Source organism: Nonomuraea sp. LPB2021202275-12-8 (assembly GCF_037044575.1).
In the GTDB taxonomy this organism is placed as follows: domain Bacteria; phylum Actinomycetota; class Actinomycetes; order Streptosporangiales; family Streptosporangiaceae; genus Nonomuraea.
Genome location: NZ_JBAHWD010000004.1, coordinates 169,186 through 282,524 on the forward strand (window position 1 = coordinate 169,186; position 113,339 = coordinate 282,524).

The following is a 113,339-nucleotide window of genomic DNA, read 5'->3' on the forward strand; positions in this document are numbered from 1 at the left end:
CCGCCGGGCTGCCGGTCGGGCGCTACGTGGTGGTCCGCGACCGCGACTGGCGACTCGACCGCGACCGGGTGCTGAAGGAGGCCGAGGAGCTCGGCTGGCCGCTGTTCGTCAAGCCGGCCAGGGCCGGTTCCTCGCAGGGCATCTCCAAGGCGCATGACCGGGCCGGGCTGGAGCGGGCCGTGGAGTTCGCGCGGCAGCACGACCCGAAGGTCCTCATCGAGGAGGCGATGACCGGGCGGGAGATCGAGTGCGCCGTGCTCGAGTCGCTCGGCGACGACCCGCCGGCCGCGTCGGCTCCCGGTGAGGTGCGCGTCGAGGGTGGCCAGGAGTTCTTCGACTTCGAGGCCAAGTACTACCCCGACCAGATGTCGCTGACCGTGCCCGCGGACATCCCGGCCGAGGTCGCCGAGGAGTTGCGGGCGATGGCGGTGCGCGCGTTCGAGGCGCTGGAGTGCGAGGGGCTGTCGCGGGTCGACTTCTTCTACACCCCCGATGGCAGGCTGGTGCTCAACGAGATCAACACCATGCCCGGCTTCACGTCGCTTTCGGTGGCGCCTCAGCTCTGGGCCGCCACGGGCCTGCCCTACCCGGCGCTGGTCGACAAGCTCATCCAGCTCGCGCTGGAGCGCTCACCGGGGCTGCGCTGAGACCTGGCCGATCGGGCCCGACAGGTCGGCGAGCACCTCGCCGGCCACGTGCGAGCCCCCGACCGTGACCTCCACGTACAGGGGAGCTGCGACGGCGGTGAAGAGGGTGGGCCGTTCGGGGTCGGCGAACCAGCCCACCCCGTCGATCTCCTGGAGCTGGTCCGTGGCGGCCATCCTGGCCGGCCGCGGCACTCCGCAGCGCAGCGCGAGTGCCCCCTCGCCCCACACGGCGACGTACGGCGAATCGGGCGTGGACGCGACCCGGTCGTCGCCGTCGAGTGTCTTCGGCAGCAGCCCGGAGAGGCGCTGGCAGGCCCCCACCGCCTCGCCCTCCGGCACGGGCGGCTCGACCTGGACGGCGCCGCCGCATCCGGCGAGTGCCAGGAGGACGAACAGGACGATAGCCGCACGCATAGTAAAATTTTGCCCTAGATGTGGACGATCGGGCACGTAAGGGTGCGAGTGATGCCGTCTACGGCCTGAATCTGGGCGACGACCAGTTTGCCCAGCTCATCGACGTTGCGGGCCTCCGCCCGGACGATCACGTCGTAGGGGCCGGTCACGTCCTCGGCCTGGGTCACCCCGGAGATCCCGGAGATCTCGTGTGCCACGGCCGCGGCCTTGCCGACCTCGGTCTGAATAAGGATGTAGGCCTGCACCATTACGTCCTCCCGGGCGATTGGATCACGCCGAAGGGCCACCGTACCCTGTGTGCGTCAGGAGGTGCGTCATCACAGTCGGAGATCTCGGCGAGTTCGGAGTTGTTGCTCGTATTTCAGGACGTCTGCCACAGGGCGAGGCGGTGCTGCTCGGGCCGGGTGACGACGCCGCGATGGTGAGCGCGCCGGACGGGCGCGTCGTGGTGTCAACAGATCTGTTGCTTGAGGGTAGGCACTTTCGCCGCGATTGGTCCAGCGGCTACGACGTGGGCCGCAAGGCCGCGGCCCAGAACCTCGCCGACATCGCCGCCATGGGCGCCGTTCCCACGTCCATCGTGGTCGGGCTGGGCATTCCCCCGGACCTTCCGCTCGCCTGGCTCGACGCGCTGACCGACGGGTTCCGCGACGAGTGCGCGGTGGTGGGTGCGAGCGTGGCGGGCGGCGACATCACCCGCTGCGACCTGGTCGTCATCGGGGTCACCGCGCTCGGCGACCTGCGCGGCCTGGCCCCCGTGACCCGCTCCGGGGCGCGGCCGGGACAGGTGGTGGCCGTCGCCGGGCGCCTCGGGTACGCCGCCGCGGGGCTGGCCCTGCTGGACGCGGGGGCGCCCGTGGGCTCCGCCGAGCTGGCCGAGGCCGTGGCCGGGCACCGGCAGCCTCGTCCGCCCTACTCCTGCGGGCCGGAGGCGGCGCGGCTGGGGGCCGCGGCGATGCTGGACGTGAGCGACGGGCTGCTGCAGGACCTCGGGCACATCGCGGCGGCCAGCGGGGTGCGGATCGAGCTGGCCCCCGAGGCGCTGACGGTGGGGGAGCCGGTCGAGGCCGCGGCCAAGGCGCTGGGGGCCGATCCGCTCGACTGGGTCCTGACCGGAGGCGAGGACCACGCGCTGGCCGCGGTCTTCCCCGCAGAGGTACGGCTTCCGCCGTCGTGGCAGGTCGTGGGGCGGGTCTGCGAGGGAGAGGGCGTCGTCGTGGAGGGGCGGGCGGCGGGACCGGGCGGCTGGGATCACTTTCGGTGACCGCGTGTCCCGATTTGTGTGAAATTTTCCGTATTTGAGGCGTGACTACCGAGATTGCTGAGACAAAGGCGTAGTAAAGGTGTTATGAAGATTGGCGGCCAACTGTAACCGGCAGAAAGGGCAGCCATGGGCCGCCACGGCACGGGTGGATCCGAAGACGCGCATGAAGAGGGGGACACCAGCGCCTTTTGGGGCCCGCAGGAGCAGCAGGCCGACTCGTTCTGGGGACCGGAAGAGCGGCAACCCGAGCCGCCGGGCTGGCCTTCGCCGCCTGGCCAGGTCGAAGTGACGGGACAGTGGGCTCCCATGCCGAAGCCGGACGGTGGTCCGGTGGCAGGTGCTCCGCAGTCCAGCCCGTTCGAGACGACCGGCGCCTTCGCCGCTCCGTCGAGCCAGGGGCCGGGCAGGCCCTACCCGCCGCCGGAGCAGCCTTTCGAGACCACCGGCGCGTTCGTCCGCCCCACGTCCTGGGACGACGTCCCTGACGCCACCCAGGCGCTCGGCCCGCTACCTCAGGACGGCCCGTTCGACCAGCGCCCCGGCGCTTTCGACCAGCCCGCAAACCGCCCCGGGCCGTTCGACCAGCACCCCGCGGACCGGCACAACCCCTTCGAACGCCCGTCGGACCGTACAGGCGCGTTCGGCCAGTCTCCGCCCCCTCCCGGACCGTTCGACCAGCATCCCGGCGAGAGCACGGGCGCCTTCGACACGTTCGGGGCCGAAGCCACGAGCAGGTTCGACCCGCCCGGACACGAGGGCGCCCCGCCGGAGCCGGGGGACATCAAGGTGTACGGCGAGCCGACCATGGTGGGCGCGCCCACCCCGGCCTGGGCCGAGGCGGACAGCGGCTTCCTGGCGTCCGGCTGGACGTCCGACGAGACGCAGGGCGAGCCCGAGCCGCGCCGCCGTCGTGGCCGCCGCCAGCCGAAGGAGCCCGACCCGCTCGACGCCCCGTCCGGCGCGGGCCGGGGGCGGCTGGCCCTGCTCTCCGTGGCCGCGGTCGCCGTCGTGCTCGGCGGCACCGTGGCAGGGGTCAAGATGATGAGCTCTTCCGGCGACCCGGCCGGCTGTCCCGCCGGCACCTGCGCCGCGGTCCAGTCGAGCAACCAGCCGGGGCCGCAGATCTCCGAGCCCGTCGCCGACGAGCCCGTGGAAGAGGAGGAGCCGGTCGAAGAGCCGGTCGAGGACGAGGAGAGCGAGCCGGCCGACAGCCCCGCGCCGACAGCCACGTACAGCGCGCGGGAGCCGCGCCGTACCTCCACGCCCACGCCCAAGCCCAGCAGGACGAAGTCCAAGCAGGCGCAGCCGACCGACGATCCGGTCGAGGAGCCCGTCGACGAGGTGCCGGAGGCGACCCCCACGGAGGACCTCTTCCTGGGCGACCCGGGCACCAGGGCCACCGACAACGGCAACCCGTTGCCCACGGCGACGGCCACCGCCACCGGCACCGCACAGCCCGCCCCAGGCAGCGGCGGCTCGGTGAACGTCCGCTTCAACGTGGTCAAGCAGCGCCTGACGAGCTACACGGCCACCATGGACGTCACCAACTCCTCCAGCCAGACGCTGAGCACCCTCACCCTGTCGGTGCCCGTACGCGGGGAGATCCTCAACGTGGAGGGCGCGGACTGGACGCAGGACGGCAACCTGCTGATCGTGGACCTGTCCAGCCCGATCGCCACGGGTGACAGCGCCGAGCTCACCATCTCGGCCACCGGCACGGCCGGCAAGCCGAGGAACTGCGGACTCGTCGGCGGGGAGTGCGCCGTCAGTTAGATGGTTGGATGGGGAACGTGACGGTTTCGACTCCCCCACGCGTGCTGACCGTCGCCGGATCCGACTCCGGCGGCGGGGCGGGCATCCAGGCCGACCTGAAGACCATGCTGGCGCAGGGCGTGCACGGCATGAGCGTGATCGCCGCGGTCACCGCCCAGAACTCCGTCGGCGTCCAGGGCTACTGGGAGCTGCCGCCGGAGGCGGTGCGGGCCCAGCTCGACTCGGTCCTCGGCGACATCGGCGCCGAGGCCGTCAAGACGGGCATGCTGGCCTCGCCGGCGCTGGTCGAGATCGTGGCCGAGACGCTCGCCGGCTACGCCGCGCCGGTCGTGGTGGACCCCGTAGGCGTGTCGAAGCACGGAGACTCGCTGCTCGCGCCCGAGGCCGTCGAGACGCTCAGGACCCGGCTGCTGCCGGTCGCCACCGTCGTCACCCCCAACCTGTGGGAGGTCGAGCAGCTCACCTCCGTCAAGGTCGAGGACGAGGGCGACCTGCGCCGCGCCGCCGCGGCCATCCTGGAGCTCGGCCCCACCTGGGCGCTGATCAAGGGCGGCCACCTGCCCGGCGAGCCCGTCGACCTGCTCACGGACGGCGTCGAAGAGTACGTCTTCACCGCCGCACGCCTCGACAACCGCCACACCCACGGCACCGGCTGCACCCTGGCCTCGGCCATCGCCTCCCATCTCGCGCTCGGCGAGGACGTGCCGGGGGCCGTCGGCAAGGCCAAGGAGTACGTCACGGGCGCGATCGCGCGAGGCTTCCCCCTCGGCGCCGGCATCGGCCCGGTGGACCACGCCTGGCAGTGGCGCTGACATGACGAAGGCCCGCCGCTCGTGACGAGCGGCGGGCCTTTCGTGAAAGTCAGACTAGCGGGTGACCTTGCCCGCCTTGATGCACGAGGTGCAGACGTTGAGCTTCTTCGGCGTGCCGCCGACGACCGCGCGCACCGTCTGGATGTTGGGGTTCCAACGACGGCGGGTGCGGCGGTGAGAGTGGGACACGTTGTTGCCGAAGGTCGGCCCCTTGCGGCAGACATCGCAGACGGAAGCCACGGTATCGCTCCTTAAACAGTCGATAGAGCCCTGTCCGCTGATGTTGTCGGGCGGAGGGCATGCCGGGACGACCGGCCAGCCAGACGAGAATATCCGATCCGCACCACTGGACGCGAACCCGATCACCGGCCCAGCACTGGACTGCGCCTGGCGCGACGATATTCTCCTCGATTAACGGTAGCGCATGCGGGGAGGTCGGAGCGCGTACATGGAGGTTCTGGACCCGCCCGCGGTGCGGCGCTGGGCCCGCCTGGCCGCCGACGCGCTGGGCCGGGCCAGGGCCGACATCGACGCGCTCAACGTGTTCCCGGTCGCCGACGGTGACACCGGCACCAACCTCTACCTGACCATGCTCTCCGCCGCCGAGGCCGTCGAGTCGCTGCCCGACGACGTGGACGTCGCGATCGTGTGGCAGACGCTGTCCTACGGCGCTCTGGTCGGTGCTCGCGGCAACTCGGGGGTCATCGTCAGCCAGGCGCTGCGTGGGCTGGCCGAGGTGCTCAAGGACGGCTCCGACCTGCGTGCCGGGCTCGCCAGGGCCGCCGCCCTGGCCAGGCAGAGCGTCGCCAGGCCGGTCGAGGGCACGGTGCTGAGCGTGCTGAGCGCCGTCGCGCGGGCCGTGCAGGGCGAGGAGAACGGGCTGGCCGAGGTGGCGCGGCGCGCGGCCGAGGAGGCCCGCGCCGCGCTGCGCCGCACCCCCGAGCAGCTCGACGTGCTCGCCCGCAGCGGCGTCGTGGACGCGGGCGGCGCCGGGCTGGCGATCGTGCTGGAGTCGCTTGCCACGGTGATCACCGGTGCCCAGCGCGAGCGCTACGACGTGCCCGCCCCGACCTCCCGGGTGACTCCGATGACCGAGGTGGGCGCCGGCTACGAGGTGATGTACCTGCTGGACGCCGACGACCAGGCCGTCGCCAGGCTGCGCGCGGAGCTCGACGCGATGGGCGACTCGCTGGTGATGGTCGGCGGCGAGGGGCTGTGGAACGTCCACGTGCACGTGGACGAGGCGGGCCCGGCGATCGAGGCGGCGCTGCGGGTGGGACGGCCGCACCGGATCAGGGTCACCTACCTGGCCGAGCGGACCCACCGCGCCGACGCGGGCAGGGGAGTGGTCGCCGTCGCCGCCGGCGACGGGATCGCGGCGCTGTTCGAGGAGTGCGGCGCGGTGGTCGTACGGCGCGAGCCCGGCACCCGGCCCGCCCTGCCCGCGATGCTCGCCGCCATCAGGCAGGCCGGCAGAGAGGTGGCCGTGCTGCCGAACGACGAGAGGTCCGGGGCCGTGGCCGCCGCGGCGGCGGAGATCGCCCGCGAGGACGGCGTGGTGGTGAGCGTGCTCCCCACCAAGGCCACGGTGCAGGGCCTGGCCGCGCTGGCCGTACACGACCCGTTGCGGCGCTTCGACGACGACGTGGTGGCGATGACCGACGCGGCGAGCCACACCCGCCACGGCCACCTCACGGTCGCCGACCGGCACGGCGTCACCAGCGCCGGCCTGTGCAGTCCAGGCGACGTGCTCGGGCTGATCGACGGCGACGTCGCGGTGATCGGCGACACCCTCGACAGCGTGGCCACGCTGCTCATCGAGCGGATGGTGGCGGGCGGGGGCGAGCTGGTGACCCTGGTGACGGGCGCGCAGGCGCCGCCCGCGTTGGCGGCCGGCGTCGAGGAGCATCTCGGGCGCACCAGACCCGACGTGGACCTGGTCGTCTACGACGGCGAGCAGGGCGGCTACCCGCTGCTCATCGGCGTCGAGTGATTCCTGTCGGTCATAGGCGGTAGAACATAGAGCCGTGAGCCGTTTCGACGAGCCCCTGACGAAGGCGCTCGACCCGAAGACCGCCAAGCTGCTGCACAGCGTGCTCAGCCTGGAGACGGTCGGCGACCTGCTTCGCCACTATCCCCGGCGCTACGCCGAGCGCGGCGAGCTGACCTCGCTCGACTCGCTGGAGGTCGACGAGCACGTCACGGTGGTGGGCGAGGTCACCAGGCTGATGCGCAAGCCCATGCGCAACCGCGGCGGCACCTGGCTGGAGGTCGAGGTCGTCGACGGCGACCGCAACAAGATCTACCTGTCGTTCTTCGGCAAGGGATCCCATGTGGCCGAGTCGCGGCTCAAGCCCGGGCGGCGCGGCATGTTCGCCGGCAAGGTGGGGCTGTTCGGCTCGCGCACCAGCCCGCGCTGGCAGCTCGCGCACCCCGAGTTCGAGCTCTTCGAGGAGAGCGAGGCCAGCGTCGAGGAGTTCGCGGCGGCTCCCGTGCCCATCTATCCGGCTGGCAAGGACCTCACGCCGTGGGCGATCAGGCGGGCGGTCGGCGTCGTGCTCGACACCCTCGGCCCGCTCGACGACCCGCTGCCCGCCGAGCTGCGCGCCCGCCACCACCTGCCGGAGCTGGGCGACGCGCTGGTGGCCATCCACCGGCCGAAGGACTTCGGCGACGTCCAGCGCGCCCGCAAGCGGCTGAAGTTCGACGAGGCCTTCCTGCTGCAGGCCGTGCTGTTGCAGCGCAGGCAGGCGGCGACGGCCTGGCCCGCCAAGCCGCGCCCGTCGACGGGTGACGGGCTGCTGGCCGCCTTCGACGCGCGCCTGCCGTTCCAGCTCACCGAGGGCCAGGCCGAGGTGGGCGAGGAGATCGCCGCCGACCTGGCGCTGGAGCATCCGATGCACCGCCTGCTGCAGGGCGAGGTCGGCGCCGGCAAGACCGTGGTCGCGCTGCGCGCCATGCTGCAGGTGGTCGACGCGGGCGGCCAGGCGGCCCTGCTCGCGCCCACCGAGGTGCTCGCCCAGCAGCACCACCGCTCGATCACCAACATGCTGGGCGACCTCGCCCAGGGAGGCATGTTCGGCGGCACCGCGGTCACCCTGCTCACCGGCTCCATGGGCGCCGCCGCCCGCCGCTCCGCCCTGCTCGACGCCGCCTCCGGCACGGGGGGCATCGTCGTCGGCACCCATGCCCTGCTCCAGGAGCACGTCCAGTTCGCCGACCTGGGGCTGGTGGTGGTGGACGAGCAGCACCGCTTCGGCGTGGAGCAGCGCGACGCCCTGCGCGAGAAGGCGGGCGGCACCCGCCCCCACGTGCTCGTCATGACCGCCACCCCCATCCCGCGCACGGTGGCCATGACGGTCTTCGGCGACCTGGAGGTCTCCACGCTCTCGCAGCTCCCCTCCGGGCGCGCCCCCATCACCACCCACGTCGTCCCCGCCGCGGAGAAGCCCCACTACCTCGAGCGCACCTGGCAGCGGGTCCGGGAGGAGGTCGCCCTCGGCAGGCAGGCCTACATCGTCTGCCCCCGCATCGGCGATCTGGAGGGTGACGAGGGCGATCTGGCGTCCGCCGCCTCCACGGACGAGGACCGCCGGCCCCCGCTCGCCGTGCTCGACGTGGCGGAGCTCCTCTCCCAGGGCCCCTTCCAGGACCTGCGCCTTGAGGTCCTGCACGGCAAGCTCCCCCCGGAGGAGAAGGAGGCCGTCATGCGCTCCTTCACCCGGGGCGAGCTCGACATCATGATCGCCACGACCGTCATCGAGGTGGGCGTCGACGTCCCCAACTCCTCCGTCATGATCATCATGGACGCCGACCGCTTCGGCGTCTCCCAGCTCCACCAGCTCCGCGGCCGCGTCGGCCGGGGCGGCCTGCCGGGCCTGTGCCTCCTGGTCTCCGACTTCCCTGAAGGCACACCCGCCCGGGCCCGCCTCGACGCCGTCGCCGCCACCCTGGACGGCTTCGAGCTGTCCAGGGTCGACCTGGAGCAGCGCCGTGAGGGCGACGTCCTCGGCGCGGCCCAGTCGGGCAAGCGGTCGTCACTCAAGATGCTCCAGCTCCTGCGTGACGAGGAGGTCATCGCCACCGCCCGCGACGAGGCCGCCGCCCTCCTGGCGGAGGACCCCGCCCTCGCCTCCCACGAGGCGCTCAGAGCGGAGATCGACCGGCTGCTGGCGGACGAGCGGGCCGAATACCTCGAAAAGACCTGACACCACGCCAGACAGGGTGCCTGCGGGCCCCGCCTCGGGGCTCCCATGTGTGCCTGTGCTGCCTGAGGACCTGTGCGGCCTGTGCGGCCGGTGGGGGTTCCCGCTGGTGTGAGGGGGGCGCCGGTGGAGCCGAACTGGCTTGCCATACCGGCTGGTTCTCCACCGCAGGGGAAATCCCGCATGTGCCGTAAGGGAATTCGCGGGCTTGGTGCGGAATGAATATTGGTGCGGAATGAATAAAAAGGCCCAGCCGCGGGGACGGCCTCCCCCCGAATGCCGTCCCCGGCTGGGCCCACCCTCGGGTCAGGTGCCGAGGGAACCGGCGTGCGGAAGGGCTCACGATCACGCCGGTCGGCCTTCAGCTGGGTCACCTCGAAGGCCGCAGAACTCATCTTGCTGACTCGGCCCGGCAATGTGAATCACCCTTGCGTAGTCGAGGCCGACACTTGTCCACTCTTGACCTGCGTTCTTATGCGGAACAATGGCTCGCATGACTCGGATCATCGCGGGGAGCGCAGGTGGGCGCCGGCTGGAGGTGCCGCCGGGGCGGGGGACCAGGCCGACCAGCGACAGGGCGCGAGAAGGGATCTTCTTGACGCTCGACTCGCTGTACGGGCTGGAGGGGGCCAGGGTGATGGACCTCTACGCGGGTTCGGGGGCTGTCGGGCTGGAGGCGCTGTCGCGGGGGGCGGCGTACGCGCTGATGGTGGAGTCCGATCCGAAGGCCGTGCGGACGATCAGGACGAACGTGGGGGCGCTGGGGCTCGGCGGGGCCGAGGTGGTGGCCGACAGGGTGGAGCGGTTCCTGGGCAAACGGCCGGGCGAGGGGCCGGGCGGCGGCGGAGGGGGTGCGGCGTTCGACATCGTGTTCGCCGATCCGCCGTATGCGGTGTCCGATGACGAGGTGGCCGCGGTGCTCGGGTCGTTGCGGGACAACGGCTGGCTGGTTGACGGGGCTTTGGTGGCTTTCGAGCGGGAAAGCAGGGGAAAGCCCCTGATGTGGCCGGATGGTTTTGTTGAGGAGAGGGTCCGGCGTTACGGCGAAGCGTCCGTTTGGTACGGTCGCGCCGCCGGGGAATCCGTAGACCGCTCGTAGACCTGGGAGGCGTTTTGCGCCGCGTTGTCTGCCCGGGGTCATTCGACCCCATCACCAACGGCCATCTCGACATCATCGGCCGGGCCGCCCGGCTGTACGACGAGGTGACGGTGGCCGTACTCATCAATGTCGAGAAGAGCAGCCTGTTCACCGTCGACGAGCGGATCGAGATGCTGCAGACCGTGACGAAGGAGTATCCGAACGTCATGGTCAGGAAGTTCCACGGACTGCTCGTGGACTTCTGCAAGCAGAACGAGATCCCCGCGATCGTCAAGGGCATCAGGGTGGTCAGCGACTTCGACTACGAACTGCAGATGGCGCAGCTCAACTACCGGCTGTCGGGCGTGGAGACGCTGTTCATGCCGACCAACCCCGAATACTCGTTCCTGTCGTCGAGCCGGGTGAAAGAGATCGCCCGCTATGGTGGGGACGTGTCGGGTCTGGTCCCTGACCTGGTGCACAAGCTGCTCATCGAGCGGCTCAGGGGCTGACGGCGACCTGGTATCCTTTCTATTCGGCCTTGTACGACGGCGACTTTTTCGCCATGCCTAGCGAGAGCAGGATGACTCAGCACCTCAACCCCCGCTCCCCTTGGGTGATCTCCACTCACGACCTGGGAAAGCGGCCGGGCACGATGCGAGAGATCACCTTGTCCCTCCCGGCACCGGCGGATCTCGGCGTCGACATGATCGGTGTCCCCAAGGACGCCGAAGTCGAGCTGGACCTCCGGCTCGAAGCAGTGATGGAAGGCGTGCTCGTCTCGGGCACGGCACACGCCCCGCTCGCCGGGGAGTGCGCGCGGTGCCTTGACCCGGTGACCTCGGATATCGAGGTCGACCTGCAAGAGCTGTTCTTCTACTCCGACGAGGACGCCTCGGAGGAGGATTCGCTGCTCGACGGAGACCTGCTCGACCTCGAGCCGACATTCCGCGACGCGGTGGTGCTGGCACTGCCGCTGAGCCCGGTCTGTGGCGAGGACTGTCCGGGGCTCTGCACGGAGTGCGGGATCAAGCTGGCCGAGGCTGGCGACGATCACCGGCACGAGAAGATCGACGCCCGGTGGGCGTCGTTGCAAGGTCTGGTTACCGAGAACGATAACGATCAGGAGAAGTGACGTGGCCGTCCCGAAGCGAAAGATGTCGCGGAGCAACACCCGCGCCCGTCGCTCCCAGTGGAAGACGACTGCTGTCGCCCTGGTGAGCTGCCCGCAGTGCCGTTCGCCGAAGCAGCCGCACATCGCGTGCCCCACCTGCGGCACCTACAACCGTCGTCAGGTCATCGAGCCGTCCGCCTGATCTCGCGAGTTGACGTGATGCCGACCGGGTGCCATTGTGCCCCGGTCGGCGTTACCGTCTCAGATGCGTGCGGTGGCGGTTCGCCCGCGGCCGTGGTGGACGCCGGGGCTCTGCTATCCCCGACGCCCACCACGTTTTCGGGCATCTTCCGCGGCCATCGCGCGATGGGAAGATGACCGAGGAGGAAAGCACGTGGGCGCAGGTCCTAAGCCGGTGGCCGTGGAGGTCGCCAGAGACGAGCTGGAGCGAGTGCTGGAGGTCAGCCTCGATCCCGACATTCTCGAGCGGGCGCTGACGCACCGCTCCTACGCGTACGAGAACGGTGGTCTGCCCACCAACGAGCGCCTGGAGTTCCTCGGCGACTCGGTGCTGGGCCTGGTGGTCACCGACACCCTCTATCGCAACCATCCCGATCTGCCCGAGGGCCAGCTGGCCAAGCTGCGGGCGGCGGTGGTCAACATGCGCGCCCTGGCCGATGTGGCCCGCAACCTGGGGCTGGGCCGGTTCATGCGGCTCGGCAGGGGCGAGGAGGGCACGGGCGGGCGCGACAAGTCCTCGATCCTGGCCGACACGCTGGAGGCGCTGATCGGCGCCGTCTATGTCGACAAGGGTCTCGAAGAGGCGTTCAGGGCCGTCCATCTGCTGTTCGATCCGCTGATCGTCCGCTCGGCCTCGCTGGGCGCCGGACTCGACTGGAAGACCTCGCTTCAGGAGCTGACCGCCTCCGAGGCGCTCGGCGTGCCCGAATACCACGTCGAGGAGAGCGGCCCCGACCACGCCAAGTCGTTCACCGCCGTGGTGCGGGTGGGCGGCGAGTCCTACGGTTCGGGGACGGGGCGCAGCAAGAAGGAGGCCGAGCAGCAGGCGGCCGAGGCGGCGTGGACGCGCATCAGGGCCCGTCGCGAGCAGCGCGAGAGCCAGCCGGCGAGCTGAGAATCGAGGGGCGGCGAGGGTCGCCCGAAGTGGGGTCTGGGTTTGCCTGAGCTGCCGGAGGTCGAGGTCGTCAGGCGCGGCCTCGCGCAATGGGTCGTCAACCGCCGGATCGGCTCCGCGGAGGTGCTGCACCCCCGCGCGATCAGGCGTCACGTGCCCGGGGCCGAGGAGTTCACCGCGCGGCTCAAGGACCGCGCGGTGCTGTCCGCCGAACGCCGGGGCAAATACCTGTGGCTCCCGCTTTCGGGTGCTGAGGAGGCCCTCCTGGCCCACCTGGGGATGAGCGGCCAGTTGCTCGTGGTGGATCGGGACTCGCCGCTGGAGAAGCACCTGCGGGTACGCCTGCGTTTCGAGGACGGCGGCCCCGACCTGCGCTTCGTCGACCAGCGCACGTTCGGCCACGTCATGCTCACCGCCCTGGCCGGCGGCGTGCCGGAGCCGATCGCGCACATCGCCCCCGACCCGTTCGAGGCGGTGTTCGACGAGGCCGAGTTCACCCGCAGGCTCAGGGCCAAGCGGACCGAGATCAAGCGGGCGCTGCTCGACCAGTCCCTGATCAGCGGGGTCGGCAACATCTACGCCGACGAGGCGTTGTGGATCGCCGGGCTGCACTGGGCCCGCCCGACGCAGACGCTCACCCGCCCGAAGATCGCCGAGCTGCTCGCCGCCGTGCGCACGGTCATGGGCGCCGCCCTTCAGCAGGGCGGCACCTCGTTCGACAGCCTGTACGTGAACGTCAACGGGGAGAGCGGCTACTTCGACCGTTCCCTGGAGGTCTACGGCCGCCAGGACCAGCCGTGCTCCCGCTGCGGCACCCCCATCAGGCGCGAGGCGTTCATGAACCGGTCGTCCTACTCCTGCCCCAGATGCCAGCGACGGCCACGCTGACCAGGGCGAGAGCCGCTCCCAGCCACATCACCGCGGAGGTCGAGACGCCGTCCACGACCCGGCCGCCGACGAGCGCGCCGAGCGCGATGGAGAGGTTGAAGGCGCTCACGAACAGCGCCGTGCCCATCTCGCCGCCGCCCGACCGCATGATCCACAGCTGCAGGGTGACCCCCACGCCGCCGTAGCCGAGGCCCCACACCACGAGCAGGGCCAGGGGCAGGCCGATCAGCGGCAGCGACGCCATGGACAGGGTCATGAGGGCTACCAGGGTGATCAGGACCTTTCTGGGGTTGTCGGCTGCCCGCGCCCCCGCGGCGAAGTTGCCCGCCACGCCCGCCGCGCCGTACAGCAGGAGTGCGGTGCTGATGAGGGCCGGGCCCGCGTGCGACACCTGCTCCAGGAACGGGCGGAGGTAGGTGTAGGCCGCGAAGTGGCCGGACACGGTCAGGACGGTGAGGGCCAGGACTACCTTGAGCGGGCGTGAGAGCCACGCGAGGCGCCTGTCCGGCACCGGTGCGGAGGCGGTGGCGGGCGGCTCGCCCGGCATCGGCGGCAGCGTCGCGGCCAGCAGCGCGAGCAGAGCCAGTGCCACCACGCCCATGGCGACGAACGCGCTGCGCCATCCCGCGAACGACGAGATGAACGTCGCCGCCGGCACTCCCAGCACCGACGCCACCGACACCCCGGCCAAGATGATCGACGTGGCCCGCCCGACGGACCGTTCGGGCACCAGTCGCACGCCCAGGCCGGCCGCGAAGGCCCAGAAGCCGCCGATGCTCACCCCGGTCAGCACCCGGGCGGCCAGCATGACGGGGTAGTTCGGGGCGAACGCGCCCGCCAGGTTGGCCACCGCCAGCAACGCCATCAGCGCGAGCAGCGTGAGGCGCCGGTCGAGCCGCCGGGTGGTGATCGCCAGCACGGGCGCGGAGACGGCGGCGACCAGGCCGGGAGCCGACATCATCAGCCCGGCCGTGCCGTCGGACACTCCCAGGTCGGAGGCGATCGAGGTCAGGAGGCCGACCGGCAGCATCTCGCTGGTCACGATGGTGAAGGTGCCCACCGCGACCGAGGTCACGGCGAGCCAGCGCGCCCGGGCGCCGGTGGAAAGACCGTTTACGTCAGTCAAGGTCATGCCGCCCAGCCTTCTGACTTCCACCTGCGGGAACAATGACGAAGGCCGAAGGCTTGGTTTAGGTGGGCTAAGCGATCAGGTGGAGGCGCGGATGGAGTTCAGAGAGCTGGAGTGCTTCGTCATCCTCAGCGAGGAGCTGCACTTCGCACGCACGGCGGAGCGCCTCTACCTGTCGCCGGGCCGGGTGAGCCAGCTCATGCGCTCGCTGGAGACCAGGATCGGCGGCCGGCTCTTCCAGCGCACCAGCAGGCAGGTGCGCCTCACCCCGCTCGGCGAACGTTTCCTGGCGGACCTGCGGCCCTCCTTCGACGGGCTGGCGAGCGCGGTGATCCGGGCGAAGGCGGCCGCCCGCGACGTGACGGGCGTGATCAGGGTCGGCTTCCTGTCCACGCCCACGGATGCCGTCACGGGCGCCGTAAGGGCCTTCGAGAGCCGGTATCCGGGGTGTGCGGTCGAGCTGGTGGAGATCCCGCTCTCCGACCCGTTCAGCAAGCTTCGGGCCGGGCACGTGGACATCGCGTTCACGCTGCTGCCTGTTGACGAGCCGGACCTGGCGACGGGCGAGGCGCTGAACCGTGTTGCTTACCAGCTCGGCGTCTCCACGCGCCACCCGCTGGCCGGCCGGGCGGGCATCGGCGCGGAGGAACTGGCGTCGCTGCCGCTGATCGGCCTGGTCGGTCCGGCCCCGCGCGCGTGGCGGGAACGTATAGCACCATCCGCAACCCCTTCCGGCCGGCCGATCCTCCAGGCCGGCACGGTGGCCACCAGCCAGGAGGGCCTGACACAGGTGGCGCTCGGCCGGGGTGGCATGCTGTTCTGCACCCCCACGGCGGCTCACCACACGCGTCCCGACGTCAGCTTCGTCCCCGTCGCGGGGCTGCCTCCGTCAATCCTTGGCCTGGCCTGGGTAAAAGCGGCGGAGACGGCGGCGATCCGGGCGTTCGACGAGGCGGCGGCCGGGCACGCGTTGGGGACGGCGGCCCTGGTGGCATGAGACCTGACAGGAGAGCAGATGCCACACGACAGCGAGAGCACCCGGATGACCGCGTGGGTGCGGGGAAGGGTGCAGGGCGTGGGGTTCCGCTGGTGGACCAGGGCGCGGGCGTTGGAGCTCGGCCTGGCCGGCTGGGCCAGGAACACCGAGGACGGCCGGGTCGAAGTGGTCGCGGAGGGGTCCCGGGAGTCGTGCGTCAAGCTGCTGGACCTGCTCAAAGGTTGCGACACGCCGGGGAGGGTGGATGGAGTAGTGGAACGCTGGAGCGAAGCCCGAGGTAGTTTGGGGGGATTTGTCGAGCGCTAGCCGCTTTCGATAAACAGCTCAAATAGGGTATAGTTGTATGTCGGGAGTGCCTGTTGGTGGGCATCAACGGTTGGTTCGACTTGACCGCCCACACTGCCGGTGCGACTCTTGTTAGGTACCACGCGCACCCCTCCCGCGGAATAAGAAGTGCGCGAACCAGTCTGGTCACTCAGCGTGGAGGACCCTTTACCATGGCGAAGGCTCTACTCGGCCACGTCGGCGGTCCTGACCCTCGGATGGTCTCGGAGATGCGCCGTTTGCAGCAGCGTATCCGGGATCTGGAGGCAGAACTCATCCGACTTCAGGCCACGAATGACGCTCTTGCGGCGCAGACCCGCGATGAGGCACTCAGTCGCATGCAGGAGCGCGAGCCGGCACTCACCTGAGAGTGATCGGAGCGCAAGATCCAGGGACGTCTCGAAGAGGCGTCCCTTGTTATTTGTACTGAATCGGTAGAGTTTCATACCTTTTCCGCGCGGCGTGGCGGGGACTCGACTGCGGTCGCCAGCGAGGGCCAGTCAGGACCAGTAGTCTTTTCCGCAGTCCGTCCAGGGGAGAAGGGGGTCCGCGGTTGTATTTGAAGACCCTCACCCTGCGCGGCTTCAAGTCCTTCGCCTCGGCCACCGCCCTGCGTTTCGAGCCGGGGATCACCTGCGTCGTGGGCCCCAACGGGTCCGGCAAGTCCAACGTCGTGGACGCCCTGGCCTGGGTCATGGGCGAGCACAGCGCCAAGTCGCTGCGCGGCGGCAAGATGGAGGACGTCATCTTCGCCGGCACCTCCTCCCGGCCGCCGCTCGGCCGGGCCGAGGTGACGCTGACCATCGACAACTCCGACGGCGCGCTGCCGATCGACTACACCGAGGTCACGATCAGCCGGCTGATGTTCAGGTCGGGCCAGAGCGAGTACGCCATCAACGGCGACACCTGCCGCCTCCTCGACATCCAGGAGCTGCTCTCCGACTCCGGCATCGGCCGCGAGATGCACGTCATCGTCGGCCAGGGCCAGCTCGACGCCGTCCTGCACGCGGGCCCGGAGGACCGGCGCGCCTTCATCGAAGAGGCCGCCGGCGTGCTCAAGCACCGCAAGCGCAAGGAGAAGGCGCTGCGCAAGCTGGATGCGATGCAGGCCAACCTGACCCGCGTCCAGGACCTCGCCACCGAGCTGCGCCGCCAGCTCAAGCCGCTCGGCCGCCAGGCGGAGATCGCCCGCAAGGCCGCCGTCATCCAGGCGGACCTGCGCGATGCCCGGCTGCGCCTGCTGGCCGACGACGTCGGCATCCTGCGGGCCACCCTGCGCCGCGAGGCCGCCGACGAGGCCGCGATCCTGTCCAGGCGCGCCCAGGTGGAGGCCGGCCTGGCGGAGGGGCAGCAGCGCGAGGCCGCCCTGGAGGCCGCCGAGGCCGAGACCCAGCCCCGGCTGGCCGCGGCCCAGGAGACCTACTTCCGGCTGTCGTCCCTGCGCGAGCGCATCACCGGCCTCGAACAGCTCGCCGCCGAGCGCCACCGCCACGCCGTCGACGCCGCGTCCATCGAGCGGCGCGGCCGCGACCCGGAGGAGCTCGAGCGCGAGGCCGCCGAGGTCCGCGAGCACGAGCTCATCCTGCGGGGCGAGCTGGAGCAGGCGCAGGAGCTGCTGGAGGAGGCCGTCGAGCGGCGCGCCGAGGCCGAGTCCGCGCTGGCCGCCGAGGAGCGCCGCCTCGCGATGGCGGCCAGGGCCGCCGCCGACCGGCGCGAGGGCCTGGCCAAGCTGCGCGGCCAGGTGGATTCCGTACGCAGCAGGTCCCGCGCGGCCGAGGAGGAGATCGGCCGCCTCCAGCGGGCGGTCGCCGAGGCGGTCGAGCGCGAGCGGCGCGCCCGCGAGGACCTGGAGGAGCGGCGACTCGAAGAGCCCGCCGTCGATCCCGCGCTGGCCGAGGAGCTGGCCGCCGCCCAGGGGCTCGTCGAGGAGGCCAGGCTGGTCGCCGACGAGACCCGCGCCGCCGTCGAGGAGGCCAAGGCGGCGCTCGACGCCCCCCGCGCGGCCCTCCAGGCCGCCAGGTCGGGAGTCGGTACGGCGCGAGCCGCCGACCAGGAGGCGCAGCGAGCCGTGGCGGCCCTGCGAGCCCGCCGGGACGCGCTGGAGCTGGGGCTGGCCAAGGGCGACGGCGGAGCCGCGCTGCTGGAGACGGACCTGGCCGGAGTGCTCGGCCCGCTGGCGGCCTCGATGCAGGTGGTCCCCGGCGCCGAGCCGGCCGTGGCCGCCGTGCTCGGCCCGGTCGCCGAGGCGATCGCGGTCAAGTCCGTCGACACCGCGGTGCGGGCCCTGGAGCTGCTCCGCGTGAAGGAGGCGGGCCAGGCGTCACTCCTGGTGGCGGCTCCGCTGGGGACCGGGCGAGACGGTGGTCCGGGGCGCGGAGGGCCGGGCGCCGCGCCGGCGGGCGGGCGATGGGCGGCCGATCTGGTGACCGTGCCCGACCAGCTGAGGCCGGCCGTCGATCATGTGCTGGCCGGTGTCGTGGTCGTGGACGACCTCGAAACCGCCCGCCAGGTGGTCGAGCGCCATCCCGGGTTGCGTGCCGTCACCAGCGGGGGCGACCTCGTCGGCGCTCATGTCGCCAGCGGCGGCTCCGAGGGCGGCACGTCGGTGCTCCAGGTCCGGGCGGCGCTCGACGACGCCGTCGCGGATCTCGAGGACGCCGAGGCCACGGCGGAGCGGACCGCGGTCGCGTTCGATGAGGCGGTCGCGGTCGAGCAGGTCGCACAGGCGGCCGTCGAGGCCGCGCAGGCCGGGGTGACCGAGGCGCAGACGGCGGTCACCACGGCGCAGGCCGGGCTCAGCTCGGCCCAGGGAGCACTCGACCAGGTCAGAGCCCGGCAGCGGGAGGCCGATCAGCGCGGGGCCGCGGCGGCCAAGAGGCTGGCCCAGCTCGAAGCCGCGGCCGACGCGGCCCGCGAGGAGGCCGAGCGCCTGGGCGGGAGCGTCACCGCCGCCCAGGAGGCCCGCGCCGAAGGACTGGCGGAGCTGGCCGAGCTGGAGGTTCGGCTGGCGGAGGCCGAATACTCCCAGGAGCTGGAGACCGAGCCGACCACCGATACGCGCGACGAGCTGGCCGACGCCTGCGAGAGGGCCAGGCAGCGCGAAATGGACACCCGCCTGCAGGTCCGCACCGCCGAGGAGCGCGTCAGGGGCATCGAGGGCAAGGCGGACGGCCTGGTGGGGGCCGCCCAGCGCGAACGCCAGGAACGCGCCCAGGCGGCCGCTCAGCGCGCCAGGCGCAGGCAGCAGGCGGTGGTGGCGCAGGCCGTCAGCGGGGGCGCCAAGCAGGTGCTCAGAGCTCTCACGACGTCCATCCAGCTCGCCGCGAGGGAGCGTGACGAGGCGGACCTGACCAGGGTCGCCGTCGACGCCGAGCTCAAGCAGGTGCGCGTGCGCGTGCGCGAGCTCAGCCAAGAGCTGGACAAGCTGGTCAACCGCGTCCACGGCAACGAGGTCGCCCGCACCGAGCAGCGGCTCCGGCTGGAGCAGCTGGAGCAGCGGGCGATGGACGAGTTCGGTGTCGAGCCGGAGACACTGATGTCCGAATACGGCCCGGAGGCCGAGGTGCCCGGTGACCCGCCGGTGCCGTACGTACGCGAGGAGCAGGAGAAGCGGGCCCGCGCCGCCGAGCGGCAGATGAACCAGCTCGGCAAGGTCAACCCGCTGGCCCTGGAGGAGTTCGCGGCACTGGAGGAGCGCCACGCCTTCCTCACCTCGCAGCTGGAGGATCTGAAGAAGACCCGGCGCGACCTGATGACCGTGGTCAAGGAGGTCGACGACCGGGTGGAGCAGATGTTCGGCTCGGCCTACCAGGACGTGGCCCGCGAGTTCGAGCAGATCTTCGGCAGGGTCTTCCCGGGCGGTGACGGGCGGCTGATTCTCACCGACCCCGACGACATGCTCACCACCGGCATCGAGGTGGAGGCGAGGCCGCCGGGCAAGAAGGTCAAGCGCCTGTCGCTGCTGTCGGGCGGCGAGCGGTCGCTGACCGCGGTGGCCTTCCTGATCTCCATCTTCAAGGCGCGGCCGTCGCCGTTCTACGTCATGGACGAGGTCGAGGCCGCTCTCGACGACACCAACACGCAGCGGCTGCTGAAGCTCTTCGAGGAGCTGCGGCAGAGCTCACAGCTCATCGTCATCACCCACAACAAGCGCACGATGGAGATCGCCGACGCCCTCTACGGCGTGTCGATGCGCGGTGACGGTGTGACCCAGGTGGTCAGCCAGCGACTGCGTGAGCGCGAGTCCGTCTGATCCGCGTGGCCTTGGGCATGAGCATGCCGGTCGATCTGGAAAACTGACATCTTGTGGATGGTTACCTCGGCGTCATAGTGATCGTGGTCCTGGTCGCCCTCGTGGCGGCGGGTGGCCTGTTCCTGCTCTTCAGACCTGGAGGCAAGGCGGCGCCGCCTCCGGTCCGACCGCCCGAGACGATCCCGCCTCCCGAGGAGAAGGAGAAACGGCCGTCGGGAGCCGACGAGGGTGAGGGAGCCACCACCACACTCCCGCCTCCGGTCGCGCCGGCCGAGCCTGCCGTCGTCCAGCCCGAGGTGGAGGTGCCGCCGCCGTCCGCGGGCCGGATGGTGCGGCTGCGCTCCAGGCTGGCCAAGTCGCAGAGCGCGTTCGGCCGGGGTCTGCTGGAGCTGCTGTCCCGCGACCGGCTCGACGACGACGTCTGGGACGAGATCGAGGAGCGCCTGATCACGGCCGACGTCGGGGTCGGGCCCACCCGCGCCATGGTCGAGGAGCTGCGCACCAAGGTCAAGGTGCTCGGCAGCCGCTCGCCGCAGGAGGTGCGGGCGCTGCTGCGCGAGCAGCTCCTCATCCAGATCGACCCCGGCCTCGACCGCACGCTGCACGTGGCCAAGCACGGTGAGCGGCCCGCGGTGGTCCTGGTCGTGGGCGTCAACGGCACCGGCAAGACCACCACCACGGGCAAGCTCGCCCGCTCGCTCATCGGTGACGGCAAGAAGGTCGTGCTCGGCGCCGCCGACACCTTCCGCGCGGCGGCGGCCGACCAGCTGCAGACGTGGGGCGAGCGCGTGGGCGCCGACGTGGTGCGCGGCCCGGAGGGCGGCGACCCGGCGTCGGTCGCCTTCGACGCGACGGCCAAGGGCATCGAGGAGAAGGCCGACGTGGTGATCGTCGACACGGCGGGCCGCCTGCACACCAAGACCGGCCTCATGGACGAGCTGGGCAAGGTCAAGCGCGTCATCGAGAAGAAGGCCACCGTCGACGAGGTGCTCCTCGTCCTGGACGCCACGACGGGCCAGAACGGCATGCGCCAGGCTCAGGTGTTCGCGGAGGTGGTCAACATCACGGGCATCGCGCTGACCAAGCTCGACGGCACGGCCAAGGGCGGCATCGTGATCTCCGTCCAGCGTGAGCTGGGCGTTCCGGTGAAGCTGGTGGGGCTCGGCGAGGGATCCGACGATCTGGCGCCTTTCGACCCCGAAGTGTTCGTGGACGCCATCCTCGGCGAGTGAATGCCCTTTAATCTGGAAATTTTCCTTTTCGTTGCGTGTCTTGCCGTCTCATCTATGTCGTGTTGCCATGGAACGATCTGTCCGGATCGGAAAGGGCGAACATGAAGAAGGTCGTGGTCCACAAGCGCGGCACAGTCAAGTTGACCGGCGCGGCGACCCCCAAGCACGCCGCCTAACACCCTCATGGCAGAGGGACGGCGCTTGCGGTGGGGGCGCCGGCCCGACGGTCCCCCGAGGGAGCGACGCTGAGACAGATCACGCTCGATGCGCATCGCAGCCTGAACGGCCCCTACACGCTGGCAGGCGCGCTGGTGGGCACGCTGTTCGCCGAGGCGGCCCCGGAGCTGGTGGCCGCGCATGACATCGAGCTCAGGGCCGCGGCTCCCGCACTACGGGAGCGGGTCCCGGCCAGGCGCACCACGCTGGCCGACCGGCTGCCGCAGGCGGAACGCATCCTCGTCCCGGCGCCGCTGCGGACGCTCAGGCTGGCCAACGGCCTGGCGGAGTTCGTACGCGACGCCGTGACGGGGCCGCTGCGGCTGCGGGTGCTCAACGCCGGGCAGGCGGATCCGACCGACACCGAGCTGCTGGACGTCCTGGAACGGCGGGTACCGGCGCTCACGATCGTGCGCGAGCAGCACGGGCCGCCGCACCCGGCACCCGTCCACACTCTTGGCGCCGAGCTGGATCGCTTCCGCAACGAGGGCTTCCACCACGCGATGGCCGAGGCGGGCGCGGCGCTGCTGCCCTCGCTGACGCGGGACGGCGAGCAGTGGTGGACCCTGCTGCACCGCACCACCACCGCGCTGGCCGCCCTCGACAGGGAGGACGAGGCCCGCGAGCTGCTCGACCATGCCCGCCAGGTCGGGACCGTTCCCAAACATCTCGCCACCGCGGCCTACGCCACCGCGATGCTGCTGGTCAGGCACCACGACCCGGGCAGGCGTGACCCGGAGGAGGCCGCCGCCTGGATCGACCGGGCGGTCGAGCTGACCTCGCGCCTGCCCGACCGCCGCGAGCGGGCCTTCCACCTGAGCTTCGACCTCAACGGCAAGGCGCTGGTGGAGGTCCGCCGCGGGCGCCCGGAGGAGGCCGTGCGGCTGGTGCGTGAGGCCATCGAGCTGGCGGAGCGCGACCTCGAACCCGACCGGCACCCCGTGCACAAGCTCGTGCTGCGTGCCAACCGGGCGCAGCTCACGGCCATGCGGGGTGACCTGGAGGGCGCGCTGCCCGACCTGGCCGCGGCGATCGCGGCCGACCCCGGCTACCCCGACTACTACCTCGACCGGGGCAACCTGCTGCACAGGCTCGGCAGGCCGGAGGAGGCGGTGGCCGACTACGAGACGGCCATGCGCGTGGGCCCGCCCTTCCCCGAGCCTTACTACAACCGCTCCGAGGTGCGGTATGCGCAGGGCGACCTGCCGGGGGCGCTCGCCGACCTCGACTACGCGATCGAGCTGGATCCCGGCTTCTCCGACGCGTACGTCAACCGGGCCGGGCTGCTGGTGGCGCTGGACGAGTTCGACCGGGCCAGGGCGGACGCCGAGCGGGATCCCGGTAACCCCTTCCTGCTCAGCGTGCTGGGCCAGATCGAGACGGCGCAGGGCGATCTGGTGGAGGCGCGCAAGGCGTACGACTCGGCGCTGGAGCGGGCGCCGCGGCTGGCCGCCGCCTGGGCCGGGCGCGGGGCGCTGGCGTTCGAGGAGGGGGATCTGCAGGCGTCGGTGTCCGATCTGACGCAGGCGATCGAGCTGGAGGACGGCGCCGAGGTGCGCTTCAACCGCGCCTACGCGCTGCGCGCGCTCGGCCTGACGTCGAGGGCGCGCGCCGACCTGCTGCGGGCGGCCGAGCTGGCGCCGGAAGACGAAGAGGTACGGCAGGCGCTGGCCGGCCTGGACTGACAGCCGATGACGCCGGAGGTCAGCGGTGGGGGCCGATCGGGACGACCAGGGGAGTGCCGGCGACCGGGTCGGTAATGATCTTGGCGTCCAGCTCGAACACCTCGCGCAGCAGGTCCTCGGTGAGCACTTCGTGCGGGGTGCCCGAGGCGAACACCTGGCCGTCGCGCATCGCGACCAGCCGGTCGGCGTAGCGGGCCGCCAGGTTGAGGTCGTGCAGCACCATCACGATGGTCCGGCCCGACTCCTGGTGCAGGTGCCGGACGAGCTCCAGCACCTCCACCTGGTGAGCCAGGTCCAGAAACGTGGTGGGCTCGTCGAGCAGCAGCAGGTCGGTGCCCTGGGCCAGGGCCATGGAGATCCAGGCGCGCTGGCGCTGCCCGCCCGACAGCTCGTCCATCGGCCGCTCGGCCAGGTCGGAGAGGTCCGTCATGGCCAGCGCCTCGGCCACCGCCTCCTCGTCGTCCGAGGACCACTGGCGGTACCACGTCTGGTGCGGGTGCCTGCCGCGGGCGACCAGGTCGGCCACGGTCAGCCCCTCGGGGGCGGTTGGAGCCTGGGGGAGCACGCCGAGGATCCTGGCCACCTCGCGGGTGGGGATCCGGTCGATGCGCTTGCCGTCGAGCAGCACCTCGCCGCCCTGAGGCTTGAGCAGGCGGCCCAGGGCACGCAGCAGCGTGGACTTCCCGCAGCCGTTGGGGCCGATGATCGTGGTCACCGTCCCCGTTTCGATGCCGAGGTCGAGCCCGTCGACGACGATACGGTCGCCGTATCCGAGCTTGACGCCCGCGGCCTGGAGTCTCATTTCCTCGCCCTCCAGATGAGGTGGATAAGGTACGGGGCGCCGAGCACCGCGGTGACGACGCCGACGGGCAGTTCCAGCGGCGAGAACGCGGTGCGCGCGATCAGGTCGGCGCCGGTGGTGAGCACGGCGCCCGCCACCGCCGAGGACAGCAGGGGCGGCTGCCCGGACCGGGTGAGCCGGAGCGCGATCTGCGGGGCGGCCAGGGCCACGAACGCGATCGGCCCGGCCGAGGCGGTGGCCACGGCGGCGAGCAGCACGGCGGCGAAGATCATCAGCGAGCGGGACCGGTTCATCCGCACGCCGAGCGCGGTGACGGTGTCGTCGCCGAACCGCAGCGCGTCGAGCGAGCAGGTGCCGAGCAGGGTCAGCGGGACGAGCACGGCCAGGGCCAGCGCCACCGGCTGGACGTGCTCCCAGCCCCGGCCGTTCAGCGAGCCGCTGATCCAGACCATGGCCCTGCCGGTGTCGTTCACGTCGCCGACGGTCAGGAGCCAGAACTTCACGTTCGTGAACACCGCGGTCACGCCGATGCCGACCAGGACCAGGCGGTAGCCGTCCAGCCCGCGCCGCCAGGCCAGGCTGTACACGATCAGCGCCCCGAGCAGGCCGCCGAGCAGGGCGAGCGCGGGGACGCCGAGCGTGGACAGCAGCCCGCTGACGCCGCCGTAGGCGCTGCCGCTGGCCACCACGCCGGCCACGACGAGGACCGAGGCTCCGTTGGTGATGCCGAGGATCTCCGGGCTGGCGAGCGGGTTGCGGGCGATGGACTGGATGATCGCGCCGGACAGCGCCAGCGCCGCGCCGACCAGGGCGCCGGTCAGCGCGCGGGGCAGGCGCAGCTCCATGACGACGAAGTGGCCGGCGTCGCCCGGGTCGAACGTGGCCGCGATCACCTCGGGCACACTCAGCGGGATGTCGCCGAGGCGCATGTTCAGGGCCATGAGCAGCGCGAGCAGCACCAGGCCGCCCCCCGTCACGGAGACGCCGCGCAGCCGTATTCGCCAGGACAGCCTGGCGATGCGGAGGGGGATGCTCGTCACAGCCGCACCGGCTTCCTGCGGCGCACCAGCGCGACGAAGAAGGGCGCGCCGATCAGCGCGAGGACCACGCCGACCTCCAGCTCGCCCGGCGGGGCCACGACGCGGCCGATCACGTCGGCGACGAGCAGCAGGACCGCGCCGATCAGGCCGGAGTAGGGCAGCAGCCAGCGGTGGTCGGTGCCCGACAGCGGGCGGGCCAGGTGGGGGACGACGAGGCCGACGAACGCGAGCGACCCGCAGGCGGCGACCGAGGCTCCCGACAGGAGCGTGACCGCGGCGACGCCGACGGTGCGGGTCATGGCGATGTTCTGGCCGAGGCTGCGGGCCACGTCCTCGCCCAGCGACAGCGCGTTCAGGCCGGGGGCGTTGACCATGGCCAGGACCAGGCCGGCCAGGATGAACGGCAGCACCTGCCAGACGACCTCGGAGCCGCGGGCGGCGATCGAGCCTGACTGCCAGAACCGGAAGACGTCCATCGCCTGCTCGTCCAGCAGCACCAGGGCGGAGGTCAGGGCGTACAGGAAGGCGCTGACGGCGGTGCCGGCCAGGGCGAGCGTCACCGGTGTGGGGCCGCCCCTGCCGCCGACCATGCCGAGCGCGAACACGGCGACGCTGGCGATCAGGGCTCCGGCCAGGCCGAACCAGATGTAGGCGAGCAGGCTGGAGGTGCCGAGCAGGATGATCGAGGCCACCATCGCGAACGCCGCGCCCTGGGTGACGCCGAGCAGTCCGGGGTCGGCGAGCGGGTTGCGGGTGTGCCCCTGCATGAGCGCGCCCGCCACGCCGAGCGCCAGTCCGGCCAGCACGCCCAGCACGGTCCTCGGGACGCGCAGTGAGCGGATGATGATGTCGTGCTCGGTGCCGGACGGCGCGGTGAGCGCGTGCCAGGCGTCGGCCGGGGGCACGGACTTCGACCCGATCGTGATGCTCAGCACCATGCCGAGCAGGAGGGCGGCGACCATCGCGACAAGGATGAGGAGCCGGCGGTGACGGATGCCGTGCAGGCGCGGCACCACGGCGGTCGCACTCACCCGTTCCTCCTGTCGAAGTTGCCCGAACCTGGAGAAGTATGCCAGCTTAGGCAGGGCTAACCTAATTTAGGGTTGCCTAATTTTGACCGCTGGAAAGGGATTCGATGAGATCGTTGCGCGCGCTGGTGGGCGCCCTGTTGATCGCGGGGCTCGCCGCCTGTGGCTCGGCCGAGCCGGCTGCCACGCAGAAGCCCGCCGAGCCGTTCCGCACCATCAAGCACGCGATGGGCGAGACCATGATCCCGGTCCAGCCCAAGCGGGTCGTCGCGCTGGACCAGAGCTTCGTCGACGCGGTGCTCACGCTGGAGACGCCGGTGGTCGGCTACACGACCTACCGTGCCATCGACTCCAAGCTCCCCGACTACCTGGGACCGGTCCTGGCCGAGTACGGCAAGGAGGCGATCACGGTGGGCACCCTGGAGCAGCCCAGCCTGGAGAAGGTGATGGCGCTCAAGCCGGACCTGATCGTCTCGGCCAAGGTCCGGCACGAAGCCCTCTACGACAAGCTCTCCAAGATCGCCCCGACCGTCTTCAGCGAGACGACCGGCGCCATCTGGAAGGACAACCTCCGCCTCATGGGCCAGGCCCTGGGCAAGGAGGAGCTCGCCGAGACCAGGATCAAGGCCTACGAGGAGCGCGCCGGCAAGATCGGCACGGCGATCAAGGAGAAGGAGGGCGAGCTGCCCCCGATCTCCGTCGTCCGCTTCGCCGGCGAGGACACGGTCCGCCTGTACGTGGAGAACTCCTACTCCGGCCTGGTCATGAAGGACGTCGGGTTCCCCCGGCCCGAGGGCCAGCCCACCAAGCAGGACGCCATCGCGGTCGACGTCAGCCAGGAGCGCATCGCCGACCTGGACGCCGAGCACATCTTCGTCGCGACCTACCCGGACCCGAGCTCCGAGGGGCCCAAGGACAAGTTCCTGAAGAACCCGCTGTGGGGCAAGCTCAAGGGCGAGCAGCACGAGGTCAGCGACCTGACCTGGATGAGCGCGGTGGGCATCCAGGGCGCCCACGCGATGCTGGACGACGTGGCGAAGATCTTCGAGGTCGATCCCGCCAAGCCGGCGGCCTGACCCCCTCTACACCGGCAGGAACGAGCGCAGGGCGTCCAGGTGAGGCTCGACGTCGAGCCCCTGGGCGGCCAGCCAGCCGGGATCGCCGTAGGTGCCCCGGTAGCGGTCGCCGCTGTCGCAGATGAGGGTGACGATGCTGCCCCGCTCGCCCGCCGCGCGCATCTCCTGGATGAGGTCCACGCAGGCGGCCACGTTGGTGCCGGTGGAGCCGCCGACGTCGCGGCCGGTGACCTCGCGCACCCAGTGCATGGCGGCGATCGAGCGGGCGTCCGGCACCGCGATCATGCGGTCGATCACCGCCGGCTGGAACGATGGCTCGACCCGCGGCCGGCCGATGCCTTCGATGCGGGAGCCGGGGGCGGTGACGGAGGCGTCGCCGGACAGCCAGCCCGGGTAGAAGGCCGAGCCCTCCGGGTCGACGACCGCCAGCCGGGTGGCGTGGCGGCGGTAGCGGATGTAGCGGCCGATCGTGGAGGAGGTGCCCCCGGTGCCGGCGCCCACCACGATCCAGGCCGGCTCGGGATGCGGCTCCAGGGACATCTGGGCGTAGATCGACTCGGCGATGTTGTTGTTGCCGCGCCAGTCGGTGGCCCGCTCGGCGTAGGTGAACTGGTCCATGAAGTGGCCGCCCGTCTCGGCGGCCAGCCGGCGTGACTCCTCGTAGATGGTGCCCGGATCGCTGACCAGGTGGCACTTGCCGCCGTGGAACTCGATCAGGTGGATCTTCTCCGGCGAGGTGGAGGCGGGCATGACGGCGATGAACGGCAGGCCGAGCAGCCGGGCGAAGTAGGCCTCGCTGACCGCGGTGGAGCCGCTGGAGGCCTCCACGATCGTGGTGGTGGGCCCGATCCAGCCGTTGGCCAGGCCGTACAGGAACAGGGAGCGAGCCAGCCGGTGTTTGAGTGAACCGGTGGGGTGGACCGACTCGTCTTTCAGGTAGAGGTTTACCCCCCAGTGCGAGGGAAGCGGAAAGACGTGCAGGTGAGTATCACAACTACGGTTGGCGTCGGCCTCGACCTTGCGGATGGCCTCCGCCACCCAGAGGCGCGTCCCCGCGTCGTGCCGGTCCACGAAGTTCATCCTCTAACGCTATCCCATGTGACACTGACCACTTTTTGTACAGATCTAGGGGTATAGTGTTATGATAATGAAACTAGTCCGGCCGTGGACGTGATGCCGCACGCCGCGAGCACGTGGACTGTTCACCTCTCTGACCAGCGCGTAGTCCCTAACGCGGTCCTTACACCGGGCCTGCGACCATGGAACCGCTGTCAGGCGGCTGGTGCCGAACGGGGGATAGCGCAAGGGGGAATGATTTGATCACTATGACCGATGAGCAGCGTCAGGACTGGTTCGAGCGCGATGTCGTGCCCGTGACGTCGCAGCTGTTCGCTTCCGCCATGCGCCTGACCCGCAACACGGCCGACGCCGAGGACCTCGTCCAGGAGACCGTCGCCAAGGCCTACACGTCCTATCACCAGTTCCGTGAGGGCACGAACCTCAAGGCCTGGCTGCACCGCATCCTCACCAACAACTTCATCAACGACTACCGCAAGAAGCAGCGCTCGCCCAAGCTGTCCGCAGCCGAGGACATCGAGGACTGGCAGCTGCACGCCGCGGAGTCCCACAGCTCGACCGGGCTGCGCTCGGCCGAGAACGAGGCACTCGACCGGCTGCCCGACAGCGTCGTGATGAACGCGCTGCGCTCCCTGCCGGAGGACTTCCGCCTGGCGGTCTACCTGGCAGACGTCGAGGGCTTCGCCTACAAGGAGATCGCCGACCGCATGGGCACGCCCATCGGCACGGTCATGTCCAGGCTCCACCGGGGACGCCGCCAACTGCGCGGCATGCTGGAGGAGTACGTCCGCGAGGAAGGCGCCGTCCGCCTCCCCGCCCCGCGCGCCGCGGCCTAGCGCAGCCTCATGTGCAGGCGGACGCGGAGCATCCCGTCCGCCGATCGCAGCTCCACCAGATCGCAGAGCTGACGGCTGATCCAGAGCCCGTATCCCCTCAGGGATTCGGGCTCTGGTGGTATATAGCCGGGTAAAGGGTCCTCCAACGGGCCGCCCGAGTCGCTGATCTCGCAGATCACGCCGCTGTCGCTCCTCCAGATCCTGACCAGGCCGTGCCCGGCGCCGTGCTCGATGCTGTTGGCGGCGATCTCCGACACGCTCAGCACGAGCGCCGTCACCAGCTCGCCGTCCATCCCGGCCGCGTGCGCGTAGTCGGCGACCGTGTACCTGAGATCCCTGAGCCGCTGCGCGGTGAACCGCACCGCCCGCACCGGGCCCGTGGGTTCGGGCAGCGGAGTGTCGTCGCCGTTGAGCACCAGCTCGTCCGGACGGACATAGTGCGGGCTGGGCGTCGCCCCGTTCGGCCCGAACAGCAGGGGATGGGTCATCGGCGCGTGGCGCATCACGCCTTCCGGCGCCGTGCGCAGGTCGTAGAAGCACAAGGCGGTGGCGTGGAGGCCGGCCAGCGCGCTGTTGATCACCGACTCGTAGCGGACCCACTCGCGGGTCTCGATCTGGCTCCGGCCCGCCCAGACGGGCTCGCCCACGATGAGCGTGCGCCGCCCGTGGGCGTAGTCGTGACAGGTGGCCAGCGTGCGCTGGGGGTGGGTGTACCAGGAGCCCGAGTCGCGGCCGTCGACGCGCTCGTAGTCGCCGCCGAGAGCCTCGGCCAGCAGGGCGAGCAGCTCCGGGCGGGTCGCCGCGAGCACCCGCCTGCCGTCGGCCAGCGCCTGCCGGATCCTGGGGACGGCCAGATCCAGGAAGCCCTCATCGGAGCCGTACGGCACTGCCACGTGCTCGAACGGCTCGCCGGCGTGAGGTGCCCGATCAGGGCGCACGGCCGAAACGTAACAAGCGTCTGCTGGCTACGCAACGGCTATCAGGGCCACCGCTCCCAGCGCGCATGCGACACCGGTCACCTGGATCGCGTGCAGCCGCTCCCCTAGCACCTGTCTGGCCAGCAGCAGCGTGGTCGCCGGATAGAGCGAGACCAGCACCACCACCAGGCTCAGCATGCCCTGCTGCTTGGCCAGGAGGTAGAGCACGTTGGCCAGCATGTCCAGCACGCCGGCGGCGAGGATGATGTGCAGCGAGCCCGTGCCCGGCCTGAGCGCCCGCCGGGTCGCCAGGGCGAGCAGGACCACGAGGCCGATCGACGAGAATCTCGCGCCCACCAGCGGCCAGAGCCCGGCCTCGTCGGGGGCGAGCTCCAGCAGGATGAAGAAGCCGCCGAAACCGGCGCCCGCCGCCAGCGCGGTGAGCGTCGAGCCCATGGAGCCGCCCCTGCCGGCCGTGGGGTCCCGGCTGACCAGCAGCACCGAGCCGAGCGCCAGCACCACTCCGACCAGCGCCAGCGGCTCCGGACGCTCCCCTCTGGCCAGGCCGTACATCACCGGGAGGGCTGCGGAGGTGACGGCCGTCGTGGGCGCGACCACCGACATGACGCCGCCCGCGAGCGCCCGGTAGAAGAGCACCAGGCCCGCGGCGCCGGACAGGCCCGCGCCGAGCCCCCAGGCGAGCGCGCCGCCGCTGAAGAGGCCGGGCAGCAGCGGCAGCAGGGCGAGGATGAACGCCAGCCCGGCGACCTGCGAGAGCGCGACGACGGCGAGCACGCGGGAGCGGCGCGTCGCGAGCCCGCCGAAGAAGTCGGCCGTGCCGTACACCACCGCGCAGGCGGTCGCGAGGATCACCGCAGTCACAGATCCACCTTCGTCAGTCCAATACAGTCCAATACAGTGCACTGCTAGTACAACACATAGGGTGCATCAGACTGCAAATCGTTTCCACTACACTGCACTCCGTGGAGGACCCGGAGACGATCACGCAGGCCATCGCCACCAACGTCCGCGCCCAGCGCACGCATCGCGGCCTGACCCTCGACGCCCTGGCCGCCAGGTCCGGCGTGAGCAGGGGCATGCTGGTCCAGGTCGAGCAGGGCAGGACCAATCCGAGCGTCTCCACGCTCACCCGGATCGCCTCGGCGCTCGGCGTGACCGTGGCCCGCCTGGTCGAGGTGTCCGACGTGCCGATGGTCAGGGTCGTCGACAAGGCGGACGTGGTCACGTTCAACCAGGGCGACGTGCGGGCCAGGCTGCTCGTCGGCGCCGACTCGCCGATGATCCTCGAGCTGTGGGACTGGCGGCTCGCGCCCGGCGAGCACCACGACGGCGACCCCCACCCCGCCGGCACCCGCGAGATGCTCACCGTGCTCGCCGGCCAGCTCACCCTCACCGTCTACGGCCGGAGCCATGTGATCGGGGTCGACGACGCGGTGCTCTTCACCGCCGACCGGGCCCACCGCTACGCGAACTCCGGGTCCGAGGAGCTCAGGTTCGTGATGGTCGTGGCCGAACCCCGTGAGGTAGCCGACCAATAACGGCGAACGCCCTCCTGATCACCTTCTGGAGTTTCATGATTACTCCATGTCGTGGACGGCAGACGCCCGATGGTGGGTACACCCTCTTGTGTGCGACGAATCGTCGGCAGGGGGTGGCACGTGAGTGAGTCCCGTGCGGCGACGGAGAAGCTCCAGGCGGAGCTGCAGGGTCTTGGCGTGACCAGCGCGTATGAGCTCGGCGACGGCACCACTCTGTCGGTCTGGATCGGATTGGTCGTGCGCTACAGAGACGGCTTCTACCGGTGGCAGGAGGGGGCGGTCAAACGCCGCCATCTCGGCACCGACCCAGCCGGATGTGCCATAAGAGTGGCGCGTCGTTACACAGAGTTGCAGGCGGATATCCCATCATGGTGGGACGACCTGGCCAAGGAGCTGCGGGGGGATCCGGTCCAGGACTATCCGTGACCCCGCCGGCGGCTACGTGGGGGCGACATGCGCGTGTGGATGGTCCCGCCTGTGCTGCTGGCGCTCGCGGGCTGCGGCGCCGGCACCTTCAGCTACGTCCAGTCAGCGCCGCCGCGCCCGTTCCCGGATCCTGAGACGCTGGCCAAGCGGCTCGTCGCGATGCAGCCGGACTGGCCGGAGCCGCGCGTCGACTGCCGGCAGACCGGCTGCGTCGCGCTCACCTTCGACGACGGTCCCGGCCGCTACACGGGCAAGCTGCTCGACATGCTGCGCAGGCGGGACGTCAAGGCCACGTTCTTCGTCGTGGGGGAGATGGCCGCCGCCGAGCGCGGCCCCGAGCACCTGCGCCAGATGGTGCGGGACGGCCACCAGCTCGGCAACCACTCCTGGAGCCACAAGCAGCTCACGACCCTGCCGAAGCGCGCGATCAGGCGCCAGCTGCGGCGCACCGACGACCTGGTGAGGCAGGAAACCGGTGTCCGGATGCGGGTGATGCGCCCGCCGTACGGGTCCACGGACCGCCGCGTCGCCGCGCTGACGCGGCGCAGGGGACAGGCGCAGATCCTCTGGAACGTCGACACCTTCGACTGGCGAGACCGGGTGCCGGCCGTGGTGGCCAGGCGCGGGGCCAGAGCCGGGCGGGGCGCGGTCGTGCTGATGCACGACATCCACCGCACCACCGTCAAGGCGGTCCCCGAGCTGATCGACCGGCTCACCCGCAAGGGCTACGCCTTCGCCACCGTGACCGAGCTGTACGGCCGGCGACCCGAGCCCGGCAGAAGGTACGAGGACGACCTGCTCGGCGAGGACGGCCGGTGAGACGTGGCACGCTTACGGTATGGGTTTCAGCGGCTTCCCCGATGAGGCGTTCGTCTTCTACGAGGGTCTGGAGGCGGACAACTCCAAGACCTACTTCGCCCGGCACAAGCACCTCTACGAGGACGCGGTGCGGGCTCCGATGCTGGCTCTGACCGAGGAGCTGGCGGGCGAGTTCGGGCAGGCGCAGCTCTTCCGGCCGTACCGGGACGTTCGCTTCGCCAAGGACAAGTCACCGTACAAAACGCATCAGGGAGCTTTCATCGACCTGATGCCCGGCATCGGCTTCTACGTCGAGATCAGCGCCGCGGGGCTCTTCATGGCGGGCGGCGTCTACACGCAGGCGGCCGACCAGGTGGCCCGCTACCGGGAGGCCGTCGACGAGGACCTGTCCGGCAAACCCCTGGAGACCATCGTCGCCACGCTGCGCGCCGCCGGTTACGAGCTGGGCGGAGACCGGCTCAAGACCCGGCCGCGCGGCACTCCGGACGACCATCCCCGCCTCGATCTGCTCCGCCACCGCTCCCTTTACGCGGGCAGCCGCCACGAGCCGGAGCCCTGGGTGCACACGCCGGAGGTCGCCGAGCGGGTGCGGGACACCTGGCGGGACTTCGGGCCCCTGGTCGAGTGGCTCTGCGCCCACGTGAGGGGCAGCGAGCTGCCGCGCCGCTGATCGGCCTCACCGCGACTGGGAGGTCTCCTGGTCGCCCCTGAGGATGCGGTCGACCGTCTGGCCCGCCGCCGAGGTGGCGACCGTGGTGGCCACCGCGATCACGACGGCCAGCAGCGGCGTCGCCAGGCTGCGCAGGGTTCGGATGTTGCGCACCCGGCCCCACGGCTCGCCGGCCAGGTGCATGACGCGCCACTCCCAGTAGAGGCCCAGGCCGATGGAGACCAGCGCCACCTCGCCGACCACGATGGCCACCACCTGCGCCTTGACGTACGGGCCCAGGTCCGGCTCGACCAGCGCCGACAGGTATCCGGACAGCTCGGTGACCAGGGCCGCCGCCATCAGGTGCAGGGCCTTGGTCATGGGCTGGGTGCCCCGGATGCGCGGGTAGAAGTAACCGAACACGAAACCGAACGCGGGCAGCGCGATCAGGGACCGGGCCTCGAACACGAAGCTGCTCAGGTCCACCCCGGTCGGCAGCCCGTACACGAACAGGAACGGCAGGCTGAGCAGCAGGCTGACGACGAACGCGTGCACCCCGTTGTGCCAGGGGGTGCAGCCCGCCGCCGTGGCGAAGGCCGTCTCCGGGTGGTCGCCGTGCCGCCGCAGCGCCGACTCCAGCTCGTGGCGCCGGTCGTCGAAGTCGGCCATGGTCAGGTCGCCGGTGCCGATCTTGCCCCGCCCGACGCGGTAGAGCTCCTGCTCGGCCACCAGCAGCAACCGCCGGTGCAGGGCGGACCTGATGAGCTCGCGGTGCTCCTCCGGGCCGGTGGGCTCGACCATCGACGGGTGCGGGCGGCCGAGCAGCCAGCGGGCCGTCACCCAGGCCACGATCGAGGTGATCGACAGCATCGGCAGCGGCACGTTGATGTCGGCCAGCGTCGCGCTGCCCCGGGGTGTCAGGTAGACCACCATCAGGCAGATGACCACAGTCGACTCGGCGGCGGAGCCGTACGCCGCGTCCAGACCGTCGCCGAGCCGCCTGAGCCGCAGCACCAGCAGCAGGAACCCCAGCAGGAGCAGGCCCATCACACCGCGCACGAGCGGGTTGAGCTCCAGCTCGCCGATCCTCGGCGCCTGCTGACCGGGCACGGCCAGGCTCCACGACCCCGCGTCGAGCCACTCGATGGGCCAGCCCTGCACCAGCAGACTCACCGCCACGGCGACCAGGATCGCCCCCCGCGTCCACTGTTTGATGGCCAACGCGACGGCGGCGACCGGGATCAGCGCCCAGCCGAACGCCAGCACCAGCCGGACGCTGTCGGGCGGGTACGCGCCGGTCAGCAGTGCCTTGGTCCACAGCGCCAGAGCAAGCAGCCCGATCGCCGACCCCGCCGCCAGCGCCGCCAGCCGCACGATCACGATCCGGACTCCCAGGTCCACGCTGAACGCCACGGCGGACCCGGCCGCCGCGACCGCCGCCACCGTCACCCCGAGCGCCAGCGTCCTGCCGGGAAGCTGGCCGTACAGGTAGGACCACGACAACATGCCCACGGCCACCAGCACGCCCACCGCGGTCGCGCCGAGGACGTCCTGGGGGGTCCAGCCGGGGCTGGTCGGCAGGGTCCTGCTCGCGTGCCGCACCGCGAGCGCGGGCACGGCGCCGAAGAGGATCACGTACGCGAGCACCGTCCACTCCTCGGCCACGATCGGGATCAGCAGCGCGGGAACGGCCAGCACCAGCCCGGCGACCAGCTCGCGGTTGCGCCGGTGCCGCCACCACTTGGCGCCGAGCGCGCGCACCACGAAGATCACCAGCAGGAGGCCGGTGAGCACGCCGAGCGCGGTCTCCCACGAGAAGTCGTCCTCCTCGGGCACGTCCGGGAACCCGTAGGAGTCCTGCGCCAGCGTGACGCTCACCGGATAGAGCCCCACGGTGAACTCCAGCCGCTCCTGCTCCTCCCGATCGGGCCGGATCGACACCGCCCGCAGCACGGTCCACTCACCGGGCAGCAGCGTCACCTTCCGGTAGACGATCAGCAACGGCCTGGCCGTGGGCGCGCTGAAGTCGAGCCTGAGCAGGTCCTCCGGCTTCACCTGCCGGAGCAGCGTCACCGTGAACCGCACCGACGTCCTGCCCGCCGAGGTGGTCAGCATGGGGGCCAGGCGCGTGGCCGGAGCCAGTGCGGTGCCGTTCACCTTGACCGCCCCGAAGCCGTCGTCGATGAAACGCTGCATCCCCTGCGGAAACCGGTCGCCCTGCCGTAACGCCTCGGCGAGACTGTCGGTCTGGTCCATCCGCAGCTGGTGCCCGATGGTCACCTTCACCTGCCGCTGCCGCTCGTCCAGCCGTCCCGCAGGCACGGCGGCGAGATCGGCCGCACCGGCCCTGGACACGATCACCTCGGTGGTGGCTTCCCGGTCGCGCTCCACCGCCGGCTCGGCGCGCGCCGCGGACAGATCCCACGGATCGGTCCCCGCGGACGAGGGCGGGGAGGCAGGCAAGGGTACGGGCTCGGCCGCCACGGTGCACCAGACAACGGCCCCCGCCGAAATCACAGCCAGCCCGAACGCCATGACCGTCCGGAGGATCTCCACAGTTTGGATGATTCACGGACGAGGCCAGATGTTCTATCTCAAGTGGTAACGGTGTGATTACAGCTGTACCGGTCTTGACAGGATTCGCATTTTATTCAGCACAAAAGCACGTCAACCCTCAGATTCCCAACAGAGGCACTCATCCGACGGCCCTCCGAAAAGGAAAGTCGCATTACCCGACGCCAAATCCCGGATGACAGACCTGGCCGTCCAGCCGGTCAAGTGAGGGCCGTAACGGCGGCGGTCAGAGGCCGTCTTGCCGGAGGTCACCGGCCCGCAGGCGGTGGCGGCCTCTTCGCCGTGTCGCAAAGAATTTGAAGTTTTGAATTTCGCAGGCGGTACGGCACCTCGGGGAAGCCCGCTCAATAGGAAGCGGGCACGACGCGAGGGGCCTCTCGCGGGCGAAGAAATCACCCGTGAGAGGCCCCTCGACGAAATGGTCCTACCGGAGACGCGCGGTCAGGCGCGCTTGGCGCGGGCGGCGGCGCGGCCGCGGGTGGAGGCGTCGAGCACCACCTTGCGGATGCGCACCGCGTCCGGGGTGATCTCCACGCACTCGTCCTCGCGGATGAACTCCAGGGCCTGCTCCAGCGACAGGTTGCGCGGCGGGATCACCTTCTCCGTCTCCTCGCTGGTGGAGGAGCGCATGTTGGTGAGCTTCTTCTCCTTGGTGATGTTCACGTCCATGTCGTCGGACCGCGAGTTCTCGCCGACGATCATGCCTTCGTACACCTCGGTCGTCGGCGCCACGAACAGCGTGCCGCGCTCCTGCAGGTTGAGCATGGCGAAGGCGGTGACGGGCCCGGTCCGGTCGGCGACGAGCGAGCCGTTGTTGCGGGTGCGGAGCTCGCCGAACCACGGCTCGTACGAGTCGAAGACGTGGTGGACCAGCCCGGTGCCGCGGGTCTCGGTGAGGAACTCGGTGCGGAAGCCGATGAGCCCGCGCGCCGGAACCACGAACTCCATCCGGATCCAGCCGGTGCCGTGGTTGGTCATGTGCTCCATGCGCCCCTTGCGGACGGCGAGGAGCTGGGTGACGGCGCCGAGATACTCCTCGGGGCAGTCGACCGTGAGGCGCTCCACCGGCTCGTGCACCTTGCCGTCGACGAGCTTGGTGACGACCTGCGGCTTGCCGACGGTCAGCTCGAAGCCTTCGCGGCGCATCTGCTCGACCAGGATGGCCAGCGCCAGCTCACCTCGGCCCTGCACCTCCCAGGCGTCGGGGCGCTCGGTGGGGAGCACGCGCAGCGAGACGTTGCCGACGAGCTCCTTCTCCAGGCGGTCCTTGACCATGCGGGCGGTGACCTTGGAGCCCTTGGACTTGCCGACGAGCGGCGAGGTGTTGGTGCCGATGGTCATCGAGATGGCGGGCTCGTCGACGGTGATGAGCGGCAGGGGACGCGGGTCCTCGGGGTCGGCCAGCGTCTCGCCGATCATGATTTCGGGGATGCCCGCGATGGCGATGATGTCGCCGGGGCCCGCCTGCTCGGCCGGCTTGCGCTCCAGCGCCTCGGTCATGAGCAGCTCGGTGATCTTGACCTTCTGGATGGAGCCGTCGGTGCGGCACCAGGAGACCTGCTGACCCTTGCGCAGCACACCCTGGTGGATGCGGCACAGCGCGATGCGGCCGAGGTAGGAGGAGGCGTCGAGGTTGGTGACGTGAGCCTGCAGCGGCGCGTTGGGGTCGTAGGTGGGCGCCGGGATCGTCGACTTGATGATGTCGAACAGGGGCTCGAGGTCCTCGGAGTCCGGCATGCCGCCGTCGTCGGGGCGCGCCAGGGAGGCGCGGCCGGCCTTGGCGGAGGCGTAGATGATCGGGAAGTCGATCTGGTCCTCGGTGGCGTCGAGGTCCATGAAGAGCTCGTAGACCTCGTCCACGACCTCCTTGATGCGCGCGTCGGGCCGGTCGACCTTGTTGATGCACAGGATGACCGGCATCTTGGCCGACAGCGCCTTGCGCAGCACGAACCGGGTCTGCGGCAGGGGGCCCTCGGAGGCGTCGACCAGCAGCACGACACCGTCGACCATCGACAGGCCGCGCTCGACCTCGCCGCCGAAGTCGGCGTGGCCGGGGGTGTCGATGATGTTGATGGTCATGCCGCCGTGGTTGACGGCGGTGTTCTTCGCGAGAATGGTGATGCCCTTCTCGCGCTCTAGGTCGTTGGAGTCCATGACGCGGTCATCAACGTCCTGGTTCGCGCGGAATGCCCCGGACTGCCAGAGCATGGCGTCGACGAGCGTGGTCTTGCCATGGTCGACGTGCGCGATGATCGCGATGTTCCGCAGGTCGTCGCGGCTGTTCAAAGGCATGATGAGGTCTCGCTCTGTGTTCGTGGGGGCGACCGCGCGAAGTCGCGGCGTTGTTAAGTCTAGTTGATCCCGTCTCATGGCAGGCGCGGGACGAGGTGACACCTGCCTCGGCACCGTATGTAGGCGCCCTCCCCAACACCGTCCGCCGGGCGCACGTACATACGGTGATGCACATTTGTGCGCATGGCAGGAGCGCCTGGGGTCCCTAGATTGACCTGCATGACGTGGACAGAGCTGGTCATGGGCTCGGCGCCGATGCTGGGTGAGTCGCCGGCGGTGAGCGATGTCAGGACCGGTGAGTTGTTGTCGTACGCCGCCTTCGCCAGGCGGGTCACGCACGCCGCGGCGGGCCTGCGCCGCTTCGGCCTGCGCTACGGCGACCGCGTGCTGGTGAACCTGCCGCTCGGGGCCGCGCTGCCCGTCGCGGTGCACGCGGTGGCCTGGGCGGGCGGGGTCGCGGTGCTCGCCGCCTCCGGCAAGGCGCGCATGATGATCACCCATCGGGGTTACGACACGTCCGAGGTGGAGGTGCAGCACGTCTTCGCCGTCGAGCCGGTGCCGGGCGCCCTTCCGTTCAGCGAGCTGCTGGGGGATGCCACGGTCGAGTTCGGGCCGCTGGCGGGGCCGGCGCTGACGCTCGACGGCTTTCGGGTGTTCGACCATGACGAGCTGGCGACCGACCTGCGCAAGCTGACCAGCCGGGTGGTGCTCGGCAAGGACGACGTGGTGCTGGCCGCGGTCAGCGACGTGTTCAAGGGGCTGCGCCTGCTCGACGTGGCGCTGATGTCGGGCGCGCACGTCGTGATCGCGCACGAGCCGACGCTGGTCGGTTGCCGGGTGCTCGCCCACGAGCACCGGGCCACCATGGTGGTCGCCCCGTACGAGCTGGCCAAGAGGCTGCTGGGCGACCCGACGCTGCGCGTGGTGGACGAAAGGGCCTTGGTCAGCTCGCTCACCCGCTGAAAAGTGCGACACTGTGGGAGAGTGTGATCCTTCCGCGACGCAGGGTGACCACATGCCTGATGCCCCCCGGCACAACCTGCCCGCCGAGCCCAACCGGTTCGTCGGCCGTGAGCGCGACGTCGACGAGCTGTGCAGGGTGCTCGGCAGGGCGCGGGTGGTGAGCCTGTGCGGCGTCGGCGGCATCGGCAAGACCCGGCTGGCACTGCGGGTGGCGGCCGGGATCGGGCCCCGCTACCCCGAGGGGGTGTGGCTGGTCGAGCTGGCCAGGATCGCCCGGCCCGAGTTGGTGGTCGAGGAGATCGCCAGGGTCCTCGGCGTGCGCGAGGAAGCCGGCCGGCCGCTGCTCGACACCATGACCGCCCGGCTGCGCAACGGCCCCTGCCTGCTGGTGCTCGACAACTGCGAGCACCTGGTCGAAGAGTGCGCCGAGGTCGCCGCCGCGCTCGTCGCGTCCTGCCGGGAGCTCGGCATCCTGGCCACCAGCAGGGAGCCGCTGCGGATCGCGAGCGAGCTCGTCTGGCGGGTCCCGCCACTCGACCTGCCGGAGGGCGAGGGCTCCGACGCGGAGGCCGTACAACTGTTCCTGGAAAGGGCGACCGCGGCCGGCACCAGACTGGGCCCCGACAGCCTGCCTGACGTGGTGCGGCTGTGCAGGGCGCTGGACGGGCTGCCGCTGGCCCTGGAGCTCGCCGCGGCGCGCACGAGCCTGCTCAGCCCCGGGCTGATCGCCGACCGCATCGACGACCGCTTCTCGCTGCTCACCACCGGAGAGCGCACCGCCCCCGCCAGGCAGCGCACCCTGCTCGCCGCCGTCGAGTGGAGCCACGGCCTGCTGTCGGCGAAGGAGCAGGTGCTGCTGCGCAGGCTGTCGGTGTTCGCCGGGCCGTTCGACCTGGGCCTGACCGAACGGATCTGCGCCGAGCGGCCCATCTCCGAGCCGGAGATCGTCGACCTGCTGGGCGGACTGGTCGACAAGTCGCTGGTGCTCTGCGACGAGACCCGCGGCCACTACTGGCTGCTGGAGACCATCAGGCGGTTCGCGGCCGAGCGGCTTCAGGAGGCGGCCGAGCGCGAGGCCGTGCGCGATCGGCACCTGAGCGTCCTGTGCGAGCTGCAGGAGCGGCACTTCGCCGTCGAGCTGGTCGAGGCTGGGCTGTCGTGGCCGCGCCGGTTGGAGGCGCTGACCAGGAGCCGGAGCCTGCTCGACGACCAGCGGGCGGCGCTCGACTGGGCGGCCGAGTCCGGCGACGTGTCATCGGGCCTGCGGCTCTGCTTCACCAGCACCGGCCTGCTCCCCGTGAGCGGCAATTCGATGGAGATCGTCGGCTGGATCGAGCGCCTGCTCTCCCTGGACCTGACCCAGGTGACCGACGAGCAGATCGCCCAGGCCAGGGGGTGTCTCGCCTACGGGCTGGAGGCCAGGGACGAGCTGAGCCGCTCCCTGGACCACGCCGTCCAGAGCCTGGCGGGGCTGCCGGACGGCTTCCACCGATGCGTCATGCACAGCCTGATCGCCATGGTGCTGCTGCGCACCGGCCGGGCCGACGAGGCGCTGCACCACGCGGAGCGGGGCCTGGCGCGCGCCACGGCCGCCGGCGACACCTGGAACGAGGCGGCCGGGCTGGCCGGGCTGTCCGCGGTGGCGCTGACCCGCGGCAGGCTGCGCGAGGCCCAGCGGCACGGCGAGCAGGCCCTGGCGCGGGCGTGCGAGCACGGTCACCGGTGGATCATGGCCAGGGCGGCGACCCAGCTCGGCGCGGTGGCCGAGGCCCGCGGCGACCTGGTGACGGCCAGGGCCCATTACGAGACGGCCGTCCCGTGGCTGAAGGAGCTCGGCAGCGGCGTGGAGCTGGCGCGCTGCCTGGCCAGGATCGGCAGGGTCGCGGCGATGCTGTACGAGTTCGCGGCGGCCAGGGAACGGCTGGCCGAGAGCCTCGCCCTGAGCAGGCGCACCGGGCAGCACCAGGGCGTGGCGCGCTGCCTGGCGGGGCTGTCGGTGCTGGCGGAGACCGAGGGGGACCTGGACGGCGCGGTGCTGGCGGCCGCGGCGGCGGCCGCGCTGCGCGAGTCCATCGGCCAGCAGTCCGCCACCACCCGCATCGAGGAGCTGCTCGCCCGCGGCCGCGCCAAGCTCGGCGACGGCTGCACCGCCGCGCTCTGGTCGCGGGGCAGGGCGATGAGCCCCGACGACGCCGTCCGCCACGTGCTGGAGGGCGTGCGGCCGGTGGCGGTCACCGGCCCGATCGCCACCCAGCCGGTCAGGCACTCGGTGCTGACCGCCCGCGAGCACGAGGTCGCCGCCCTGCTCACCCGCGGGCTGTCCAACCGGGCCATCGCCGGCGAGCTGGTGATCAGCCCGGCGACGGTTGCGCGGCACATCGCCAACATCATGGACAAGCTCGGCCACACCTCACGTGCGCAGATAGCCGTCTGGGCCGCGGAGCATCCGGCGACTTCTGCATAGCGATCTACATAATCCGCCCGATGTACGCATCAGACGCCCTCCCTAGCGTGGGCGCCATGGATGAGCGCATCGTCATGGTGGACCCGGGCACCGGCCTGTCCATCACCGAGCGGCAACTCGACGAGAGGTCGGCCGCGGCGAGCATCCAGTTACGGCGCCGGGGGGTGCGTCCCGGCGACACCGTGCTCATCTGCCTGCCGGTCGGCCCGGACCTGCTGGTGGCGACCGACGCGGTGATCGCCGTGGGCGGGATCGCCTGGCCGGTGCCGCCGGAGCTCGACGAGGACGGCCTGCGCGAACGGATCCGCGCCAGCCCCGCCCGGGTCATGATCACGGATCGGCGCGCGGCCATGCGGGCGGCGGAGGAGTCCCGCGTCCGGATGGTGCTGGCCCCCACCGGCCTCCGCGGCGACGCGTGTCCGTAAAGAGGTCACAGCGGGGCTGAGACCAGGGGAAACTGGCCGGGTGTCTGATCCTTGCGCGATCGGCCGGCGCGGCACGCACGCCGGCCGTTTCGTCGGGCGCGAGCGCGAAGTGGCCGAGCTGCGCGCGCTGCTGCGCGACGAGCGGGTGATCACCCTCAGCGGGGCCGGCGGTGTCGGCAAGACGCGGCTGGCCTCGCGCGTGGCCGAGCTGGAACGTGCCAGAGGCGCCGGCGAGGTGTGGAGGGTGGAGCTGGAGCGCGTCGCAGACCCGTCGCTGATCATGCGCGAGCTCGCCCGGTCGCTCGGCGTCCGCTCGCCAACCCTGGACCGGTCGGTGGCGGGCACGCGTCGCGGCTTCGGCGGGCCGGCCGGCGGCGTGCTCGCGCACCTGCGTGCGGCCCGGGGGCTGGTCGTGCTCGACGGGTGCGAGCACCTGCGGGACGGCTGTGCCGAGCTCGTCCGCGAGCTGGCCGGGAGCTGTCCCGGGGTGCGGATCCTGGTCACCGGCAGGCGACCGCTGGGGATCGCGGGCGAGCTGGTCCGGAGGGTGCCGCCGCTGGCCCTGCCCTGCCACGGCCGGCCGGATGCCGAGGCCGTGATGCTCTTCGTGGATCGGGCGCTGGCCGCCGGAGGCCGGGTGGTCAACGGCGGCATGGGCGACGTCGAACGGCTGTGCCGGATGCTCGACGGGATGCCGCTGGCGCTGGAGCTGGCCGCCGCCCGCACTCGCTCGCTCACCCCCGCCCAGATCCTCCACCGGATCGGCCGCCGCCACGGCCTGCCGGCCGAGGGGTCGGCCCGTACGGTGCCGGCCGTCGTGGAGTGGAGCCACGAGCTGCTCAGGCCGAAGGAGCGGGTGCTGCTGCGCAGGCTGCCGGTGTTCGCCGGGCCCTTCGACCTGGAGCTCGCCGGGCGGGTCTGCGCCGACGGCGGGATCGTCCGCAGGGGCGAGCTGCCCGGCCTGCTCGGCGGCCTGGTCCGCGACGCGCTGGTGGTGCGTCAGGCCGACGGCGGGCACCGCCTGCACGCCGTCGTCAGGGAGTACGCCGCCGAGCGGTCGCGGGAGGCGGCCGAGGAGGCGTGGCTGCGTGACAGGCACCTGCGGGCCATTCGCGAGCGCCGTCACGAGTCCGCGCCGCCTACGCGGCAGGGCGGCCGGTCGTAGGCGGCCGGTCACGGGTGGCCGGACGTTTCCGCCGCAGGTGGTCGTCCTAAGCTCGGATCATGCCGTTCGCACCACACTTCCCCGTCATGCTCAGGACCGAGGACGGGGTCCGCATCGATGCCGCGCACACTGCTCCGACCGGCCCCAGCGGCCGGGATGTCGGGATCGTGCTGGCGCACGGCTTCACGGGTTCGTGGCGGGAGCGGACGGCGCGCCGCATCGTGCACGTGCTGAGCCGTTACGGCGGGGTGGTGGCGTTCGACTTCCGCGGCCATGGCCGTTCGCAGGGCCGGAGCACCGTGGGTGATCTGGAGGTCCTCGACGTGGACGCCGCTGTGCGGCACGCCCGGGTGATCGGTTACCGCAAGATCGCGGTGGTGGGGTTCTCGATGGGGGCCTCGGTGGCGGTGCGCCACGGAGGACTGTGCCGCACCGCCGACGCGGTGGTGGCGGTGAGCGGGCCCGCCCGGTGGTACTACCGCGGCACCAAGCCGATGCGGCAGGTCCACTGGGCCATCGAGCGGCCGGTCGGGCGCTGGGCGGCCAGGGTGGCCAAGCGGACCAGGATCGCCGCGGGGGTGTGGGATCCGATCCCGATGCCGCCGCACGAGGCGGCTGCGCTCGTCTCGCCCGCTCCGCTGCTGATCGTGCACGGCGACGCCGACGCGTTCTTCCCGCTCGAACACGCGCACCAGCTCTACGACGGCGCGAGCGAGCCGAAGGAGCTGTGGGTGGAGCCCGGCTTCGGCCACGCGGAGTCCGCGGCGACCCCCGAACTCATCCATCGCATCGGAAAATGGATCTCCTCGAACTTTTCCTGAGTAATACACGTCTACCTAGGGCGGATGGAAGGAAACCGCCGGGAGAAAGTCCTTGGGGCAGAAAACCGCCGAGGCGGTTGACGTAGGACATACTTCTCGTAGTCGGGCGGTCGCCCAGCGTTGCGGGGGCTCGCTGGGCGCCATCCGCGAGATCGGGCCCCGGTACGCGTACCGGGGCCCGATCGCTCAGCCGAGGCGCGAGATGGACTTGTACTCCAGATAGCCGGCGAGGCCCTCGGGGCCGAGTTCGCGGCCGACGCCGCTGGCCTTGTAGCCGCCGAAGGGCGTGTTGGACTCGATCATGAAGCAGTTGATCCCGTAGGTGCCGGTGCGGACCTGGCGGGCCACCTCCATGCCGTGGTCGGCGTCCGCGGTCCAGACGGTCCCGGCCAGGCCGTAGTCGCTGTCGTTGGCGATGCGGACGGCGTCCGCCTCGTCCTCGTACGGGATCACCGCGAGCACCGGGCCGAAGATCTCCTCACGGGCGATGCGCATGTCGTTGGTGACCCCGGCGAAGACGGTCGGGGCGACGTACCAGCCGCGGTCGTAGGGCCGGTCGAGGCCGCCGACGACGACCTTGGCGCCCTCGTCCATGCCGATCTTGATGTAGCCCTCGACGCGTTCCTGCTGGCGCTTGGCGACCAGCGGGCCGATGCCGGTGGCGGGGTCCGAGGGGTCGCCGACGGGCTGCGAGGTGACCATGTTGGCGACCGCCTCCACGACCTCGTCGTAGCGGTTGCGCGAGGCCAGGATGCGGGTCTGCGCGACGCACGCCTGGCCGTTGTTCATCAGGGAGGCGATGGCGAGCATGCCCATGCTGGAGGGCAGGTCGGCGTCGTCCAGGATGATGGCCGCCGACTTGCCGCCCAGCTCCAGGCTGACGCGCTTGAGCTGCTCGCCGCAGATGGCGGCGATGCGGCGGCCGGCCGCGGTCGAGCCGGTGAACGCCACCTTGTCCACGCCCCTGTGGGAGACCAGGTGTTCGCTCACCTCACGCCCCGCCGGCACGATGTTGAGCACGCCCGGCGGGATCCCGGCCTCCTGCGCCATCTCGGCCAGCATGTAGGCGTCGAGCGGCGTCTCCGGCGCGGGCTTGAGCACGATCGTGCAGCCGGCCAGCAGCGCGGGCGCGACCTTGGTCATCGTGACGAACTGCGGGACGTTCCACGGCACCACGGCCGCCACCACGCCGACCGGTTCCCTGCGCACCGTCACGGGACCGAACAGGCCCGGCCGCTGCTCCTCCTGCTGGAAGGTCTTGCCGTACTCGGCGTAGTACTGCAGCATGCCGAGCGGCTGCGGGGCCTGCGCCAGGTTGGAGAAGGTGATGGGCGAGCCCATCTCCTCGGTGATGAGCTCGGCGAGCTCGCCCTGCCTGGCGGCGTAGATCTCGGCCAGCCTGGTCATCACGGCCGCCCGCTCCGCGAAGGTCATGCGTGGCCACGGCCCGTGGTCGAACGCCTCGCGGGCCGCCGCGACCGCCCGGTCCACGTCCTCGGCCGTGCCGTCGGGCACGCGGCCCACGACCTCCTCGGTGTGGGGGGAGATGACGTCGATCGTTCCGGTGCCCGCCGGGGCCACCCATTCGCCCCCGATGAACAGCTTGTCGTGCTGGCGCATGTTGTGAGCCTCCTGCATTGACCGAATGCTTGGTTGTAGAGCTGTCTCAGTTGCGACCGAACCATGTTCTAGGCGTGGGCGCAAGAGGGGCACGGCACCGCGTGCCGTGCCCCTCGGGCGTCCTCTGGCGGATCAGCGAGGATCGCCCAGAAGATGCCGCATCGACCGCTTGACGAGATCGGTGCGGGTCTCCTGGCTCGTCAGGCTCTCCGCGCCGAAGCCCAGGTAGACGGTGTCCTTGGTGACGATGCCGGCGCCCTCCTCGAAGATCTGGTCCGTGCGGGCCCAGTTGTTGATCGACGGCGCGGTGCCCTCCGGCGGCGCCGCCACGGTCCAGCCGCCCAGGTCGGACTCGAACGAGGTCTGCTCGGCCGTCGCGCCGTCCAGCGTGAGCGCGAAGTCGTCCAGGAAGACCCCGGCGCCCTGGGTGCCCCAGTCACTGACGTACGAGATGGACAGTTCGACCTGCTTGCCCGCGTACGGGGTCAGGTCGATCTTCCACTGCTGCCAGCCGCCGGAGTTGCCCGAGGCCGCGTGCCAGGCGCCGGAGGATCCGGTCGGCTCGCAGTTCGGCCCCTGGTAGCGCTGGGTGAACGGGTGGATCGTCCGCCACCCGGACGTGCAACTGCTCCCGGTGGCCTGCGTGGTGTGGCCGTTGGCGTCGGGCAGCGTCGTCCAGTCGTCACCGCCGGCCGTGCGGGCCTCCACGACCAGGAAGTCCCAGTTGGCCTCGGTGTCGTAGGAGGTCCAGAACGACAGGTCGCCGGCGCTCCTGCCGGTCAGGTCGACGGTCTTGGACAGCCGTTTCCAGGAGACGTCGGCGATGCCGCTGTAGACGTCCCAGGAGCCGGTGTGCGGGTCGAACGGGCCGCCGGGCCGTACCCACTTCACGGGCGCGGAGCTGGCGAACAGCGGGAACCGGTCGGCCGGCAGGATCGCCGAGGTGGCCACGAACGAGTTGGTGTGCACGTCGGGCTCCAGCGTGCCGGTGAAGCCCTCGAACCTGCCGCCGACGCCGTTCAGCGCGTACGGCTGCCCCGTCGTGGGGTCGCTGCCCGCGTTGTCGAAGTAGACGTAGGCGCCGAGCCAGTACTGCTGGAAGTCGTTGAACACCGGGATGCAGGGCGGGTCGTTCGGCTCCGCGCACTCCGGCTGTCCCGGCTGGTCCGGCTGGTAGAAGTAGGCGCCGTTGGCGTTGGCCGCGTAGGACGGGTACTTGCCCGAGTGCAGCACCTTGCCGCCCTCGTTCAGGTAGGCGCGCACGGCCAGCTCGGTGTCCACGCCCGACTTGGAGGTGGTGCCGGGCACCTGCCCCACGCTCCTCGGGATGATGTCGTCGCCGGTCTCCCAGATCACGGCGTTGTAGTGGCTGAGCACGCCCAGCGGGTGCGGGGCCTTGCGGCCGAGCCGGTCGACGTCGTACACGTCGGAGCTGTAACCGGCCTCGTCGAGCGCCTTGACGTAGTCGTCGGCGTACTTGGCCTCGGTGACGCCCTGCGCCGGGCTGATGCCCGTGACGTCCTCGGCGGCCAGCACGAGCACCTTGCCGCCGATGTCGGTCGACACCTGGTACGTGAACTCCTCGCTCTTCTTGCCGAGCGAGGTGAACCAGACCTTGACCGTGTCGCCCGGCCTCGTGCCGGTGATCTTGCCGCGCATCCAGTGGTAGTAGCGGTCGTAGCCCTTGCCGTAGCGCTCGCCGCCCTGCCACTCCTTGGTGAGCGCGACCTTCGTACGGCCATTGTTGACCTTGTAGTTGAGCAGGACCGGGCCGAGCCGGCGCTTGGCGTTGACCTGGACGGTCTGGTCCCTGCCGTGGCTGATCTCGAACGGGTCGATGACGAAGTCGGGAGTCTTGTTGCCCAGGTGGCTGACCGGCTCCACCGGGTTGACCGCGGACCTGGCGACGTCCAGGGCGAACGGCAGGTTCCTCTCGAACTCCGCCTGCACCAGCGCCTCGTCGTCGGGGAAGACGAAGCCGCAGCCGTCGCAGCCCTCGTTCAGCTCCGGCGTCCACGACAGGGTGCCGTACTGCGCGTGCGCCTGGTCGTTGGTGTCGCCGTTGGTCGTGTAGAGCTCGGCGCCGAGGTCGGGGTCGAAGCCGGGCACCGCGGGGTTGGCGTCGGTGCCGGACAGCGCCTCGTAGATCGGGTTGTCGGCCGTCTCCGTGGCGATCTGGAAGCCGATCGGGTAGAGCAGCAGCGGGCCGAACGAGTGGTAGTTGAGCTGCGTCTCGAACCGGACGCGCCTGAGCAGCCCGTCCATGGCCCTGGTCTCCGGCTCGCTGGCGGGGGCCGCGCCCCGGTAGGTGTCGCTGCTCGGGATCGAGGAGGAGCCCTCCTCGTCGTAGTGGAAGTTCGTGGGGAAGTTGCGGTTCGGGTCGACGCCGTCGCCGAGGGTGATCCGGCCGTCGCCGTTCACGTCACGCAGGTTCTTGCGCCACAGGCGGTTGCCCTCGGTGAAGGTGAAGTCATAGCCGTCGGGGTTGGCGACGGGCACGAACCACAGCTCGGTCTTGTTGAGCAGGTCCCTGAGCGAGCTCTTGTTGGCCACCACGTGCTTCAGCAGCCGCATGTCGACCTCGGTGGCGATCCACTCGCGGGCGTGCTGGGTGGCCGAGTAGAGGGCCGCGGGCTTCAGGCCGTCGGGCAGCACCCGGGCCAGCGTGGAGACCTTCGCCGCGAGGATGTCCTGGCCGTTGATCGTCTTGCCGATGGACTGGAGCTTGACCACGTCCTTGTTGGCAGCGGCGATGGCCCTGAGCTGGTCGGCGATGCCGCCGGGCTCGGAGTAGGACCTGAAGACCTCGTAGCCGGCGGCGGCCTGCGTCCTGGCCGCCTCCAGCTGGGTCTGGCCCTGGGTGTTGCGGACGGGCTCGGGCTTGAGCCCGAGCTTCTTCAGTCCGTCGAGGTCCGCCTGCGCCGCGGTCAGCTCGACATGCTCCTTGCCGTCCTTGATCTCCTGCTGGACGACGTCGAAGCCCTGTTCCCTGAGGGACTGGCCGGTGCCGAGTGGGCTGTCGAGCTGGTAGAGCTCGATCCGATCGCTGGGTGGTAGGGGGTCCACGGAGGCCTGGGCTTCCAGGGCCACCATGGACGTGCCTAAGCCGAGAATGACGGCTGTGACGAGGGTGAGTGATCGAGACACGGGTCTGCCCCTTCGCAGAGACGGTTCGATCGCCATCTCAGACCGATCTCACGATCTCGGCAAGGCCCAAACTTATCTGGAGCTTAGATCGGACAAACCTTGACATCCTTCGTCAAAGGGGCACGAGTTCCATCGTTCAGATGACAGCATTCAAGATCATCTTCTATAGTTTCGGTCCGTCTAGGAGGGGAGGGCGGGCGTGAAATCCGGACGCATGGCCGCAGCCGCCGTCGTCCTTGCCGGGTTGTCCGCGTTCCCTGCCCCGCAAGCGGCTTCCGCCGATCCGAGTCCCACCGACCTGCGCAAGCTGACCAAGCAGGCGGCGGCGCTCAACAACCGCTACCGCGGCCAGATCCAGAGCCTGGAGGAGATCCGGATCCAGGCCAAGAACGCCGTGGACACCTCCGGCTCGCTGGACAGGCAGCTCGCCGCCGCCCGGAGCGACGTGGCCGCCCTGGCCAGCACCGCCTACATCGTCGGCCCGCTGGACGGCACCCAGCTCTTCGGCCTCAAGGTCGACCCCTACAAGGCTCTCGGGCAGGCCGCCAACATGAACTACATGGCCGCCGAGCGCGCCAGCCGGGTCACCCACGTCGAGAAGCTCATCGAAGACTCGAAGAAGGCCAAGCTGGCCGCCAACGACAAGATCAAGAAGTTGCAGAAGGAGATCAAGACGCTGCAGGGCAAGCGCCGCGAGATGGACCGGCTGCTCGCCAAGTACGGCTTCCAGCAGCCGGGCGGCGCCGACGGCCTCACGCAGCGGATGGTCTCCGTGCGGGCCGAGGTCATGCAGAACTTCCCCATGCCCTACGGTGTCGGCTGCCTGCGCCCCGGCGACCCGGGGGAGCACGGCAAGGGCCGCGCCTGCGACTTCATGATCTCCCGCGGCATGGCCGCCGGGGCCGAGTCCGACCGCGGCGACGCGCTGGCGGAATACCTGATCAAGAACGGCTCGCGGCTCGGGGTGATGTACATCATCTGGAAGCAGCGCTACTACGACATCCGCTCAGGCGGCGCCTGGGACCCCATGTCCAACCGCGGCGGCGTCACGGCCAACCACTACGACCACGTGCACGTCTCGGTGTTCTAGCGAGCGGCCAGAAAGCTCTTCAGCCACGCGTAGGACGCCTTGGGCGTGCGGCGCAGGGTCTCGAAGTCCACGTGGACCAGGCCGAACCGCTGGTGATAGCCCTCCGCCCACTCGAAGTTGTCCAGCAGCGACCAGACGAAGTAGCCGCGCACGTCCACGCCCTCCCGCTGGGCGCGCATCACGGCCTGGATGTGCTCGTCGAGGAAGGCGATCCTGGCCTGGTCGTCGATCGTGCCGTCCGGGCCGGGGACGTCGGTCTGGGAGCAGCCGTTCTCGGTGACGTACACCGGCGGCAGGGCCTGGCCGTAGCGGTCTCGCAGGCCCGTCAGGAGTTCACGCAGCCCGTCGGGGACGACCGGCCAGCCGAAGGCGGTCGTGGGGTGGCCGGTGATGCCGGCGTCGGTGAACGGCAGGCCGCCCGCCTCGGTGGGGGCGGCTATCCGGGTGGGGTTGTAGTAGTTGACGCCGAGGCCGTCCAGGGGCGCCGCGATGGTGGCGAGGTCGCCGTCGCGGACGAAGTCGAGGGTGAGATCGCCGTACGGCGACAAATCGGGATATGTCGCCAGGAGGACGGGGTCGTTGAAGAGGCGGTTGTGCAGGATGTCGTAGGCCTCGGCCGCCGCCACGTCCTCGTCGGAGTCCGACGCGGGCCGGACGGGGGTGCAGTTGTTGGTGATCAGCACCTGCCCGGCGCCCGCCGCCCGCAGGGCGGCCACGGCCAGGCCGTGGCCGAGCAACTGGTGGTGGGCCACCGGAAGCGCGTCCAGCATCAGGGCCTGGCCCGGCGCGTGGATGCCCATCGCGTGGCCGAAGGCCATGTGCACGAAAGGCTCGTTGAGCGTGATCCACATCGGCACCCGGTCGGCCAGCCGTTCGGCGACCAGCGCCGCGTACTCGGCGAAGTGGTGGGCGGTGTCGCGGTTCAGCCAGCCGCCGCGCTCCTGCGCGGCCTGCGGCAGGTCCCAGTGGAACAGCGTCGGCACCGGTGCGATCCCGGCCGCGAGCAGGCCGTCCACCAGCCGCTCGTAGAAGTCGAGCCCCTTGGGGTTGACCGCGCCCGTGCCGGCGGGCTGCACGCGGGGCCAGGAAATGGAGAAGCGGTAGGCGTCGACTCCGAGCTCCGACATCAGGGCCACGTCCTCGGGCCATCGGTGGTAGTGGTCGCAGGCCACGTCCCCGGTGTGCCCGTCCCTGGTGCGGCCGGGCTCGTGGGAGAAGGTGTCCCAGATGGAGGGCGCTCTGCCGTCCTCGCCGGCGGCGCCCTCGATCTGGTACGCGGCCGTTGCCGTGCCCCATAGGAACATTCCAGGCTCCTCACCAGTATCCGAGTCTCGCTCATGTTAACCGGAGGCCGGTGGCAGGCCTGTACCTGTTGGTAATACGCCAGGATGGAGGACATGACGAGTACCTTGCGCCGCCGCCCCGCCCAGCGCCGCAGCGCGGAGCGGGTGGAGCGGATGCTCGACGAGTGCGCGCTCCTGCTCGACGAGATCGGCTACGAGTCGCTGACCACCAAGGAGGTCGCGCGCCGGGCCGAGGTGCCGATCGGGACCTTCTACCAGTTCTTCTCCGACAAGCAGGGGCTGGTGCGGGCGCTCGCGCTGCGCAACCTGGAGGCGTTCCTCGGCAAGGTGTCCGAGCGGATCGCCGCGGCCGAGCTCGGCCACTGGACCGACCTGGTGGAGCTGGCCATCGACGAGTTCGTCGGGATGAAGCGGACCATGCCCGGGTTCGGGGTCGTGGACTTCGGCGAGGTGCTGCGGTCGCCGGGCGGCCCGGCCATCGAGGGCACCAACCGGATGCTCGACGCGGCGCTGGAGAACAACGCCATCGTCGCCGACCGCCTGCGCGGCCTCACCGTCGACCTGCTCGACGTCCCCGCGGATCCCGGCCTCGACCGCGCGATCCTGGTCGCCGTCGAGGCCACGGACGCGGTGCTCAAGCTCGCCTTCCGGGTGGACCCCGAGGGCGACCCGGCGCTGATCGCCGAGTGCAAGCAGCTCGTCCGCCGCTACCTGGCCGACCACCTGCCGTAACTCAGCAGGGGGCGTCGAGCCGGGCCTTCAGCTCGTTCTCCAGCTTCAGCTCCGCGGCGCCGATGGCCTCATCGAGCTGGGCCATCGTGCTGACGCCGACGATCGGCACGTGCCCGTCCGCCATCAGCCAGGCCAGCACCACCTGGTTCGGCGTCGCCCCCAGCTCCCGCGCCACCTCGTGCAGGACGGCCAGCCGCCGCGTGGTGCCCGAGTGGTCGTAGATCTCCGGGATCGGACGGTCCTCGCGGGTGTAGGCCCCGAACATCAGCGTGTTGTACGCCCACAGCGTCACGCCCTCCTCGCGCAGATACTCCAGGTGGTCGTCCGTGGTGAGCGTGTGGCCGGCCTCCGCCGGCCTGGTGTACGGGCGCGGGCGCAGGTAGGTGTGGCGCAGTTGCAGGTGGGTGTAGGGGAGCCAGCCGTTGGCGGCCGAGACGTTCCTGGCCCGCTCCAGGCGCCAGGCCGGGAGGTTGCTGGCGCCCGCGTGGCGGATCTTGCCCTCCCGGGCCAGCTCGTCGAAGGCCGCGAGGGTCTCCTCCAGGGGGACGGAGCGGTCCTCGATGTGCGACCAGTAGAGGTCGACGTGGTCGGTGCCGAGCCTGCGGAGGCTGCCCTCGATGGCCGTGCCGATGGCGGCTGCCGACAGGCCCTCGGCCGAGGCCAGCGTGGTGTCGCCGGGGACGGTCGGCCTGGCGCCGACCTTGGTGCTCAGGAACACCTGGTCACGGTTGCCGCGGGCGGCCAGCCAGGAGCCGATGGCCGTCTCGCTCTCGTCGCCGGTGCGGCCCTCCACCCAGAACGGGTAGTTGTCGGCCGTGTCCAGCATGGTGCCGCCGGCCTCGACGAACCGGTCGAGGATGGCGAAGGTGTCCTTCTCGCTGACGGTGGTGCCGAAGGGGATGGTGCCCAGTGCGATCTTGGTGGCGTTCATGGCCCTGACTATGAAAGCTGGAGCGCACTCCATGTCAAGCAGCGATTTTTTCTGGATTTAGGGGCATATTTCTGGACAAATTGGCTGGGGCTTGACCTGGAGTGCACTCCAGGTGGAATGCTCTGGAACCGTGAGCGTCTACACACCTGCCGAAGTCGTCGAAGAGACCGGCTTCACCCTGGACACGTTGCGCTACTACGAGAAGATCGGCCTGCTGGAGCGCGTCGAGCGCAACGCCGCCGGGCAGCGCCGGTTCACCCAGGAAGACGTCGGCTGGCTGGGGACGATCCGCTGTCTGCGTGACACCGGCATGCCGATCGCCGAGATGCTGCGCTTCGCCGAGCTGGTCCGCGCCGGCGACCACACCATCTCCGACCGCATCAAGCTGCTGGAGGAGCACGACCGCCGCGTCGAGGGCCAGATCGCCAACCTCATCGAGCGCAAGCGCTACATCAGCAACAAGATCTCCTATTACCGGAGTGTCCGCTAGCCACGCGTTGAGGGTCCGGTTGTTAAACCGAGATCATGGCTGGGCCCAGGGCGAGACGGATCAACATCCCGCTGCGTCGCGTGGCGGGGATGTGCGCGGGAATGTTGTTCGTGTTGCTGGCGCACATCACCTTCATCCAGGCGTTCGCCTCGAAGGGCCGCAGCGCCGACCCGCGTAACGAGCGCACTCTCATCGCCAGGTTCGACCAGCCGCGCGGCGCCATCGTCACCTTCGACGGCACCACCGTCGCCGCCAGCCGCGAGACCGGCGGCGGGCCGTACCGCTACCGCCGTTTCTATCCGCACGGCGAGATGTACGCCCCCATCACCGGATATGTCGCCCCGCGCCGGACCACGGGCATCGAGCGGGCGGAGGAGATCGTGCTGTCGGGTCGCGACCCCAAGGTCAAGGTGCGGTCGCTGGTCAGGGACGGCACCTCACAGGCCGCCGACGTCCGGCTCACGATCAGCGAGCGCGCCCAGCGGGCGGCCTACCAGGGCCTGAAGTCGGCACGCGTCCCGGGCGCCGCCGTGGCGATCAACCCGGCGACGGGCGCCATCCTGGCCCTGGCCACCTGGCCGTCCTACGATCCCAACGCCTACACCACCTTCGACCGCGCCGAGCGGGCGAGGACGGACCAGCGGCTGCGCCGCGACCCGGCCGGGCCGCTGCTTAACCGGGCGCTCGACCGCACCTATCCGGCGGGCTCGGCCTCCAAGCTGGTCATGGCCGCCGCCGCGCTCGCCAGCGGGGAGTACGCGCCTACCACCGTGCTGCCCGCCCCGCCCCGGCTCCACCTCCCACCGGCCCACCGCGACCAGGCGATTCCCGATGCCCCCGCAGGCGGCCGCGAGCACGGGGGACCCGACGCTCACCGGGGTCCGGCCGACCGGCCTGCCGCCGTCCGCCAAGATCCCGCTGGCGGCCTTCGCCCAGATGCTTCGGGCGGCGCCGCTCGCGTTCGGCCAGATCTCGCCGGACGCGCTGGCGGCGATCGGATGGGTCCCGGCGGCTCTGATGAGGTGCGCCCGGATCTCGGTGGCCGCCCGTGCGGGAACTCCGGCCTCACGCTCGCCCAGGCCTTCCAGGCCTCCTGTGACGCGGCCTTCGCCGGCATCGGACTCCGGCTCGGCCAGGACACCCTGCGGGACCAGGCGGAGGCGTTCGGCTTCAACAGGGACGACCTGGCGATCCCGCTGCCCGCGGCCGCCAGCACCTTTCCGGCGAGCCTGGACCGGTCCGGCGCCGCGCTGTCGGCCGTCGGCGGTCCGGGCATCCGGGTCACGCCGCTCATGGTCGCCATGCTCTCGGCGGCCGTGGCCAACGGTGGCACGCTGATGCACCCGTACTTGGTGGAGGAGGTGCGGCTGCCCGGAGGGCTCGCCATCAACCGGGCCGGCCCGTCGCCCTACCGGACGGCCCTGAGCCCGGCGCTCGCCGAACAGCTCACCTCCATGATGACCACGGGCCCCCGGCCGGGCGGGCGAGGTACGGCCGCCGCCCGGCAGGGCGCTCTCAGGTCGGCCGCCGCCGTCCCCGACAAGGCGCCGGCAGCATGGGGAGCGTCCGCGATGAGGACGTCCGCGAAGGGGATGTTCGCCATGGGGATGCCTGTGAGGGGAAGGCCCGTCACACCGACGCCCGCGATCTTCACCGCCTTCGCGCCCGCGCGGGCGCCCGAGGTGGCCGTGGGCGTGGTCCTCGAACGCCCCGGCCCTGTCGCGGCCATCGCCCGTGCCATCCTCCAGGCGGCGCTGGCCTGACCACCGGCTGATCGGCCGCCCGCCTCGCCGGTCGGCCGCGTGCCCCGCCTGACCGGTCGCCGGCGAGGTCACCTGTAGGCGGACGCCTGCAAGGTGTAGAGCTCGGCGTAGAGGCCGCCCAGGGCCATCAGCGTCTCGTGGTCGCCCTGCTCGGTGACCTTCCCGTGGTCCAGGACGTAGATGCGGTCGGCGTAGCGCACGCTGGCCAGCCGGTGGGTGATCAGCAGCACCGTGCGGCCGTCGGAATGGCTGCGGATGCGCTCGAACAGGGCGTGCTCAGCGCGGGCGTCGAGGGCGGCGGTGGGCTCGTCGCAGATCAGCAGGCGGGCGTCGCGGTGGAACCCCCTGGCCACCGCGATGCGCTGCCACTGGCCGCCGGAGAGCTCGTGGCCGTCCTTGAAGCGCCGGTCGAGCAGGGTGCGGTAGCCGTGGGGCAGGTCGGCGATGACCTCGTCGGCGCCCGCGACCGCCGCCGCAGCGTGGAGCGACTCCTCGCCCTTGGCTGTGCCCATGGTGATGTTGTAGCGGGCGGTGAGCGGCCAGCGGGTGTGGTCCTGGGCGATGACGGCCGTGCGCAGGCGCAGCCCTTCGGGGTTGATCTCGCGCACGTCGACGTCGTCCCAGAGCACGCTGCCCGAGTCGGGCTCGTACAGGCCAGAGAGGATCTTGGCGAGGGTGGTCTTGCCGGAGCCGTTCTCGCCCACGAAGGCGATGACCTCGCCCTGCTTGATCTCGACGGTCACGCCGCGCAGCGCCGGCTCCTCGGAGCCGGGGTAGGCGAAGGTGACGTCCTCGGCGATGATCCGCTCGAAGGTCTCCGGCGCGGAGGTGCGCTGCCGGTCCGGCAGGCGGCCCTCGGCGTCGGCGCAGAACTGCAGGAAGTCGGTGAAGTAGAGGCCCTCCTCGTAGAGCCGGTTGGTGGCGTACATCAGGTTGCTCAGCGAGGTCTGGCCGGACCTGATGGCCAGCACGGCGGTGCCCGCGACGGCGAGCGGGATGGCGGCGACGGCGAGCAGGACGCCGAGCGCCACGTAGACCAGGGCGCTGCCGAGCCCGCCCAGCGCCTCGCCCACGAGCCTGGCCACCGTCTGTCGTCTGGCCAGCCCGAGCATCACGTCCTGCTCGGCCTTGGCCACGGCGTCGTACATGCGCAGCAGGAAACCGCGCATGGTGAACGAGCGGACCTCCGCGGCGGGAGCGCGGTCGGCCAGCAGCTCGGCGATGATCCACTTGCGGCGCATGGCGGGGATGAGCGCGAACATGGTGGTGTAGCGCATCTTGGCGCTGCGCACGGCCGCCCAGGCGTCGGGCAGCACGGCCAGCAGCAGCAGGGGCAGCAGCACGGGATGGAGGACGCCGAGCACGCCGGCCACGGCCGCGATGCCGATGGCGGCCGTCACCACGTTGATCGCCGAGGTGACGACGGAGTCGGCCATCGCCACGCCGCGCGACCTGGCCCGCTGGAGCGCGTCGTGGAAGTCGGGGTCGTCGTAGGAGACCAGCTCGACGCGGCTGGTCAGGCCGTAGAGCCGCTCCTCGGCCAGCCGGCTGACCTGCGGATCGAGGCGCGACTGCGCCCAGCCCGCGCCTGCCTGCGTGACGGTGCGCAGCGCCGCCGCGGCGGCCACCAGGGCCAGGCTGGGCAGCGCCGCCATCACCCGGTCGGGCGTGGGGCCCTCGCTGAACAGGGCGGTGAGCACGCCGGTGGTCGCCAGGAGCCCGAAGGCGGTGAACACGCCTCCCAGCAGGTTGAGGGTGATCGTCGCCACGGTGTCGCGCGGGCTGGCGCGCCAGGCCATGCTCATCGCCTGGCGGACGAGCGACGGCAGCCGTCTCGCGATGGTGAGGAACCCCACCTCGGTCATCTTGTCGGTATGGGCGTGCCAGTCGGACAAGGAGATCTCGCCCAGCTCCAGGGGCTCGTCGGCCATATCTGGAGTGTGCCCAGCGGCACTGACACTTCTGCACCCGAATTTTGCGGACCCATGGCGTATGCGGACCTGTTACCCGCACATCCTTGACGGCCCGGAGTGCGAAGTGCGTTGATTGCCCTACTGACAACGTTGTCAAGTCACCAGCTCGGGGGTTTTCTCGAAGGGATGGTGTGCGATGAGACGACGGTGGATGGCAGCCGCCGCGATCACTATGGCGAGCGTGCTGGGCCTGTCCGCCTGCGGCGGTGGCGGTGATCCGGCGGCACAGCCGAGCGCGAGTGCCGGCGGCGGAAAGCAGCAGGTCGAGGTCTTCTCCTGGTGGACGGGACCGGGTGAGGCCGACGGGCTGCAGGCCATGCGCAAGATCTTCGAACAGCAGAACCCGGCGCTCACGTTCTTCGACGCCGCCGTCGCGGGCGGCTCGGGCGACAAGGCCAAGGCGCTGCTGCAGTCGAAGCTGCAGGCCGACACCCCGCCCGACACGTTCCAGGGTCACGCGGGCGCCGAACTGCAGGGCTACATCAAGGCCGGCGACCTGGAGGAGCTCAACTCCCTCTACGACGAACTGAAACTGCGCGACGTCTTCCCGGCGCAGCTCGTCGAGCAGATCAGCGTCGACGGCAAGATCTACTCGGTGCCGGTGAACATCCACAGGTCGAACGTCCTGTGGTTCAACCCGGCGGTGCTCAAGGAGGCGGGCGTCGCGGCGGCGCCCAAGACGATCGACGAGTTCGTCGCCGCCCTGGAGAAGGTCAAGGCCAAGGGCAAGATCCCGCTGTCCATCGGCTCCGAGTGGACCGTCACCCACCTGCTGGAGAGCGTGCTGCTCGGCTCCCTCGGCACCGACGCCTACAACGGGCTGTTCAAGGCGGGCGCCGACTGGAACAGCGCCGAGGTCACCAAGGCGCTGGAGAGCTTCAAGAAGATCATGTCGTATGCGGGCGACCCGCAGGACGACTGGCAGCCCGCGGCCAAGCAGGTGGCCGACGGCGAGGCCGCGTTCAACGTCATGGGCGACTGGGCGTACGGCTACTTCCACAACCCGCCGGAAGGCGGCCTGGGCAAGGCGTCGAAGACGGACTTCGACTGGGCGCCCGCGCCCGGCACCGAGGGCACCTACCTGTGGCTTTCGGACAGCTTCACCCTGCCCAAGGGCGCCAAGAACCGCGACGGGGCCGTCGCCTGGCTGAAGGTCGCGGCCAGCAAGGAGGGCCAGGACGCCTTCAACCCGAAGAAGGGCTCCATCCCCGCCCGGAAGGACGCCGACCAGTCCCTCTACACCGACTACCTGGCCGACGCGCTGAAGGACTGGTCGGGCAACAAGCTCGCCGGCTCCATCCAGCACGGCGTCGCGGTGAACCAGCCGTGGCTGGCCGCGATCAACGAGGCGGTCGGCCTGTTCATCGGCACCCAGGACGTGGCCGCGTTGCAGAAGGCCCTGGCGGACGCCGCGACGGCGAACGCCCAGTAGGCCACGGGTACGGCAGGCGTTCCGCGCGCCTGCCGTACCTCTTTTCCGGAAGGGGAGTGGTTTGTGAGGCGGGCACGCACCTGGCTCCCGGGCCTGCTCCTCGTCGCGCCGTCGATCGTGGCGATCGGCGTGTTCGTGTACGGCCTGCTGGGCTGGAACTTCCAGCTGGCCATGACGGACAAGCACGACGAGGTGTCCGAGGGGAACTTCGTCGGGTTGCAGAACTTCATCGACATCTGGGACCAGCCGAGGTGGCACCTCTCGGTGAACCACGCGATCGTGTTCACGATCGCGTTCGTGGCCGGGGCGCTGGTGCTGGGCTGGCTGCTGGCGTTCCTGATGGAGAAGGGGATCTGGGGCGAGGGCACGTTCCGGGCCATCTACCTGTTCCCGATGGCCGTGTCGTTCGTCGCCACCGGCATCGTGTGGCGGTGGCTGATGAACTCCGGGATGGAGGAGCGGGCGGTCGGGCTGAACCGGCTGTTCGACGCGATCGGGCTGCCGCAGTGGCAGTGGTTCCGGGATCCGGACTGGGGGATGGCGGCGATGGCGCTCCCCGCCGTCTGGCAGATGTCCGGATATGTCATGGCATTGTTCTTGGCCGGGTTCCGAGGCGTGCCCGAGGAACTGCGTGAGGCGGCACGGGTCGACGGCTGCACCGAGTGGGGCGTCTACCGGCACGTGGTGCTGCCGCTGCTCCGCCCGGTCACCCTCTCGGCGCTGATCATCCTGGGCCACATCTCGCTCAAGGTGTTCGACCTGATCGTCGCCGTCTCCGGAAAGCAGATCATCACCGACGTGCCGGCGGTGTTCATGTGGGTGGCGGTCTTCGACTCCCACGACCCGGCCAAGGGCGCCACCATCGCGTCCTACATCGTGCTGAGCGTGGCCGTGTTCGTGATCCCGTACCTGATCTGGTCCGTGCGCAAGGAGAGGCGTTCATGACGGCGGTGGCCGGGCGCAGGCTCGCCTTCACGTGGGTGCGGCTCGCGCTGCTGATCGCCTTCGTGGTGGTCTTCCTCATCCCGATCTACGTCCTGCTGGTCACCAGCTTCAAGCCGCTGACCGAGGCCGATCCGAGCCAGGCGTGGAACCTGCCGCAGACGTGGACGTTCGAGGCGTGGCGGGTGGCGTGGGAGAAGCTCGCCCCCGGCCTGTGGAACAGCGTCCTGCTCGCCGTGCCGGGCTCGCTGCTGTCGTGCGCGCTCGGCTCGATGAACGGCTACGTGCTGTCGAAATGGCGGTTTCCGGGCGCGGACCTGCTGTTCACGCTGTTCCTGTTCGGCATGTTCATCCCCTACCAGGGGGTCATGATCCCGCTGGTGCAGCTCCTGGTGGGGCTGAACGAGCTCACCGGGCTGCAGGGCGTCTTCTACGGCGGCATCCCGGGGCTGGTGCTGGCGCACGTGGTCTACGGCATCCCGATCTGCACGCTGATCTTCCGCAACTACTACGTCACGATCCCCGACGAACTCATCGAGGCGTCCCGGGTGGACGGGGCCGGCATGCTGCGAGCGTACTGGTCGGTGGTGCTGCCGGTGTCCGCGCCGGCCATCGCGGTCGTCATCATCTGGCAGTTCACCTCGCTCTGGAACGACTTCCTGTTCGCCGTCTTCCTCACCGGCCCGCAGAGCTGGCCCACCACGGTGATGCTCAACAACATCGCCGGGGCCCAGGCCACGCCCTACAGCCAGCAGATGGCGGCGGCGATCCTGGCGTCGATCCCGACGATGCTCATCTACGTCCTGCTGGGCCGCTTCTTCATGCGCGGCCTGATGGCTGGCGCGCTGAAAGGCTGACCGCCGGGTTCGCGCAGTGCGCCAGCGGCTCGCCGCGGACATACCGGGCCACATCGGCGGCCACGATGGCGGCCGCCTTCATGGCCGTCTCCTTGCTCGCGCCCGCCAGGTGCGGGGTCATCACCAGGTTCGGCACCCTGAGCAGGCGCGAGTCCGCCGGGATGGGCTCCTCGGGGAAGACGTCCATCGCGGCGCCGAACAGGTGGCCCGACTCCAGCGCGTCGCACAGGGCGTCGTAGTCGAGGAGCGCGCCCCTGGCACAGTTGACCAGGACCGAACCGGCCGGCATCGCGGCGATCTGCTCCGCGCCGATCATGCCGGTGGTCTCCGGGGTTGCGCGGGCGTGCAGGGAGACGAAGCGCGAGCGGTGCAGCAGCTCGTCCAGCTCCACCTTGCCGGGCACGTCCACGTAGGGGTCGAAGACCAGCACCTCGGCGCCGAAGCCCTCGACCATGCGAGCCACCCGCCTGCCGATCGCGCCGTAGCCGACCAGGCCGACGGTGCTGCCCTCCAGCTCCGGGCCGACGTTGTCGTAGATGTAGTAGTCGCCGCGCCACACGCCGCCGGCCAGGTCGGCGTGCGTCTGCGGGATGCGGCGGGTGGCCGCGAGCAGCATGGCCAGCGTGTGTTCGGCGGTGGCCACCGCGTTGCGGCCGGGGGCGAAGGTGACCGCCACGCCGGCCTCGGTGGCGGCCTCCAGGTTGGCGTTGACGGGGCCGCCCCGGCTGACGCAGAACAGCCGCAGGTCGGGGCAGGCGTCGAGGACCCGCCGGGTGAGCGGGGCCATCTGGGTCACGCACACCTCGACGCCCTGCAGCGCCTCGATCAGCTCGTCCTCCACGTCCGAAGCCTCGTCGACCTCCCCCACCCGGCCGAAGGGGACCACCGGCCAGGGCAGCGTCAGCTCGCTGATCGCCACCTCGCCGGGAACCTCGCGCCGCAGCGCGTCGGCGAGGAGCTGGTTGCGGACGAATTGGTCACCTGCGGCAAGGACTCGGGTGGTCAACGAACGGCTCCAATCGGGGAGTTGTACTGCAGGATCGCGGCCCGCTCGCCGCGCAGACGCAGCTCGGTGAGCGCGCAGTTGTCCAGGCTCGGGAACAGCCGCCGGTACTCGCCGAGCGGCACGCCGATCAGCCTGCACAGTGCGATCCTGATGGCGGTCGTGTGCGCGACCACCAGCACCCGGCCGTTGGAGCGGACGGCGCAGATGTCGCGCAGGGCGGCCACGAACCGGTCCGCGGCGGCGCTCGGGTCCTCGCCGCCGGGCAGCGGGTTCGCGCCGGGGTCGGCCTCGAACGCGGCACGGGCCTCGGGAAAGCGCTCGTTCATCTCGGCCGAGGTGAGCCCCTCGCCCTGGCCGAAGTCGAGCTCCCGCAGCCGGGCGTCCACCACCAGCCCGACGTCGGCGGCTTCGGCGCTGGCCGCGGCGGTGATCTGCGAACGGCTCAGGGGGGAGGCCCACACGCCCGACAGCCCGGCCGTGGCGGCCCAGGAGGCGAGCCGCGCGGCCTGCTCCCTCCCGCGCGGGGTCAGCACGATGTCGCTGATCCCGGCATAGCGGTTCTCGGCGTGCCAGACGGTCTCGCCGTGGCGCACCAGCACCAGGTTCGTCATCGTACGGTCCTCTCACGGGCGTGGTCGGCGGCGCTGGACGGCAGCCAGCCGCGGCGCTCCAGTTCTCCGACGAAGCGCAGGTAGGGCTCGCGCAGGTCGGCCCCCGACGGGTCGACCACCGCGCGGGTGCGGACCATCGCGCCGGCCGCGGACGGGCCGGCGGCGAGGACCGCCATGCCCAGGGCGGGCTCGGCGTTCTCGCGCAGCGTCACGGGACGTCCCAGGACGTCCGCCCTGAGCTGGTTCCAGTACGCGCTCCTGGTCGCGCCCCCGGTCAGGATGATCTCGCCGTCCACGCGGGCGCCGAGCAGGTCGAGGTAGTCGAAGCAGAGGCGCTCGATGAACGCCGCCCCGCGCAGGATCGCCACGTAGCGCTCGACGTCGTCAGCGGGCTCGCCGAGGGTGAACCCTTCGGCGTCGGCCGCCGCGAACGGGAATCGCTCCCCGCGGGAGACCAAGGGATAGGTGGTGGGCAGGGATGCGCCGGATCCGTGCTGAGCGCTCGCCTGCCGGCTGAGGGCGTCGAGGTCGCGGCCGGGCAGGTCACGGGCCAGCACGCCCGCGCCGGTGCTCGACGCGCCGCCCGGCAGCCACGAGCCGTCCGGCGCGCGGTGGGAGTAGACGACGCCGAGCGGGTCGTGGATCAGCTCCCTGGTCACGCCCTTCAGCACCAGCGTGGTGCCGAGCACGGAGTTCCAGCTTCCCGGCCGCAGCGCCCCGGCGCCGAGCTGCGCCGCGCACCCGTCGGTGGTGCCGGCGATCACCGGCGTGCCCTCGGGGATGCCGGTGACCTCGGCCGCCGCGGCGCAGACCGCGCCGAGGCGGGTGCCGGGCCGTACCACGTCCGGCAGGATCTCGGCGGGGACTCCCAGCGCGTCCAGGACGTCGTGCGGCCAGCGCTCGTCGATCAGGTCCACGCCGGTCTTCAGCGCGTTGCTCAGGTCGGTCGCCACCTCCGCGCCGACCAGGCGGCGGTTGACGAAGTCGCTCTGGTGCGCCGCCCGCGCCCCGCCGGGAACGCCGTCACGCAGCAGCCACAGCAGTTTGGGCAGCGCCCAGTTGGCCTGCATCCGCTGGTAGCCGAGCCGCTGCCAGACGCCCGCGCCGACCGTGTTGACCCTTTCGACCAGATCGGCGGCCCGCCGGTCGTCGTACATCAGGGCCGGGGTGAGCGCGGCGCCGTCCCCGTCGGCCAACAGGATCGTTCCAGAGGTCGCGTCCACCGCGACCCCCTCGATCCGGCCGGCGGGCACGTCGCGGAGCGCCTCGCGGGTGGCGGCGGCCAGCTCGCGCCACCACTGCTCCGGGTCCTGCTCGTGGCAGGGGCCGTCGCGGTGGCTGGTCAGGGCGCGGCTCGCCGCGCCGAGCACCTGCCCGCCGCCGTCGACGGCCATCGCGCGCACGCTCTGCGTGCCGAGGTCGATGCCGATCCAGACGCTCATGTACGGCTCCGCGTCTCGGCCAGCAGCGGCCATGATCGGGCGCTGGTCTCGCGCAGGGCCAGGAAGTCCCGGTAGGCCTCGCCGTAGGGACCCGGCCGTGGATGGACGGCCTCGCGCAGGCGGACGTGACTCCCGGCCGCGGCCTCGATGCTCGCGGCGGCACCGGTGGCGGCCAGGCCGACCAGGAACGCGCCCCTGGCGCCGACCTCGCTGTCGGCGGAACGCAGCACCGGCAGGCCGGTGACGTCGGCGATGAGCTGCAGCCACAGCGCGCTCGCCGCCCCGCCGCCGCACACCCGCAGCTCGTGGGGCGGCGGGCCGGAGGCGGACAGGCAGTCCTGCACGACGAGCGTGAGCCCTTCCAGGATGGCGCGGGCGACCTGCTCGCGGCCGTGCTCGAAGGACATGCCGAGGAAGGCGCCCCTGGCGAGCGGGTCGGAGAACGGGGCTCGCTCGCCGGCGGGGGAGAAGTACGGCTGGAACGCGAGCCCGCGCGCCCCCGGCTCGCTCAGCGCGGCCAGCTCGCTCAGCTCGGCCGGGTGGGCCAGGCCGAGCAGGCGGCAGGCCCACTGGATGACCTCGGTGCCGGCGAAGGTGGGGAAGGCGCGCAGGTAGCCGCCCGGCAGCGCGATCGTGATGCCGACCGGGTCGCCGTCCAGGTCGGGCCGCTCGACGAGGGTCTCCACGCAGAGCGTGGTGCCGAGGATGCCGCACGCCTGGCCGGTGCGCACGGCGCCCGCGCCGAGGGCGGTGGCGGCGATGTCGTACGGGGCCATCACCACGGGCGTGCCGGCGGGCAGGCCGAGCAGCGCGGCCGCTCCCGGGGTGAGCCCGGCCACCCGCCGCGAGTCGTCGCGCAGCTCGGGCAGCAGCCGCTCGGCCCAGCCGAGGCCGAACAGCTCCAGCAGCTCGCCGGAGTAGCGGCGGGCACGCAGGTCCATGAAGGGGGCCGAGGCGTCGGACTCGTCGGCGGCGAGCTCCCCGGTCATCCTGGAGAAGATCCAGCCTCCGCAGGTGAGGTTGGCCGCCGAGCGGTCGAGCCGACCGGGATCGTGCTCCTTCAGCCAGGTCAGGATGGCGTGCGGCAGCCCGGAGGCGGCCGACGAACCGTTGGTCCTGAAGGCGGTCTCGGCCAGGCCGGACCTGTTCCAGGCGTCGACCGTGGCCGCGGCCCGGCCGTCGTTCCACAGGATGGCGGGCCCGGTCGGCTCGCCCGAGGCGTCGACCAGCCAGCAGCCGTCGCCCTGCGCCGTCACCGCGACGAAGTCGACCTCACCGCGGAGCTCGGCGGCGACCTCGCGCACCGTGCGGGCGACCGCGTCCCAGACCGCGCCCATGTCCTGCTCGGCCCGGCCGGCCCCCGGCCGGGACACACTTGTCTCGTGCCGGACCACGGCCGCCTCGGCGCCCGACTCGTCGTAGCCGACGGCCTTGATCACCGTGGTGCCGGCGTCGACGCAGATGGCCGCCATCACGCCCTGCCGTGCGAGGTCCTCGACCGGCGCGAGACGGAGTCGACGACCACCGCCAGGAGCAGGACGGCCCCGGTGACCATGAACCTGATGGACGAGTCGAGGTTCAGCAGCGTCAGGCCGCTGGAGATCGACTGGATGACGATGATGCCGAGCAGCGCGCCGAAGGCCGTGCCGCGCCCGCCGAACAGGCTCGTCCCGCCGATCACCGCGGCGGCGATGGCGTTGAGGTTGACGTCGCCGCCGCCGCTGCTCTGGTTGGCGGCGGCCAGCCGGGCGGCGGCCAGGATGCCGCCCACCGCCGCGAAGGTGGAGCAGAGGACGAACACCGAGGTGAAGACGGCCTTGACGTTGATGCCCGCGCGGCGCGCGGCCTCCACGTTGCCGCCGACGGCGTAGACCGACCTGCCCCACTTGGTACGGGACAGCAGGTAGTGCATGATCAGGACGAGCGCGACGAAGAAGACGAACATCCAGCCCACGCCGCGCGTCTGGCCGAGATACCAGACCACGAAGGCCAGCGCGACGAGCAGCGCCGCGCTCCTCAGGACCAGCGTGGACAGGCTCTTGGCCGACAGCCCGGCCTCGCGCCGCTTCCTGGCGTGCAGCCAGCCGCTGACGAACAGGCCGCCGGCCGCGATCACCGCGAGGGTGTAGGACAGCCAGGCCGGCACGAAGGCGAGCTGGGCGAAGTCCACCAGGCCCGAGTCGAACGGCAGGTTGATCGAGCCCTTGGTGCCCAGCACGTAGAGCTGCAGCCCGAGGAAGCCGAGCAGCCCGGCGAGCGTGATGACGAAGCTCGGCACCCCGAACCGGTTGAACAGCTGCGCGTACACCCAACCGATCACCGCGCCCAGCACGACCGAGGCCGCGATCGCCAGCCAGACCGGCAGCCCCTCGCCGACGAAGAGCACCGCCAGCACCGCGCCCGACAGCCCGCTGACCGACCCGACCGACAGGTCGATCTGGCCGACGAGCAGCACGCAGACGATGCCCAGCGCGATGACGCCGACGGCGGCCGACTCCAGGGTGAGGTTCACCAGGTTGGCGCTGGACAGGAAGATCGGGTTGAGGATCTGCAGCACGGTCCAGATGACGATGAGGCCGACCACGACGGGGATCACGCCGAGGTCGCCGCCGCGGGCCCGCTCGACCACGTCGGTGAGCGCGCCGCGCAGGCCGCCCCCGCCGTCGCGCAGCCGCTCGTCCTGGCGGTCGGTGGTCATCGTGCTGTTCACGAGGATGATCCTTCCTTCTGGCCTTCCCCCTGGCGCGCCACCCGCCGCGTCACCGCGTTGTCGGTGGCGCCGGTGATCGCGGCGATGATGTCCTCCGTGGTGACGTCCTTGACGTCGAAGACCCCGTTGTTGCGGCCCAGCCTGAGCACCGCCACGGTGTCGGCCACGGCCTTCACGTCCACCATGTTGTGGCTGATCATGATGACGCCGTGGCCGTTCTCGCGGAGCCGCTCGACCAGGTTGAGCACCTCGGCCGTCTGGGCGACGCCCAGGGCGGCGGTGGGCTCGTCCAGGATGATGATCTTCGGGTCGCCGAGCAGCGACCTGGCGATCGCCACCGTCTGCCGCTGGCCGCCGGACAGCGCCGCCACCGGCACCCTGACGCTCGGGATCTTCGCCGAGAGCTGGCGGAGCAGCTCCCACGAGCGCGTCTCCATGGCCACGTCGTCCAGCCTGAGCGGGCCGATCTCCTGGCCCAGGAACAGGTTCTGGATGACGTTGAGGTTCTCGCACAGCGCGAGGTCCTGGAAGACGGTGGCGATGCCCAGCTTGTGGGCCGCGGCCGGGGTGGGGATGTGGACCTTCCGCCCAGCGAACGTGATCGTGCCCGAGTCCGGCGGATGCACCCCCGCGAGGATCTTGACCAGCGTGGACTTGCCCGCGCCGTTGTCGCCGACGATCGCCACGACCTGGCCGGCGGCCACGTCGAGGGCGATGTCGGTGAGCGCGGCGACCGCTCCGAAGGTCTTGCTGATCCCGCGCAGGGACAGGACGCTGTCCGTCTGCTGAGTGGGCGACACGGAACTCCCCCTACTTGATGCCGAGCTCGGTGCAGCCGTCGGCGTATTCGGCGGTGCACACGTCGGCCGCCTTCATGATGCCGCTGTCGAACAGCACTTCCTTGATGTTCTCCTTGGTCACCACCGTGGGCACGAACAGCTGCGACGGGGTGTTGAAAAGCGTGTCCTTGCCCGCGGGCTTCTGGCCCTGCATGAACTGGTAGGCGACGTCGGCCGAGGCCTCGGCCACGATCTTGATCGGCTTGGAGATGGTGTTGTACTGGTCGCCCTTGATGATGCGCTGGGCGGCGGCCACCTCGGCGTCGTTGCCCGTGACCGGAGGCACCTTCTTGCCCGCGGCCTTGAAGGCCGAGATCGCGCCGCCGCCGGTGCCGTCGTTGGCCGCGACCACGCCCACGATCTCGTCGCCGAACTGCGTGATCTGTCCGCTGACCCAGGTCTGCGCCTTCTCCGGCTGCCAGTCGGGGGTGTCGTACTCGGCGAGCAGCTTGAACCCGCTGGAGTCGATCGCGCTGTGGATGCCCTTCTTGATCAGCCCGGCCGCGGCGTCCGTCGGCGAGCCGTTCACCTGAAGGAGGCCGCCCTCGGCCTTCTCCGACTTGAGATGGTCGACGAGTGACTGGCCGATCAACGAGCCGATCTTCTCGTTGTCGAAGGAGATGTAGTAGTCGGCGGGGGTGGCGGGGATCGGCCGGTCGTAGGCGATCACCGCCACCTGCTGCGACTGGGCGGTCTTGACGATGGTGGCCGCCGCCGCGGAGTCGACGGGGTCGAGCACGATGGCCTTGACGCCCTGCGCGAGCGCCGAGTTCGCCTGCTGCTGCTGCTTGGCGGCGTCGGAGTCGGCGTTCTGGTAGATGACGGTGCAGCTCGGGCAGAGCTGCTTCATCTTGGCCTCGAAGAGCGGCTTGTCCTGCAGCTCGTATCTGGTCGAGGCGAGGTCCGGCATGAGGAAGGCCACCTTGGCGTTCTCCACGGCGCCCCCGGTGGCGCCGGACCCGCCGTCACCGCCGGTGGATCCGGAGCCGCACGCGGCCAGTGCCGAGGTCGCGAGGACCGCTGCGGCGGCGAACGCGGAGGTCCGCATCTTGGTTCTTTTCACGGGTTCATTCCTCACTCGCTTCGTCCTCACGGACGATCTCATTGCGTCGCGTCCCCCGAGTGCGACCCGGGACGCCCCTCACAGCAGGTCACGTCCTGTGGTGCACCTCACGCTAGCGCGAGTGCAGAATATTTGTCCAGCACGGATGTTCACGCTGTTCTCATGGCTGTGACCTGGAGTTCACATGAGCGTGCCCGTCAGCGGGCCGCGGCAAGCAGGCTCTCGGCCGTGAGGGCGTCGGTGACGAGCTGGTTGAAATAGCCGCCCCTGGCCCCGGCGATGATGGATGGCACCTTCTCGGCCCCCACCGCCACCGCGATCGAGAACGGGATCCGCCGTAGCTCCTCCAGGCCGGCCGCGACCAGGCGCTCGCTGCCCGGATAGCCCACCGGCTCGCCGTCGCGGTCGTAGAAGCGGGAGCACACGTCGCCCACGGCCTGGCGCAGGCTGGGCGCGTCGCGCGGCACGAAGGCGGGCACCACCTGCCGCATCAGCGGCGGCGAGCCGACGCCCACGATCGCGCACTTGGCGTGCGACCACAGGTCCATCACCCGGCGCACCGACGGCTCGTGCTGCAGCGAGTAGAACAGCTCGGGGCCCGGCAGCGCGGGCGCGTACAGATAGCTGGGCACGCCGCCGACCCGCTCGGCCAGCAGGCGGGTGGTCTCGTTGGTCTGGAACCACGGTTGCGGATCCTCCTGACCTCCCACCGCCGGCGCGATCGTCACGCCGGGGAACTGGCCGAGCCTCTCCCGCGCGCACTCGTACACCGTGCTGCCCGACGACACCAGCACCACGTCACCGGACTCCAGCCCGACTCCCGCCAGCGCCCTGGCCAGGCCGGGCGCGAGCCAGGGGCCGAGCGCCGGGCCGCTGACCCTGGGCACCAGATAGACGCGCCCCAGCGACAGCGCGTCGGCGACCTCGCTGGCCAGCGGGCCGTCGGCCAGCGTGGCGGGGCGGTGCACGCGGATCTCGACGATGCCCTGCCTGCGGGCCTCGGTCAGCAACCTGCTCACGGTCGCCCGGCTGACGCCGAGCCGCTTGGCGATGTCGGCCTGGGTGGCGTCCTGGAGGTAGTACTGCGACGCCGCCGCGTACATCAGCTCCTGGGGGAAGCGGGCTTCGGGTACGGCGTCGGCGGCATTCATGCGCGCGCTCCCTGGATGGTGAACGATTGTGCTGAACGGATGCGCAACGACTATACCTTCGCGCCCTCAGCAGAGAAGGCTAGCGATCCCGCACATTCCGCGATCCTCGCACCCTTCAGACGAGCGAACCGGCCACCAGGGCGTCGCCCAGCGGCGTCCGCGCGTACAGCACACTGCGCCCCGTGCGGGTGCCGCTGATGAGGCCGGCGCCGCGCAGCGCCGCCACGTGGCCGCCGGTGCTGCCGAGGCTCTGCCCGAGCAGCGCGGCCAGATGCGTGGTGGTGGCCGGAGCGGCCAGCTCGGTGAGCAGCCTGGCCCGCGTGCGCCCGATCAGCACGGCCAGCCCCGCGCCCGCCCCCGGCGGCTGCGCCGCGATGCCGCGTGCCGGATAGACCAGCGCGTACGGCCACGCCTCCTCCAGATAGGCGCCGAGGCTGGCGATGAACACCGACGGCAGGAAGAGCAGCCCCCTGCCCCCAAGCCGGTGCCTCTTGTCGCGCCGGCCCATCCCGACCTCGATGTGGCCGTCGTCATGCCAGCGGACCTGGGAGCTGAGGTCGTCCAGCGCCGCCGCCCAGCCGTAGGTCGCCAGCCGCCCGGCGCGCTGCACCACATCACGTTCCAGGACCGCGTGGAAGCGCGGCCAGCTCCTGGCCAGGATCTCGGTCCAGAGCACCTGGTAGGCGTCGGCGATCAGGCGCACCACGTCCGGCCCGAGCAGGAGGTCTCTGACCTCCTCGGACACCGGCGGACGGCCCGCCAGCACCGAGGCGATCTCCTCGTGCGCCAGGGTGAGCGGCGTCGCGCGCATCGCGGCCAGCTCCACCTCGAACGGCACGCTCGTCCCGGTGGGCGGGGGCGCGATGAAGTCCACGTTGTCGGAGCCCTTGTTGCCGGCGATCGCCATCGTCGCGCGGAGAACGGGATGGCGGCGTTTCAGCTTCTCGTACGGCCCGCGCCAGCGCTCCACCCACTGCCGGTGCACGCCCGCCTCGACCCTGCCGTCCAGCACCCACTGCGCGTGCATGGTCTCGATCAGGGGGGAGACGGCGAACCTGCTGGCCGCCACGTCCTGCGGGGTGACTTCGATGCTGAACACCACCTTTCGGTTATATCCGAAGGCTTCGCCCGGCGCCGTGCCTCACCCCCAGCATCGGAAGCGGCGGCCCCGACCCTCCCTCCGGGGCCGCCCGACCGACGTGAGGAGATCCGGTGTCCGAAGAACGCGCGGCCACCTTCGGCGAGGTGTTCGCCGTCCGGGAATTCCGGGTGCTGTTCGGCAGCTTCGCGCTGTTCATCGCCGGCGAAGGCATCAAGATGCTGGCCCTGTCGGTGCTGGTGTACGCCGAGACGGGCTCGCCGGGGCTGTCGGCCGCCGCCTACATGGCCGGGTGGCTGCCTCACATCGTGGGCGGGATGTTCCTGCTGTCGCTGGCCGACCGGCTGCCGCCGCGCGCCGTCATGGTCGTGGGCGAGCTGGTCAGGGTGGTGGTGTGCCTGCTGCTGGCGTACGCGGGGCTGCCGGTGTGGGCGATGCTGGCGCTGGTGCTGGTCTCCGGGCTGTTCTCGCCGGTGTTCGGCGCCGCGCGCAACGCGCTGCTGCCCGAGGTGCTGCCGGGGGACGCGTACGTGCTCGGCCGCTCGATCCTGGGCGTCACCTCGGCCGGCGCCCAGATCGCCGGCCTGGCGGTGGGCGGCGCCTTCCTGGCGATGACCGGCCCTCGCGGCGCGCTCGCGGCGACGGCGGTGCTGTCGGCGGCGGCGGCCGTCGTCCTGCGCTTCGGCCTTCCCGACCGCCCCGCCCGTGCCGCCCGGGCGGATGACGGTGGCGCCGTGCGGACCACGTTGCGGGTGAACCGGCTGCTGCTGACCGACCGGCGGGTGCGCGGGCTGCTGATGGCGTCCTGGCTGCCGGTGCTCTGCCTCGCCGGGGCCGAGGCCATGATCGTGCCCTACCTGCACGGTCAGGGGCAGGCGGGAGTGGTGCTCGCGGCTGCTGCGGGAGGCATGGCCGTCGGAGAGTTCGCCGTCGGCAGGTTCGTGGGGCCGGCCCTGCGGGAGCGGCTCTCGCTGCCGCTGGCGGTGCTGCTCGGGCTGCCCTGGCTGGGTTTCCTGGCGGCGCCCGGCCTCGGCTGGGCCGCGGCGCTCGCGGCGATGGCGGCGGCAGGGCTCGCCTACCAGCTCGGCCTGCAGCGGCGCTTCCTGGAGGCGGTCCCGGAGCACGTGCGCGGGCAGGCGTTCGGGCTGCTGTCCACGGGGCTGATGACCGGCCAGGCCGCCGGGGCGGCGCTGGTGGGCGTCCTCGGCGAGGTGTTCTCCCCGCAGCTCGCGATCGTCGCGGCCGGCGGCGCGGGCATCCTCGTCGCGCTGGCCCTGGCGGGCGCGCTACGCCCCGCCCCCGTGCCGCCGCTCCGGGCGGGGGCCTGAGGGCCCGGCCGGGTGCGGCGGCCGGGGCACTCACGGCGGCAGCTCGCCCGAGCCCCGGGGGATGAGGCGCACCGGCAACAGCGGGTGCTCCGACGGGCCGGTGTCGCCGTGCAGGCGCCGGAACAGCAACTCGGCCGCCACCCGGCCCATCCCCGCAGGGTCCTGGGCCACCACCGTCACGCCGGGGACGAGCAGGTCGGCCAGCTCGAAGTCGTCGAACCCGACCAGCGCCGGCGCCGGCCGCCCGCCCAGGACGCGCAGCGCGGTCACGGTGAGCCGGCCGTTGCCGGTGAACAGCGCGGTGGGCGGGCGATCCAGGGCCAGCAGGCGGTCCAGGTCGGCGCGCACGCCCTCCAGCGAGGGCGCCCGCATGGCGACGAGCCGCTCGTCATACAGGTGGCCGAGGGCGGCGCGGTAGCCGTGCAGCCGGCGCGACGCGGTGAAGATCGACGGCTCGTCGCCGAGGAAGGCGATCCTGCTGTGTCCCCGGGCGACCAGGTGGCGGGCGGCCAGACCCGCTCCGCCGGCGTTGTCGCTGAGCACGGTGTCGACGTCGACGCCCGGCCCCGGCGGCCGGTCCACGAACACCGCCGGCGTGCCGGCGTCGAGCTCGGGCCGCAGGTAGGAGTGGTCGTCGCCGGCGGGGACCACGATCAGCCCGTCCACCCGCCGGGCGCAGAACGTGCGCACCAGCTCACGTTCCCGGGCGGGCTCCTCGCTGGAGGAGCCGCTCAGCAGCAGGCAGCCGTATCCGGTGGTGACGTCCTCGACGGCGCGGCTCAGCGCGGCGTAGAACGGGTCGGCGACGTCCTCGATGACGAGCCCGACCGTGGACGTGCGGCCCCTGCGCAGCACGCTGGCGCTCTCGTTGCGGCTGTAGCCGAGCAGGTCGATGGCCGCCCGGACCCGTTCGGCGGTGCCGGGGTGGACGCCGGGCTCGCCGTTCACCACGCGGGAGACGGTCTTGAGCGCCACGCCCGCTGCCGAGGCGACGTCTTTCATCGTCGGTCTCACGCCTGGATCCTTTCTCACCGGGCGGCCGTAGACAACGTTGTCAAGGGGGTGTGCGAGAGTAGATCGCTATGGCGCTGAGATCCGCACTGCTCGTGGCCGGCGTCGTGCTGGCCGCTCTCAACCTGCGGCCGGCGATCGCGGGCCTGTCGCCGCTGCTCGACGAGATCATGAAGGACGCCGGACTGACACCGGCGGGCGGCGGCGCAGTCACCACCGTCATGGTCGTCTGCCTCGGGGTGTTCGGGCCGCTCGCGCCGCTGCTGGCCAGGCGGATCGGGCTGGACCGCACGCTGCTGGCCGGGCTGCTCGTGCTGGCCGCGGGCGTGGCGCTGCGCAGCCTGGACGGCCCGATCATGCTCTACGCGGGCTCCGCGATCGCCGCCACGGCCATCGCGGTGATGAACGTCGCCATGCCGGGCATCGTCAAGCAGCACTTCCCCGCCAGGGTCAACCTGCTCACCGGCGTCTACGTCTCCGCCATCGTGGGCGGCGCCGCGGTCGCGTCCGCGCTGGTCATCCCGCTGGAACGGGTCACCGGCCTCGACTGGCGGGGCGTCTCCGCGCTGCTGGCCGTGCCCGCGCTCGCCGCCGCGCTGCTCTGGCTGCCCCAGGCCTTCCGTACGCATCCCAGGCCGACGGGCGACGCGCCGCGACCGTTCGGCATGGTCCTGCGCAGCAGGGTGACCTGGTACGTGACCGCGCTCATGGGCCTGCAGTCGTTGACCTTCTACGTCATGCTCACCTGGCTGCCGACGATCTTCCTGGACGCGGGCATGCCGGCCGACCAGGCGGGCTACATGCTCAGCCTGACGACCCTGGTCCAGGTGATCGCCACGCTGGCGGTGCCGGTCGTGGCGGGGCGCCGGCCCTCGCAGGTGTCGTACGTGCTGGCCTCCGGGGTGCTGACCGCCGCCGGTTACCTGGGCGTGCTGCTGGCTCCGACCACGCTGTCGTGGCTGTGGATGATCGTGCTGGGGATCGGGCAGGGGGCGTCGTTCGCGCTGGCACTGCTGATCATCGCGCTGCGCCCGGCCGACCCGGCGACGGTCACCGCGCTGTCGGCCGTGGCCCAGTCGGTGGGGTACGCGATCGCCGCGCTGGGCCCGTTGCTGTTCGGGCTGCTGAGGCAGGTGTCCGGCGGCTGGTCGGTGCCGCTGATCGCCGGGCTGGCCGTGGTGGGCGTGCAGATGGTCGCCGGATGGTTCGCCGGACGTCCTGCTACCTTAGGTAAGGCTAACCTGTAGGTGGAGGGATTGCGGCGTGCTGACCGAGGTGCTCGAGCGGGTGGCCGCCGGACGAGGCGGCGTGATCGGCGTCGAGCCGGGGCTCGTCATCGAGCCCGACGAGAGCTGGACGCCCTCCTCCGAGCTGCTGCGGGAGCCGTACACACTGCTCGGGGAGCTGGTGGACGCGACGGCGGCGCGCTGGAACGCGCCGCGGCACGTCGGCGCTGCGCTGTTCTGGAAGACCTACGGCTACTGGCACACGATGCCGATGGCGCTCGGCTGGGCGCTGGACGGACGCGTCCCGATCATGCGGGCGGCCGACACCTACTTCAAGGAGTCGGAGGCGGGGGTCACGATCGCCGCGACCAGCGTGACGTGGACCTCAGGCGCCGCGGCGATCGGGGAGGCGCTCGCGGAGTCGCAGGCGCCGCTGGTCAAGGTCCTCAGCACGATGGCGAAGGTGGGGGAGCGGACGCTGTGGGGCTCGACCGCCGAGGCGTTCGCGCACCCCCTGACCCTCATCGCGCCGGGCGACTACATGGCGCTGCTGAAGCAGATCGGCAAGCCCGTCGACGGGCTGGTCGAGCCCGCCGGCGACGCCTACTTCCGCAGGACCTGCTGCCTGTGGATCACCCTGCCGGACGCGGAGCCCTGCGGAAGCTGCTGCGTACTCAGGCCACGGCGCCCGTAGCGACGGCGTCCACCGCGGCAGCAGGGGCGGTCACGGTGGTGGCCACCGTGACGTCGTCCAGCGGCCGCAGCTCGTCGGCGTAGCTCACCGAGACGCGGCGCATGACGCCCGTGTCGTCGATGGAGTACTGGCCGAGCCGCCACAGCGGCGGTGAGTAGGCGTGGATCGAGACGCTGTGCTCCACCGCGCCGGTGAGCCGGTGGATGTGGTCCGGGCCGAAGGAGAACGACTGTCCCTCGGCGACCACGGTCTCCAGGTGCTCGCCGCCGATGCGTGGGTTGCACTCCCGCAGCGCGCCCTGCACGACGTGCACCGCGCCCGAGGAGATGTCGTGGTCGTGCCAGCCCGTGTCGTCCTCGGGCCGCCAGCAGAGCAGCCACACGTCGATGTAGGCGTCCCGGTAGAGCGAGGCGTAGTGCCTGCCGCCGTCCGCGGGGAAGTCCACCTGGTCCTGCCACCGGGCGGGGTCGGCCGCCAGGTCGTTCACCAGCTCGCGCAGCTCGCGCCGGTCGAGTGTGCGCTCAGGGAGCCTGGTGCGGACGCTCCCATCCTGGTTGACGTGGTGCTCGCTCAAGGACGAGTCTCCTTCCTGCCGAGTAGGCGACGTGGGTTGGTGACACGGATGGCATGGGCGGCGGCCTCGCCGAGGCCCGGATCGGGGGCGGTGGCGTAGGGGGCGTCGGAGCCGTTGACGACGACGTCGATGCCGAGCTCGCGGACCACCGCGTCGATCGCCCGTGGGCCGTAGGAGGAGGTCTCCACGTAGCAGCCGGGATCGACCTGCCCCCGGCCGCTGCCGCCTCTGGCGATGAGCCGCTCGGAGTGCAGCGGGGCGAGCCCGGCCAGCAGCGCGAAGCACACGCGCAGCCTGGGGTGACGGGGCCTGACGACGGAGTGGAAGCGGTGCCAGGCGGCGTGCATCTGCTGCACGTACGGCACCACGGCGGGCCACCACGACGGCGCGTCCTCCGGGGCGGCTGCCGGGCCAGGGTGCACGAACAGCGGCAGGTCCCGGTCGGTGAGGACCTCCAGCAGCCGGTCGTCGAACGGGACCGTCGCGGGCATCTGCAGCCCGGCGAACCCGCGGTCCAGGTCCTTGGCGAGCCGCTCGGGCTCGGGCCGGCTGTGGCAGGTGGCCGCCCAGGCGCCGAACGGCTCGGGCAGCGCCAGGGCGCCGTCGTGGTAGGCGTCGAGCAGCGGCCAGGCCTCTTCGGGCGGCAGCGACTCGATGCCGAGCGGGCTGGACAGCGACACGAGCGCCAGCTCCAGGCCCGTGGTGTCGCGGCGGTCGTGCGCGGCGGGGTCGACCTCGTAGGGAGGCTCGCCGTCGAGGAACAGCGTCCAGCCGTCGAGGAAGGGCGGCCGGGTGCGAGCGCGCAGCGCGTCGACGAACGATGCCGTCCACAGATGCTGGTGCACGTCGATCCCCATGATCACGCCTCCCTTCATTTCCTACTGACTTTATAGGTAAACCCTTCAAGTGGGGAAATCGGACTGGTGAAGCGGTTCACTGATACGGTTCAGTGAACCGCTTCACTAGGCGGATTGTCAATGTCGTCCGGTTCGCCGCGACCTTCAGGAACCCCCGTACGCAATAGGCTTGCGGGATGGCTCGCAAGAGAGCGACGATCCGGGAAGTGGCCCAGGCGACCGGCCTGTCACCGGCCGCCGTCTCCTACGCGCTGCGTGGCCTGCAGGTGTCGGAGGAGACGATGGAGCGGGTCCGGGCGGCGGCGGCCGAGCTCGGATACGAGGCCGACCCCATCGCCAGAGCCCTGGCCAGCGGTCGCACCGGCATGATCGGCCTGCTCTGCGGCTCGCTGGAGGACCTCTGGCAGCAGTCGCTCGCCGTGGGCATCAGCCGCGGTCTCCGCGAGAAGGACCGCTACGCGCTCATCCTCGACGCCGTCGGCGATCCGGCCCGCGAGCGCGCGCTCGCCATGCAGCTTCGCGACCAGCGCGTCGACGGGATGATCGTGCAGCCGCTCGACCCCTCGGCGCCCTTCTGGGCGGAGCTGTGCGAGTCGCTGCCCGTGGTCGCGATCGGCGACTCCCTGACCGGCACCGCGGGCGAGGTCGTCTTCGACAACCGGCGTGGCGTCACGCTCGCCCTGGAGCACCTGCGGGACCTCGGCCACCGCCGCATCGGCGTGCTCACCGCCACCCGGCCCAGCACTCCCGACCGCCCTGCCGACGTCCACGTCTCGGCCGAAGGTGAGCGGCTCGGTCTCGACATCCGGGTCGTCACCGCCCAGCACGGCCTGGCGGCCGCCACGCGGGCGGCCCACGACCTGCTCGCCGAGGGCAGGCCCAGCGCGGTCTTCTGCTTCGCCGACTCGATCGCCTACGGCGTCTACGCCGCGGCCCGCGAGCTGGGCCTGTCCGTCCCCGGCGACGTATCGGTCATGGGCTACGACGACCACCCCATGTCCGGCCTGCTCACGCCGGGCCTGTCCACCGTCGACTGGAACATCGACGGCATCGTCCGGGCGGCCGTCCGGCTGGTGTCGGCCGCCGCCGACGGGGGCGCCCGGCGCCGGCGGGTCGTCCAGCAGCCCACGCTCCGAGAGCGCGGCTCCGTCGCGGACCTGACGGGGTCCTAGCCGCCGCCGCGCAGGGCCAGGCGGGCCGCCTCCACGTCGGAGGTGAGCGGGCGGTCCGGCGTGGGGCCGTGCAGGGCGCGGGTGGCTGCGGCGCGTTCGCAGGCCAGGACGATCTCCAGCGGCTCCACGCAGCGCAGGGCGTGGCGGGCCGCCTGCGTGGCGAAGCCCGCGTGGTCCTCCGTGCCCAGGGAGATGACGGCGGTGCCCGTGGTGACCGGGGTGGCGAGATGGCGCAGCTCCGCCAGCGCGTCCTGGGCCACGTACTCCAGGATGAGCGCTCCCGACCCGCCCGGCCGGTCCGCCAGGAACGGGTGCAGGCCGGTGAACCCGGGGTCCATCAGCGTCGCCAGCCGGGCCGTGCTGAGCTGCGCCGCCTGGACGAGGGAGGCGCGCAGCGTGTCGAGGGCCAGGGCCACGGGGCCGGAGTGGAAGTTGCCGTTGTGCCAGGCGAGCGAGCCGGCGATGAGCGGGTTCTCCGACGCCGAGTTGAGGTCGGTCCCGACCACCGTCTCCGCGCGGTCCAGCGCGTCCATGGCGGCGCCGTGCACCTGGGCGAGGGCGCGGTAGCCGTACGGATCCTGGACCCGGACGCCCTGCTCCTGGGAGAGCAGGCCGCGCAGGCGGGCCGCCACCACCGCCTGCCCGGGATGCGGGCGGGCTTCCTGCACCGCCGCCGCCAGCGGCTCGGCGGAGGCGCCCACGGCGACGAAGGAGAAGGCGGCCACGTCGACGGCCGCGTCGAGCAGCAGGCGCAGGCGGTGGCAGGCGAGCGCGGCGTCGCCCAGGGTGGCGGCCCCCGAGCTGATGAGCGGCAGCGCGTCGCCGTCGGCCAGCGCGAAGCGGGGCGGTGGGGTGGTGGTGGGACGAGGGGTGGGAGGCGGATGCCAGTCGAGCTCGCCCAGCAGGCACAACCCCGTGGTCGCCAGCGCGGTCAGGTCACCGGTGCCGATGGCGCCGTAGGTGCGGACCGGCGGGGTGAAACCGTCGTTGATCGCCCGGGCCAGCACCGGCAGCACGCCGGGGTCGAGGCCCGAGCCGCCCGCGAGGAGTTGGTTGAGCCGGACGACCAGCATCGCCCTGGCGCGTTCGGGCTCGACCAGCGGCCCGGCGCCGCCCGCGTGGCTGCGCAGCAGGTCCGGCCCGCCGTGCTCGACCTGGACGTCCTTGTTGGCGCCCACTCCGGTGCCGCGGCCGTACACGATGCCGGTGAGCTGCCGCGCGGCGGCCCACGCGGCGCGGGCCCGGTCCACGCCGGAGATCGTGACCCGGGCCTCGCCATGGGCGGCCGCGTGCACCTGCGCGCAGGTCAGGCCGCTGCCGTCGAGGTTCAACAGGGTGTCAGTCGCCGTCAGGGATGATCATGCCGAGCAGCCAGCTGACCACGCTGATGATGATCGCGCCCAGGAAGGCGGACGGCCAGAAGTCGTCGACGTGGAAGGGGATGCCGAACTGCCCGGAGATCCAGCTCGTCAGCAGCAGCATGGCCGCGTTGATGACGAGCAGGAACAGTCCCAGGGTGAGCACGATGAGCGCGCATCCCAGGGCCTTCACGATGGGCTTGACGATCGCGTTGATGAGGCCGAAGATCAGCGCCACGATCAGCAGGGTGCCCCAGTAGTTGACTGAGTTCGTCTCCGTGGTGATCCGGATGCCGTCGAGGAGCTGGATGGACACCCAGAGGGCGATCGCTGCCGCCAGGGTTCTGATGATGAATCTCACGCTGGTTGATCCTCCCACTGTGATCCGCACTCCGATAGGGGCGTGACCAAGTGCACCCTACGTTCCCGCTGATCACCGTGCGTAGTTCTGGGACGGGGAGTGTTTCGGGCGACGCTCGCGGGATAGGTGCGTCCGAGGGGAGGGAGCGAGATGGACGCCACTGGTCTCGAGTCGCTTTCGGCGAGCGAGCTGCACGACCGCGCGGTGCGTTACGCCGTGCACCATGGGGATCTCGGGTTCCTGTGGAACCTGCTGAAAGTGATCCCCGCGGCCGAGGCCGCGACCGGTCACGAGAGCGAGACGACCGCCGACCTCAGCCACGTCTCGGCGCTGCTCAGCGACGCCATAGGCGCCGGCGAGGGCGATCTTGGCGAGGCGCTGCGGCCGGTCTACCTGGAATACCTGCGCCAGCATCCCGACGCCTGACCCGCGCCTAGCCCGCGAGCCGGGCCTGGGTCCTGCTCCACTCCGCGAGCCCCGGCGTCCCCCACTCCCGCCCGTCCCGGCCGATGATCAAGCTCTGGTACGGTCCCGTCGAGGCCAGCCAGGAGGCGCGGCGCCGGGCCCCGGCCGGTCCCATGACGGACATCGCGGTTGCGTGGGCCTGGGCGACGCCGAGGTCGGGGCCGAGCACGGTGACCGAGCCGAGGACGCCGGCCGCGGTGGCGATGCCCAGGTCGTTGACGAAGATCACTTTGAGGGTCTGCCCGGTGCGCGGGTCGCGGAGGCCGACGCGCCAGCGCCTGCCGGGGCAGGCCGAACCGCGGACCCTGACGTCGCCGCCCGCGTCGATGCGATGGTCGCCGGCTCCCGCGCCGACCAGCGCGCGGGACAGCCGTTCGAGCGCCCAGCCCCTGACGTGGCTGTCCCGCCCGGTGGCGCCGAGGGTGTCGTCCGCCCGGCGTAGCCAGGCGAAGGCCGCGTCGAGCAGGGGAGCGAGCTCCCGCCGTGGCAGAGCGGTGCGGATGTCGACGCTGACGTGCGTGCCGATGACCGTCCCGATCCGGGCGCATCCGGGGAAAGACATCACCTTTGCCTCCTTGTCGGCAGCCACGCTCGCACGGTGGGCGTATTGTCCGGCTAAGCTCTTTGCCGGAACTTGACGCTCGCGGTCCTGACCTGGGTGCCGGGCACGGCCAGCCGGGCCAGCGCGCCGCGCACATACTTCGTGAAGTGGCGGGGACCGGCCAGCACGATCTCGCGCTCGGCGATGTCGGGCACCTGGCGGCTCAGCCCGGAGGCGCTCAGCCGCTCCTTGGCCCTGGGGTCGTGCTCCTTGCCGACGACCAGCACCAGGCCGTAGCTGTCCTGCAGCTCGCGCAGCTCGTCGGTGACCCGCTCGGTCCGGTAGACGGCCACGGTGCTTCCGGCCCGGCTAGCCAGCAGCCCGCGCAGCGCCGCCGGCTCCAGGCCGGTGGCGATGAGCACGGTGCCCCTGGTCCGGCCGGCCCCGTCGTGGTTCCGGACCGCCATCACCGCGGCCACGCCGTACACCAGCAGGGCGCTGACCGTCACGGGCGAGGAGGAGGTCGAGCCGAGGTGGTAGGCGGCGAACAGCGCGCCGGCCAGGAGGCCGGCAAGTAGCAGGCGCTGTCCGGCCCGCTCCGATCTCAGGTGGTCGCTCGTCTCGCTTGCCATGCATAGAACAATGCGTGTCGAACATGAGAGCCATCTGAGTAAGGTCTAAATCATGGCTAACGTGCGGGTAGAGCGGACTGATGACGGCGGATTCCGGGCGACGAACGCCCGCGGCGCCGAGGTGCGGATGGGCAGCGGTGACGAGGAAGGCATGTTCACGCCGGTCGAGCTGCTGCTGGCGGCCGTGGGCGGCTGCAACATCGTGACCGTGGAGCCGTTGACGGCCAAGCGCGGTCATCAGCTGGTCCGGCTGGCCATGACGGTTCACTCGGACAAGGTCGAATCCAACCGGCTGGGCCCGGTGACCGTCACCTACGACGTCGAGCTGCCGGCGAAGGAGGCCGACGAGGTCTTCCGCGCCGTGGCGGCCCGGGTCCACGAGAAGTACTGCACGGTCAGCCGCTCGCTCGAAGAGGGAACCGAGGTCCGGTTGGAGATCCCCTAACTCCGATTAGAGGGATATTCGACCGCGTTATGACGCGGTCGTTGCATACAGCTCGGTAGTGTCGAAGCAGGTCGGAAGCACTGTGACCGGCCGTAAGACCTACACCGGAGCGGACGCGGAGGGGGACCGCAGTCTGCTAGTGCGGGACCGCCGTCGCTTTTGGGGGAAAGCGTCGGCCCGGACCGCCGTCGGGATCGGGGTCGGGCAGATTTTGGGGGAAACTGCCCGGCCCCGATCTCTTTTCTGTGCAGGCAGGCTCGTATCGTACGGTCTCGTGACCAAAGTTCTCATCGACTGCGATCCCGGCATCGACGACGCCATGGCGCTGGCGCTCGCCGCCGGCGCCCCCGGCATCGAACTCGTCGCCATCACCACCGTCGGCGGCAATGTCGACCTCTCCCTGACCACGGCCAACGCCCTGGCGCTCAGGGAGTTCCTGGACCTCGGCGACATCCCGGTCACCCCCGGCAGTGCCGGGGCGCTCCTCCATCGCACCGTCCGCGCCGGCGACATCCACGGCGACACCGGCCTCGGCGGCGCCGTCCTGCCGGCGCCGCTGCTCGCGGTCTCCGAGGGGCACGCGGTGGACCGCATCATCGACACCCTGCGGGCCGCGCCCGGGGAGATCACGCTGGTCGCGATCGGGCCGCTCACCAACATCGCCCTGGCCGTACGGCGCGAGCCGCGCATCGTCGAGTGGGCCCGCGACCTGGTCATCATGGGCGGCTCCTTCACCCGCGGCAACCACAACCCCGCCGCCGAGTTCAACATGCTCGCCGACCCCGAGGCGGCCGCCATCGTCTTCGAGGCGGGATGGACGGTGAAGATGCTCGGCCTGGACGTCACCCTCACCGCGGTGGTCACCTCGGCCGTGCTGGACCGGATGCGGCCACTCGGGCGGCTGGCGGAGCTGCTGGTGCCCGCGGCGCAGTTCTACGGCGCCGTGACGGACCTCGCCGGACCGGCCATCCACGACGCCTGCGCGGTGGCGTACGTGATGGACCCGTCGCTGGTCACGATGGTGCCCGCGGTGGTGAACGTGGAAGTCATCGGGGAGTACACCAGAGGGATGACGGTGGTCGACTTCCGGCTGCGCGAGCGACGGGCGAACGCGCTGGTCGCCACCGGGCTGGATGCCGGGCGGTTCTGGGATGTGGTGCTCGGAGCGTACGTAAGGCTGGCGGAGCGGCTCGGATGATCTGATGTGCGGGCAGCGTGCGGCGGCTGATACAGTTACTCGTGTTGCAGGCGCCGCTAGCTCAGTTGGTCAGAGCAGCTGACTCTTAATCAGCGGGTCCGGGGTTCGAGTCCCTGGCGGCGCACCTCGACAGAAGCCCAGCTCAGTTGAATGAGCTGGGCTTCTGTGTTTCCTGCCTCAGGCTCCCCTCACGGGAGGGTTGCATGCTTGTTAGGTATCTCCGTAGGGTGAGGCTCCCCCAGCGACATGATCGGAGCCTCAATGATCGAGCCGCCCCCGACGCTTGCCGACCAGTGGTCCCAGTGGAAGCCCGTTCCCACGATCCCCGAATACTGGCCGGGCCTCGGGAACGAGCACCGGGGGGACGGGTTCGGGATCGACCGCAGAGGCGTGAAGGCCGTTGCCGGCAAGCTCATCAAACGAGCCTCCGACGACGACAAGTTGACCTACGCATTCGGCCAGGACTACGGCCGGATGAGTGGCAAGACCTTCCACTGGAAGCTGCCTGGCGATCTCGGCGAGCTGCTCGACAAAGCTGAATTTCACATAGCCAAGTTCTGGAGAGATCTGCACGTCGAGGTCGGGATGGCCGGGTTTCTGATCGAGCGAGCCTCCACCAGATATGATCTCGCGGAGCAGCCCCTGCTCGGCGATATGTCCACCGACCGGCTCGACAAGATCCTGTTGCATCCCTCGGCCACAGTCTTGTGGACTCCTGACTCCCACTATCCCAAGGGCGAGGAGAGGCTGGAGCTTCCCGCGGCGGCCGACTACGGCGTGGACCACATGACCGCGGAGATGGCGAAGCGGGACATCGAGCACCTCCCCCGCGGCGGCGGCAGTGGCCCGGAACCCTTCGAGCAGATCGCCGGAGACCTGACCGAACTGGCGAACTCCCTGCGGAGCGGGGCGCAGGACCTGCGCGACGCCCCCTGGCACGGTGGAGCCGCCGACAACGCGCAGGGCGCGCTGCGGCAGATCTACGCGAACACCACCGCCCTGGCCGCCGCCTGCGGCGGCCTGGGCGCCGCGAGCAGGAGGTTCAAGGAAGTCGCCGACTGGTGCCGCAGAAGCTTCCAGGAGATGGAGGACCTGGATCTGGAGCGTAGTGGCGCGGGTGGGATATGGGGTCCCAGCAGCATCGTCAACGGCTGGACCCGTAACCTCCTGACCGAGGCGAACAACGAGTTCCTCGACGTCTACGGCATGATGCCCAAGCGCCTCAAGGAAGACCTGCCCGGCCTGCTCATCAACGAAGAGAACCTGGCCCAGCTGAACCGGAACATGAAGATCGACACAGAGGCCGCCAAGAAGTCGAGCCCTCCCGACGCCCACCTCGATGAGTGGCTGGAGAGGTGGCGGCCGATCGTGCGGGACCGCGAGCAGGCAGAGAAAGAGTACGGCTAGGCGGCCGTCTCGTGCCCTGACGTGCGGACCACGGCGCCTCCGCCCGGTGCCGCGGGCGGGTGGTCTATTCTCGGGCTCGTTCACGACTTGCGAGGCGATCCTTGAGCGACGAGGAGATCCGGGCGCGGCTGCGAGCCGACGACCACCCGGTAGAGCTGGAGTTCCCGCCGGGCTTCGACTACGACAGGGCCGCCGGGCGGTTCGCCGATCTCGTGGGGCGGTTGCAGGCGGCTTTCGGGTGCCGGTGCCCGCATGAGTCGCTGGGCGCGATCCAGGATGCCGCGGAGCTCGGGGCGCTGTTCGCCGCCTGCGAGCCGTTCGACGTGGTGTTCCGGCGGTGCGCGCGGTTTCCGGGGGTGCTCTACCTGGTGCCTGAGCCCGGTGCGCCGTTCCGGGCGCTCACCGGGATCGTGGCGGCCCGCTGGCCAGAGCGGAACGAGCCGTGGTCGTCGTACCCCTTCAGGCCCCGCCACGCCCGCGCCAGCGCCTCCTGGGTCGCGTCCTCGGCCTCGTGCAGCGAGCCGAGCATGCGGTAGCAGTGGGCCTGCAGCTCGTCGCGGAACGGCTCGACCAGCCGCCCGAACGCGTCGGAGTCACCCGCCCGCGCGGCGGGTAGCTGCTGTGCCACGTCGTCGCCGCGCATGCAGGACCTCACTCACCCTGACGCCGTCCCCAGGAGCAGGTTACCGATGGCGAGTCTTTGCCGGTGTCGCACGGCGGCTTGGGGGCAGCGGGGGAAGAGGACACCGGAAGAGAGGAATGGTGACATGACTGACGTTTCCGGCCAGGGCTCCCGGCCTGGCGACAGGCGTGAGGTGCTGACCAACCGCCAGGGCCACCCGGTCTACGACAATCAGAACCAGCGAACCGTGGGTCCACGGGGTCCGGCGACGCTGGAGAACTACCAGTTCCTGGAGAAGATCAGTCACTTCGACCGCGAGCGCATCCCCGAGCGCGTCGTGCATGCCCGGGGGACGACCGCCTACGGCTACTTCGAGGCGTACGGGAAGATCGGCGACGAGCCGATCAGCCGGTTCACCAGGGCCGGCCTGTTCCAGGAGGCCGGCAAGCGGACCGATGTGGCGGTGCGGTTCTCCACCGTGATCGGCGGACGGGACTCGGCGGAGACCGCGCGGGACCCGCGGGGGTTCGCGGTCAAGTTCTACACCGAGGACGGCAACTGGGACCTGGTCGGCAACAACCTGGCGGTCTTCTTCATCAGGGACGCGATCAAGTTCCCGGACGTGATCCACTCGCTCAAGCCGGACCCGGTGACCTTCAGGCAGGAGCCGAACCGGATCTTCGACTTCATGTCGCAGACGCCGGAGTGCATGCACATGCTCGTTAACCTCTTCAGCCCGCGCGGCATTCCGGCCGACTACCGGCACATGCAGGGGTTCGGCGTCAACACCTACAAGTGGGTCAACCAGCAGGGCGAGACCGTCCTGGTCAAGTATCACTGGATGCCCAAGCAGGGCGTGCGGAGCATGACCGCGGCCGACGCGGCCGTGATCCAGGCGGACGAGCTGGGCCACGCAACCAAGGACCTGCGTGACGCCATCGAGCGCGGCGACCACCCGGAGTGGGAGTTGCTGGTGCAGATGATGAGCGACGACGAGCACGCCGAGCTGGACTTCGATCCGCTCGACGACACCAAGGTGTGGCCGGAGAACGACTTCCCAGCCAGGCCGGTGGGTCGCATGGTGCTCAACAGCACCGTGGGCAACAACTTCGCCGAGAACGAGCAGATCTCCTTCGGCACCGGCGTGCTGGTCGACGGGCTCGACTTCTCCGACGACAAGATGCTGGTCGGCCGTACCTTCTCCTACAGCGACACCCAGCGCTACCGGGTCGGCCCGAACTACCTGCAGCTTCCCGTCAACCAGGCGAAGAACGCCAGCATCCGGACCAACCAGCGAGACGGCCAGATGACGTACTTCGTCGACACGGGCGGGGAATCGCCGCACATCAACTACGAGCCGTCGTTGCTCGACGGGCTGCGCGAGGCCGAATACGCCACCGTGGACGAGGAGGGGCCGGTCATCTCCGGGCGCCTCACCCGCAAGCGCATCCCGCGGACGAACGACTACACCCAGGCCGGGCAGCGCTATCTGCTGATGGAGCAGTGGGAGCGGGACGACCTGGTGAACAACTTCGTCACCATGCTCAAGCAGTGCGACCGGCGCATCGCCGAGCGGATGGTCTGGCACTTCCTGCTCGTGGAGGACGATCTGGGGCTGCGCGTCGGCGAGGGACTCGGCATCACGCCCGACGACGTCGCGGACCTGGAGCCGCTGGCCAGCCAGGACCTGACCGACGAGGACCGGGACCGCCTGGCCAAGCTCGGCAGGAACGGGCAGCGGGACGTCAACGGGCTGAAGATGACCCACTGCGTGCCCGACGAGCGGGCCGCGCACGCCGACCAGGGCTGACCGCGTCAGTCCAGGCGGCGCAGCATGGCCTGCTTGGCCGTGCTGAACTCCTCGTCCGTGAGCACGCCCGAGCGGTGGAGCTCGCCCAGCTCCGCCAGATGGCGGAGGACGATCTCCATCTCGCCGGGTGTGCTCGGAGGCGGGGGCAGCTCGGCGGGGCCGCGGGGGACGCGCGCCAGCACGGCCGCGGCGACGAGCGCGGTCGTGCCGCCGAACCGCTGGACGCCCCAGCAGACGCAGTGCAGGTCCTTCTGCGGCGGCTTGGCCGGCCCCTCGTCCTTGACCCGGAAGCGCAGGCAGCCGTAGCTCATGCCGGTCTGCGGCTTCCACTCCACGCCCACCAGGTCGGCGAGCGCCAGTTCCTGCGGCCCGGCCTCCTCCTTGACCGAGGCGGCGAACCCGGTCCACTCGAGGCGCACGCGCTCGCCGTCGAAGGTCGCGGTGCCGTCACCCGCGGTGCCCGTGATCGGCACCGCGGGGCCCGGCAGGACGAACTCCTCGCAGGGGCCGCTCGGCGTCTGCCAGACCGTCAGGGCGTCGCGGATCTCGTCGGCGAAGTATTCGGCCGCGCCGGTGCGGCCCTTGGGGATCGCCAGCCGATAGGGGTCGGCCGGGGCGGCGAGCGAGCCGGCGACCGCGTCGGTGAGCGGATCGGCCCCCTTGCGCAGTCGCAGGCGCAGGTGGCCGCCCTTGCGTGCGGGCTCGAACGTGGCGCCTGCGACCGCCTCGAGCGGTATCACCAGCTCGCCCAGCGCCTTGCGGAGCTCGTGCACCTCCCGGCCGCTGCCCGGGACGATCCGCAGGGTCTCACCGTTGAACGTCCACACCCCGTCGGGCACCGCCATCTCGGCCATGCGCACCAGCCTAGGACAGGACGCTCGGCGTCGTTACCCTCCCTTGGTAGGGAGGTGGGGCCGTGGAGGTCTTCACGAGCTGGAAGTCCTGGGCCGATGCCGAGACTCCGCTGCGCCGGGCACTGCCGGAGGCGACCGTCGAATTGCTGCGGGAGGCCACCGGGTTCGCCGTCCTGCACCACGGCGGCCAGCGCCGGCCGACGGGCGCCGCCTACCTGGAGCATCTGCTGGAGGCGCTGGAGGTCGCCGTCACGGGGGTGGGGGTGACCGAGCCGGACGTGCTCGTGGCGATCGTGCTGCACGACGTGGTCGAGGACACCGCCTGCACGCGGGAGGAGGTCGCCGCACGGTTCGGCGGGCAGGTCGCCGAGCTGGTCGGGTGGGTGACGAAACCGGAGGTCGCCGAGGGCGGGGACAAGGCGGCGGTCAAGGCCGGCTATCTGCGCGCGCTGGCGGCGGCGCCGCGCGCGGCCGTACTGGTCAAGCTCGCCGACCGGGTGAGCAATGTGCAGGAGCTGTGGCGGATGCCGGTCGAGTTCCAGCGGCGCTACCACCGCGAGACGGTGACCCACATCGTGCCCCTGGCAGCATCCGAGCCGTGGTTCGCGGCCTGGTATGCGGCCTGGCGCACGAGGTGGCAGGCGTTCGAGTGACCCATCAGCTCGGCGGGCGGAGCCGGGCCAGACGGTTGCGCACGCCGTCGAAGTGGGCGTAGACGGCCGCCACCGCCTGCGCCTTGTCCGCTGCCAGCACCGCCGCGTAGATGTCGCGGTGGCGCCTGGCCACGTCGCCCGGGGTCTCGTCCGGCGCGCCGAGGTGGTCGCGGAGCTGGTGATAGACGTCCCAGAACGCGCCCAGGAGCTGGCTGACCACCGAGTTGCCGAGCGGGCGGTAGAGCAGGTCGTGAAAGAGCCGGTCGATCTCCGGCGAGATCTCGCCCACCGATGCCTCGGCCTCCATGCGAGCCATCACGTCGGCGACGGGTGACAGGTCGACGTCGGTGCCCAGGTCGATGAGGCGCTGGACAAGGCCGATCTCCAGGATCTCGCGGATCTCGATGAGATTGGCCAGCGCGTTGCGGCTGTCCTGAAGGGTGATGCGGCTGTGGAAGGCCAGCTCGTCCACGAGGCCGGTCAGCGACATGCGGCCGACGAACATGCCGAATCCGTGGCGGATGTCGACGATGCCGACGGCCTGCAGCGCCTTGAGCGCCTCCCGGACCGAGTTGCGGCTGACGCCCAGTTCCCCCGTCAGCTCGCTCTCGGTGGGGAGAGGGTCTCCGGCCACCAGCCCGCGCTTGAGGATGAGCTCCTTGACGCCCTCCTGGGCCTCGACGGCTCGGCTCAGCCGGGGCCGCGGGACAGTGGTCATGAAAGATCCCTTTCCATTAGGTCATTGCGTAACATTCCGGAAACCTCCTGTTGACCACAACCCTGTGCCGCATCTAGCGTCCACGTTACGCACAACATAGGACATGGGATGTCCCACGTTCTACGTGAGACCGCTTCCAGCGGCCTGACGCAGGTAGCACCTTGCACCTACCCCCCGGGAGGCATCCGTGAGCTCTGAGTTCAGCCGGCGCGACTTCCTGCGTTACAGCGGGGCGACAGGCGCGGCCGCGGTCATCGCGTCCACCCTCGCCGCCTGCAGCGGAGGTCCGGCCTCGACCGGCTCCGTCGGCGCCGGATCCAACAAGGACCTGATCACCGCCGTCATCGGCTACGGCAACGACCAGAGCTGGGACCCGACGCAGACGGCCTCGGCCTTCGCGATGGCCGGCATCAACCACATCTACGAGGGCCTGCTCGACACCGACCCCATCAGCCGCGAGCCCTACCCCGCGCTGGCGACGGCCCTGCCCGCGGACGCGAACGCCACTTCGTGGACGTTCACCCTGCGCGAGGGCGCGAAGTGGCACGACGGCAAACCGGTCACCGCCGACGACGTGGTCTTCACCTTCGAACGAGTCCTCGACCCCGAGGCCAACGTGCTGGTGGGCAACTTCTTCAGGTCCTGGCTCCAGGAGGTCAAGAAGGTCGATGACCGCACGGTCGAGCTGGTCTTCAAGTTCGCCTTCCCGGACGCGGCGCCGAGGCTGACCATCGCCAAGATCATGCCCAAGCACGTATTCAGCCAGCCCGGCGCCTGGGACCAGGCCAAGGGCGGCAAGGCCGTCGGCTCGGGACCGTACAAGCTGGTCCAGCACAACCCCAAGTCCAACACCTCGTTCGAGGCGTTCGACGGCTACAACGGATCCCGCCCGGCCACGGTCAAGAAGATGAACTGGCTGACCATCGTGGACGCGGCGGCGCGGGTCGCCAAGATCTCCGGCGGCTCGGCCGAGGCGCAGATCGCCGACAACATCCCGTACGCCAATGTCGACCAGCTCAAGCAGCAGGGGCTGACCGTCGAGGGCGGCGCGGGCATGAACCACATGTTCCTGATGTTCAACACCGGGACCAAGCCGTTCGACGACGTGCGGGTGCGGCAGGCGCTGCACTACGCGATCGACAAGCAGAAGATGATCGACGTGGCGCTCAAGGGCCACGGCACCGCCTCCAGCTCCTTCCTCAACGAGGGCCACCCCGACCACAAGCGGGCCTCGGTCGTCTACGACTACGACCCGGACAAGGCCAAGGCGCTGCTCAAGGAGGCCGGGGTCGACAACCTGGCGGTCAACCTCATGGCGGTGAACGTGAGCTGGCTCGCCGACTGCCTGCCCACCATCGCGGCCTCGTGGGAGGCCATCGGCGTCAAGACCACCCTGGAGCCGCAGGACACGGCCGCGCTGTTCACCAAGATGGATCAGTTCCAGGACTATCAGGTGGTCGCGGCGGCCTCGAACCCCAACCAGTTCGGCATGGACGCCGACCTGATCCTGCGCTACAACTTCGTGGCCGGCGGCCTGTGGATGAAGTACGCGCACTTCGACGGCACGAAGGACGCCAGGGCCCTGTTCGAGCTGATGGACGAGGCCACCAAGGAGTCCGACAAGGCGGCCAAGGCCGAGAAGGTCCAGAAATATCTGGATGTGATCGCCGATCAGGCCGTGCTCTACCCCGTGGTGCACACCGAGCTGATGACCGCCTGGGATCCGAAGAAGGTGTCGGGCGTGCGGGCGCAGGCCTATCCCGGGATCAACCTCCTCCAGGCCCAGAGAGCCTGACAGGGCGCACCTGACCATGGTCCTCATCGCCAGAATGCTGCTGCGGCGGGTTCTCATCCTGGTCCCGCTGCTGCTCGGGGTCATCGCGTTCGTGTTCGTCGTGATGCGCTTCTCCAACAGCAAGCCGGAGTACGCCTACTTCCAGGGCGCGAACCCGACCCCCGAGCAGATCCACCAGTTCCAGCTGGACAACGGCCTGCTGGACCCGCTGCCGCTGCGCTACCTGCGTTTCGTCGGCGACCTCCTGCAGGGTGACCTGGGCACCAGCGTGCTCACCAAGAAGCCGGTGATCGAATCGATCATGACGGCGCTGCCGCTGACGCTCCAGCTCACCTTCCTCGGCCTGGCCGTGGCGATCGTGGTCTCGCTGGTGTTCGGCGTCACCGGCGCGCTGTTCCGCGACCGCTGGCCCGACCAGGTGATCCGCATGGTGTCGCTGATCGGGGTGGCGGCGCCGGCGTTCTGGCTGGCACTGCTGATGATCCAGTGGCTGGCGGTGGGGCAGGGCCTCTTCCCGACAGGCGGTTACATCAACCCGGCCGACTCCCTGGGCGGGTGGCTGCGCTCCATGACGCTGCCCGCCCTCTCCCTTTCGCTGCCGATCGCCGCCCAGCTCATCCGCATCATCCGCACCTCGATGGTGGAGGAGCTGGACAGGGACTATGTGCGCACCGCGATCGGCAGCGGCCTGCCGCAGATCGTGGTGATCGGCCGGAACGTGCTGCGCAACGCCCTGATCAACCCGCTGACCGTGCTCGGCCTGCGCATCGGTTATCTGATCGGCGGCACCGTGGTCATCGAGACGATCTACGGCCTGCCCGGCATGGGCCAGCTCATGATCAACGCGGTGCGCGACGGCGACCCCGCCGTGGTGCAGGGCGTGGTGCTGACGATCGCGATCGGGTTCATGGTCGTCAACCTCGTGGTCGACGTCCTCTACCTGCTGGTCAACCCCCGGCTCAGGAGTGCCGCATGAGACGAGGACTGACGGAACGCCTCTCCGCCCCCGGCATGACGTTCAGAAGGCTGCCGCCGCTGTCCTGGGTCGCGGTCGGGATCGTGCTGCTGGTCGTGCTGGCGGCGCTGTTCGCGCCGCTCATCGCGCCGCACTCGCCGTACTTCCAGGAGACCGCCGGCGGCGGCCCGTCCGCCGCGCACTGGATGGGGCTCGACAGCGCCAACAGGGACATCCTCTCCAGACTGCTGTACGGCGCCCGCTGGTCACTGATCATCGGCCTCGGCGCGACCGGCCTGGCCCTGGTGGCCGGGGCCGTGATCGGCGCCGTCGCCGCCACCTCGCGCCGCGCCGTCGACGAGACGATCATGCGAGTGCTCGACGTGATCATGGCCTTTCCCGGGATCGCGCTGGCCGCGGTGCTGGTGGCGGTGTTCGGCGGCAGCATCACGGTGCTGGTCATGGCCATGGCCTTCCTCTACATGCCGTCCGTGGCGCGGGTGGTGCGGGCCAACGTGCTGGCCCAGTACGGCGAGGACTACGTGGCGGCCGAGCGCGTCATCGGCGCCCGCACCCCGCACATCCTCGTCAAGCACGTGGCTGTCAACTGCGCGGCTCCGGTGCTCGTCTTCTGCACGGTGATGGTGGCCGACGCGATCGTGTTCGAGGCGTCGCTGTCGTTCATCGGCGCCGGGGTGCGCCCGCCCGACCCGTCGTGGGGCAGCGTCATCGCCGACGGCAAGAACCTCGTGCTGCTCGGCGGCTGGTGGGCCACGGTCTTCCCCGGCCTGCTCATCCTGATCACCGTGCTCGCGCTGAACATCCTGTCCGAGGGCATCTCCGACGCGTGGGCCGCCCCGGCCGCCCGCCGGGCCGTCACCAAGAAGGACGACGCCTTCGAGCAGGCCGAGCCCGGCTCCGGCCAGATCACCGAGCTGCCCGGCCTGGCCGAGGCCGCCCGCAGGCTGGCCGAGCGGGCCCGCCCGCTGCCTCAGGGGCCGCCGATCCTGTCGGTGCGCGACCTGCGGATCGGGTTCGACGCCGGAGTGGACATCGTCGACGGCATCGGCTTCGACGTGCGACCCGGCGAGGTGCTCGGGCTGGTCGGCGAGTCCGGTTGCGGCAAGTCGCTGACCGCGCTCACCGTCATGGGCCTGGAGCCGCGCAACGCCCGCGTCAGCGGCGAGATCATCTTCGACGGCGACGAGCTCCTGACCATGCCGCGCAAGGCGCGCAGGAAGCTGCTCGGCCACGACATGGCGATGATCTATCAGGACGCGCTCTCCTCGCTGAACCCGGCCATGTCCATCAAGGCCCAGCTCAAGCAGGTCACCAGCCGCGGCGGCCACCGCACGCCGGCCGAGCTGCTGGAGCTGGTCGGCCTGGACGCCCGCCGTACCCTGCCCTCCTACCCGCACGAGCTGTCCGGCGGGCAGCGGCAGCGGGTGCTGATCGCGATGGCGCTGTCCCGCGAGCCCAAGCTCATCGTCGCCGACGAGCCCACCACCGCCCTCGACGTGACCGTCCAGGCGCAGGTCATCGAGCTGCTGTTGCGGCTGCGCGAGGAGCTGGGCTTCGCGCTCATCCTCGTCTCCCACGACCTCGCGCTGGTCGCCGACGTCACCGACCGCGTGGTCGTCATGTACGGCGGGCAGATCGTGGAGACCGGCACCACCGCCACCCTGGTCGGGGCGCCGGCCCACCACTACGCCCGAGGGCTGCTCGGCTCGGTGCTGTCGCTGGAGTCGGGGGCCGAGCGGCTCACGCAGATCCGCGGCGTGGTGCCCTCGCCGGCCGACTTCCCGGCGGGCTGCCGGTTCGCCGACCGGTGCCCGATGGCCACGGCAGTGTGCCGTACCGACGCCCCGGCACTTGAAGGCGACGCCCACCGGCACGCGGTGGCCTGCCACCATCCGGCGGTCGTCCTCGAACCGGGCCAGGAGACGCGGGGGACTGAGCAGCATGCTTGAGCTGAAGGACGTGCACGTGGTGCACAAGGCGCGCTCCGGCGGGGTCTTCTCCCGCGACCGCGTCCACGCGCTGACCGGCGCCGACCTCACCATCGGCGCCGGCGAGACCGTCGGCGTCGTGGGGGAGTCGGGGTGCGGGAAGTCCACGCTGGCCAAGGTCCTGGTCGGGCTGCAGCCGCCCACGTCGGGGACCGTTTCGTTCCGCGGCCGGGACCTATGGGCGCTGAAGGACTCCGAGCGGCGGGCGGTCATCGGCTCCAGCGTCGGGATGGTCTTCCAGGATCCGTCCACGGCGCTGAACCGCCGCCTGCCGATCAGACAGGTGCTCCGCGACCCGCTCGACGTGCACCGGCGCGGCACCCCCGCCGAGCGTGACGCCCGCGTGCGCGAGCTGCTCGACCTGGTCGGCCTGCCCTCGAGCGTCGCCGAGGCGCTGCCCGGCCAGCTCTCCGGCGGCCAGCGCCAGCGCGTGGCCGTCGCCAGGGCGCTCGCGCTGGAACCCGAGCTGCTCATCGCCGACGAGCCCACCAGCGCGCTGGACGTGTCGGTGCGGGCCCAGATACTCAACCTGCTGCTCGACCTGAAGGAACGGCTCGGGCTGGCGCTGGTGTTCGTCTCGCACGACATCCAGACGGTCCGCAGGATGAGCGACCGGGTCGTCACCATGTACCTCGGCAGGATCGTCGAGCAGACGCCCGCCGAGGCCGTGCCCCTGGCCGCGCGGCACCCGTACACGCGGGCGCTGTTCTCCGCCACCCCCGGCCTGATCTCGCCGATCAACCCGATCCCGCTGGTCGGCTCGGTCCCCTCGGCGACCAGGCCGCCGAGCGGCTGCCCGTTCCGCACCCGCTGCTGGCGGGCCGACGACGAATGCGCCGCCGCCTGGCCCGAGCCCACGACCGACGGCGAGCACCTCTACCACTGCCACCACCCGGTGGCGGCCGGAGCCACCGACCTCCAATTGATCCAGGAGCGCGCATGACGACGTCCGATATCGCCGCATCCCCGGCGTTGACCGGTGTGATCCCCCCGGTGGTCACCCCCTTGACCCCCGACGGGGAGGTGGACGTCGCCTCGCTGGTCAGGCTGGTCGACCACCTGGTGGAGGGCGGCGTGGACGCGCTGTTCACGCTGGGGTCGTCCTCGGAGGTGGCCTACCTGACCGACGCCCAGCGCGAGGTGGTGCTGGACACCGTGGTCGGCCATGTGGGCGGGCAGGTGCCGGTGCTGGCCGGGGTGATCGACATGACGACGCCGCGGGTGCTCGCGCACGTGCGGGTCGCGGTCGCGGCCGGCGTTTCGGGCCTGGTGGCGACGGCGCCGTTCTACACGCGCACCCACCCGGCGGAGATCCGCACCCATTTCCGGGCCGTCGCCGCCGGCGGCGGAGTCCCGCTGTACGCCTATGACCTGCCGGTTTCCGTACACACCAAGTTGAGTGCCGATCTGCTGATCGAGCTGGCCGCCGAGGGGGTGCTGGCCGGGGTGAAGGACTCCAGCGGTGACGACGGTGGCCTGCGCCAGGTGATACTGCGCCGCGAGGGGTCGTTCAGCGTGCTGACCGGGTCCGAGGTGACCGTGGACTCGGCGCTGTGGATGGGCGCCGACGGCGTGGTGCCCGGGCTGGGCAACGTGGACCCGCAGGGGTACGTGAACCTCGTCCGGTCGGCGTCCCTGGGCGACTGGGAGGCGGCCAGGCGCGAGCAGGAGCGCCTGGTCAGGCTGTTCGAGATCGTCCACGTCGGCGGCACCCGGATGGGCGGCAGCTCCTCCGGCCTCGGCGCCTTCAAGGCCGCACTGCACCTGCGGGGCATCATCGACCACCCCGCCACGGCCCTGCCTCAGGTGCCGTTGAACGACGAGGAGACCGCCAGGATCGGCAAGCACCTGGCGGCGGCCGGCCTACTGTAGGCCGGCCGCTCGCCCGTGCCCGGCCCGTCAGCGCTGTTGGGCCAGCTCGGACACGTCCAGGGCGCCGTCGTTGATCAGCTTGTCGCCGAGCTCGGACAGCGCCCGCCCGGCGGCCAACTCGTCCCCGATGCCGGGCACGGCCCGGTCGTCCGGGTTGCGGCGGGCGTGCGCCACGCTCTCGTGCCGCTTGCCGTCAGCGGTGAACAGCACCGCCGTGGCCGTGGTCACGGCGTCGTTGTCGTCCTCGCTGATCCAGATCTGTACGTTCCACTGCTTGTAGTCCATGGTGACCACCTCTCACCCAGGAGCCCCTACCCGTGGGCCGCGCCCGTAACGTGGCCGCTACCTGCTGACGCCGTCGTCGCCGGGCACCAGCAGGCGCAGGTCGTCGCGGCGGGGCAGGCTCTCCCAGTCACCCTGGGAGGTCACCGCGAACGCGCCGGCCGCGCAGGCCGTCGCCAGACGCCGCTCGGCGTCGGCCCCGGCCAGCCAGTCGGCCAGCCATCCGGCGGCGAACCCGTCCCCGGCTCCCACCGGATCGACCTCGGTGACCTGGCACGGCTCCCCGCGGAGCAGTCGTCCGCCGGACAGCTCCAGCGCTCCCTGAGAGCCGAGCTTGATCAGCACATGGCGGGGCCCGAGCTCGGCCAGGGACTGCGCCAGCTCGGCGGGCCCGGCGGCTTCGGCGATCAGGCGGCCCTCGGCCTCGGTGGCGAACAGCACGTCCACCTGGCCGATCGTCTCGCGCAGCCACGCGCCCGCCTCGGCGGGCGTCCACAGCGCCCTGCGGTAGTTGACGTCCAGCGACACGGTGACACCGGCGGAGCGGGCCTCGGCGACGGCGTGCCGCACGCTCTCCCGGCAGGACGCTGACAGGGCGGGGGTGATCGCCGAGATGTGCAGCACCCGGGCGCCTCTGATGAGCCCGGGGTCGAGGTCGCCGGGGGAGAGCCGGGAACCCGCGCTGCCCGCCCGGTAGTAGCTGACCGCGATGTGGTCGGCCGTCCGCCTGCCTTTGATCATCAGGCCGGTCGGCGCCTCCGGGTCGGCGATGGCGCGCACGTCGACGCCCTCGCCCGCGAGCGTCGAGCGGATCAGGTCGCCGAACTCGTCGGCGCCCACCCGGCCGATCCAGCGGGCGCTGTGGCCCAGCCGGGCCACGCCGATGGCGACGTTCGACTCGGCGCCGCCCAGGCCCAGGTCGAAGTCGCGGGCGAAGCGCAGCGGGCCGGTGCGGCGGGCGGCGAACAGCGCCATGGTCTCGCCGAAGGTCACCAGTTCGGACACGAGGCACCCAGCTTTCTGGAGATGCGAGCAGCCGCCCCCGCCACCAGGGGCCCCAGCTCGCGCACCCGCGCGGCGGTGATCCGCGAGGTGAGGCCGGAGACCGAGATGGCGGCGGCGGCTTCGTCGTCGTGGTTGAAGATCGGTGCGGCGACGCAGCGCACCTCGGACTCGTTCTCGCGGTCGTCCACGGCGTAGCCGAGCCCGCGGACGCGCGCCAGCTCGTCGCGGAGCCTGGCCGGATCGGTGATGGTGTGGCGGGTCCGCTCCGGCAGCCCGGCCGCGACCAGTTCCTCGACCGCCTCCTCCGGCTGCCAGGCCAGGATGGCCTTGCCGACCGCGGTGCAGTGCACGGGGCTGCGGCTGCCGATGCGCGAGGCCATGCGGACCGTCGCCTCGTTCTCGACCTTGTCGATGTAGACGACGTGCGGTGGGTCGTAGACCACCAGGTGGACGGTCTCGCGCACCTCGCTCATCAGCCGGTGCGACTCCTCGGCAGCCACCGTGCGCAGGTCGAGCGTGGCGAGGTAGGCCTGGCCGAGGCGGAGGGCACCGTGCCCGAGCCGGTAGGCGCCGCTCTTGCCGTCGCGTTCGAGCAGCCGGGTCTCGATGAGCGGCGCGGTCAGCCTCAGCACGGTGCTCTTGGACAGGCCCACGGCGGTGGCGAGCTGGGTGAGTGTCAGCCCGCCGTGCTCGCGCACATGCTCCAGCACGACCAGGGCACGCCTGAGCGAGGCGGACTGGTTACGTTCGGGCACGGTGGAAAGCTACCCGATTCGTGGATAGATGCCACAATTTGCAGCACATCGTTGTGCAATGCAGAACACGTCGCTCATGGAGTCCGCAACCCGTGCGGCGGGTCAGGATGCCTGGGCAACGGCCCCGTGCCTGCGCACGTCCGCCGCGCCGCGGCCCGGATCCTCGCGCGGCGGGCCGTCCACCTCGGCGGCGGCGGCGTCGGCGGTGGCGGAGACGTCCAGGGAGACGACCGACCCGTTGCCGTTCAGGTAGTGCAGGGTCCGCCCGTCGCCGGAGAAGTTGTAGTCGTGCCCGGGGGCTTCCAGCCTGAGGGTCGAGAGCAGCCGCCGGTCCCCGACCCGCCAGAGCCGCACCACGTCGCCGGAGGGCAGGGCGAGCAGACGGCTGTCAGGGCTGAAGGCGGGGGAGTCGGTGGCGACCGCCTGCACGGCGTCGGGTCCGGAGACGGCGTCTGATGGGACGGCGGGCTGTTCGGTGTCCGCTCCGGTGACGGGGCCGGGGATCGTCGCAGGCTTCCTGGCGTCCGATCCCCCCTTGGTGTCGGGGGTGGGGTCGCTGATGAGGGCGGGGTGGGCGCCGGCGAGGGCCAGGAGGCGGCCGTCAGGGCTGAACGCGAGAGGCGGGGCGTCGCCGTCCGGACCGGGGGCGACGTGGACGGTGCGGCTGATGGCCCGCCGCGACACGTCCCACAGCTCCACCCGGCCGTCCGAGCCGGAGACCGCCGCCCGGCGCCCGTCCGAGGAGAGCGCCACCTGCCCGCCCGTCACCTCGAACACCGGCCGGTCGTGCGAGTAGAGGGCGGTCCGGTCGCCGTTGCTGATGGTGAACGTGGCCTGCGCCGCCGGCGGCCCGGCCGAGACGGCCACCCGCCTGCCGTCGAACGTCTCGGCGTACCGGCCGTCGTCGCTCAGCGCGGTCGTGCCCGACGGCAGCGGGTAGGTCGCCAGGCGCCGCCTGCTCGGCACGTCCCAGTGCGTGACCGCGCCGCCCGCCCATCTGATCAGGCTGTCGCCGCTCAGCCGGTAGCTCGCGTGGAAGTCCGCGGCTGGGTCCGTGAACACGCCGGGCTCCGGCAGCGACGCCGACAGCGCGGTCCGGGCCTCGGTCTGGCCGCGCCCGTCGCCGGGCTCCAGGGCGCCGGCCTCGGTCTGGCCGCGCCCGTTGCCGGGCTCCAGGGCGCCCTTCACGGCGATGGTGGCGACGCTCACGGCCAGCGCGACGGAGGCGGCCAGCACCGCCACGAGGGGCACCCGCGCCCACCGGCCGCTCCCCGGGTACGCCGGCTTCCGCCGGGTGCCGTGCCGGGTCCCTCGTCGGCTGCTCGTGCGCGGGATCGCCTGCGGTCGTCCGGCCCGGCGGGCTCGCTCGTCGGTCGTCCAGGCGCGGAGCCTGGGCCAGGCCCTGTAGAGGGCGGCGCTCACCGGCGCGACCCCGTCGCCGCTGACGGCCACGAGCGTGCCCACCTCGGTCTGGACGGAAGGGACGCGGACGCTGCGCCGCACCAGCAGCCCGGCCTCGGTGAGGCGGGCGAGAGTGCCGTGCTCGTCGTAGGCCGCCGAGCCGTCGGGTGGCCCGTCCAGCAGGCCGAGCAGCAGCCCTGGCAGCTCGTGCCGCTGCAGTAACGACAGCGTGGCGTAGACCTCCTCGGCGACCTCGCCGAGCCCGCGCGGCCCGGCGGGCCCGTCCGGCGGGCGCAGCTCCGGCGCCGGCTCGACCAGCAGCTCGCGGGCCGCGGGACGGTCGGCGGGGTCCTTGGCGAGGGCGCGCCCGACCAGGTCGCGCAGCGGGGCGGGCAGCATGCTCACGTCGGGATCGGCCGCCAGCAGCCGGTGCATGACCTCGCCCAGGCTCTCGCCGCGGAACGGATCCTCGCCGGTGGCCGCGTACAGCACCAGGGCGCCCCAGGCGAACACGTCGGCCGCCGCGCCCGCGAGCTGCCCCGTGAAGACCTCGGGCGCCAGGTAGGTGTGGGTGCCGCCGACCGCGCCGGGCCCGCCGACGCCGATCACCTTGGGGCCGCCGCTGGACAGCAGTACCTTGTCCGGTCTCAGGTCACGGTGCGCCAGCCCGGCCGTGTGCAGGGCGTCCAGCGCGGACGCCACGGCGGTGGCCAGCGCGAGGAGGTCCGCGCCGGAGTAGGGGCCGTGCCGCGTCACCGCCTGCCGCAGGTCCGGACCGTCGGCGAACTCGCTGACCACGTAGGGGACGGGGGCGTCCAGCCGGACCTCGACCACCTCGGCCAGGTGGCGGTGCGCCACCTGGCGGATCGGCGTCCTGCGGCCGCGCGGCACCGTGACCGCGAACCGGCGGCCCCGCTCGTCGTAGGAGTCGTAGACGACCCCGCGTCTGCCCGTGCCGAGGCGCCCTGCCAGCCAGTAGCCGCCAAGCTCTTCGGGATCACCGGGCACCATCATCGAAGGCTTAGACGCACGTGGGCGGAGATTGGTTGGCACCTCAGGACGCCACAGGCCCCCCGCGCGCCTTCGGGGAGCCCGTGGATGATGATCATTATGGCAGGGTTTCGGATCTTGACTGCCATTCGGTCCGCAGCACTGACATGAGCACCGAGTCGTGCCACTCGCCGTCCCAGAGGAGCGCGTCGCGGAGCACTCCCTCCTCCACGAACCCCGCCTTCTTGTAGACGTGCTTGGCCCGATCGTTGAAGGAGAAGACGTCGAGGCTGATCCGGTGCAGCGGCGTCGTGCCGAAGGCGTGCTCCAGCACCAGGGAGATCGCCTCGGTGCCGTAGCCCCTGCCGAACGCGCGCGCGCCGATCAGCGCGATCCGCAGGTTGCACGACAGGTTGGCGGCGTCGAGCTCGTTGAGCACCACCTCGCCCACGTACTCGTCCCGCGCCATGATCGCCAGGTCGAGCCGGTCCTCCTGCTCGGCCCTGGTGGCGTACCAGCGGCGGCTCGCCTCGGCGTCGATCTGCCCGTGGGAGCCGGTCAGCCGCCGCACCTCGGGGTCGGTGACCAGCTCCTGCAGGCCCTCCGCGTGCTCGGGACCGACCGGCCGCAGCGTCACGAGCTTGCCCACCAGCGTGGGTTTGTAAGCGAACATCGTCCCTGGTTATCAGCCGTGATCGGCGGTGGGCAATCCCATTTCCCGCAGGACCGCGTGCAGCACCGCCTCGGGGCTCATCGAACCGACGTCATAGGTCAAATCGCTCACCTCCTGGAAATAGCGCCCGCGGCGGGCCCGCATGGTGGCGGGGGAGAAGTCGGGGCGGTGCGTGCCGGAGCGCATCCGTTCGGCCAGGATGTCGTCGTCGGCGTCGAGCCAGATGACCAGGGCGTGGCGCAACACGGCCCGCGCGGCGGGGTCCTCCAGGGTGCTGGCCGCGGCGGCGATCACCTTCGGTTCGCCGGCCAGCTCCTCCATCAGGTGCTCGGACTCGCGGGCGTGCAGCGTGTCGACACCCTCGGCGGCGGCGATCTCGGCCGCGCTCGCGCCGTAACGCTTCCTCATGAAGGGGTCGCTGTCGCTGAACGGCAGGCCGAGGGACTCCGCCAGCAGCCGTCCAACGGTCGTCTTACCGCTCCCCATCAGCCCGATCACCACGATTGGTTTGTTTTTCCACATGTGGATAGAGGTTCCTCGTGCCAAGGAGGTAAATCAAATGACCATCGCCGGAAGCATCATCCTCATCATGCTCGGTGCGATCCTCACGTGGGCCGTCGAGTTCGAGCTGGCCGGCCTCGACATCAACGTCGTCGGCGTGATCCTCATGCTCGGTGGTGTCGTGGGGCTGCTGTTCGGGATCTACCGGATCAGTGTCACGCGCAGGGCCGTCGGCCCGATCGACGAGCCGGTCGTCCGTCACGAGATTTACGAGGAGCCCGAGACCCGCAGGACCACGGTCTACGAGGAGCGTCGTCGCGTCGACGAGCCCCCTCTGTAAGCCGGACTAACCCCCATCGAAGGAGGTGAAAACCGACATGCCGGCAAGTCAGGAACTGCCGTCCACCATCCGGCGCTCCCCTAAGAAGGCGCAGGACACGTGGATGAAGGCGCACGACTCGGCCGTGCAGGAGTACGGCGAGGGCAGGCGCGCTCACATGACGGCCTTCGCCGCGCTTAAGCACACGTTCGAGAAGGTCGGCGACCACTGGGAGCCGAAGGCGAAGAAGGGCCCGTCGGACAAGGGCGCGATGGACCGCTCGGGCCGGACCGCCGAGGGCGTCAACGCCAACGCGACCAAGGAGCACCTGCAGCATGTGGCGGCGGAACTCGGCATCCGCGGCCGGTCGACGATGACCAAGCAGGAGCTCGTGGAAGCCATCAAGAAGGCCAATCGGCGGGCCACCGCGAAGGCCCGCCGCTGACCCACCCGCTCACAGCAACCGCTTGACCGCCGCGACGACAGCGTGGCGGTCAATGCGTGCGTCCGCGAGTTGTTCCTCCGGTGTCGCCGACCCGGGCAGCCCGTGCACGGCCAGCTTCACGACCCTCGGCCCGAGCTCGCTCACCGCGTCCAGCACCGCGTCGCCCAGGCCGCCCTCGGGCCGGTGGTCCTCCACGGTGATGAGGTTGCCCGTCGTGGTCGCGGCCTCCACCAGAGCGGCGGCGTCGATGGGCTTGATGGAGTACATGTCCAGCACGCCGACCTGGATCCCCTCGCCTGCCAGCGCGTCGGCCGCGGCCAGCGCCTCGTGCACGGTGATCCCCGCGGCGACGATCGTGGCCCGGTCGGACGACGATTGGCGCAGCACGCGCGAGCCGCCCACGGGGAAACGCTCGCCCGGCTGGTAGATCACCGGTGTCGCGCCCCGCGTGGTGCGCAGGTACGACACCCCGAACAGGTCCGCCATCTCGGCGGTCAGAGCAGCGGCCTGGTTGGCGTCACACGGGTAGAGCACGGTGCTGCCGTACACGGCCCGCATCATGGCCAGATCCTCCAGCCCCATCTGCGACGGCCCGTCCTCGCCGATCGACACGCCCGCGTGCGAGCCCACCAGGCGGATCGACGACTGGCTCACCCCCGCCATCCGGATGAAGTCGTGCGCCCTGGTCAGGAAGGCGGCGAAGGTCGCGGCGTACGGGATCCAGCCCCGTACCGCCATGCCGACGGCGGCGCCGACGAGCTGCTGCTCGGCGATGAACATCTCGAAGAACCGCTCGGGGAAGGCCGTGGCGAACCCCTGGGTCTTCGTCGAGTCGGCCACCTCGCCGTCGAGGACCACCACCTCGCCGCGGGCGGTGCCGAGCGCGACGAGCGCCTCGCCGAACGCGGTCCTGGTCGCGACCTCGTCGCCGGCCTTGAACTCGGGCAGCGTCAGCACGCCGCCCGCGAACCGGTGCGGCTCGCCCCGGCTCTGCGGGTGCTGGATCTCGATGGTCATGCTCCGCTGCCCGCCCAGCTCCTCGACCGCCCGCTCCGGGTCCTTCAGCGCCTTGCCGTGCGCCCCCTCGCGGTTCTCCACCTCCAGGACGCCCTCGCCCTTGCGGGTCTTGGCCAGGATCACGGTGGGCCGCCTGCGGGTGTTGCGCGCGTCACCGAGCGCGAAGTCGATCTGGCCGGCGTCGTGCCCGTCGATCTCGACCGTGTGCCAGCCGAACGCCCCGAACCTGCGCGCGTACGCGCCGACGTCCCAGCCGTGCCGGGTGGGGCCGCGCTGGCCGAGCCGGTTGACGTCCACGATGAGGGTGAGGTTGGCCAGCCCTTCGTTGCCGGCGTGCTCGGCGGCCTCCCAGATCGACCCCTCGGCCAGCTCGCTGTCGCCGCACAGCACCCACACCTGGTACGGCATGTGCTCCAGGCGCCCGGCCATCGCCACGCCCACCCCCACGGGCAGGCCCTGACCCAGCGATCCGGTGGCGACGTCCACCCAGGGCAGCCGCGGGGTCGGATGGCCTTCGAGCCGGCTGCCGCGTTTCCTGAAGGACAGCAGCTCCTCGTCGCTGACCACGCCCGCGGCCTTGAACAGCGAGTACAGCAGTGGCGAGGCGTGCCCCTTGGAGAAGATCAGGTGATCGTTCGCGGGGTCGTCCGGCCGCCCGAAGTCGTAGCGCAGATGGCAGGAGAACAGCACGGCCATCAGATCGGCGGCCGACATCGACGACGACGGATGACCGGATCCGGCGGCGGCCGACGCGCGCACGGAGTCGACGCGCAACTGAGCGGCCAGCTCGCTCAGGAACCGGTGATCGCGTTCAGGCATCAGCCCCTCCTAGACAGCACCACGGCCGCGGCGGTCACACCTGCGGCCAGCGCGATCGCCACCTGGCGCCGATGCTGGGAGAGCCAGAGCTGGGGGCTGCGCGCGTGGCTGCGGTCGTCGAAACCGCCGTGCGCGCCGTAGTCCCGCGACTCGTCGGCCGGCTCCCACAGGTTGGAGACGCCGCTCGGGGACTTCTCGGTGGTCTGTTGCGCGTCGATGCCGGTCCTGGCGAGATACCGGTCCACGAGGGCGGGCGCGATGCGCTGGGCGAGCAGGGTGGCGGCGGTGGTGGCGCCGACCCAGTACTCCTTGCGCTCCGGGTGCTCGGCCGCGTAGACGATGCCGCGGGCGGCGACCTCCGGCTGGTAGATGGGCGGCACCGGTTGCGGGTGGCGGCGCAGCTTCGACAGGACCCAGTCGAACTGCGGCGTGTTGACCGCCGGGAGCTGGACCATGGTGATGTCGATACCGCTGCCGTCCGCCAGCAGTTCCGTACGGACGGACTCGGTGAAGCCCTTGACCGCGTGCTTGGCGCCGCAGTAGGCCGACTGAAGGGGGATGCCGCGGTAGGACAGGGCGGAGCCGGCCTGCACGATCGTGCCGCGGTCGCGGGGGCCCATCAGGTCGAGGGCGACCTTGGTGCCCCAGACGTAGCCGAGGTAGGTGACGGCGGTGGTGCGCTCGAACTCCTCGGGCTTGACGTCGGTGAACCTGGCGAACACCGAGGAGAACGCGACGTTGATCCACACGTCGATGGGGCCCAGGTCGGCCTCGATGCGCTCGGCCGCCCGCCGCACCTGCTCGTAGTCGGCGACGTCGGCCTCGTAGACCTGCCCGACACCGCCGGCGGCGCCCACGTCGACGGCCGCCGCGCCCAGTCCGGTCGTGCCCCGTGCGATGAGGGCGACTTTGGCTCCCTTCGCTCCTAGCTCGCGCACGACGGCGCGCCCGACGCCGCCGCTCGCTCCGGTGACGACGACCACCTGTCCGTGGAGGGTATGTGGTGGCATGGGGGAATCAGCCCGCCTCTCCGATGTCACGGTCCTTCTGGCGACGTACGGCCAGCACGATGTCGATGACGGTGACGATGGCCGCGACGATCGCGATGCCGGTCATCACGGGCGCACGGGAAATGACGCCGAGCACGGCCAGCGCGAACAGGAACACCAGGATGAAGGAGCCCACCCTGATGTGCGCCACGTCGCGCGGTGTGGCGGGCACCATGGCATGCCCCCTGTCCGAACGCTCTTCCCAGTCCCTGTCTTCAGTCATGTGGCCCACCTGCCCCTACCGTTTGCCGCCTAACGTGGCGGGTAGCCCGGCGGGCGTGTCCGAGTTGCGGCCGAGTGACCAGAACGAGCCGGGGATCGTCCGGCGTCGTCGGGGGCGTGGCTTCAGCTATCACCACCCTGACGGCTCGCTGGTGCGCGACCGGGCGACCCTGGACCGGATCAAGGAACTGGTGATCCCGCCCGCCTGGACCGACGTGTGGATCTGCGCCTCCGCCGAGGGGCATCTGCAGGCGGTCGGGACCGACGCGGCGGGGCGCAAGCAGTACCGCTACCACGACCAGTGGCGGCAGGAGCAGGACGAGGCGAAGTTCGACCGCGTCCTGGAGCTGGCCGAGAGGCTGCCCGCGTTCAGGAAGACCGTCGACGAGCAGCTCAAGGGGCGCGGGCTGACCAGGCAGCGGGTGCTGGCCGCCGCGGCACGGCTGCTCGATGTGGGATTCTTCCGCGTGGGCGGGGAGAGCTACGACTCCTACGGCCTGGCGACCCTCCAGATGGAGCACGTCACCTGCTCCCGCGGCGCCATCACCTGCTCCTACCCGGCCAAAGGCGACATCCCCCGGGAGATCGAGCTGGCGGACGAGGGCGCCTGCCGGGTGATCCGGTCGCTCAAGGCCCTGCGCACCAGCGGTGACCTGCTGCGCTACCGCAACGGCCGCGGCTGGGTGGACGTGCGCAGCGAGGACATCAACGACTACCTGCACGAGACCGTCGGCGACTTCACCGCCAAGGACTTCCGCACCTGGCACGCCACCGTCCTGTCCGCCGTGGGGCTGGCGGTGTCCAAGGAGGCGGCCACCGAGGCCGCCAGGAAACGGGCGGTCGCCCGGGTCATGCGGGAGGTCGCCGACTATCTGGGCAACACCCCGACCGTGGCGCGGGGGTCGTACGTGGACCCGCGGGCGATCGAGGCGTACGAGCGGGGCAAGACCATCGCCGCCGCGCTGACCGAGCTGGGAGCCGACGCCGACTATGGGCAGCTCGCCACGCACGGCGCGGTGGAACGGGCGGTCATCCGCCTTCTTCGCGCCGTTTGAGCGGTTCGTCCATGGGCATGCGGCGACAGGAGAAGGAGGCAGCGATGGAAGCTCCGCAGTACGTCGCGGCCCGCGTCCAGCAGGCGCTGGCCGAGGACACGCGCACGAACGAGCTCGGCATCCGCGTCGACATTCGCGGTGACCAGCTCTTCCTGCGTGGCCAGGTGAGCGAGTCCGAGCAGAGGGACAGGCTCGGCGAGGTGGCGCGCGAAACCGCCCCGGCCCTCTACGTGCACAACGAGATAAAGATCGTCGATGTCACCGAGCCCGGGGAGGACGAGCATCTTGACTGACCTGCGCATAGCGGCCGTAGGAGACATTCACCTGGGCGAGGACGCCCGCGGCCATTACCGGAAGCGACTGACGGGCATCGAGGAACGTGCCGACGTGCTGATGCTGGCGGGTGATCTGACCCGGCACGGCACCCTCGCGGAGGGACAACTCGTGGCGGACGAGCTCCGCGACCTGCCGGTGCCGGTCGTCGCCGTGCTCGGCAACCACGACTACCACTCCGACCTGCAGCACCAGATCGCCGGCGAGCTACGGAACGCCGGCGTGATCGTGCTCGAAGACGACGGAGTGGTGGTGCAGTGCGGCGGGACGAAGCTGGGCGTGGTCGGCGGCAAGGGATTCGGCGGCGGGTTCGCGGGCAAGTGCGCCAGCGAGTTCGGCGAGCGTGAGATCAAGGACTTCGTCCGGCACACCCGCAACATCGCCGAGGCGTGGAAGGTCGCGCTCAAGGAGGTCCAGGCGGACCACCGTGTGGTGCTGTCGCACTACTCGCCCATCAAGGAGACGCTCGAGGGCGAGCCGCTGGAGATCTACCCGTTCCTTGGCAGCTATCTGCTGGCCGAGGCGGTCGACACGGCGGGTGCCGACCTCATCCTGCACGGCCACGCGCACAAGGGCAGCGAGAAGGGCATGACCCCCGGCGGGATCCGGGTGCGCAACGTCGCGCTGCCGGTGATCGGCAAGGCCTACGCGGTCTACTGCCTCAGCATGGACGAGTAGATCTGGCGCAACGCGACACGGCCGGCTCTGTGCGAGCCGGCCGTGTCGCGTTCGGACCGTTGTCAGCAAACTTTCGTTATGAACGCCCTTCCCGTGCCGAGGGGAAGGGCGGTAAGGCAACGTGATCCACTGGGCCGCTCTCGGGCACCGGCCCAGTGGAGGGACGGGTGGGGCGGTCGCCGCCCCTACACATTGAAGATGCTGACGCCTCCAGGCCCCACGAGGAACCCGAGGACGATCAGGACGATTCCCCAAAGGAGATCGCGACGGGCCAGAATCACATAGATGCCGGCGATGACGAGGATTACCGCGATGATCCAGAGCAAAGTAGCCATGCGTCTGCAACTGCCCGTGTGATTCGGCACTTAACATGTTTTCCCGCTCGGCGGCGATAAGTGGGTGCCGGATGACGACATTCGGTCACTTCCTCTCCTGTGAGGACCATGGCCACAGGAGCTGGTCAGGCAGGCCAAGGCGGCGGAACGCGCAGGGTTCGAGGCGCTGTGGATCTCCGGTCACTTCCGCTCACCACGGCCGTGACGTGCCCGCTCATCCGCATCCATCCGGCGGTCATCGCCCAGGGCACGCCACCACCGCAACGCCTGTGGCCGCCCACGCAGGGCATCGAGGGGGAGGCGTCGCAGATCCTGCCGTGGCACTTCGAGCGGCTCGCCGAGGCCGTCACGGAGCAGGACGCGTTCTTCGACTTCTACCGTGCCAGGTGCTGCCGATGGTCGCTAGGAGGCCGACTTCATCAGCTTGGCGTAGGCCAGCTGCAGCCAGTCGGACGCGGCCACCGCCGTCATCGCCGCGCCGGCCAGCCGGGTGGCCCTCGGCGCGAAGACCAGGCCGATGGCGTAGCCGGTGGCCGCCCACTGGGCGATGCAGAACGGGCAGCTCAGCAGCTCGCCGACGGTGTTGAGAGGCTTCTCCTTCAGCTCGGCGGGCCCGCTCACCCCTTCGTAGCGGGTGAAGGGCGCGCGGATCGGGCTCGTCACCGGATCCTTGGCCAGCAGCCGGGCCACCTTGTGCGTGCACGCCGCCATCAGTGCCACGTCCATCAGCCCGATCCGCTCCGGCGGGCGGCGTCCGGTCGCGGCCGCGGCGGCCACCGCGGTGGCCACCACGCCGCCGTACACGCTCAGGATGCGGACGTAGGTACGCAGCGGCCGGTCGTGCTCGCCCTCGTACTCCCGCTCGGTCTTCTCCAGGAAGTCGGTCATGAGGGCTCGCGCTACCCGGGCACCTTAGCTCTAGTCGCCCACCGCACTCCACAGCCATGATCCCAACGCCTATTCGCCGAGCGTGAGGGTAGCCCGACCCCATGAGCAGCCATAGCCATGAGGTCACTGACGCAATCCTTGACACGCTCAAACGCGCGAGCTCCGGGCTGAAGGACGCCGGGGTGAAGTTCGCTCTGGCGGGCGGATGCGCGGCCTACGCCAGAGGCGCCGCGCCCTCCCTGCACGACGTGGATTTCGTGCTCACCGAGCATGACGTGCCCGCCGCTCTGGAAGCGCTGCGCGGGCTGGGTTTCAAGACCGCCAAGCCGCCGGAGGACTGGCTGGTCAAGGCCTTCGACGAGGGCAAACTGGTGGACCTGATCTTCAAGGTGTCCGACCAGCCGGTGACCGACGAGCTGCTCGACCGGGCCGAACCGATGAAGGCGTCGGCCGTCATCGTGCCGGTGCTGGAGGCGACCGACCTCGTCGTGTCCTGGCTGCTGCCGATGTCCGAGCACGCCTGTGACTACGGCGCCCTGCTGCCTCAGGTGCGGGCGCTGCGCGAGCAGGTGGACTGGGCGCGGGTCGCCGCCGTGACCGCCCGCTCGCCGTACGCCGCGACGTTCCTCACCCTGCTCGAACGGCTGGGTGTGCTGGACGGCCCGGTGGAGCCTGCCGGGGACCCCGCCTGGCCGTAACCCCTGGGGACCGGGCCGCGCCAGTCGGGCGCGGCCTTTTTGCTGCCCTTGCACCACTTGCAGTGATGCGTACAGCGGTTGTCAAAGCCGCCGCAACCACCCTCGCGGATCCTCCAGGTGACACGAGGGGGACCCCATGAGACCCGCACCCGCGACTCCCGGCAAGGACAGGCTGTACGAGCTCGACGGGCTCCGGCTGCTGGCGGCGCTCTTCGTGGTCCTCTTCCACTACACGTTCTCCGGCTGGGCCGGCGGCACGAGCCCGGTCGCCTTCGGGGCCGAGAGCGCCTGGTCCAAGTACGGCTACCTGGGCGTGGACCTGTTCTTCGCCATCAGCGGGTTCGTGGTGCTGATGAGCGCATGGGGGAGAGGGCCTCGCGACTTCCTGGTGAGCCGGGCGGTGCGGCTCTACCCGGCGTACTGGGTGGGGGTCGCGGTCACCGCGCTGGTGACGGTCCTGGTGGGGCAGGGGCTGTTCGCGGTCACCCTCCAGCAGTTCGCGGCGAACCTGACGATGTTCCAGGCGGTCCCCGACGTGGCCAACGTCGACGTCGTCTACTGGACGCTCTGGACGGAGATGCGGTTCTACCTGATCATCCTGGTGCTCACGTGGGTCGGGATCACCGGGGCCAGGGTGATGGCGCTGCTGTGGGGCTGGCTGCTGCTGACGCTGGGGGTCGAGGCCGGGGTGTTGCCGCCGGCAGCGGACCTGCTGGTGCAGTCGGAGTTCTCGCACTACTTCATCGCCGGGATGGCCCTGTTCATGATCTACAGGTCCGGGGTGGACGGGCACCTCGCGCTGCTGGTGCTGCTCTGCCTGGGCAACGCCGTCTACCGGGCGCTCGGCTACGCCGAGGCCGTCGGCGCGCGCTACTCCGTCGAGTACGACCCCGTGATCATCACGGTGGCGGTCGTGGCCATCTTCGCGATCATGACCTTGGTGGCGTTCCGGGTGACCAGGCCGCTGGCGAGGCCCTGGCTGGTCACGGCCGGCGCGCTCACCTACCCGCTCTACCTGCTGCACGCGCACATCGGCTTCATCGCCTTCGACCGGATCGGCGACGCCGTCAACAAGTACGTGCTGCTGTTCGGCCTGGTCGCGGTGATGTGCGCCGCCGCCTACGCGGTCCACCGATTCGTCGAGCGGCCCCTGGCCCCCCGGCTCAAGCGGCTCGCCACCGGCTACAGGGCGCCGGTCATCGCCTGAAGGCCGCCGCGATAGAGTGCACCTCGTGCCGCGATTTCTCCCGTGTTCCCCGCCGCCCGCCCAGTAGCGGGCGGCATCTCCTGATTTTCCGGGTCTGACAGATCCGAGGGTGGCTGCTGCCCGCACACCGGGCCCATTCCGACCACTCCACTCCGGAGCAATCTGTCATGACCGATCTGTCGACCCGGCGTGCCACCCTGTACGTCGCGACGGCCGCCGCGGCCTGGGGCACCGGCGGCGCCGCCGGCTCCCTGCTGTTCGCCTCGGGCGGACTCGACCCCCTGGACGTCTCCTTCTGGCGTTACCTGCTGGGCGCCGCCTTCCTCCTCCCTCTCAGCAAACCCCGCATCTGGCGAGTCAACCGGCGCGTCGCGCTCGTGGGCATCGGGATGGCCGTCTATCAGACCGCCTACTTCGCCGCCATCGCCGAGTCGGGGGTGGCGGTCGCGACCGTGGTCACCATGGGGGCGACCCCGCTGTTCACGGCCCTGGGCAGCCGGTTCCTCCTGGGTGAGCGCCTGGGCGGGGCCGGCCTGCTCGCCCTGGTGACGGCCTTGACCGGCCTGCTCCTGCTCACCGGCGAAGCCGCCGTCGGAACGGCCGGTAGCGCGCCGGCCGGGGTGGGGCTGGCTCTGCTGTCCGCCGCCGGGTACGCCGCGGTGACCCTGTTCTCGCGGCGGCATCACGACGACCCCGAGGGGACGGCCGTCGGCGGGTTCGTCGTGGGCGCGATCTGCCTGGCCCCGTTCGCCCTGGCCGGCGGGATGCTGCCCGAGGCGAGCTGGGAGAGCGTGGGGCTGCTGCTCTATCTGGGCGCGGTGCCCACCGCCCTGGCCTACGCGCTGTTCTTCCGGGCGCTGACCGCGCTGAGCGCCACCACCGTGTCCATCGTCTCGCTGGGCGAGGCCGCCGGCGCGGCCGTGCTCGGCGTGGTGCTGTTCGGCGAGCGGCTCACGCCTGTCGCCTGGTTCGGATGCGTGCTGTTGCTGCTCGCCATGATGGCCCCGGCGGTGCTGACAGCCGTGGTGACAGCGGTGGCCAGGGCGAGGCGGGCGCGGGCGGATTAGGGGGCCGGGGAGCGGTGTGGCGATCGGGCGCGCCGTATGGGTTAGGGTCCGTACGGCGACGCGTGCCGTACCGTCGCTCCGCTCCCCGAGCGGCACGGAGGGAACGGTGCCGCCGGAGCGCGCGTTGGAGGAACTGTGGCCTCGATTACAGCAATTGTCAGGAACCTTCTGGACCGCCCCGGCGGCGTGAACCTGAGCCCGTACCACAAGACCGTCAAAGCGGCGGGCGGCAGGGCTGACCGGGTCGGCGGGCTGGACGAGCTGCCCCGGCCGGACATGGGCGACCTGGCCGAGTTCTGCGCCATCGCGCGGGAGGCGGCCGACAGGACCCTGGGGCTCAGGCCGTACGACGTGCAGTTGCTGGGGACCCTCGCCCTCCTCGACGGGAAGGTGGCGGAGATGGCCACCGGTGAGGGCAAGACGCTGTCCGGGGCCATGGCGGCGGCGGGATACGCGCTGCAGGGCAAGCGGGTGCACGTGATGTCCGTCAACGACTACCTGGCCCGGCGCGACGCCGAGTGGATGGCCCCCTTCTACGAGGCCATGGGGGTCAGCGTCGGCTGGCTCGGCCAGGGCTCCACGCCTGAGGAGCGGCGGGAGGCGTACTCGAAGGACGTCACCTACGGGCCCGTCAGCGAGATCGGGTTCGACGTGCTGCGCGACCGGCTGCGGACCGACGCGAGCGAGATCATCGTGCCGGCGCCGGAGGTGGCGCTGATCGACGAGGCCGACTCCGTGCTCGTGGACGAGGCGCGGGTGCCGCTGGTGATGGCCGGGGCGTCCGACGCGGGCAGCGCGGTGCCGGAGATGGCCGTGCTGGTCAGGCAGCTCATCAGGGGCTACCACTACGAGATCGACGAGCAGGCGCGCAATGTCTATCTGACGCCGAAGGGCGCCGAGAGCGTCGAGAACCTGCTGGGCATCGAGCTCTACGACGAGCACGAGCCCGGCACGCTGATCGAGCTGAACCTGGCGCTGCACGCGCACGCGCTGCTCGCCCGCGACGTCGACTACATCGTGCGCGACGGCAAGGTGCAGCTGATCAACCCCTCGCGCGGCCGGGTCGCCGTGCTGCAGCGCTGGCCCAACGGGCTGCAGGCGGCGGTGGAGGCCAAAGAGGCGCTGCCGCCCAGCGAGAAGGGCGAGATCCTGGACTCGATCACCGTCCAGGGGCTGATCAGGCGCTACCCGCGGGTGTGCGGCATGACCGGCACGGCCGTCGCCGTGAGCGAGCAGCTCGGCGAGTTCTACGGGCTGAAGGTCGCGGTGATCCCGTCCAACAGGCCGTGCGTCAGGAAGGACGAGCCGGACCGGATCTACCCGACCGTGCCCGACAAGGACGCGGCACTGGTCGAGGAGATCCAGGAGGCGCACGCCACCGGCAGGCCCATCCTCATCGGCACGCTCGACGTGGCCGAGTCGGAGAACCTGGCCAAGCTGCTGCAGCGCCGCAACCTGCAGCCGGTGGTGCTCAACGCCAAGAACGACGCCGAAGAGGCCGCGATCATCGCCAAGGCTGGCGAGCGCGACGCCATCACCGTCTCCACCCAGATGGCCGGGCGCGGCACCGACATCCGTCTCGGCGAAGGCGTCGCCGAGCTCGGCGGCCTGTACGTGATCGGGTCGGGCCGCCATGCCAGCAGTCGCCTGGACGACCAGTTGCGCGGCCGGGCGGGCCGCCAGGGCGACCCGGGCGGCTCGGTGTTCCTCGTCAGCATGCAGGACGAGCTGATCACCCAGTTCACCCCGGACGAGCGCCCGCCGGGCGCGGACCCCGACGGCCTGGTGCGCCATCGCCGCGGCGCCTACCTCGTCGGGCACGCCCAGCGGGTGGCGGAGGGCGTCAACCTCCAGATCCACCGCAACACGTGGCGCTACACCCGGCTGCTCGAGCAGCAGCGGGAGCTGATCATGGAGTGGCGCGACAAGGTGCTGCACGGGGACGCGGCCGCCAAGGCGCTGGCCGCGGCCGACCCCGAGCGCTGGGAGTCGATGCCGGAGGCCAGCCGGGAGGAGACGGCCAGGCAGATCGTGCTGCACGCGATCGACCGCTGCTGGACCGAGCACCTGGCCTTCCTCACCGACCTGCGGGAAGGCATCCACCTGCGCGCGCTGGGCCGGATGAGCCCCATCGACGAGTTCCACCGCGAGGCCGTGGCGGAGTACAAGTCGCTGCTGACCGAGGTGGAGCGGCGATCGCTGGAGTCGTTCGAGGCGCCGGAGCCTGATCTGAAGCGGCCCGAGGCGACCTGGACCTACCTGGTGCAGGACAACCCGTTCGGCACCGAGTGGGAGCGGATTCTCAAGCGGGTCGGCTCCGGGGCACGTCCTTCGCGTACCTGACAGGAGATGGCAGGTACGCCTGCGAGCATGGGCTCATGACAACCAAGGCGAACCTCATAGCTTTCACCATCGACTGCGCGGAGCCCAGGAAGCTGGCCGAGTTCTACCACCAGGTGACCGGATTCGACGTCCAGTACGCGGAGGATGAGTACGCCGCCGTCGGCGACGGCACCACGAACATCTACTTCGGTCGCGTCCCCGACCGCAAGCCGGTGCGGTGGCCGAGCCCCGACAAGCAGTTCCATCTCGACTTCCGGGTGCCGGACGTGGAGCGGGCCGTCGCCGACTACCTCGCCATCGGCGCCACCAAGCCCGAGTTCCAGCCCGGCGTCACCGACGAAGGCGTGGGGTGGATCGTCATGCAGGACCCCGAGGGCCACCTGTTCTGCGTCTGCCCGGA

108 protein-coding genes, 1 tRNA gene and 1 pseudogene (2 of these 110 only partly in view) are annotated in these 113,339 nt (G+C 71.0%); 63 read left to right on the forward strand and 47 right to left on the reverse strand.

The window, feature by feature from the left end; genetic code table 11:
• On the forward strand, positions 1–647 hold the 3' portion of the coding sequence (locus V5E28_RS09340) for a D-alanine--D-alanine ligase family protein (protein WP_336206026.1). It extends 448 nt beyond the left edge of the window; only the last 647 of its 1,095 coding nucleotides appear in the window; its start codon lies beyond the left edge, outside the window; it ends in the stop codon at positions 645–647.
• On the opposite strand, the gene V5E28_RS09345 is transcribed toward V5E28_RS09340, so the two are convergent.
• Complete coding sequence (locus V5E28_RS09345; RefSeq protein WP_336206027.1) at positions 630–1,061, reverse strand: DUF3515 domain-containing protein; 432 nt, start codon at positions 1,059–1,061, stop codon at positions 630–632. The two genes, V5E28_RS09340 and V5E28_RS09345, sit on opposite strands and share 18 nt — an antisense overlap.
• Positions 1,062–1,075: 14 nt before the next feature.
• Complete coding sequence (locus V5E28_RS09350) at positions 1,076–1,309, reverse strand: Lrp/AsnC family transcriptional regulator (protein ID WP_336206028.1); 234 nt, start codon at positions 1,307–1,309, stop codon at positions 1,076–1,078.
• A 47-nt stretch (positions 1,310–1,356) separates the two neighbouring features.
• Here V5E28_RS09350 and V5E28_RS09355 point away from each other — a divergent pair, with 47 nt between their 5' ends.
• From V5E28_RS09355 to thiD, 3 genes are all read left to right on the forward strand, one after another.
• Complete coding sequence (locus V5E28_RS09355) at positions 1,357–2,325, forward strand: thiamine-phosphate kinase (RefSeq protein ID WP_336206029.1); 969 nt, start codon at positions 1,357–1,359, stop codon at positions 2,323–2,325.
• A 306-nt stretch (positions 2,326–2,631) separates the two neighbouring features.
• Positions 2,632–4,098 (forward strand): hypothetical protein, encoded by a 1,467-nt coding sequence (locus V5E28_RS09360; protein ID WP_336206030.1) that lies wholly within the window; start codon positions 2,632–2,634, stop codon positions 4,096–4,098.
• 8 nt (positions 4,099–4,106) lie between these two features.
• Positions 4,107–4,910 carry a bifunctional hydroxymethylpyrimidine kinase/phosphomethylpyrimidine kinase gene (thiD, locus tag V5E28_RS09365; RefSeq protein ID WP_336206031.1) on the forward strand — a complete coding sequence of 268 codons (804 nt, stop codon included), beginning with the start codon at positions 4,107–4,109 and terminating at the stop codon, positions 4,908–4,910.
• A 54-nt stretch (positions 4,911–4,964) separates the two neighbouring features.
• On the opposite strand, the gene rpmB is transcribed toward thiD, so the two are convergent.
• Positions 4,965–5,150, reverse strand: coding sequence for a 50S ribosomal protein L28 (gene rpmB, locus V5E28_RS09370; RefSeq protein WP_043618345.1), 186 nt, complete (start codon positions 5,148–5,150; stop codon positions 4,965–4,967).
• 208 nt (positions 5,151–5,358) lie between these two features.
• Here rpmB and V5E28_RS09375 point away from each other — a divergent pair, with 208 nt between their 5' ends.
• The 8 genes from V5E28_RS09375 (at position 5,359) to mutM (ending at position 13,330) form a co-directional block, all read left to right on the forward strand.
• Entirely contained in the window at positions 5,359–6,903 is a 1,545-nt protein-coding gene (locus tag V5E28_RS09375; protein ID WP_336206032.1) for a DAK2 domain-containing protein, read from the forward strand.
• A 34-nt stretch (positions 6,904–6,937) separates the two neighbouring features.
• The gene (gene recG / locus V5E28_RS09380) at positions 6,938–9,118 is read left to right on the forward strand and encodes an ATP-dependent DNA helicase RecG (protein WP_336206033.1); all 2,181 of its coding nucleotides are present in this window, start codon (positions 6,938–6,940) and stop codon (positions 9,116–9,118) included.
• 490 nt (positions 9,119–9,608) lie between these two features.
• Complete coding sequence (gene rsmD / locus V5E28_RS09385; RefSeq protein WP_336206034.1) at positions 9,609–10,214, forward strand: 16S rRNA (guanine(966)-N(2))-methyltransferase RsmD; 606 nt, start codon at positions 9,609–9,611, stop codon at positions 10,212–10,214.
• 14 nt (positions 10,215–10,228) lie between these two features.
• Complete coding sequence (gene coaD, locus V5E28_RS09390) at positions 10,229–10,705, forward strand: pantetheine-phosphate adenylyltransferase (protein ID WP_336206036.1); 477 nt, start codon at positions 10,229–10,231, stop codon at positions 10,703–10,705.
• A 71-nt stretch (positions 10,706–10,776) separates the two neighbouring features.
• Complete coding sequence (locus tag V5E28_RS09395) at positions 10,777–11,328, forward strand: YceD family protein (protein WP_336206037.1); 552 nt, start codon at positions 10,777–10,779, stop codon at positions 11,326–11,328.
• A 1-nt stretch (position 11,329) separates the two neighbouring features.
• Positions 11,330–11,509 carry a 50S ribosomal protein L32 gene (rpmF, locus tag V5E28_RS09400; protein WP_033409409.1) on the forward strand — a complete coding sequence of 60 codons (180 nt, stop codon included), beginning with the start codon at positions 11,330–11,332 and terminating at the stop codon, positions 11,507–11,509.
• A 213-nt stretch (positions 11,510–11,722) separates the two neighbouring features.
• Positions 11,723–12,442 (forward strand): ribonuclease III, encoded by a 720-nt coding sequence (rnc, locus tag V5E28_RS09405; RefSeq protein ID WP_336206410.1) that lies wholly within the window; start codon positions 11,723–11,725, stop codon positions 12,440–12,442.
• A 42-nt stretch (positions 12,443–12,484) separates the two neighbouring features.
• On the forward strand, positions 12,485–13,330 hold the full coding sequence (gene mutM / locus V5E28_RS09410) for a bifunctional DNA-formamidopyrimidine glycosylase/DNA-(apurinic or apyrimidinic site) lyase (protein WP_336206038.1): 846 nt from the start codon (positions 12,485–12,487) through the stop codon (positions 13,328–13,330).
• Here the strand turns inward: mutM and V5E28_RS09415 are convergent.
• Positions 13,278–14,462, reverse strand: a complete 1,185-nt coding sequence (locus tag V5E28_RS09415) for an MFS transporter (RefSeq protein WP_336206039.1) — start codon at positions 14,460–14,462, stop codon at positions 13,278–13,280. The genes mutM and V5E28_RS09415 overlap by 53 nt on opposite strands.
• Before the next feature lie 91 nt (positions 14,463–14,553).
• On the opposite strand from V5E28_RS09415, the gene V5E28_RS09420 reads away from it, so the two are divergent.
• The 6 genes from V5E28_RS09420 to V5E28_RS09445 all read left to right on the forward strand — a co-directional run bounded on the left by V5E28_RS09420 (position 14,554) and on the right by V5E28_RS09445 (position 23,165).
• Complete coding sequence (locus V5E28_RS09420) at positions 14,554–15,456, forward strand: LysR family transcriptional regulator (protein ID WP_336206040.1); 903 nt, start codon at positions 14,554–14,556, stop codon at positions 15,454–15,456.
• A gap of 18 nt (positions 15,457–15,474) precedes the next feature.
• On the forward strand, positions 15,475–15,762 hold the full coding sequence (locus tag V5E28_RS09425) for an acylphosphatase (protein ID WP_336206041.1): 288 nt from the start codon (positions 15,475–15,477) through the stop codon (positions 15,760–15,762).
• A 191-nt stretch (positions 15,763–15,953) separates the two neighbouring features.
• On the forward strand, positions 15,954–16,148 hold the full coding sequence (locus V5E28_RS09430; protein ID WP_090938435.1) for a hypothetical protein: 195 nt from the start codon (positions 15,954–15,956) through the stop codon (positions 16,146–16,148).
• Positions 16,149–16,333: 185 nt separating this feature from the next.
• On the forward strand, positions 16,334–20,032 hold the full coding sequence (smc, locus tag V5E28_RS09435) for a chromosome segregation protein SMC (RefSeq protein ID WP_336206042.1): 3,699 nt from the start codon (positions 16,334–16,336) through the stop codon (positions 20,030–20,032).
• Between the two features lie 53 nt (positions 20,033–20,085).
• Positions 20,086–21,264, forward strand: coding sequence for a signal recognition particle-docking protein FtsY (gene ftsY, locus V5E28_RS09440; protein ID WP_336206043.1), 1,179 nt, complete (start codon positions 20,086–20,088; stop codon positions 21,262–21,264).
• 206 nt (positions 21,265–21,470) lie between these two features.
• Entirely contained in the window at positions 21,471–23,165 is a 1,695-nt protein-coding gene (locus V5E28_RS09445; RefSeq protein ID WP_336206044.1) for a tetratricopeptide repeat protein, read from the forward strand.
• A 19-nt stretch (positions 23,166–23,184) separates the two neighbouring features.
• On the opposite strand, the gene V5E28_RS09450 is transcribed toward V5E28_RS09445, so the two are convergent.
• Genes V5E28_RS09450 through V5E28_RS09460 form a run of 3 tightly spaced genes read right to left on the reverse strand, consistent with a single transcriptional unit; the run spans position 23,185 to position 26,038 of the window.
• The gene (locus V5E28_RS09450; protein WP_336206045.1) at positions 23,185–23,967 is read right to left on the reverse strand and encodes an ABC transporter ATP-binding protein; all 783 of its coding nucleotides are present in this window, start codon (positions 23,965–23,967) and stop codon (positions 23,185–23,187) included.
• Positions 23,964–25,007, reverse strand: a complete 1,044-nt coding sequence (locus V5E28_RS09455) for a FecCD family ABC transporter permease (protein WP_336206047.1) — start codon at positions 25,005–25,007, stop codon at positions 23,964–23,966. The genes V5E28_RS09450 and V5E28_RS09455 overlap by 4 nt, the downstream gene beginning before the upstream one ends.
• Complete coding sequence (locus V5E28_RS09460; RefSeq protein WP_336206048.1) at positions 25,004–26,038, reverse strand: FecCD family ABC transporter permease; 1,035 nt, start codon at positions 26,036–26,038, stop codon at positions 25,004–25,006. Before V5E28_RS09460 ends, V5E28_RS09455 begins: the two co-directional genes overlap by 4 nt.
• Before the next feature lie 104 nt (positions 26,039–26,142).
• Between V5E28_RS09460 and V5E28_RS09465 the strand changes: the two genes are divergently transcribed.
• Positions 26,143–27,111, forward strand: a complete 969-nt coding sequence (locus tag V5E28_RS09465; RefSeq protein ID WP_336206049.1) for an ABC transporter substrate-binding protein — start codon at positions 26,143–26,145, stop codon at positions 27,109–27,111.
• A 6-nt stretch (positions 27,112–27,117) separates the two neighbouring features.
• On the opposite strand, the gene V5E28_RS09470 is transcribed toward V5E28_RS09465, so the two are convergent.
• Positions 27,118–28,191 carry a PLP-dependent cysteine synthase family protein gene (locus tag V5E28_RS09470; protein WP_336206050.1) on the reverse strand — a complete coding sequence of 358 codons (1,074 nt, stop codon included), beginning with the start codon at positions 28,189–28,191 and terminating at the stop codon, positions 27,118–27,120.
• A gap of 245 nt (positions 28,192–28,436) precedes the next feature.
• Between V5E28_RS09470 and V5E28_RS09475 the strand changes: the two genes are divergently transcribed.
• Entirely contained in the window at positions 28,437–29,024 is a 588-nt protein-coding gene (locus V5E28_RS09475; protein WP_336206052.1) for a sigma-70 family RNA polymerase sigma factor, read from the forward strand.
• Here the strand turns inward: V5E28_RS09475 and V5E28_RS09480 are convergent.
• Both V5E28_RS09480 and V5E28_RS09485 read right to left on the reverse strand, forming a co-directional pair.
• Complete coding sequence (locus V5E28_RS09480) at positions 29,021–29,962, reverse strand: sensor histidine kinase (RefSeq protein WP_336206053.1); 942 nt, start codon at positions 29,960–29,962, stop codon at positions 29,021–29,023. The genes V5E28_RS09475 and V5E28_RS09480 overlap by 4 nt on opposite strands.
• Before the next feature lie 27 nt (positions 29,963–29,989).
• Positions 29,990–30,823: a DMT family transporter gene (locus V5E28_RS09485; protein WP_336206054.1), complete on the reverse strand. Its 834-nt coding sequence runs from the start codon at positions 30,821–30,823 to the stop codon at positions 29,990–29,992.
• A gap of 101 nt (positions 30,824–30,924) precedes the next feature.
• Between V5E28_RS09485 and V5E28_RS09490 the strand changes: the two genes are divergently transcribed.
• From V5E28_RS09490 to V5E28_RS09505, 4 genes are all read left to right on the forward strand, one after another.
• On the forward strand, positions 30,925–31,500 hold the full coding sequence (locus V5E28_RS09490; RefSeq protein ID WP_336206055.1) for a helix-turn-helix domain-containing protein: 576 nt from the start codon (positions 30,925–30,927) through the stop codon (positions 31,498–31,500).
• A 120-nt stretch (positions 31,501–31,620) separates the two neighbouring features.
• Positions 31,621–31,926 carry a hypothetical protein gene (locus V5E28_RS09495; RefSeq protein ID WP_336206056.1) on the forward strand — a complete coding sequence of 102 codons (306 nt, stop codon included), beginning with the start codon at positions 31,621–31,623 and terminating at the stop codon, positions 31,924–31,926.
• Positions 31,927–31,953: 27 nt separating this feature from the next.
• Complete coding sequence (locus V5E28_RS09500) at positions 31,954–32,745, forward strand: polysaccharide deacetylase family protein (protein ID WP_336206057.1); 792 nt, start codon at positions 31,954–31,956, stop codon at positions 32,743–32,745.
• 19 nt (positions 32,746–32,764) lie between these two features.
• Positions 32,765–33,415, forward strand: coding sequence for a DUF2461 domain-containing protein (locus V5E28_RS09505; RefSeq protein ID WP_336206058.1), 651 nt, complete (start codon positions 32,765–32,767; stop codon positions 33,413–33,415).
• Between the two features lie 6 nt (positions 33,416–33,421).
• On the opposite strand, the gene V5E28_RS09510 is transcribed toward V5E28_RS09505, so the two are convergent.
• Positions 33,422–35,950, reverse strand: a complete 2,529-nt coding sequence (locus V5E28_RS09510; protein ID WP_336206059.1) for a hypothetical protein — start codon at positions 35,948–35,950, stop codon at positions 33,422–33,424.
• Between the two features lie 459 nt (positions 35,951–36,409).
• On the reverse strand, positions 36,410–38,260 hold the full coding sequence (typA, locus tag V5E28_RS09515; RefSeq protein WP_336206060.1) for a translational GTPase TypA: 1,851 nt from the start codon (positions 38,258–38,260) through the stop codon (positions 36,410–36,412).
• Between the two features lie 219 nt (positions 38,261–38,479).
• On the opposite strand from typA, the gene V5E28_RS09520 reads away from it, so the two are divergent.
• The 5 genes from V5E28_RS09520 to V5E28_RS09540 are packed head-to-tail and all read left to right on the forward strand — an operon-like array spanning position 38,480 to position 44,098.
• Complete coding sequence (locus V5E28_RS09520; protein ID WP_336206061.1) at positions 38,480–39,223, forward strand: AMP-binding protein; 744 nt, start codon at positions 38,480–38,482, stop codon at positions 39,221–39,223.
• Positions 39,224–39,275: 52 nt separating this feature from the next.
• Entirely contained in the window at positions 39,276–41,687 is a 2,412-nt protein-coding gene (locus V5E28_RS09525; protein ID WP_336206062.1) for a LuxR C-terminal-related transcriptional regulator, read from the forward strand.
• A gap of 56 nt (positions 41,688–41,743) precedes the next feature.
• A complete protein-coding gene (locus V5E28_RS09530; RefSeq protein WP_336206063.1) occupies positions 41,744–42,112 on the forward strand; it encodes an AMP-binding protein in 369 nt (122 codons plus the stop codon).
• 40 nt (positions 42,113–42,152) lie between these two features.
• Complete coding sequence (locus V5E28_RS09535; RefSeq protein WP_336206064.1) at positions 42,153–43,277, forward strand: ATP-binding protein; 1,125 nt, start codon at positions 42,153–42,155, stop codon at positions 43,275–43,277.
• A 59-nt stretch (positions 43,278–43,336) separates the two neighbouring features.
• Positions 43,337–44,098, forward strand: coding sequence for an alpha/beta hydrolase (locus tag V5E28_RS09540; RefSeq protein ID WP_336206065.1), 762 nt, complete (start codon positions 43,337–43,339; stop codon positions 44,096–44,098).
• A gap of 186 nt (positions 44,099–44,284) precedes the next feature.
• Here V5E28_RS09540 and V5E28_RS09545 read toward each other — a convergent pair whose 3' ends face one another.
• Positions 44,285–45,718: an aldehyde dehydrogenase gene (locus V5E28_RS09545; protein ID WP_336206066.1), complete on the reverse strand. Its 1,434-nt coding sequence runs from the start codon at positions 45,716–45,718 to the stop codon at positions 44,285–44,287.
• A gap of 132 nt (positions 45,719–45,850) precedes the next feature.
• The gene (locus V5E28_RS09550; protein ID WP_336206067.1) at positions 45,851–48,865 is read right to left on the reverse strand and encodes a M14 family metallopeptidase; all 3,015 of its coding nucleotides are present in this window, start codon (positions 48,863–48,865) and stop codon (positions 45,851–45,853) included.
• A 199-nt stretch (positions 48,866–49,064) separates the two neighbouring features.
• Here V5E28_RS09550 and V5E28_RS09555 point away from each other — a divergent pair, with 199 nt between their 5' ends.
• Positions 49,065–49,955 carry a hypothetical protein gene (locus V5E28_RS09555; protein WP_336206068.1) on the forward strand — a complete coding sequence of 297 codons (891 nt, stop codon included), beginning with the start codon at positions 49,065–49,067 and terminating at the stop codon, positions 49,953–49,955.
• On the opposite strand, the gene V5E28_RS09560 is transcribed toward V5E28_RS09555, so the two are convergent.
• The gene (locus V5E28_RS09560; protein WP_336206069.1) at positions 49,952–51,259 is read right to left on the reverse strand and encodes a GH1 family beta-glucosidase; all 1,308 of its coding nucleotides are present in this window, start codon (positions 51,257–51,259) and stop codon (positions 49,952–49,954) included. The genes V5E28_RS09555 and V5E28_RS09560 overlap by 4 nt on opposite strands.
• A 93-nt stretch (positions 51,260–51,352) precedes the next feature.
• Between V5E28_RS09560 and V5E28_RS09565 the strand changes: the two genes are divergently transcribed.
• Positions 51,353–51,991: a TetR/AcrR family transcriptional regulator gene (locus tag V5E28_RS09565; RefSeq protein ID WP_336206070.1), complete on the forward strand. Its 639-nt coding sequence runs from the start codon at positions 51,353–51,355 to the stop codon at positions 51,989–51,991.
• 1 nt (position 51,992) lies between these two features.
• Here V5E28_RS09565 and V5E28_RS09570 read toward each other — a convergent pair whose 3' ends face one another.
• On the reverse strand, positions 51,993–52,922 hold the full coding sequence (locus V5E28_RS09570; protein ID WP_336206071.1) for an aldo/keto reductase: 930 nt from the start codon (positions 52,920–52,922) through the stop codon (positions 51,993–51,995).
• 130 nt (positions 52,923–53,052) lie between these two features.
• Here V5E28_RS09570 and V5E28_RS09575 point away from each other — a divergent pair, with 130 nt between their 5' ends.
• Both V5E28_RS09575 and V5E28_RS09580 read left to right on the forward strand, forming a co-directional pair.
• A complete protein-coding gene (locus tag V5E28_RS09575; RefSeq protein WP_336206072.1) occupies positions 53,053–53,412 on the forward strand; it encodes a MerR family transcriptional regulator in 360 nt (119 codons plus the stop codon).
• Positions 53,413–53,513: 101 nt separating this feature from the next.
• Positions 53,514–55,175, forward strand: a complete 1,662-nt coding sequence (locus tag V5E28_RS09580) for a penicillin-binding transpeptidase domain-containing protein (RefSeq protein ID WP_336206073.1) — start codon at positions 53,514–53,516, stop codon at positions 55,173–55,175.
• A 68-nt stretch (positions 55,176–55,243) separates the two neighbouring features.
• On the opposite strand, the gene V5E28_RS09585 is transcribed toward V5E28_RS09580, so the two are convergent.
• Entirely contained in the window at positions 55,244–57,106 is a 1,863-nt protein-coding gene (locus V5E28_RS09585) for an ABC transporter ATP-binding protein (RefSeq protein ID WP_336206074.1), read from the reverse strand.
• A 178-nt stretch (positions 57,107–57,284) separates the two neighbouring features.
• Here V5E28_RS09585 and V5E28_RS09590 point away from each other — a divergent pair, with 178 nt between their 5' ends.
• The 3 genes from V5E28_RS09590 to V5E28_RS09600 all read left to right on the forward strand — a co-directional run bounded on the left by V5E28_RS09590 (position 57,285) and on the right by V5E28_RS09600 (position 60,379).
• A complete protein-coding gene (locus V5E28_RS09590) occupies positions 57,285–58,580 on the forward strand; it encodes an ABC transporter substrate-binding protein (protein WP_336206075.1) in 1,296 nt (431 codons plus the stop codon).
• Positions 58,581–58,643: 63 nt separating this feature from the next.
• A complete protein-coding gene (locus V5E28_RS09595; protein ID WP_336206076.1) occupies positions 58,644–59,525 on the forward strand; it encodes a carbohydrate ABC transporter permease in 882 nt (293 codons plus the stop codon).
• Positions 59,522–60,379, forward strand: a complete 858-nt coding sequence (locus V5E28_RS09600) for a carbohydrate ABC transporter permease (RefSeq protein WP_336206077.1) — start codon at positions 59,522–59,524, stop codon at positions 60,377–60,379. The genes V5E28_RS09595 and V5E28_RS09600 overlap by 4 nt, the downstream gene beginning before the upstream one ends.
• On the opposite strand, the gene V5E28_RS09605 is transcribed toward V5E28_RS09600, so the two are convergent.
• The 9 genes from V5E28_RS09605 to V5E28_RS09645 form a co-directional block, all read right to left on the reverse strand.
• Positions 60,342–61,385: a 2-hydroxyacid dehydrogenase gene (locus V5E28_RS09605; protein WP_336206078.1), complete on the reverse strand. Its 1,044-nt coding sequence runs from the start codon at positions 61,383–61,385 to the stop codon at positions 60,342–60,344. The two genes, V5E28_RS09600 and V5E28_RS09605, sit on opposite strands and share 38 nt — an antisense overlap.
• Entirely contained in the window at positions 61,382–61,996 is a 615-nt protein-coding gene (locus tag V5E28_RS09610) for a histidine phosphatase family protein (protein ID WP_336206079.1), read from the reverse strand. The genes V5E28_RS09605 and V5E28_RS09610 overlap by 4 nt, the downstream gene beginning before the upstream one ends.
• Positions 61,993–63,438, reverse strand: coding sequence for an FGGY-family carbohydrate kinase (locus V5E28_RS09615; RefSeq protein ID WP_336206080.1), 1,446 nt, complete (start codon positions 63,436–63,438; stop codon positions 61,993–61,995). Before V5E28_RS09615 ends, V5E28_RS09610 begins: the two co-directional genes overlap by 4 nt.
• Entirely contained in the window at positions 63,435–64,910 is a 1,476-nt protein-coding gene (locus tag V5E28_RS09620) for an FGGY-family carbohydrate kinase (protein ID WP_336206081.1), read from the reverse strand. The genes V5E28_RS09615 and V5E28_RS09620 overlap by 4 nt, the downstream gene beginning before the upstream one ends.
• A complete protein-coding gene (locus V5E28_RS09625; protein WP_336206082.1) occupies positions 64,910–66,148 on the reverse strand; it encodes a sugar ABC transporter permease in 1,239 nt (412 codons plus the stop codon). Before V5E28_RS09625 ends, V5E28_RS09620 begins: the two co-directional genes overlap by 1 nt.
• A complete protein-coding gene (locus V5E28_RS09630) occupies positions 66,145–66,948 on the reverse strand; it encodes an ATP-binding cassette domain-containing protein (protein WP_336206083.1) in 804 nt (267 codons plus the stop codon). Before V5E28_RS09630 ends, V5E28_RS09625 begins: the two co-directional genes overlap by 4 nt.
• 10 nt (positions 66,949–66,958) lie before the next feature.
• The gene (locus V5E28_RS09635; RefSeq protein WP_336206084.1) at positions 66,959–68,050 is read right to left on the reverse strand and encodes an ABC transporter substrate-binding protein; all 1,092 of its coding nucleotides are present in this window, start codon (positions 68,048–68,050) and stop codon (positions 66,959–66,961) included.
• A gap of 197 nt (positions 68,051–68,247) precedes the next feature.
• Positions 68,248–69,201, reverse strand: coding sequence for a sugar-binding transcriptional regulator (locus V5E28_RS09640; protein ID WP_336206085.1), 954 nt, complete (start codon positions 69,199–69,201; stop codon positions 68,248–68,250).
• A 115-nt stretch (positions 69,202–69,316) separates the two neighbouring features.
• Positions 69,317–70,300: an ArsR/SmtB family transcription factor gene (locus V5E28_RS09645; RefSeq protein WP_336206086.1), complete on the reverse strand. Its 984-nt coding sequence runs from the start codon at positions 70,298–70,300 to the stop codon at positions 69,317–69,319.
• A 113-nt stretch (positions 70,301–70,413) separates the two neighbouring features.
• Here V5E28_RS09645 and V5E28_RS09650 point away from each other — a divergent pair, with 113 nt between their 5' ends.
• Positions 70,414–71,628, forward strand: a complete 1,215-nt coding sequence (locus V5E28_RS09650; RefSeq protein ID WP_336206087.1) for an MFS transporter — start codon at positions 70,414–70,416, stop codon at positions 71,626–71,628.
• Positions 71,629–71,658: 30 nt separating this feature from the next.
• Here the strand turns inward: V5E28_RS09650 and V5E28_RS09655 are convergent, their stop codons facing one another.
• The gene (locus tag V5E28_RS09655; protein WP_336206088.1) at positions 71,659–72,642 is read right to left on the reverse strand and encodes a LacI family DNA-binding transcriptional regulator; all 984 of its coding nucleotides are present in this window, start codon (positions 72,640–72,642) and stop codon (positions 71,659–71,661) included.
• Positions 72,643–72,710: 68 nt separating this feature from the next.
• On the opposite strand from V5E28_RS09655, the gene V5E28_RS09660 reads away from it, so the two are divergent.
• Entirely contained in the window at positions 72,711–73,886 is a 1,176-nt protein-coding gene (locus tag V5E28_RS09660; protein ID WP_336206089.1) for a CynX/NimT family MFS transporter, read from the forward strand.
• A gap of 16 nt (positions 73,887–73,902) precedes the next feature.
• Positions 73,903–74,559: a (2Fe-2S)-binding protein gene (locus V5E28_RS09665; protein WP_336206090.1), complete on the forward strand. Its 657-nt coding sequence runs from the start codon at positions 73,903–73,905 to the stop codon at positions 74,557–74,559.
• Here V5E28_RS09665 and V5E28_RS09670 read toward each other — a convergent pair.
• Together V5E28_RS09670 and V5E28_RS09675 are read right to left on the reverse strand one after the other, a co-directional pair.
• Positions 74,540–75,133 (reverse strand): cysteine dioxygenase, encoded by a 594-nt coding sequence (locus V5E28_RS09670; RefSeq protein ID WP_336206091.1) that lies wholly within the window; start codon positions 75,131–75,133, stop codon positions 74,540–74,542. The two genes, V5E28_RS09665 and V5E28_RS09670, sit on opposite strands and share 20 nt — an antisense overlap.
• Positions 75,130–75,990 (reverse strand): amidohydrolase family protein, encoded by an 861-nt coding sequence (locus V5E28_RS09675; protein ID WP_336206092.1) that lies wholly within the window; start codon positions 75,988–75,990, stop codon positions 75,130–75,132. The genes V5E28_RS09670 and V5E28_RS09675 overlap by 4 nt, the downstream gene beginning before the upstream one ends.
• Before the next feature lie 176 nt (positions 75,991–76,166).
• On the opposite strand from V5E28_RS09675, the gene V5E28_RS09680 reads away from it, so the two are divergent.
• Positions 76,167–77,162, forward strand: coding sequence for a LacI family DNA-binding transcriptional regulator (locus tag V5E28_RS09680; protein ID WP_336206093.1), 996 nt, complete (start codon positions 76,167–76,169; stop codon positions 77,160–77,162).
• Here V5E28_RS09680 and V5E28_RS09685 read toward each other — a convergent pair.
• Together V5E28_RS09685 and V5E28_RS09690 are read right to left on the reverse strand one after the other, a co-directional pair.
• Entirely contained in the window at positions 77,159–78,493 is a 1,335-nt protein-coding gene (locus V5E28_RS09685) for an aromatic amino acid lyase (RefSeq protein ID WP_336206094.1), read from the reverse strand. The genes V5E28_RS09680 and V5E28_RS09685 overlap by 4 nt on opposite strands.
• A gap of 7 nt (positions 78,494–78,500) precedes the next feature.
• Entirely contained in the window at positions 78,501–78,881 is a 381-nt protein-coding gene (locus V5E28_RS09690; RefSeq protein ID WP_336206095.1) for a phage holin family protein, read from the reverse strand.
• A 150-nt stretch (positions 78,882–79,031) separates the two neighbouring features.
• On the opposite strand from V5E28_RS09690, the gene V5E28_RS09695 reads away from it, so the two are divergent.
• Positions 79,032–79,307: a hypothetical protein gene (locus V5E28_RS09695; protein ID WP_336206096.1), complete on the forward strand. Its 276-nt coding sequence runs from the start codon at positions 79,032–79,034 to the stop codon at positions 79,305–79,307.
• A gap of 7 nt (positions 79,308–79,314) precedes the next feature.
• Here V5E28_RS09695 and V5E28_RS09700 read toward each other — a convergent pair whose 3' ends face one another.
• Both V5E28_RS09700 and V5E28_RS09705 read right to left on the reverse strand, forming a co-directional pair.
• Positions 79,315–79,908 (reverse strand): FAD:protein FMN transferase, encoded by a 594-nt coding sequence (locus V5E28_RS09700; RefSeq protein ID WP_336206097.1) that lies wholly within the window; start codon positions 79,906–79,908, stop codon positions 79,315–79,317.
• Between the two features lie 53 nt (positions 79,909–79,961).
• On the reverse strand, positions 79,962–80,519 hold the full coding sequence (locus V5E28_RS09705) for a hypothetical protein (RefSeq protein ID WP_336206098.1): 558 nt from the start codon (positions 80,517–80,519) through the stop codon (positions 79,962–79,964).
• Between the two features lie 52 nt (positions 80,520–80,571).
• Here V5E28_RS09705 and V5E28_RS09710 point away from each other — a divergent pair, with 52 nt between their 5' ends.
• From V5E28_RS09710 to V5E28_RS49480, 5 genes are all read left to right on the forward strand, one after another.
• The gene (locus V5E28_RS09710; protein ID WP_336206099.1) at positions 80,572–80,964 is read left to right on the forward strand and encodes an OsmC family protein; all 393 of its coding nucleotides are present in this window, start codon (positions 80,572–80,574) and stop codon (positions 80,962–80,964) included.
• 274 nt (positions 80,965–81,238) lie between these two features.
• Positions 81,239–82,162 carry a nucleoside hydrolase gene (locus V5E28_RS09715; RefSeq protein ID WP_336206100.1) on the forward strand — a complete coding sequence of 308 codons (924 nt, stop codon included), beginning with the start codon at positions 81,239–81,241 and terminating at the stop codon, positions 82,160–82,162.
• A 50-nt stretch (positions 82,163–82,212) separates the two neighbouring features.
• Positions 82,213–82,286: transfer RNA gene (locus tag V5E28_RS09720), tRNA-Lys, on the forward strand.
• Positions 82,287–82,423: 137 nt separating this feature from the next.
• Complete coding sequence (locus tag V5E28_RS09725) at positions 82,424–83,569, forward strand: hypothetical protein (protein WP_336206101.1); 1,146 nt, start codon at positions 82,424–82,426, stop codon at positions 83,567–83,569.
• 212 nt (positions 83,570–83,781) lie between these two features.
• The gene (locus V5E28_RS49480) at positions 83,782–84,105 is read left to right on the forward strand and encodes a 2'-5' RNA ligase family protein (protein WP_442945794.1); all 324 of its coding nucleotides are present in this window, start codon (positions 83,782–83,784) and stop codon (positions 84,103–84,105) included.
• Here V5E28_RS49480 and V5E28_RS09735 read toward each other — a convergent pair.
• A pseudogene (locus V5E28_RS09735) lies at positions 84,057–84,212 on the reverse strand (hypothetical protein); the annotation flags it as partial. The gene V5E28_RS49480 and the pseudogene V5E28_RS09735 overlap by 49 nt on opposite strands.
• A 124-nt stretch (positions 84,213–84,336) precedes the next feature.
• Between V5E28_RS09735 and V5E28_RS09740 the strand changes: the two are divergent.
• Positions 84,337–86,001: a catalase gene (locus tag V5E28_RS09740; protein ID WP_336206102.1), complete on the forward strand. Its 1,665-nt coding sequence runs from the start codon at positions 84,337–84,339 to the stop codon at positions 85,999–86,001.
• A 5-nt stretch (positions 86,002–86,006) separates the two neighbouring features.
• On the opposite strand, the gene V5E28_RS09745 is transcribed toward V5E28_RS09740, so the two are convergent.
• On the reverse strand, positions 86,007–86,855 hold the full coding sequence (locus V5E28_RS09745; RefSeq protein WP_336206103.1) for a DUF4429 domain-containing protein: 849 nt from the start codon (positions 86,853–86,855) through the stop codon (positions 86,007–86,009).
• 62 nt (positions 86,856–86,917) lie between these two features.
• Between V5E28_RS09745 and V5E28_RS09750 the strand changes: the two genes are divergently transcribed.
• Positions 86,918–87,508, forward strand: a complete 591-nt coding sequence (locus V5E28_RS09750) for an HD domain-containing protein (RefSeq protein ID WP_336206104.1) — start codon at positions 86,918–86,920, stop codon at positions 87,506–87,508.
• 4 nt (positions 87,509–87,512) lie between these two features.
• Here the strand turns inward: V5E28_RS09750 and V5E28_RS09755 are convergent, their stop codons facing one another.
• On the reverse strand, positions 87,513–88,226 hold the full coding sequence (locus tag V5E28_RS09755) for a FadR/GntR family transcriptional regulator (RefSeq protein WP_336206105.1): 714 nt from the start codon (positions 88,224–88,226) through the stop codon (positions 87,513–87,515).
• A 187-nt stretch (positions 88,227–88,413) separates the two neighbouring features.
• Here V5E28_RS09755 and V5E28_RS09760 point away from each other — a divergent pair, with 187 nt between their 5' ends.
• The 5 genes from V5E28_RS09760 to V5E28_RS09780 are packed head-to-tail and all read left to right on the forward strand — an operon-like array spanning position 88,414 to position 94,857.
• Positions 88,414–90,021: an ABC transporter substrate-binding protein gene (locus tag V5E28_RS09760; RefSeq protein WP_336206106.1), complete on the forward strand. Its 1,608-nt coding sequence runs from the start codon at positions 88,414–88,416 to the stop codon at positions 90,019–90,021.
• 16 nt (positions 90,022–90,037) lie between these two features.
• Entirely contained in the window at positions 90,038–90,997 is a 960-nt protein-coding gene (locus V5E28_RS09765; protein WP_336206107.1) for an ABC transporter permease, read from the forward strand.
• Complete coding sequence (locus V5E28_RS09770) at positions 90,994–92,946, forward strand: dipeptide/oligopeptide/nickel ABC transporter permease/ATP-binding protein (protein ID WP_336206108.1); 1,953 nt, start codon at positions 90,994–90,996, stop codon at positions 92,944–92,946. Before V5E28_RS09765 ends, V5E28_RS09770 begins: the two co-directional genes overlap by 4 nt.
• Positions 92,939–93,928 carry an ABC transporter ATP-binding protein gene (locus tag V5E28_RS09775; RefSeq protein ID WP_336206109.1) on the forward strand — a complete coding sequence of 330 codons (990 nt, stop codon included), beginning with the start codon at positions 92,939–92,941 and terminating at the stop codon, positions 93,926–93,928. Before V5E28_RS09770 ends, V5E28_RS09775 begins: the two co-directional genes overlap by 8 nt.
• The gene (locus V5E28_RS09780) at positions 93,925–94,857 is read left to right on the forward strand and encodes a dihydrodipicolinate synthase family protein (RefSeq protein WP_336206110.1); all 933 of its coding nucleotides are present in this window, start codon (positions 93,925–93,927) and stop codon (positions 94,855–94,857) included. Before V5E28_RS09775 ends, V5E28_RS09780 begins: the two co-directional genes overlap by 4 nt.
• 27 nt (positions 94,858–94,884) lie before the next feature.
• On the opposite strand, the gene V5E28_RS09785 is transcribed toward V5E28_RS09780, so the two are convergent.
• The 6 genes from V5E28_RS09785 to V5E28_RS09810 form a co-directional block, all read right to left on the reverse strand.
• Entirely contained in the window at positions 94,885–95,142 is a 258-nt protein-coding gene (locus V5E28_RS09785; protein ID WP_336206111.1) for a dsRBD fold-containing protein, read from the reverse strand.
• Positions 95,143–95,199: 57 nt separating this feature from the next.
• A complete protein-coding gene (locus V5E28_RS09790) occupies positions 95,200–96,144 on the reverse strand; it encodes a sugar kinase (RefSeq protein ID WP_336206112.1) in 945 nt (314 codons plus the stop codon).
• Positions 96,129–96,899, reverse strand: coding sequence for an IclR family transcriptional regulator (locus tag V5E28_RS09795; RefSeq protein WP_336206113.1), 771 nt, complete (start codon positions 96,897–96,899; stop codon positions 96,129–96,131). Before V5E28_RS09795 ends, V5E28_RS09790 begins: the two co-directional genes overlap by 16 nt.
• Before the next feature lie 102 nt (positions 96,900–97,001).
• Entirely contained in the window at positions 97,002–99,314 is a 2,313-nt protein-coding gene (locus V5E28_RS09800) for a WD40 repeat domain-containing serine/threonine protein kinase (protein ID WP_336206114.1), read from the reverse strand.
• A gap of 94 nt (positions 99,315–99,408) precedes the next feature.
• A complete protein-coding gene (locus tag V5E28_RS09805; RefSeq protein ID WP_336206115.1) occupies positions 99,409–99,963 on the reverse strand; it encodes a GNAT family N-acetyltransferase in 555 nt (184 codons plus the stop codon).
• A 12-nt stretch (positions 99,964–99,975) separates the two neighbouring features.
• On the reverse strand, positions 99,976–100,464 hold the full coding sequence (locus tag V5E28_RS09810) for a shikimate kinase (protein WP_336206117.1): 489 nt from the start codon (positions 100,462–100,464) through the stop codon (positions 99,976–99,978).
• Between the two features lie 58 nt (positions 100,465–100,522).
• On the opposite strand from V5E28_RS09810, the gene V5E28_RS09815 reads away from it, so the two are divergent.
• Both V5E28_RS09815 and V5E28_RS09820 read left to right on the forward strand, forming a co-directional pair.
• Positions 100,523–100,804 (forward strand): hypothetical protein, encoded by a 282-nt coding sequence (locus V5E28_RS09815; RefSeq protein WP_336206118.1) that lies wholly within the window; start codon positions 100,523–100,525, stop codon positions 100,802–100,804.
• 37 nt (positions 100,805–100,841) lie between these two features.
• On the forward strand, positions 100,842–101,228 hold the full coding sequence (locus V5E28_RS09820; protein WP_336206119.1) for a ChaB family protein: 387 nt from the start codon (positions 100,842–100,844) through the stop codon (positions 101,226–101,228).
• A 9-nt stretch (positions 101,229–101,237) separates the two neighbouring features.
• Here the strand turns inward: V5E28_RS09820 and V5E28_RS09825 are convergent, their stop codons facing one another.
• Genes V5E28_RS09825 through V5E28_RS09835 form a run of 3 tightly spaced genes read right to left on the reverse strand, consistent with a single transcriptional unit; the run spans position 101,238 to position 104,336 of the window.
• Positions 101,238–103,064 (reverse strand): transketolase, encoded by a 1,827-nt coding sequence (locus V5E28_RS09825; protein ID WP_336206120.1) that lies wholly within the window; start codon positions 103,062–103,064, stop codon positions 101,238–101,240.
• A complete protein-coding gene (locus tag V5E28_RS09830; protein ID WP_336206121.1) occupies positions 103,064–104,074 on the reverse strand; it encodes an SDR family oxidoreductase in 1,011 nt (336 codons plus the stop codon). Before V5E28_RS09830 ends, V5E28_RS09825 begins: the two co-directional genes overlap by 1 nt.
• Before the next feature lie 7 nt (positions 104,075–104,081).
• Positions 104,082–104,336 (reverse strand): hypothetical protein, encoded by a 255-nt coding sequence (locus tag V5E28_RS09835; protein WP_336206122.1) that lies wholly within the window; start codon positions 104,334–104,336, stop codon positions 104,082–104,084.
• A gap of 55 nt (positions 104,337–104,391) precedes the next feature.
• Between V5E28_RS09835 and V5E28_RS09840 the strand changes: the two genes are divergently transcribed.
• From V5E28_RS09840 to V5E28_RS09850, 3 genes are read left to right on the forward strand one after another with little or no spacing between them, the layout of a single operon-like run.
• Positions 104,392–105,390, forward strand: a complete 999-nt coding sequence (locus V5E28_RS09840) for a DNA topoisomerase IB (protein ID WP_336206123.1) — start codon at positions 104,392–104,394, stop codon at positions 105,388–105,390.
• A 44-nt stretch (positions 105,391–105,434) separates the two neighbouring features.
• Positions 105,435–105,683 carry a BON domain-containing protein gene (locus V5E28_RS09845; protein WP_336206124.1) on the forward strand — a complete coding sequence of 83 codons (249 nt, stop codon included), beginning with the start codon at positions 105,435–105,437 and terminating at the stop codon, positions 105,681–105,683.
• Positions 105,676–106,401: a metallophosphoesterase family protein gene (locus V5E28_RS09850; protein ID WP_336206125.1), complete on the forward strand. Its 726-nt coding sequence runs from the start codon at positions 105,676–105,678 to the stop codon at positions 106,399–106,401. The genes V5E28_RS09845 and V5E28_RS09850 overlap by 8 nt, the downstream gene beginning before the upstream one ends.
• A 185-nt stretch (positions 106,402–106,586) precedes the next feature.
• Here the strand turns inward: V5E28_RS09850 and V5E28_RS09855 are convergent, their stop codons facing one another.
• Together V5E28_RS09855 and V5E28_RS09865 are read right to left on the reverse strand one after the other, a co-directional pair.
• Positions 106,587–106,736 (reverse strand): GPGG-motif small membrane protein, encoded by a 150-nt coding sequence (locus tag V5E28_RS09855; RefSeq protein WP_020543887.1) that lies wholly within the window; start codon positions 106,734–106,736, stop codon positions 106,587–106,589.
• Positions 106,737–107,138: 402 nt separating this feature from the next.
• Complete coding sequence (locus V5E28_RS09865) at positions 107,139–107,624, reverse strand: DUF1360 domain-containing protein (protein WP_336206126.1); 486 nt, start codon at positions 107,622–107,624, stop codon at positions 107,139–107,141.
• A 101-nt stretch (positions 107,625–107,725) separates the two neighbouring features.
• On the opposite strand from V5E28_RS09865, the gene V5E28_RS09870 reads away from it, so the two are divergent.
• The 5 genes from V5E28_RS09870 to V5E28_RS09890 form a co-directional block, all read left to right on the forward strand.
• Complete coding sequence (locus V5E28_RS09870; protein WP_336206127.1) at positions 107,726–108,322, forward strand: nucleotidyltransferase; 597 nt, start codon at positions 107,726–107,728, stop codon at positions 108,320–108,322.
• A gap of 136 nt (positions 108,323–108,458) precedes the next feature.
• On the forward strand, positions 108,459–109,529 hold the full coding sequence (locus V5E28_RS09875; protein ID WP_336206128.1) for an acyltransferase family protein: 1,071 nt from the start codon (positions 108,459–108,461) through the stop codon (positions 109,527–109,529).
• A gap of 167 nt (positions 109,530–109,696) precedes the next feature.
• Positions 109,697–110,596 (forward strand): DMT family transporter, encoded by a 900-nt coding sequence (locus V5E28_RS09880; RefSeq protein ID WP_336206129.1) that lies wholly within the window; start codon positions 109,697–109,699, stop codon positions 110,594–110,596.
• Positions 110,597–110,731: 135 nt separating this feature from the next.
• Positions 110,732–112,939: an accessory Sec system translocase SecA2 gene (gene secA2, locus V5E28_RS09885; protein ID WP_442945792.1), complete on the forward strand. Its 2,208-nt coding sequence runs from the start codon at positions 110,732–110,734 to the stop codon at positions 112,937–112,939.
• A 35-nt stretch (positions 112,940–112,974) separates the two neighbouring features.
• Positions 112,975–113,339, forward strand: the 5' portion of a protein-coding gene (locus V5E28_RS09890; RefSeq protein WP_336206130.1) for a VOC family protein. 10 nt of this gene lie beyond the right edge of the window; only the first 365 of its 375 coding nucleotides appear in the window; the start codon lies at positions 112,975–112,977; the stop codon falls past the right edge of the window.

Coding starts and splice junctions, on each gene's coding strand:
- V5E28_RS09345 (WP_336206027.1), bottom strand. CDS start 1,061: ATGCGTGCGGCTATCGTCCTGTTCGTCCTCCTGGCACTCGCCGGATGC.
- V5E28_RS09350 (WP_336206028.1), bottom strand. CDS start 1,309: ATGGTGCAGGCCTACATCCTTATTCAGACCGAGGTCGGCAAGGCCGCG.
- V5E28_RS09360 (WP_336206030.1), top strand. CDS start 2,632: ATGCCGAAGCCGGACGGTGGTCCGGTGGCAGGTGCTCCGCAGTCCAGC.
- thiD (WP_336206031.1), top strand. CDS start 4,107: ATGGGGAACGTGACGGTTTCGACTCCCCCACGCGTGCTGACCGTCGCC.
- V5E28_RS09375 (WP_336206032.1), top strand. CDS start 5,359: ATGGAGGTTCTGGACCCGCCCGCGGTGCGGCGCTGGGCCCGCCTGGCC.
- rsmD (WP_336206034.1), top strand. CDS start 9,609: ATGACTCGGATCATCGCGGGGAGCGCAGGTGGGCGCCGGCTGGAGGTG.
- V5E28_RS09395 (WP_336206037.1), top strand. CDS start 10,777: ATGACTCAGCACCTCAACCCCCGCTCCCCTTGGGTGATCTCCACTCAC.
- V5E28_RS09415 (WP_336206039.1), bottom strand. CDS start 14,462: ATGACCTTGACTGACGTAAACGGTCTTTCCACCGGCGCCCGGGCGCGC.
- V5E28_RS09420 (WP_336206040.1), top strand. CDS start 14,554: ATGGAGTTCAGAGAGCTGGAGTGCTTCGTCATCCTCAGCGAGGAGCTG.
- V5E28_RS09425 (WP_336206041.1), top strand. CDS start 15,475: ATGCCACACGACAGCGAGAGCACCCGGATGACCGCGTGGGTGCGGGGA.
- V5E28_RS09430 (WP_090938435.1), top strand. CDS start 15,954: ATGGCGAAGGCTCTACTCGGCCACGTCGGCGGTCCTGACCCTCGGATG.
- V5E28_RS09450 (WP_336206045.1), bottom strand. CDS start 23,967: ATGAGACTCCAGGCCGCGGGCGTCAAGCTCGGATACGGCGACCGTATC.
- V5E28_RS09465 (WP_336206049.1), top strand. CDS start 26,143: ATGAGATCGTTGCGCGCGCTGGTGGGCGCCCTGTTGATCGCGGGGCTC.
- V5E28_RS09470 (WP_336206050.1), bottom strand. CDS start 28,191: ATGAACTTCGTGGACCGGCACGACGCGGGGACGCGCCTCTGGGTGGCG.
- V5E28_RS09475 (WP_336206052.1), top strand. CDS start 28,437: ATGACCGATGAGCAGCGTCAGGACTGGTTCGAGCGCGATGTCGTGCCC.
- V5E28_RS09500 (WP_336206057.1), top strand. CDS start 31,954: ATGCGCGTGTGGATGGTCCCGCCTGTGCTGCTGGCGCTCGCGGGCTGC.
- V5E28_RS09505 (WP_336206058.1), top strand. CDS start 32,765: ATGGGTTTCAGCGGCTTCCCCGATGAGGCGTTCGTCTTCTACGAGGGT.
- typA (WP_336206060.1), bottom strand. CDS start 38,260: ATGCCTTTGAACAGCCGCGACGACCTGCGGAACATCGCGATCATCGCG.
- V5E28_RS09520 (WP_336206061.1), top strand. CDS start 38,480: ATGACGTGGACAGAGCTGGTCATGGGCTCGGCGCCGATGCTGGGTGAG.
- V5E28_RS09525 (WP_336206062.1), top strand. CDS start 39,276: ATGCCTGATGCCCCCCGGCACAACCTGCCCGCCGAGCCCAACCGGTTC.
- V5E28_RS09530 (WP_336206063.1), top strand. CDS start 41,744: ATGGATGAGCGCATCGTCATGGTGGACCCGGGCACCGGCCTGTCCATC.
- V5E28_RS09540 (WP_336206065.1), top strand. CDS start 43,337: ATGCCGTTCGCACCACACTTCCCCGTCATGCTCAGGACCGAGGACGGG.
- V5E28_RS09545 (WP_336206066.1), bottom strand. CDS start 45,718: ATGCGCCAGCACGACAAGCTGTTCATCGGGGGCGAATGGGTGGCCCCG.
- V5E28_RS09560 (WP_336206069.1), bottom strand. CDS start 51,259: ATGTTCCTATGGGGCACGGCAACGGCCGCGTACCAGATCGAGGGCGCC.
- V5E28_RS09565 (WP_336206070.1), top strand. CDS start 51,353: ATGACGAGTACCTTGCGCCGCCGCCCCGCCCAGCGCCGCAGCGCGGAG.
- V5E28_RS09570 (WP_336206071.1), bottom strand. CDS start 52,922: ATGAACGCCACCAAGATCGCACTGGGCACCATCCCCTTCGGCACCACC.
- V5E28_RS09580 (WP_336206073.1), top strand. CDS start 53,514: ATGTTGTTCGTGTTGCTGGCGCACATCACCTTCATCCAGGCGTTCGCC.
- V5E28_RS09585 (WP_336206074.1), bottom strand. CDS start 57,106: ATGGCCGACGAGCCCCTGGAGCTGGGCGAGATCTCCTTGTCCGACTGG.
- V5E28_RS09590 (WP_336206075.1), top strand. CDS start 57,285: ATGAGACGACGGTGGATGGCAGCCGCCGCGATCACTATGGCGAGCGTG.
- V5E28_RS09600 (WP_336206077.1), top strand. CDS start 59,522: ATGACGGCGGTGGCCGGGCGCAGGCTCGCCTTCACGTGGGTGCGGCTC.
- V5E28_RS09610 (WP_336206079.1), bottom strand. CDS start 61,996: ATGACGAACCTGGTGCTGGTGCGCCACGGCGAGACCGTCTGGCACGCC.
- V5E28_RS09615 (WP_336206080.1), bottom strand. CDS start 63,438: ATGAGCGTCTGGATCGGCATCGACCTCGGCACGCAGAGCGTGCGCGCG.
- V5E28_RS09620 (WP_336206081.1), bottom strand. CDS start 64,910: ATGGCGGCCATCTGCGTCGACGCCGGCACCACGGTGATCAAGGCCGTC.
- V5E28_RS09640 (WP_336206085.1), bottom strand. CDS start 69,201: ATGAATGCCGCCGACGCCGTACCCGAAGCCCGCTTCCCCCAGGAGCTG.
- V5E28_RS09660 (WP_336206089.1), top strand. CDS start 72,711: ATGGCGCTGAGATCCGCACTGCTCGTGGCCGGCGTCGTGCTGGCCGCT.
- V5E28_RS09675 (WP_336206092.1), bottom strand. CDS start 75,990: ATGGGGATCGACGTGCACCAGCATCTGTGGACGGCATCGTTCGTCGAC.
- V5E28_RS09680 (WP_336206093.1), top strand. CDS start 76,167: ATGGCTCGCAAGAGAGCGACGATCCGGGAAGTGGCCCAGGCGACCGGC.
- V5E28_RS09695 (WP_336206096.1), top strand. CDS start 79,032: ATGGACGCCACTGGTCTCGAGTCGCTTTCGGCGAGCGAGCTGCACGAC.
- V5E28_RS09700 (WP_336206097.1), bottom strand. CDS start 79,908: ATGTCTTTCCCCGGATGCGCCCGGATCGGGACGGTCATCGGCACGCAC.
- V5E28_RS09705 (WP_336206098.1), bottom strand. CDS start 80,519: ATGGCAAGCGAGACGAGCGACCACCTGAGATCGGAGCGGGCCGGACAG.
- V5E28_RS09710 (WP_336206099.1), top strand. CDS start 80,572: ATGGCTAACGTGCGGGTAGAGCGGACTGATGACGGCGGATTCCGGGCG.
- V5E28_RS09725 (WP_336206101.1), top strand. CDS start 82,424: ATGATCGAGCCGCCCCCGACGCTTGCCGACCAGTGGTCCCAGTGGAAG.
- V5E28_RS09740 (WP_336206102.1), top strand. CDS start 84,337: ATGACTGACGTTTCCGGCCAGGGCTCCCGGCCTGGCGACAGGCGTGAG.
- V5E28_RS09745 (WP_336206103.1), bottom strand. CDS start 86,855: ATGGCCGAGATGGCGGTGCCCGACGGGGTGTGGACGTTCAACGGTGAG.
- V5E28_RS09755 (WP_336206105.1), bottom strand. CDS start 88,226: ATGACCACTGTCCCGCGGCCCCGGCTGAGCCGAGCCGTCGAGGCCCAG.
- V5E28_RS09765 (WP_336206107.1), top strand. CDS start 90,038: ATGGTCCTCATCGCCAGAATGCTGCTGCGGCGGGTTCTCATCCTGGTC.
- V5E28_RS09770 (WP_336206108.1), top strand. CDS start 90,994: ATGAGACGAGGACTGACGGAACGCCTCTCCGCCCCCGGCATGACGTTC.
- V5E28_RS09775 (WP_336206109.1), top strand. CDS start 92,939: ATGCTTGAGCTGAAGGACGTGCACGTGGTGCACAAGGCGCGCTCCGGC.
- V5E28_RS09780 (WP_336206110.1), top strand. CDS start 93,925: ATGACGACGTCCGATATCGCCGCATCCCCGGCGTTGACCGGTGTGATC.
- V5E28_RS09785 (WP_336206111.1), bottom strand. CDS start 95,142: ATGGACTACAAGCAGTGGAACGTACAGATCTGGATCAGCGAGGACGAC.
- V5E28_RS09800 (WP_336206114.1), bottom strand. CDS start 99,314: ATGATGGTGCCCGGTGATCCCGAAGAGCTTGGCGGCTACTGGCTGGCA.
- V5E28_RS09805 (WP_336206115.1), bottom strand. CDS start 99,963: ATGTTCGCTTACAAACCCACGCTGGTGGGCAAGCTCGTGACGCTGCGG.
- V5E28_RS09815 (WP_336206118.1), top strand. CDS start 100,523: ATGACCATCGCCGGAAGCATCATCCTCATCATGCTCGGTGCGATCCTC.
- V5E28_RS09820 (WP_336206119.1), top strand. CDS start 100,842: ATGCCGGCAAGTCAGGAACTGCCGTCCACCATCCGGCGCTCCCCTAAG.
- V5E28_RS09825 (WP_336206120.1), bottom strand. CDS start 103,064: ATGCCTGAACGCGATCACCGGTTCCTGAGCGAGCTGGCCGCTCAGTTG.
- V5E28_RS09830 (WP_336206121.1), bottom strand. CDS start 104,074: ATGCCACCACATACCCTCCACGGACAGGTGGTCGTCGTCACCGGAGCG.
- V5E28_RS09835 (WP_336206122.1), bottom strand. CDS start 104,336: ATGACTGAAGACAGGGACTGGGAAGAGCGTTCGGACAGGGGGCATGCC.
- V5E28_RS09845 (WP_336206124.1), top strand. CDS start 105,435: ATGGAAGCTCCGCAGTACGTCGCGGCCCGCGTCCAGCAGGCGCTGGCC.
- V5E28_RS09855 (WP_020543887.1), bottom strand. CDS start 106,736: ATGGCTACTTTGCTCTGGATCATCGCGGTAATCCTCGTCATCGCCGGC.
- V5E28_RS09865 (WP_336206126.1), bottom strand. CDS start 107,624: ATGACCGACTTCCTGGAGAAGACCGAGCGGGAGTACGAGGGCGAGCAC.
- V5E28_RS09870 (WP_336206127.1), top strand. CDS start 107,726: ATGAGCAGCCATAGCCATGAGGTCACTGACGCAATCCTTGACACGCTC.
- V5E28_RS09875 (WP_336206128.1), top strand. CDS start 108,459: ATGAGACCCGCACCCGCGACTCCCGGCAAGGACAGGCTGTACGAGCTC.
- V5E28_RS09880 (WP_336206129.1), top strand. CDS start 109,697: ATGACCGATCTGTCGACCCGGCGTGCCACCCTGTACGTCGCGACGGCC.